The sequence below is a fragment of the Brucella cytisi genome (assembly GCF_038433355.1).
Taxonomy (GTDB): domain Bacteria; phylum Pseudomonadota; class Alphaproteobacteria; order Rhizobiales; family Rhizobiaceae; genus Brucella; species Brucella cytisi.
This window is the reverse complement of sequence record NZ_JBCAUP010000002.1, coordinates 171175-286517: the sequence shown is the minus strand read 5'-3', so window position 1 is coordinate 286517 and position 115343 is coordinate 171175. Positions and strand designations below refer to the sequence as shown.

The window sequence follows — 115343 nt, the reverse complement described above, 5'->3', positions numbered from 1 at the left end:
GATCGATCTCGATCGGTTCAAGGCGGTTAACGACACCTACGGCCACCTGATGGGCGACGCGCTTCTGATCGAAGCTGCTCAACGTTTGCGTTCCGCCTTAAGGGAAACAGATATTCCGATGCGTGTGGGCGGTGACGAGTTTGCCGTCATTCTTCCTGATGAAGATTGCATGGAAATCATCGAGACTGTGGCAGGAAGGGTGGTTGAGGCTTTTCGTGAACCTTTCCTCATCCACGGCGTCAATCTGGATGTTTCGGCAAGCGTCGGCGCAGTTCTTGCACCACGCGACGGTACAACGCCCTCGGCACTGGCCCGCAATGCGGACATTGCGCTCTATGAGGCAAAGGGCAAAGGTCGCAACTGCTATAGTATCTTTAGTCAGAATTAAATAAAATATAATAAAAACAGTTTGATATGCATATTGCCGAGATTCTGCATTAACTAAATAGCAAAAGCCCGGACTGAGCAGTCCGGGCTTTTATATTCTTACATCCGCCTCTTAATCGAGTATGTAGCAGGCCTTGGCCTTACCGCGCGCTGGATCGCCGAAGGCGCGATTGTCACATTGGACGCCATTGCGGAAGGCGCCTTCCGTGAACCGGCCATTTGCGCCGTAGCGGACGCGCTTGCGACCGTAGAAATCGCAGAACCCGCCTTCCTTCGCACAACGGCTCCAGTCGCGATCGCGGTCATCATAGCGATCATAGCGATCATAGCGATCCGGGCGACCGGGGCGATCATGGCGGCCAGGCCTATCTTCCCAGCGATCCTGAACTACGAAGGAGCAGCTTTTCTTTTTGCCAGGCGCCGGGTCACCGAAGGCGCGGTTCGAACAGGTGACCTGTGGCCGATCAATGAAGCGCGACGTATTCTGTCCGCCGGTGCCATAGACCACTTCAGCCGGATAAGGCAGCTGGCAGACACCGTTTTCGCTCGCGCAGCGCTGCAATTTGGCTGCGGACGCCGGCGTTACAAGCGGGGAAAGGACGGCCACCAGGCCGCCAAGGCATAGTGAAGCAACAGTCGTCTTGAGTGCAGGTGTCATGATGAGTCCCTCTGATATCGATGAAATATGCTTTAGTTCCGATATCTTGAACAGTGGATGAATGCGCAGTTCACAAACAGCTGCAAGCTTGTAACGCCTGACAGGAATTTTGCGGGCGTCGAAGAACTGGAACGAATGTGGGATCGATAATCATTTCCTGCCCTGATTTGCTTGGGTCAAGAGTGAGGATCGGAAATGCACCATCTGCCTTCAGTTTCAAATCGATCATTATTGTTCTGGCGGCCATGATTGCCGCCGGATTTTATGTCGGCCACAAAACCAAAGAAGTGTGCCAGACCTCGGTTGTTCAACACAGCGCGCTTTCGGAAGCTGGAATATAGTCCGGCTTGCCACGTTGGGACCGGCTTCCTTTCCGGCAGGTTTCATGAAATGAGAGTGAAATACTCACGTTCACTCTTCGGAAGGTTGCCCACATGCACGGCGAATACAAAGTCCACGGCGGAAAACTTGTCGTTGTCGATCTGGATGTTCGTGACGGACGTCTCAGCGATGTGCAGGTGGCGGGCGACTTCTTCCTTGAACCGGACGAGGCTCTGGAGGACATCCGCAACTCTATTGAAGGTCTTTCAGCCGACTCCTCGTCGGAGCAGATTGCCGACGCGGTGAGGGCAGGCCTGCGGCCCGACGCCATGATGCTCGGCTTCAGCCCGGAAGCGGTCGCGATTGCCGTCCGGCGTGCCTTGGGTGTTGCACGCACGTGGCGGGATTTCGAATGGCAGATCGTTGAAATGCCAGCAGTTTCCCCTGCCATGCATCTCGCACTGGACGAGGTTTTGGCACGGGAAGTTGCCGCTGGACGTCGGGCACCGACATTGCGCTTCTGGGAATGGGAACGCCCTGCCATCATCATTGGCGCGTTTCAATCGCTGCGCAATGAAGTCGATATTGAAGCGACGCAGGAATTCGGTATTGAAACTGTCCGTCGCGTTACCGGTGGCGGTTCGATGTTCGTGGAACCCGGTACCACCATCACCTATTCACTTTATGCGCCTGGAGAACTCGTAGGGGATATGAGCTTCGCCGATTCCTACGCATTTCTGGATGACTGGGTGTTGAAAGCGCTCAACTCGCTCGGCATAGATGCTTTCTATAAGCCGCTGAACGATATTTCGAGTTCCAAGGGCAAGATCGGCGGCGCTGCGCAGAAGCGCTTCTCCAAGGGAACGGTTCTCCACCATGTCACCATGGCCTATGACATGGATGCGGAAAAAATGGTGAAGGTCTTGCGTATCGGGCGTGAGAAGCTGAGCGACAAGGGCACGGCCAGCGCAGTCAAGCGTGTCGACCCGGTTCGCAGCCAGACGGGACTACCGCGCGAAGAGGTCATCAAGCGCATGAAGGATATGTTCGTGTCTCTGAATGGAGGCGTGGGCGGCAAGATTACGCCGGAAGAATATGAAGCTGCGGAAAAGCTCGCGGTGGAGAAATTCTCGACCGAACAATGGTTACGTAATATTCCCTGAGCCTTCCGTCTGACACTTGGTCGCGAAGCGGGGTGACTTGCCCGTGCTGTCATGGCATAGGGAAGCCGCAACGCGACAACCGTACGTTCCCCCTCCACTCAACAAAGTCCTCCCGTTCCATGATCCGCATCGACAATATCAGCAAGTCCAACAGCCATCGCATTCTCTATATCGAGGCTTCCGCTGCTTTGAACCGTGGCGAAAAGATCGGCCTTGTCGGTCCCAACGGTGCGGGCAAGACAACCCTGTTTCGCATGATTACCGGCGATGAACTGCCAGACGAAGGGCAGGTCTCTGTCGAAAAAGGCGTGACGGTTGGTTATTTCGATCAGAATGTCGGCGAGATGGGCGGTCGTTCTGCCGTTGCGGAAGTGATGGAAGGTGCAGGGCCTGTCAGCGTGGTTGCAGCAGAACTGCGCGAGCTGGAAGCCGCGATGGTCGATCCGGATCGTATGGACGATATGGATGCGATCATCGAACGCTATGGTGAAGTGCAGGCGCGCTACGAGGAGCTGGATGGCTACGGTCTCGATGGCCGTGCGCGCGAAGTTCTGGCAGGTCTCAGCTTCACGCAGAAAATGATGGATGGCGACGTCGGTAATCTTTCTGGGGGGTGGAAGATGCGTGTTGCGCTGGCGCGTATTCTGCTGATGCGTCCGGATGTGATGCTGCTCGACGAACCGAGCAATCATCTCGATCTCGAAAGCCTCATCTGGCTGGAAGCATTCCTCAAGAACTACGACGGCGCGTTGCTGATGACTTCGCACGACCGCGAGTTCATGAACCGCATCGTGACCAAAATCATTGAAATCGACGGCGGCTCGCTCACAACCTATTCCGGCGACTATGCCTTTTACGAGGGCCAGCGGGCGCTGAATGAAAAGCAGCAGCAGGCTCAGTTCGAACGCCAACAGGCCATGCTTGCCAAGGAAATCAAATTTATCGAGCGCTTCAAGGCGCGCGCGTCCCATGCCTCGCAGGTCCAAAGCCGTGTGAAGAAGCTGGAGAAGATCGATCGGGTGGAGCCGCCACGCCGTCGCCAGACGGTCGCTTTCGACTTTGCCCCGGCACGACGTTCGGGTGAGGACGTCGTGAGCCTCAAGGGCGTTCACAAGACCTATGGAAGCCGCACGATCTATGACGGTTTTGACTTCATGGTTCGCCGCCGTGAACGCTGGTGCATCATGGGCATCAACGGTGCAGGAAAATCGACGCTGCTGAAACTGGTTGCAGGCGCTGCCGAACCGGACAAGGGCAATGTCAACGTCGGTGCCAGCGTTAAGCTCGGCTATTTCGCGCAGCATGCGATGGATGTGCTCGACGGTGATGCTACAATTTTGGAATGGCTGGAAGAGCGCTTTCCAAAAGCAGGGCAGGCCCCACTTCGGGCACTCGCTGGCTGCTTCGGATTTTCCGGCGACGATATCGAAAAGAAGTGCCGTGTGCTTTCGGGCGGTGAAAAGGCGCGTCTTGTCATGGCGGCCATGCTGTTCGATCCGCCAAATTTCCTGGTCCTGGACGAACCGACCAACCACCTTGATCTCGACACGAAGGAAATGCTCATCAAAGCGCTTGCCGCCTATGAAGGCACTATGCTGTTCGTATCGCACGACCGGCATTTCCTCGGCGCCTTGTCGAACCGGGTTCTGGAACTGACACCAGATGGCATTCATCAATATGGCGGCGGCTATACGGAATATGTGGAGCGGACGGGGCAGGAGGCTCCGGGGTTGCGTTCATAGGACGCTTCAATTGACTATTTTGGCGCGCATCCCGAAAATCGTTTCACACTTTTCAGGATGCGCTCTAACGACAAAATTTGCGTCGCTTAATCAAAATAAGCCATTGATGCACATGCGCGGTTCAGTTAGAAACGCGCTGTAAAGGCTTCGAGCCTTCCGGCAATGCACCCGTAGCTCAGCTGGATAGAGTGCTGCCCTCCGAAGGCAGAGGTCACAGGTTCGAATCCTGTCGGGTGCGCCATTTATTTCATGAGCTTGATGAACCGCCTTGTGCGTGCGATCAGGACAGAATCGAGAACTATTTCCTCAAGTAAAAAGCATTGTGCAAGCTCCACCGAACCATCTATTGATAGCGACGGGGGAGAAATTTTGACGAGTCGGCAATTTGCATTGCCAACTTGAAACTCCCCTTTGCAAAGGGCTGAACCAGAAGATCAATTCTGGAATGAGCCGAAATGAAATGGGAGGAATCTGAATGCGCGTTTTAAAGCGTATCGCTGTGGCAGCTTCGATTGTGGGGATCGCGGCAACGGCAGGTGGACTGGTAGTTGGCGCTGCAAGCGCCGAAGAACCCCTGAAACTTGTAATCGGAACGGAAGGTGCCTATCCGCCGTTCAATTTCACCAATCCAGATGGCTCGCTGTCGGGCTTCGATGTCGATATCGCAAGGGCGCTCTGCGAGGAAATGAAAGCCCAGTGCACATTTATCACGCAGGAGTGGGACGGCACTATTCCGGCACTTCAGGCAGGGAAGTTCGACGCTTATGTATCCTCCATGTCCATCACGGATGAACGTAAGAAACAGGTCGATTTCTCCAGTAAGTATTACAACACGCCTCCCGGCATCGCGGTGCCCAAGGATAGCGCCATCAAGGGTGTGACCAAGGAAGACCTTGCGGGCAAGACAATCGGCGTTCAGGTGTCAACGACGCACGCCAACTATGCCGAACACGCTTTCACCGATAGTACAATCAAGGCCTATCCAACCGCCGAAGAATACCGGCTGGACATGGCAAATGGCCGCCTTGATGCCGTCAATGACGACAGTGTAACGCTGAGCGAATGGCTGAAGACGCCGGATGGCGCCTGCTGTAAGATGGTCGGCACTTATCCGTCTGATGACAACATCCATGGTGTCGGTGTCGGCGTTGCCTTGAAGAAGGGCCGTCCTGAACTGGTCGAAAAGTTCAACAATGCCATCAAGGCGATCCGCGCAAACGGCAAGTACAAGGAAGTCAACGACAAGTACTTTGATTTCGACGCTTATGGCGCGGAAAACTGATCGCACAGAAATCGCGCAGAACCAAAAGGCCGTTAGCCGTCCTTCTAACAACAACGCCGCCCAATTCGGGCGGCGTTGTTGTTAGAAGGACGGCTCGCGCACGCGCAATAGCTAATCCATATAATTACGAGGCATTTGTTGGCGTTGAGAATTTCTCCGCCAACGAGGACCATGATTGATCTTCCAGCGCAAGGGAGGTCAAAGTGTATCAAATACTATGCCTGACAGTTTCAGGCTTCGTGCTTGTTGCAATTTATTCATTTTACGGCCGGGAAAAGCCCGGACTATCCTATTCCGCAGCCAAACGGCTGCATCTGCGATAAAAATTGCCAGCCAATCTCGGCTTGTCTGGATGTTTGCCAGCCTGTGAACTGAAGATTGCCGGAGCACTGAAATCAGGAGTCCAAATGCGATCTGAAAATCTTGTTATCCGCGCAGTGGAATCCACCGATGCAGAAGGCCTCACCCGGCTGCAAAACATGCCGGGATTTCGGTTTGGTACTTTACGCACCCCGTTCCAGCGCCTCGATACCGCAAAGAAATAGCTGGATTCACTCGGGCCGGAATCGACGGTGATTGTTGCGACGATCAATGAAGAGATCGTCGGAAACGCTGGCTTGCTGCGACATAGGGGGCGACGGAGCCACGCCGCGGACGTCATGATGGGAATAGATGACGGGCATGTCGGCAAGGGGATCGGCACGGCACTTATGACTGAGCTGATCGAGATCGCCGACAACTGGCTTGATTTGAAGCGGCTTGAATTGACAGTTTATGTCGATAATGCCGCTGCGATCCATCTCTATGAAAAGTTCGGTTTCGTCTCGGAGGGCATTCACGTGAAAGATGCTTTCCGAGACGGAGAGTTCGTCGATTCACTAGCAATGGCGCGACTCAATTTCTAGTTTACCCTTCGGAAACTATCGCACCGCCACGACGGCTGCCCAGTCCGTGGAACGTTTATCGTAAGCACCGCCAGCCCAGCATTCTATCGTGATATCAGACCAGTGGCCATTCTTGCCCCAGCATAGCCGAAGCTCTTCGGGTGATAGATAGTTGTAATAGCGGTCAAGTGCGTCGCGGCCTTTCTGTCGCCCCGGTCTTGAAGCTTGCCCAAACGATGCCGCCTTTCGCCAACGCAGCGTAAGTTTTCTCAATGATGGGGGCGAGCTCACCTCTGGGCACATGGGTCAGTGATGCGCAAGCATAAATACCGTCATATTCCTGGACCGCGGAAAGTTCGTCGAACATCATCGTTCTCACAGGCTGTCCCAGTCGCTTCGAAGCGATTGCGGCCAGTTCGGCGGAACCGTCTGTTGCATCGAGCTGAAATCCCGATTCCAGAACCGCGCGTGCATCAGTCCCCGAACCAGTTCCTAATTCGAGAATCGGTTGCATAGGCGACGGCATTTGAATTGTAGGATCCCAACGTATTGTCCTGCATATGCTCGAAAGCCCTCCGTACCGTGTTTTAACAGGTCCGGAAATTCCCGAACTCTGTGGATTCTTATATGGTGAAGCCGCATCGCATTGAAAGCCTTGGGAGCCTTATGAACCGGCATTCCCGGTTCTCGGTGATCCTCCGCTTGGGGCGTCAACAATGGCATGCAGAATAACGTTGCATTTTCGCCACAATGCGTTGCATAGATGCAACGCTATTGGATAACATGGTTAATATGAGCGCGGCGAATCTGACGACGGACATGAACAGCGAGAAGCAATCATCGCAAGGCGGCGAGGGGCGCAGGCTTCTGGCCCTTCCGGGCATTATCACCGTCGTTTCAGCGCTGATTACGGCGTCGATTTCCTTTGCTATTCTGATTGGCATTACCCCGATCACGCCCGACCGGACTGTCACGTTGGCATTGGTCATCATCAATGTCGCTTTGATTCTGTTCCTTATCCTGCTGATTTGCCGCGAAGTTTATCGCATCGTCATGGCTCGCCGGCTTGGAAAAGCCGCTTCGCGCCTGCATGTTCGCATCGTTGCGCTGTTTTCGCTGATCGCGGCGGTTCCTGCCATCGTAGTGGCCATCGTCGCGTCCGTGACGCTCAATCTGGGTCTTGATCGCTGGTTCGATACCAATACGCGCGATATTGTGAGTTCATCACAAAGCCTGACCACGGCCTATATCCGCGAAACTGCGCTCAACTTGCAAAGCACGTCCTACTCGATGCTGCAGGATCTCGATGCACAGCGCACCATCTACAGTCTTGATCGGGGCGGCTTCGTCCAGTTGATGACGCTGCAGACGCGTGGTCGCGGTCTGCTTGGCGCGTTTCTGGTGCGGGAAAATGGTGAAGTGGTCGTCAAGAGCGATACCGGTGTCGAAGAACGTCTGCCGCCCCCGACTGAAGATGCACTGAAGACTGCACCTGACGGCAAGCCGGTTATCATCCCTCCGGGAAACAGTAATTTCGTCGGTGCCATCATCAAGATGCGCGAGATACCAGACGTTTATCTCTATACCGTTCGCGCGGTGGATTCGCAGATTCTCGATGCCATGCGCCTGATGGAAGCCAACACCCAGCGCTATCAGGAAATGGACGCGAACCGCATTCCAACACAGATCGCGTTCGCACTGCTCTATTTCGGTCTGACGCTGATCGTTCTGCTTTCGGCGATCTGGACTGGTATTGCCGTCGCCGACCGATTGGTGCGTCCGATCCGGCTTTTGATCGGTGCGTCGGATGACGTGGCGGCCGGTAATCTCGATATTTCTGTTCCGGTGCGGGCTTCGGACGGTGACGTAGGCGCGTTGTCGGGCACTTTCAATAACATGGTTGCTGAACTTAAGAGCCAGCGTAACGAGCTGATCTCCGCCAAGGATCAGATCGACGAGCGCCGCCGCTTCTCCGAGGCTGTGCTTTCCGGTGTAACAGCCGGCGTCATCGGCATCGAAACGGATGGTTGTATCTCTATTCTGAACCGTTCCGCAGAGCATATGTTCGGTGTCATATCGGATGATGCCGTTGGCAAAAACCTTAGCAGCATAGCGCCAGAGATCGGGCAGGCTTTCGAGGTCGCCCGTTCAACGGGACGCGCCGTACACCGCGAGCAGGTCAGCATGACCCGCGGCGGCGTGGCGCGCACGTTCAACGTGCAGGTGACCGTCGAGGATACGGAATCCGAAGATCATTCCTATGTGGTGACTGTGGATGACATCACTGATCTGGTGCAGGCGCAACGTTCGTCGGCCTGGGCAGATGTCGCGCGGCGCATTGCGCATGAGATCAAGAATCCGCTCACGCCGATCCAGCTTTCCGCCGAACGCATTCGCCGCCGTTATGGCAAGGTGATTACCGAGGATCGCGAGGTTTTCGACCAATGCACGGATACGATCATTCGCCAGGTGGGCGACATCGGGCGCATGGTCGATGAATTCTCCGCCTTTGCCCGCATGCCGAAGCCTGAAATGCGGCTTATGGACATGCGCGAGACATTGCGCGAAGCCTCCTTCCTGATCGAAGTCAGCCGCAGCGATATTCGCTTCCAAAACGATTTCGGCCCAGAGAAACTGGTCGGTTCCTTCGACAGTCGCCTGCTCGGCCAGGCGTTCGGCAATGTTATCAAGAATGCCAGCGAAGCCATTGACGGACTTCCGAAGGAAGATCGCGCCAAGAAAGGCGAAGGCGGGCATATCATCATCCGTTCTTATCAGGCGGATGGGCAACTGGTTGTCGATGTTATCGACAATGGCAAAGGTCTGCCGGGCGACGACCGCCAGAAGCTGCTCGAACCCTATATGACGACGCGCGAGAAGGGCACCGGACTTGGTCTCGCGATTGTCCGTAAGATCGTCGAAGATCATGGCGGGCATCTGGAATTGCATGACGCGCCTTCGGATTTCCACGGAGGTCGAGGCGCGATGATACGCATGATCTTCCCGCAAGCGTCTGCCAGCGATGCTGGTGCGGAAGCGGGACTTGCCGGCGAAGCTGGCGCCAATGCGGAAAATGACCAAAAGAACATAGCTGGACAGGTGATTTGATATGGCTGCCGATATTCTTGTAGTTGATGACGAAGCGGATATCCGGGAACTTGTTGCAGGTATCCTGAGCGATGAAGGCCATGAAACCCGCACGGCTTTCGACGCGGACAGCGCGCTTGCGGCGATCAACGATCGCGTTCCCCGGTTGGTTTTTCTGGATATCTGGCTGCAGGGCAGTCGTCTGGACGGTCTGGCGCTGCTCGATGAAATCAAGAAGCAGCATCCCGAGCTGCCAGTGGTGATGATTTCCGGCCACGGCAATATCGAAACTGCTGTGTCGGCGATCCGGCGCGGCGCCTACGATTTCATCGAAAAGCCGTTTAAGGCTGATCGTCTGATCCTCGTTGCGGAACGGGCGCTTGAAACCTCGAAGCTAAAGCGCGAAGTCTCAAACTTGCGCAAACGTACCGGCGACCATCTGGAATTGATCGGCGCGTCGCTTGCGTTGAACCAGTTGCGCCAGACCATTGAGCGCGTGGCGCCGACCAACAGCCGCATCATGATTACTGGCCCGTCGGGTGCGGGCAAGGAACTTGCCGCGCGCGCCATCCATGCGCAGTCGAGCCGTGCCAGCGGGCCGTTCGTGACGGTGAATGCTGCGACCATCACGCCAGAGCGTATGGAGATCGAACTTTTCGGTACCGAGATGGATGGCGGCGAGCGTAAGGTGGGCGCTCTGGAAGAAGCCCATGGCGGTATACTTTATTTGGATGAAGTCGCGGATATGCCACGCGAGACGCAGAACAAAATTCTGCGTGTGCTTGTCGACCAGCAGTTCGAGCGCGTTGGCGGCACCAAGCGAGTCAAGGTGGATGTACGCATCATTTCCTCGACGGCACAGAACCTCGAAGGCATGATCGCGGAAGGCACATTCCGAGAAGACCTGTTTCACCGTCTGTCGGTTGTCCCTGTGCAGGTGCCGCCGCTTGCGGCCCGTCGCGAGGACATTCCGTCCCTGGTCGACTACTTCATGAAGCAGATTGCCGAACAGGCGGGTATCAAGCCGCGCAAGATCGGGCCGGATGCGATGGCGGTTCTGCAGGCGCATAGCTGGCCGGGCAATCTTCGCCAGCTTCGCAACAATGTCGAACGCCTGATGATTCTGGCGCGTGGCGACGATCCTGAAGCGCCAGTGACGGCCGATCTTTTGCCAGCCGAAATTGGCGACACCCTACCGCGTGCTCCGACAGAATCCGACCAGCACATCATGGCGCTTCCGCTACGCGAAGCGCGCGAGCGTTTCGAGAAGGAATATCTGATCGCCCAGATCAACCGATTCGGCGGCAATATTTCGCGCACGGCAGAGTTCGTTGGCATGGAGCGTTCCGCGCTGCATCGCAAACTGAAGTCTCTGGGCGTATAAGCATTTAGCGCAGTCCAGCTAAAGACGACACGCTGGAGCCGCTCTAAATATCTGTTTTGTTGCATTATCCTACGCAAAACCGCTTCGCACTTTTGCTGGAAATGCTCTAATTGTCTCGGACGGAGCAGTCATGCGGGTAATCGTTTGCGGAGCAGGGCAAGTCGGATACGGCATCGCCGAGCGGCTTGCCGCCGAAGAGAACGACGTCTCAGTTATCGACACATCCGCACGCCATGTCGAGATCGTGCGCGATACGCTCGATGTGCGGGGATTTGTCGGTCACGGGTCGCAACCCGATGTGCTTGCAGCTGCGGGCGCAGACGAAGCAGATATGATTATTGCCGTCACATTGTCCGACGAGGTCAATATGGTGGCCTGCCAGGTGGCGCACTCGGTCTTCAACGTGCCGACCAAAATTGCCCGCATCCGCGCTCAATCCTATCTGAAGGCCGAATATCAGGACCTGTTCCTGCGCGAAAACCTGCCAATTGACGTTATCATTTCGCCTGAGCTGGAAGTGGGCGAGGTGGTTCTGCGGCGCATCGCTTTGCAGGGCGCGACGGACGTATTGCGCTTCGCGGACGACAAGATCATCGGCCTTGCTATCGAATGTCTCGATGAATGTCCTGTCATCAATACCCCGCTGAAACAGCTGACGGACCTGTTTCCCGATCTTGCAGCGACTGTCGCCGGTGTGGTGCGCAACGATAGTCTGTTCATCCCGCGATCTTCCGACGAATTGAATGCCGGTGACCTCGCGTATGTCGTGACAACGCGCGAACAGGTCCGTCGCACATTGGGTCTGTTCGGGCACGAGAAACCGGAAGCCAGCCGCATCGTTATCGCGGGCGGCGGCAATATCGGGCTCTATGTGGCCAAGGCCATTGAGGATCGCAAGTGGAACACGCGCGTCAAGATGATCGAGAGCGAGCACGAGCGCGCGTTTGCGATTGCCGATCAGCTGAAGCGCACCATGGTCCTGCATGGCAGCGCGCTCGATCAGAACCTTCTGCAGGAAGCCGATATTCAGGATGCCGACCTGATGGTCGCGCTCACCAATCAGGATCAGGTCAATATCCTGTCAAGCATCATGGCCAAACGGCTGGGCTGCAAATCCAACATGGCCCTGCTCAACACGGTCGCCTATCAGGATTTTACCCACATGGTGGGGATCGACGCCTACATTAATCCGAAGGCGGTCACAATCTCAAAAATCCTGCAGCATGTGCGCCGGGGCCGAATTCGCGCGGTCTATAGTGTTTATCGCGACATGGCCGAACTGATCGAGGCCGAAGCGCTGGAAACGTCATCGCTCGTCGGTGCGCCGCTGCGCGACCTCGACCTACCGGAAGGCTTGCGAATCGGGGCGATCTATCGGGACGGGCAGGTGATCCGCCCCAATGGCGATGTAAGGATCAAGCCGAAGGACCGCGTCGTCATTTTTGCAACATCCGACGCCGTAAAGCATGTAGAGCAGATGTTCCGTGTTAGTCTCGAGTTCTTCTGATCACAGTTGTGTGTTAGCCCACGCCCAGATTACGGCTTGGAGCTGGTATGGATATCTGCACGTTCTGGTACGGCTCGCGTTTGCGTGAGGTCGATTGCATTTGCCTAGCATCGATGGTGATGACGGGTCAAAGTGTGAAGCTCTTTGCTTATGGCCCGATAGAGAATGTGCCACCGGGCGTTGAACTGCATGATGCCGGCAGCATTTTGCCGGAAACGGTATTCACCAGGCTTGACCCGGCCTATCCAAACTTCCGCTCCAAACGAACAATCGTTCAATTCAGCGATATTTTCCGTATCATGCTGATGAAATATCAGCAGGGTGTCTGGCTGGACACGGATGTCTATCTTCTCAAACAGTTTCATCCAGATCCGCGCAAACCGTATCTTGCCCGGGAGAATCGCTTTCGGGTTGGTGTGTCGGCGCTCTACCTTCCGCACGATCATCCGATTATTGGTGAATTCGAGGCTTACATAGCGGCGACCTATCCGCTACCGCGCTGGCTGGGCCTACGCCGAGGCAAATTGCGTCCGCTTTACTATCGCCTTATCGGCAAGGAAGTGACGCCTGCCTCGATTGGCATCACGGTCTTCGGCAATGACGGAATTTCTCGTTTGGCCCGCAAGTATGGGATTTTCAAGAACGCGGCCCCCCAGGAGAACTTCTATTACTGGGTCGGCAAGGACGCCACGCGCATCTATGATCCGGCCTATGGTCTCGAGCCGGTCAACCATCCGGACTTTATAGGCTTTCATATACATAAAAAGCACAAGGAGGTCGTTTCGCTCCAGCCAGGAACTTTTTACATGTGGGCGATGGATCGGGTGCAGTCACTGCTTGAATTGCAACAAAATGAAGAGCTTGTCGTGGCTGATTGAGATAGCGAAACCATCTGACCTGACGGAATTTGCCAGGCGACTAATGAAATTGACGGTTGCGCAAAGATTCCCATCCTGTTAACCGAAGCTAAATAGCGAAGCAGTTGTCTTTCCACAGCAATTGCAGTCGAGCCCCGGTTTTGCACGCTCCGGTGCTTGATTTATGTACATGCGCGTGTTCGTTTAACACATCGCGAGCTGGCTGCTGATCGATTAAAGGAATAAAAACAATGGCTGAACGATCGCAAAATCTACAAGACCTTTTTCTGAATTCTGTACGTAAGCAGAAAATTTCCCTGACGATTTTTCTTATCAATGGCGTGAAACTGACCGGCATTGTAACGTCGTTTGATAATTTCTGCGTGCTTCTGCGCCGTGACGGTCATTCGCAGCTTGTCTACAAGCATGCGATTTCGACGATCATGCCAAGCCAGCCTGTACAGATGTTCGAAGGCGAAGAAGCCTGACGCTTTCCGAATTCCACTGGGGCGCGATGGCTTAAGACGTTTCGCTCCAGTTTATTGTTTCTGCTGATGATAACCGGACACGCTCTGCCTGTCCGGTTATCTTGCTTAAACAATCCGGGGCGTCTTTCATTTGAAACAGCTTTAGCGGCGACTTATCTGCAATGCCAGATAGTGCATTAACCTGATCTTCATCAGTCCAAATGCATCCACGACAGTTTCCGCGTCCCGGAGTGAATATATTTGTCCAAATTCAAGGATAAAAAGCCGACATCTGCCGATGCTGACAAGGCTTTCGAGCTTTTAGAACCAGGGCCCACAAGGGCCGCGGTCGTCGTTCCCATCCTGCCGGAGCGGTTTAATACGGGCACGTCGGCGGAAGATGGGGCTGCCCCCGAATTTCAGCGCTCGAACGAGGCGCGCCTGGAGGAAGCCGTCGGGCTTGCCCGGGCAATCAATCTCGACATCGAACATGCTGAAATTGCGATTGTCTCCAATCCACGGCCTGCGACCTTGCTTGGCGCGGGAAAGGTGGAATCCATCGTCGAAACCGTCAAGGAAAAGGCCATCGGGCTGGTTATCGTCGATCATGCATTGACACCAGTACAGCAGCGCAATCTCGAAAAGGAATGGAACGTCAAGGTCATCGACCGCACGGGGCTCATTCTTGAAATTTTCGGTGAGCGCGCGCGCACCAAAGAAGGTGCCTTGCAGGTCGAACTGGCCCATCTGAATTATCAGAAGGGTCGTCTAGTCAGAAGCTGGACCCACCTTGAACGTCAGCGCGGTGGTGGCGGCTTCCTCGGTGGTCCGGGTGAAACCCAGATCGAAGCCGACCGCCGCTTGCTGCAGGACAAGATTCTGAAGATCAAGCGCGAGCTTGAAACGGTGGTGCGCACCCGCACACTGCATCGTCAGAAGCGGCGCAAGGTGCCGCATCCGATCGTGGCACTTGTCGGTTATACCAACGCCGGAAAATCTACGCTTTTCAACCGCATGACGGGCGCGGAAGTGTTGGCCGAAGACATGCTCTTCGCCACGCTTGATCCGACATTGCGGCGTATTCGCCTTCCGCATGGTGAAACGGTTATCTTGTCGGATACGGTCGGTTTCATCTCGAACCTGCCGCACCACCTCGTCGCTGCCTTCCGCGCCACCCTTGAAGAAGTGGTGGAGGCGGATCTGATCCTGCATGTCCGCGACATTTCCGATCCGGACAATGCCGCGCAGGCGGAAGACGTGGAAAGTATTCTTGCTGGCCTGGGCATCGAGCCGCAGGACCGCAAGCGCGTGGTCGAAATCTGGAACAAGATCGATAATCTCGACGAGAGCGGGCGCGAGGCAGCGCTGCGTCTGGCCGCAGCCGGTAGCGAGGAAGGGCGTCCGATCCCACTGTCAGCCATTACCGGTGAAGGTGTTGACAGGTTGCTTTCACTTATCGAAACCCGGATAGCGGGCTCGCTCGGCCCGGTCGATGTCGTGCTGTCACCATTCGAGCTTCATCTTCTCGACTGGATTTACCAGCACGGCAGCAGTGTCGAACGCGAGAATCTGGAAGATGGTTCCGTTCGCATCAAAGCGCGACTGACCGAAGTGGCCCGCAAAACGCTGGACGAGAAGCGCGGCATTCGCCCCGAAAAGCCGGAGTCGGATTGGGAGTGAGGCAGGTAGTGCTACGCCACTTGCGGAACAGGGGCGCAACGCCCTATGTATGGAACACTTACGATTCAGAACTATTCACTTCGCCATAAATATATCCAGAGGCCCATAATGAGAGATCCGATCGAAACCGTCATGAACCTCGTCCCGATGGTGGTTGAGCAGACCAACCGTGGCGAACGGGCCTATGATATTTTCTCGCGCCTTCTCAAGGAGCGCATCATCTTCGTGAACGGACCGGTTGAAGACGGAATGTCGATGCTGGTTTGCGCACAGCTTCTCTTTCTCGAGGCCGAAAACCCGAAGAAAGAGATCAACATGTACATCAATTCGCCCGGCGGTGTCGTAACCTCCGGCATGGCGATCTATGACACGATGCAATTCATCCGTCCGCCGGTTTCCACGCTTTGCATGGGCCAGGCTGCTTCGATGGGCTCGCTGCTCCTGACCGCCGGTGCGACCGGCCAGCGTTATGCTCTGCCGAATGCCCGTATCATGGTCCACCAGCCATCGGGCGGTTTCCAGGGACAGGCCTCGGACATCGAACGTCATGCGCAGGACATCATCAAGATGAAGCGCCGTCTGAACGAGATTTACGTCAAGCACACGGGCCGCGATTACGAGACAATCGAACGCACGCTCGACCGCGACCATTTCATGACCGCGCAGGAAGCGCTCGAATTCGGCCTTATCGACAAGGTGGTTGAATCGCGCGACGTGGGCGCGGACGAATCGAAGTAAGAGCCGGAATCTCCGGCTCGCACCTGTTTTTAGCGCTCTTTGCCACAAAAGGGGCCCAATTCTTGCAACTACGTGATGGTTAACGCGCCACGTTAAGCATCTGTTGGGGTTCGGGGCGCTAAACTTGGTCAGATTATGCCGAATCTTTGCCGGGAACTTATTTTTCATTTGTTCGACGGTGCAGCTTCTGCAAAAGTCGCCAAATGGCTCCTTCGGTCGGGGAGTCATACGGTGACAGGAATCCTGAGACTACAGGCCCTACATGACAGGCAGCGCGTATCTGCTGCCGTTGTGACCAGCGGGAGGCGCGTTTCTCCTCCAGCACTGGGTCCGAACCGGAAGAAACGATCGATATGAACGCCCAAGGTTCATTTCGGTCAATTGAAAGGAAACTGCGATGAGCAAAGTCAGCAACAGCGGCGGCGATTCCAAGAATACGCTTTATTGCTCGTTCTGCGGCAAAAGCCAGCATGAAGTGCGCAAGCTGATTGCAGGCCCGACCGTTTTCATCTGCGACGAGTGCGTCGAACTCTGCATGGACATCATCCGCGAGGAAAACAAATCCTCGATGGTGAAGTCGCGCGAGGGCGTGCCTACGCCGCAGGAAATCATGGCCGTCCTTGACGATTACGTCATCGGCCAGAAGGATGCCAAGCGCGTTCTGTCGGTTGCGGTACACAATCATTACAAGCGTCTCGCCCATCAGTCCAAGAGCAGCGATATCGAGCTTGCGAAGTCGAACATTCTTCTCGTCGGTCCGACGGGTTGCGGCAAGACCTATCTTGCCCAGACGCTCGCACGCATCATCGATGTGCCATTCACCATGGCCGATGCGACGACACTGACGGAAGCAGGTTATGTCGGTGAAGATGTCGAGAACATCATCCTGAAGCTGCTTCAGGCCGCCGATTACAATGTGGAACGTGCGCAGCGCGGCATCGTCTATATCGACGAAGTCGACAAGATCAGCCGCAAGTCGGATAACCCGTCCATCACGCGCGACGTGTCGGGCGAGGGCGTCCAGCAGGCGCTTCTGAAGATCATGGAAGGCACCGTCGCTTCCGTGCCACCGCAGGGTGGCCGCAAGCATCCGCAGCAGGAATTCCTGCAGGTGGACACGACGAACATCCTCTTCATCTGCGGCGGCGCTTTTGCTGGTCTCGACAAGATCATCTCCGCACGTGGCGAGAAGACGTCCATCGGCTTCGGCGCCACCGTTCGTTCGGTCGATGAGCGCCGTATCGGTGATGTCTTCAGGGAGCTGGAGCCGGAAGATCTTCTGAAGTTCGGCCTCATTCCGGAATTCGTCGGTCGTCTACCAGTGATCGCGACACTCGAAGACCTCGATGTCGATGCTCTGGTGCAGATCCTGACCGAGCCGAAGAATGCGCTCGTGAAGCAGTATCAGCGCCTGTTCGACATGGAAAGTGTCGAGCTGAGCTTCCACGACGACGCCCTGCGAGCGATTGCCAACAAGGCGGTCGAGCGCAAGACGGGTGCACGCGGTCTGCGTTCGATCATGGAAAAGATCCTGCTCGACACCATGTTCGAGCTTCCGACGCTGGAAGGCGTGCAGGAAGTGGTTATTTCCGGCGATGTGGTGGATGGCAGCGCCCGTCCGCTCTATATCTATGCCGAGCGCCAGGATGAAAAGGGTAATGTTTCTGCTTAAGCGGGGACACCTAATCCATAAAAAGGCCGCGCAAGCGGCCTTTTTCATGTGCAAACTTGCGCCGGGCTGATCCTGTCACTATTGCAGGCACAGCAATCGGGGTACAGCCTAAGCTAGATATTGTACTTAATGACGGTACAGCGCAGGATAGATGACGATTCTACGAAAGCCGTCCCGATCGAGGCTATTGAATTGCCGGGTTCGGCTCTCCAAGTATGGAACGAAGCACATTCGTGACCTGCCTCATGATGAAAGGGGGCGCGGACGTGGCAGTCAGGTTGAAAGACCTGAGAAAGGACTTGAGTTATGACGGGTACTGAACAGAAGACCCCATTGGGTGGCTCTGAAGCGGGCGGTTCGGACGGGCTCTATGCCGTTTTGCCGTTGCGTGACATCGTCGTTTTCCCGCATATGATCGTTCCGCTTTTTGTCGGCCGCGAAAAGTCCATTCGCGCGCTGGAGGAAGTGATGGGCGTGGACAAGCAGATTCTGCTTGCCACCCAGAAAAACGCTGCCGATGACGATCCGGCACCGGACGCGATTTATGAAATCGGCACGATTGCCAATGTATTGCAGCTCCTGAAGCTGCCGGACGGCACCGTCAAGGTGCTGGTCGAAGGCACGGCGCGCGCCAAGGTTTCCAAGTTTACCGACCGCGAAGATTATCACGAGGCCTATGCTGCGGCTTTGCCGGAGCCTGAAGAAGATGCCGTCGAGATCGAGGCGCTTGCCCGCTCGGTGGTTTCCGACTTCGAAAACTACGTCAAGCTGAACAAGAAGATTTCGCCGGAAGTGGTTGGCGCCGCCAGCCAGATCGACGACTATTCGAAGCTTGCCGACACGGTTGCCTCGCATCTCGCGATCAAGATTCCCGAGAAGCAGGAAATGCTGTCGATCCTCTCGGTGCGCGAGCGCCTTGAGAAGGCACTGTCCTTTATGGAAGCCGAAATTTCGGTTCTTCAGGTTGAGAAGCGTATCCGCAGCCGCGTCAAGCGCCAGATGGAGAAGACGCAGCGCGAATACTATCTCAACGAGCAGATGAAGGCGATCCAGAAGGAGCTTGGTGATGGCGAGGACGGTCGCGATGAAGCGGCTGAACTAGAAGAACGCATCAACAAGACTAAGCTTTCCAAGGAAGCCCGCGAAAAGGCCCAGGCTGAGCTGAAGAAGCTGCGCAGCATGAGCCCGATGTCTGCCGAAGCAACGGTCGTTCGCAACTATCTCGACTGGCTGCTGTCCATTCCGTGGGGCAAGAAGTCGAAGATCAAGCAGGACCTGAACTTTGCCGAAGGCGTACTTGGCGACGATCACTTTGGTCTTGAAAAGGTCAAGGAGCGCATTGTCGAGTATCTCGCGGTGCAGGCTCGCTCGACCAAGATCAAGGGCCCGATCCTCTGCCTCGTCGGACCTCCCGGCGTCGGCAAGACCTCGCTTGCCCGTTCGATTGCCAAAGCTACCGGCCGCGAATATGTCCGTATGTCGCTCGGCGGCGTCCGTGACGAGGCTGAGATCCGCGGTCACCGCCGCACCTATATCGGTTCGATGCCCGGCAAGGTCATCCAGTCGATGAAGAAGGCGAAGAAGTCCAACCCGCTCTTCCTGCTCGATGAAATCGACAAGATGGGTCAGGATTTCCGCGGCGATCCGTCATCGGCCATGCTCGAAGTGCTGGATCCGGAACAGAACTCGACCTTCATGGATCACTACCTTGAGGTGGAATATGATCTGTCGAACGTCATGTTCGTGACGACGGCCAATACGCTGAATATTCCCGGTCCATTGCTGGATCGTATGGAAGTCATCCGTATCGCCGGCTACACCGAGGATGAAAAGCTCGAGATCGCCAAGCGGCACCTGTTGCCGAAGGCAATCAAGGATCACGCCCTACAGCCGAAGGAGTTTTCGGTCACGGACGATGCGCTGCGCAATGTTATCCGCCTCTACACGCGGGAAGCAGGTGTGCGTAGCCTCGAACGCGAATTGATGACTCTGGCACGTAAGGCCGTGACCGAAATCCTGAAGTCGAAGAAGAAGTCGGTGAAAGTCACCGAAAAGAACCTCTCCGACTATCTGGGTGTCGAGCGGTTCCGCTTCGGTCAGATCGACGGCGAAGATCAGGTTGGCGTCGTGACAGGTCTTGCCTGGACGGAAGTTGGCGGTGAATTGCTGACCATCGAAGGTGTCATGATGCCCGGCAAGGGCCGCATGACCGTCACGGGTAACCTCCGCGACGTGATGAAGGAATCGATCTCCGCAGCGGCTTCCTATGTCCGCTCGCGTGCCATCGATTTCGGCATCGAACCTCCATTGTTCGACAAGCGCGACATCCACGTGCACGTGCCGGAGGGTGCTACGCCGAAGGACGGTCCGTCCGCCGGTATCGCCATGGTCACGGCGATCGTATCCGTGCTGACCGGCATTCCGGTTCGCAAGGACATCGCAATGACGGGCGAAGTTACCCTGCGCGGTCGTGTCCTGCCAATCGGCGGCCTGAAGGAAAAGCTCCTCGCAGCTCTGCGCGGCGGCATCAAGAAGGTTCTGATCCCGGAAGAAAACGCCAAGGATCTGGCGGATATTCCGGACAATGTGAAGAACAGTCTTGAGATCGTTCCGGTGTCCCGCGTGGGTGAAGTCCTCAAGCATGCTCTGGTTCGCGAACCTGAGCCGATTGAATGGACCGAGCCGGCAACCCCGGCGACCGTGCCTTCGGTCGAGGAAGAAGCAGGGGCCACGACCGCTCATTAAGGCATTTCCGGCAAACGTGCGAAGCGGTTTGCTTACAGGTAATGCACCGAAATGAGCGTCCAGCGGGCGATTCTGATTCAGTCAGATTGCCCCGCTGGAAGGCGTCTATCAGGACCAACAATTGAAATGCCGGGCAATTTGCCCGGCATTTCTGTGTTTAACCCCGGTTTTCCGGGGTTTTTTCACGTTGACAGGCTTGGTTTGTGAAACGATTTGAATAAACTCCGACCAATCCGGTCACGTTATCCGTTCCGGTAGATAAAGAAAGGAAATGCCAATGAACAAGAACGAATTGGTTGCCGCAGTTGCGGAAAAGGGCGGTTTGACGAAGGCTGATGCCGGTACTGCTGTTGACGCCGTACTCGCTGCTGTTACCGGCGCCCTGAAGGCTGGTGAAGAAGTCCGTCTGCCTGGCTTCGGCGTTTTCTCCGTTTCGCATCGCGCTGCCTCGACCGGCCGTAACCCATCGACCGGCAAGGAAGTTGCTATTCCGGCTCGCAACGTGCCGAAGTTCTCGGCTGGCAAGGGTCTGAAGGACGCCGTAAACGGCTAATCATGATCTTGAGAGTGAAAGCTCTTCGAACGGATCGTGACGTTAAATTTCCAGCCATCGTGGCATGATCGCGAATGACTGTCGAGAAGGCCCGGTTCAGCCGGGCTTTTTTCGTAAGTGTAGTAAGCGTGAATAAGTGCTTGCAACCGGATGTTGGCTTCTAAGAACCAAAAATATCCGTCAGGATTCTGGCCAGTGCGAGAACGGCTGCCAATGGTAGCAGCCAGTCGAAAAATATATCCGGGTTTTTCATGAGTGAAAGAGTGCTCGGCTGATGTTACGAGATTGCACCGCCAAATGACACCATTTGGCGGCTCAATGGACTAGCGGACAATCTTCAGCAGGGAAGTGCGCTTCCCGAAGATCATATCGGTGCACAATGTGCCTTTACGAGAAAGTCTGTAGGTACCAGCAGGCCGCGTATCGCAAATGGACTTCACAAAACGCAGTGCTGATACGCGATCTGTGAAAAGTCCCCCGACAAGTCCCAGCCGGTCATAGACGACCCAGCGCCGTGCGGCTTCCTTGTCGACGATGAAGCGCGGCAGTGGAACGGCGGCGTTTCTCTGGTTTTTTGTGGTCATAGCGAGTGCTCCATCCAGAGACGCAACCACTTTCACTGTGTAAGTTGCATGATGAGGAACGTCACCAGAACGCCGGCTCCAATCACTGTCATCAAGCGGAGCAGTATGCTGATGTCTTGGCGCAATTCTTCCTCGGTAATGGCTGAACTGATGTTCCGGGACCCTGCATGCTTACGCTTTGCTTTGCTCAGGTGTAAAAACAGGCCCAATTTTCCGTACATGATCGAAACCTCACTTCTGATGGTTGCACGAATGTTTCAATTGCTGGGGGGCTGGGCTGGGCTGGCGGTGTTTCAGCGCGCCGCCAGTGTGATGGAAAGTGTCGCTTGCTGATGCTGCGCTATGAGCGCCGAGGGTGATTCTTCCACATGGTCAATGGCAGCACAGGCCCGGCGAATGGCGCTGGCGGTTTCTTCGCTGACGCCAACCAACGGCAGCCGTACATCCGGTGACAGACCGCGCCGATGGTGCAAGGCGTACTTCACCGGAACGGGATTGGTATCTTGTTCCATGGCAGTCAGAAGAGGCTTCAATTTGAAGCCGAGCGTTCTGGCACCGCAGGCATCGGCTCGCTTACAGGCTTCGTAAAGTTTGACAGTGGTTGCTGGAAGCACATTCGAAATGACTGAAATCATTCCGTCTCCTCCCTCAAGATTGAAGGAAACCGCGGTCGCGTCATGTCCTGATAGTTGTATCAGCCGATCGCCCATACGACGAATGATGCGTTTGGGCCGGTCGAGTTCACCAGTCGCGTCCTTGATACCAATGACGGTCGGGATTTCACTCAGCCGTTCGATAGTTTCCAGAGAAAGATCGACGCCGGTTCGCTTCGGGACATTATAAAGGATGATTGGTATCTGAACATTGCGAGCCACGGCTTCGAAGTGGCGATACAAGCCTTCCTGAGACGGGCAGTTATAGTATGGCGTCACAATCAGGGCGGCGTCAGCACCGCAGGCAGCTGCAGCGCTCGTCAATGCAATTGTCGATAGAGTATCGTTGGTGCCTGTTCCTGCAACAACGGGTACACGTCCTGCAGAGACGTCAACACAGGTTTTGATGAGGCTGATCTTTTCCGCCGTATTGAGAGTTGGGGCCTCTCCGGTCGTGCCACAGGGAGAAAGAGCATGGATGCCTTCTCCAATCTGCCACTCCACCAACTCGGCGAAAGCCTTGTGCGCCACTTCTCCGTTTTCAAATGGGGTAACAAGAGCGGTTGTTACTCCGCGCAATCTGGTTCTGAGTTCGTCATAAGCCATTGTTCTGAATCTCCGTTACCCGAACCTTCGACCGCAAACGAACCTCGCATATGTCGCAGAAGCCATTCAGAACGCAGTCTTGCCGGGCGTGAACAAGCTATGAGTCCCGGCGTATAAATTCGAGATCGGGAACAGACCCGGAGTATTAGAAAGTCGTATATTGCCTCTGAGCATGATGTGACCGCGCTGGCCGTTATATAGCCACTAACGCTTTAATTCTCAGGTCCTTGCCCGCTCAGACAGAGGAGCATACGCAAAAAGCCGGGCACTGGGCCCGGCTTCCGATAACTCTCTTTGCCTGCCGCTTATTCAGCAGCCTCTGAACTGCGCTTGGGACGGCGTTCCAGCAGTTCCTTGAGGAAGTGGCCGGTGTAGGAGCGTTTTTCCTGCACGATGTCTTCCGGACGGCCCACGGCAACAATCTCGCCGCCGCCATCGCCACCTTCCGGTCCAAGGTCGATGACCCAGTCGGCAGTCTTGATGACTTCGAGATTATGCTCGATCACAACGACTGTGTTGCCCTGTTCCACCAGCTCGTGCAGCACTTCAAGCAGCTTCGCCACATCGTGGAAGTGCAGGCCGGTTGTTGGTTCGTCCAGAATATAGAGCGTGCGGCCCGTTGCGCGGCGTGACAGTTCCTTGGCAAGCTTCACGCGCTGTGCTTCCCCCCCCGAAAGCGTCGTCGCCTGCTGGCCGACCTTAATATAGCCGAGACCCACCTTGACGAGCGTTTCCATCTTGTCGCGAACGGCAGGCACGGCGGAGAAAAACTCCGCGCCTTCCTCGACTGTCATATCCAGCACATCGGCGATGGACTTGCCCTTGAACAGGACTTCCAGCGTTTCGCGGTTGTAGCGTTTGCCGTGACAGACATCACAAGTCACATAGACATCCGGCAGGAAGTGCATCTCGATCTTGATGACGCCATCGCCCTGACAGGCCTCGCAGCGTCCGCCCTTCACATTGAACGAGAAGCGGCCCGCCTGATAACCGCGCGCCTTGGCTTCCGGCAAACCCGCAAACCAGTCGCGGATCGGTGTGAAGGCGCCGGTATAGGTTGCCGGGTTGGAACGAGGCGTACGACCAATCGGCGACTGGTCGATATCGATCACCTTGTCGAGGAACTCCAGCCCCTCGATGCGGTCATGCTCCGCCGGATGTTCACGTGAACCCATGATGCGGCGCGAAGCGGCCTTGAACAGGGTTTCAATCAGAAAGGTGGACTTGCCGCCGCCTGAAACGCCGGTGACAGCGGTAAAGGTTCCTAGCGGAATATCCGCCGAGACATTTTTCAGATTGTTGCCCCGCGCGCCGACGACCTTGATGCGTTTGGACTTTGAAATCTTGCGACGTTCCGCCGGAACGGCAACTTCCATCGCGCCTGACAGATATTTGCCGGTCAGCGAGTTCGCATTGGACATCACGTCCTGCGGCGACCCTTGAGCGATGATCTTGCCGCCATGGACACCTGCCGCAGGGCCGATATCGACCACATAGTCGGCAGTCAGGATCGCATCTTCGTCATGCTCGACCACGATGACCGTGTTGCCGAGATCGCGCAGATGGCGCAGCGTGTCGAGGAGACGCGCATTATCACGCTGATGCAGGCCGATGGATGGTTCATCCAGCACGTAAAGCACGCCGGTCAGGCCGGAACCGATCTGCGAGGCAAGACGGATACGCTGGCTTTCACCGCCCGACAGCGTGCCGGAATTGCGCGCCAGCGTCAGATAGTCGAGGCCGACATCGTTGAGGAACTGCAGGCGCTCCCGGATTTCCTTGAGGATGCGGGCGGCAATCTCGCGCTGCTTGTCGTTAAAGCTGCTATCGATGTCGCGGAACCAGGCGTCGGCCTTGCGGATCGACATTTCCGTGATCTCGCCGACATGCTTCATGCCAACCTTGACCGCAAGCGCTTCCGGCTTCAGGCGGTAGCCGTTACAGGAAGGGCAGGGAGTCGAGGCCATGAAGCGCTCGATATCTTCGCGCGACCAGGCAGAGTCGGTTTCCTTCCAGCGGCGCTCCAGATTGGGGATCACGCCTTCAAAAGGCTTCGTCGTCTGGTAGGAACGCAGGCCGTCATCATACTGGAAGGTGATTTCCTTGCCCTTGGTGCCATAGAGAATGGCCTGCTGGGCTTCTTCCGAAAGATCAACCCAGCGCGCACCGATCTTGAAGCCATAGGCTTTGCCAAGCGCTTCCAGCGTCTGATTGTAATAGGGCGACGAAGACCGCGCCCATGGGGCAATCGCGCCGTCCTTCAATACTGCCGTTTCGTCGGGAACGATCAGGTTCGGATCAATGGCCTGCTGCGTGCCGAGACCATCACAGGTCGGGCAGGCGCCGAACGGGTTGTTGAACGAGAACAGGCGCGGTTCGATTTCTGGAATGGTGAAACCGGAAACCGGGCAGGCAAACTTTTCCGAAAACAGAATGCGCTCATGCGTTTCGTTGGCCGACTTGTTGGCACCACCACCTTCAGCCGTTTCTTCAGGCGGCAGCGGCTTATCAGCAAACTCGGCGACGGCCAGACCTTCGGCAAGCTTGAGGCAGGTTTCAAGACTGTCGGCGAGGCGGGTCGACAGGTCAGGCCGCACCACGACACGGTCGACTACGACATCGATGTCGTGCTTGTACTTCTTGTCCAGCGCCGGAACATCGGCGATTTCATAGAAGGTACCGTCCACCTTGACGCGCTGAAAGCCCTTCTTCTGAAGCTCTGCCAGCTCCTTCTTGTACTCGCCCTTGCGGCCACGAACGATGGGCGCGAGGATATAAAGGCGCGTGCCTTCTTCCAGCGCCATGACCCGATCAACCATCTGGCTGACGGTCTGGCTCTCGATGGGAAGGCCGGTTGCAGGCGAATAGGGCACGCCCACGCGCGCAAAGAGCAGGCGCATGTAATCGTAGATTTCGGTGACGGTGCCGACCGTCGAACGCGGATTGCGGCTCGTCGTCTTCTGCTCGATGGAAATGGCAGGAGAGAGGCCGTCGATCTGGTCGACATCCGGCTTCTGCATCATTTCGAGGAACTGGCGCGCATAGGCCGAAAGACTTTCGACATAACGGCGCTGGCCTTCCGCATAGATCGTATCAAAGGCAAGCGAGGATTTGCCCGAGCCGGAAAGCCCTGTCATCACGATCAGCTTGTCGCGAGGCAGATCGAGATCGACATTTTTCAGATTGTGTTCGCGCGCGCCACGTATGGAAATGAATTTCTGATCGCTCATTCCGCGTCCTGCCTGCTCATGATGCCATGGATAACGGGCGCCGAATGGTAAAACACGTCGCGCCGGTGTCTAATATGGGGTGAAACCCTCCAATAAGAAGGGGGCTCCGGTCATTCATCGGTGCACTCTTATCATTAGAACAAATATCGAACAACCAGCCTTCTGATAGGCGATACGAAATGTGAACGCAAGAGCGTTGACTGTCACTCCTGACAGGAGCAGACTACCCTTACTCGCTGATAGCGGAGAGGTGCCGCGGTGGGATGACACGGCATCGGCAAGAGGTCCGCAGGAGGCGGGGAGACCCAGTAGGGAGGTAAAGGAGCATGAGTCCACCTGACTACAGTGCCTAGCTTTCACAGAGATGAAAGCACAATCCGTTTCGGTTGCGGCAGCATCTTTTCGCAAGGAATGATGCCTCGTTGATCGAAAGTGTGATTGCCGACAATTTGAATTTGCGCGGAATGCAAATGGCCGTGCGCCTTTGTGATCCGAAAAGACCTGCCGACGAATTAATGTCGACACATGAGCATTGCTCAAACCCCAAGCCCTGCGCGCCAAAGATACAGTGAGCGGCAGGGCTTTTCCTTGGAAGCTGATCCCGTTTGCCAAGCGCAGGCAGCTATTGCTTTATGACGGTAGTCGGCAAGGCTGTTTTGAAATTAAGGCAGATGCAGTTTCAGCCTCTGAAATGAGGAAAACTGCACTATCAGCGCGGTAAACGGTGCAAAAACCCACTGAAATTTATGGCGAACACAAGGCTTTTTAATGTTGGAAGGTTGCATTTTGAACAAAACAAGAACATAAACTCTGTGGACATTGAAGAATTCACCGGCCCGGATTGAGCACGCTTTGAGCCAGTCCTGTAAGGTGAACATATGAGTTTGTGGTGATGGCGCATTGTTGCGCCTGATCTTTCATTTGAAAAGTGCCTCTTGTCCGCGCGAAGCAGTGCGGAAAGAGTGTGCATGCAAGACCCGGAGTAATTTTCGATGGCTGGTAGCGTCAATAAAGTCATTCTGGTCGGCAATCTTGGTGCCGATCCGGAAATTCGTCGTCTGAATTCCGGCGACGTGGTTGCCAATCTGCGCATTGCAACGTCGGAAAGCTGGCGCGATCGCCAGAGCGGCGAACGCAAAGACCGCACCGAATGGCACAGCGTTGTCATCTTCAATGAGAACCTCGCCAAGGTTGCGGAACAGTATCTGAAGAAGGGCGCCAAGGTTTACATCGAAGGCGCGCTCCAGACCCGCAAGTGGCAGGATCAGAACGGCAATGACCGTTATTCGACGGAAGTCGTGCTGCAGAAGTTCCGTGGTGAACTGCAGATGCTCGATAGCCGTGGTGAAGGCGGCGGTGAAGGCCGTTCGTTCGGCGGCGGTGGCGGCAACCGCAACCAGATGTCTGACTATTCTGGTGGCGGCGGTGATTTCGGCTCGTCCGGCCCATCCAATCAGGGTGGCAGCAGCGGTGGCTTCTCGCGCGATCTGGACGACGAAATTCCATTCTGAGAACGGATATAATCCAGTTTATAAGTTAAATTTGATAAGGCGCTGTTTTACAGCGCCTTTTTATTGGATCATACTTCCGATTCTCTAGGAAAATGATGTCTGATCGCGAGCTCGTCAGCGTGATTTGCCCTCAAATTTAACCTGCTCACCGTCTTCTTTGGTGAATGATGCGACCGGATTTTCCAGAAGCGGCAGAACCAGCTCAGAGGGACGGCAAAGGCTGGTGCCGCGCGGCGTTTCGACGATGGGCCGGTTGATCAGAATTGGATGGGCCATCATGAAGTCGATCAGCTCGTCGTCAGTCCATTTCGGATCGGACAGCCCGAGTTCAGCATAGGGCGTGCCTTTTTCGCGCAGCAGTTCGCGTGGTGTCATGTTCATTGCCGCCAGCAGACCGACCAGACGTTCCCGCGTGGGTGGATTCTGCACATATTCGATAATGACGGGCTCTTCGCCACTCGCACGGATCATTGCCAGCGTGTTGCGCGAGGTGCCGCATTTTGGATTATGAAGAATGGTCACGGCCATCGGAGGTTTCCTGTCTGATTTGGAGGCGCTCAACGGCACCGCGTTCATAACAGCTTCGAGAGCAGTTCAGCGCTAGCATGCTTCAGTTCATGTCATTCATCTGCGGGTCACCGGGATACGTGTCGATAGAAAACTCCATATTATCCGCTGAAAACCGTGTCAGCGAATACTGGATCGGCACTCCATCGGTATTCACATTGATCGCCTTGGCCGTCAGTACAATGGCGCCGGGCGAAAGCTTCAAATGTTTCAGATCATCCGAATCCGCATGGCGGGCGGATATGATTGTCGATTTACGGAAGTAATCGGCAATACCTGCTTTTCGGAAAGCCTCGGTGATGGAACCGCTTTCCGCATAATCCTCGGCAATTTCGGGAAATTGTTCGGCACTGATCCAGAGCGTTGCGCGCGACACGGGGCGTCCGTCAGCGCTGTGCAAGGTTTCGAGCCGCAGGACAGGTGAACCAGGCTCTATCTCTAGCGCCTCGGCTATATCCGGAGAGGCAGGCGCTGTGCCGGAAGCGAGCAGCGCGCCCTTCATGTCGCGCACCTGCGAAGCGAGCGATTGCGAAATGCGGGTGCGACGTCCGATCTGGTAGGTGAGGCGCTTTGCATTGGCAACGAAGGTGCCGCGCCCTTGCTCGGCACGCAGCACGCCTTCCTGCGTCAGCGCGGCAATGGCGCTGCGCACCGTATGGCGATTGACTCCAAACCTGTCGGCAAGTTCCATCTCGGCGGGCATACGCGCACCGGACTGAAGCCTGCCAGCCCTGATCTCACCGCGTATCTCGTCGGCAATCTGCCTCCAGATCGCCACGCCGCTGTTTCTCTCAATTCGTCTGGTCTTTGTCATCAACTGTCATCGTCCTGTCATTGGCAGGGTGTAATCATTCTGGTATTGTATAGTTGTCTATATAACTAGACAATTTGAGAGATCAAGTCAACGGGAGTGCATCCCGAAAAACATGAAACGGTTTTCGGACAAGATGCGCCTCAAAACAAACTCCAGAGCGACGATCTGATGCAATCAGGTCAAAGCGCGCTCTGGAACTAACAGGGCAGGGAAGCTCATGTACGGTACGGAGCAAAGTGCGAAGGGAGGCGGAGCCGGTTCCGCCACTGAAAGCGGAACGGTGCCGGATGCAGTGCCAGATTCAGTTCAAGCCGCACGACAGGCAAGCATGGCAGTTCTTGCACGTGCAAGCGGCGAAGAGCTGCAAGCTTTCTGGCAGGCATGGTCCAACAAGCCGGAATTTGAAGTTCTGCGCGGACCGGAAACCGGTCTCGTAATGCTGCGTGGCCGCATTGGCGGCGGCGGCGCACCCTTCAATGTCGGCGAGGCAACGGTGACGCGCGCTACGGTGCGGCTCTCCGACGGTTCGGTCGGCCACTCTTATGCGCTCGGTCGCGATCAGGAAAAGGCGCGGCTTGCCGCTGTCTTTGATGCATTGTGGCTCGATGAAGGCCATCGCGATGCCGTGGAGGCACAAGTGCTGAATGTCTTGCGCAAGCGGCTGGACGATGCCGACGTCAAGCTGCGCGGCGAAGCCGCCGCTACCAAGGTCGATTTCTTCACAATGGTCCGGGGAGACAATTGATGCTTCCTTTTTCTCTCGAAAACAGCACTTCCTCCGCGTTTGAGGGTGGCTTTGCCGATCCGGTGACGAATGCGCAGTCGGCTTTTCATGCCGTCATGCACGCCATGGCTAATCCCGGTCGCATCTATCCTCTGGCTCGCGCAGCCACCCCACCGCAGCCGCTGACGCCTGAACTGGGCGTGATTGCAGCAACCCTGCTCGATCACGATGCGACTGTCTGGTGCGATGCAGCGATAGCAGTTGATGAAAGCGCAACCGCCTGGCTCACTTTCCACACGGGCGCGCCGCGTGTCGAAAGTGCGGATGCCGCACAATTCGCTCTGGCCAGCAATGTTTCGCTGCTGCCGTCTCTGGCAGGGTTTTCGCAGGGTGATGCCGAATTTCCCGACCGTTCGACAACCGTCGTTCTCGCTGTTGCGTCGCTGACAAGCGGACAGGACTTTGAGCTGAAAGGCCCCGGTATCGATGGCGAACGTGCACTTCAGGTTGAAGGCCTGCCGCAGGATTTCATCCAGCAATGGCGTGAGAACGGCGCACAATACCCGCTCGGCATTGATCTTGTTCTGGTCAGCGACGGCGCTGTTGCAGCGCTTCCCCGCACAACTCGCGTTTCCGCTCTGGAGGGCTGAAAATGTATGTTGCCGTAAAGGGTGGCGAAACGGCCATCCATAATGCACACCGTCTTCTCGATGATCGTCGTCGCGGCGATCGTTCGGTTCCGGCTCTGCGTCTCGACCAGATTGCCGAACAGCTGGCGCTGGCGGTTGATCGCGTCATGGCCGAAGGTTCGCTCTATGATCGCGAACTGGCGGCACTTGCTGTTCGTCAGTCGCGCGGCGATCTGATCGAGGCAATCTTTCTGGTGCGCGCCTACCGCACAACCTTGCCGCGTTTTGGCTATTCGCGGCCGATGGAAACCGCTGAAATGCTGATCGAACGCCGCATTTCTGCGACCTACAAGGATCTGCCGGGCGGTCAGTTGCTCGGACCGACCTTTGATTACACGCATCGTCTGCTCGACCCAGATCTGGCCGGTGATGTTGCCGTTCCGGAACCCGAAATGCGGGAAGCCGTGAAGGAAGAGACGCCGCGTGTAACCGATATTCTTGGTGCGGTTGGCATGATTGAGGATGATGGTTCCCTGCCGGAAGGTCACGAACCGGGCGACCTGACCCGCGAACCTTGGACATTCCCGATGGAGCGCGATCTGCGCCTTCAGGCATTGGCACGCGGTGATGAAGGTTTCCTGCTGGCACTCGGCTATTCCACCCAGCGCGGCTATGGCAATAACCATCCTTTCGTCGGCGAAATCCGCATTGGCGAAGTGGATGTCGAGTTCGATGTGCCCGAACTTGGTTTTGCCGTCTCGCTCGGTCGCGTGCAGCTGACCGAATGCCAGATGGTCAATCAGTTCAAGGGATCGGCCAAGCAGCCGCCGCAATTCACGCGCGGTTACGGTCTGGTGTTCGGCCAGAGCGAACGCAAGGCCATGTCCATGTCGCTCTGCGACCGTGCACTGCGCGTGCGGGAATTCGATGCGGATGTGACGGCACCTGCCGAGGACGAGGAATTCGTCATCTCGCATTCCGACAATGTGCAGGCGACGGGTTTCGTCGAGCATCTGAAACTGCCGCACTACGTGGATTTCCAGGCAGAACTCGATCTCATCCGCCGCATGCGTGCGGAATATGACCAAGCGCACAATGAGACTGAAGGCGTAACGAAGGAGGCCGCAGAATGAGCGATCTGGCCAATTATAACTTCGCCTATCTGGACGAACAGACCAAGCGGATGATCCGCCGCGCCATCCTGAAGGCCATCGCAATACCGGGCTATCAGGTGCCTTTTGCCAGCCGTGAAATGCCGATGCCTTATGGATGGGGCACCGGCGGCGTGCAGGTGACGGCTGCCATTCTGGGGCCGGATGATGTGCTGAAGGTCATCGATCAGGGTGCCGACGACACGACCAATGCCGTTTCTATCCGCGCCTTCTTCCAGAAGACTGCCGATGTCGCCGTCACCACCCATACGGGCGAGGCGACCATCATCCAGACCCGCCACCGTATCCCGGAATATCCGCTGACCGAGGGGCAGGTGATTGTCTATCAGGTGCCGATCCCCGAGCCACTACGTTTTTTGGAGCCACGCGAAACCGAAACCCGCAAGATGCACGCGCTCGCCGAATATGGCCTCATGCATGTGAAGCTTTACGAGGACATTGCGCGTCACGGTCATATCGCCAAGACCTACGATTATCCGGTGATGATCGAAGGGCGCTATGTGATGGCGCCTTCGCCGACGCCGAAATTCGACAATCCGAAAATGCATATGTCTCCGGCATTGCAGCTGTTCGGTGCCGGTCGCGAAAAGCGCATCTATGCCGTCCCACCTTATACGCAGGTGGTCAGCCTCGATTTCGAGGATCATCCGTTCGAAGTGCAGAAGTTCAAGGAACCCTGTGCGCTATGCGGCGCGAAGGGCGTCTATCTGGATGAAGTCGTGCTCGATGATCGCGGCGGCTCGATGTTCGTCTGCTCCGACACTGATTTTTGCGAAGACCGTCAGGCCAACGGCCATTTCGGTCATCTGGCTGCAAACAAGGAGGCTGCGGAATGAACAGCAAACCCCTGCTGAGAGTAAACAGCCTGTCGAAGTTTTACGGCAATCGCCGTGGCTGTGCAGACATTTCTTTCAATCTGTGGCCAGGCGAAGTGCTGGCCATTGTGGGTGAATCCGGCTCCGGCAAAACGACGCTCCTGAACAGTCTGGCAACCCGTCTGGAGCCGACTTCGGGTACCGTCGAATACCGGATGCGTGACGGTGAATTCCGCGATCTATACAAGATTGGCGAAGCGGAACGCCGTTTCCTGATGCGGACCGACTGGGGTTTTGTGCACCAGAACCCTGCAGACGGATTACGCATGACGGTTTCGGCTGGTGCCAACGTGGGCGAACGCCTGATGGCAGTCGGAGAACGCCATTACGGTAATATCCGCTCGACGGCCACCGAATGGCTGGGACGTGTCGAAATCGCTTCCGACCGTATCGACGATCAGCCGCGTGCCTTCTCTGGCGGCATGCGCCAGCGCTTGCAGATTGCCCGCAATCTGGTGACCGCTCCGCGCCTTGTTTTCATGGATGAACCGACCGGCGGTCTCGACGTGTCCGTGCAGGCACGTCTTCTCGATCTTTTGCGCGGCCTCGTCAGCGATCTTGGTCTGTCGGTGATTATCGTTACTCACGATCTTGCCGTAGCCCGGCTTCTGTCCCATCGCATCATGGTCATGAAAGACGGCCATATTGTCGAACAGGGCCTGACCGACCGCGTCCTGGATGACCCGCAGGCGCCATATACGCAACTGCTCGTATCGTCTATTCTGCAGGTTTAGTAAATTAAAACAGATGTTTGCAGCGTGTTGTTCGTAAATTGGCGAAACTTCATGCGTGAGGTGAGAAATGACACAAGTTAGAACATCCTCTCCGCTGGCGGTGTCGGGTCTGGCGAAGACGTTCACGATGCACTTGCAGGGTGGCATTCAGTTGCCAGTCGTAAGTAACGTGGACTTCAATCTGGAAGCAGGCGAATGCGCAGTGCTTGGCGGACCTTCCGGTGCCGGTAAAAGCTCCATTCTCAAGATGGTCTATGGCAATTACGCTGTGAATGCAGGCTCGATCCTCATTCGTCACGAAGACCGTATGGTGGATCTGGCAACAGCCGATCCGCGCGAAGTGCTGGCCGTTCGGCGCGATACGATTGGCTATGTCAGCCAGTTTCTGCGCACATTGCCGCGCGTCGCGGCAATCGATGTGGTTGCCGAGCCTCTAGTTGGGCGTGGCGTCGATCGCGAACTGGCGCTGACCCGCGCTCGCGAGCTTCTGTCACAGCTCAATCTGCCAGAAAGGCTTTGGGCCTTGCCGCCTGCGACTTTCTCGGGTGGCGAACAGCAGCGCGTGAACATCGCGCGCGGTTTCATCACGGATCATCCGATACTGCTGCTCGATGAGCCGACCGCCTCGCTTGATGCGAAGAACCGTGCGGTCGTGGTTGATCTCATCAAGACCAAGAAGGAGGAGGGCGTCGCCATGCTAGGTATCTTCCACGATGAAGATGTGCGTACGGAGGTTGCGGACCGGATTATCGACGTGACAGCTTTCTCTCCGAGGGCCGCCGCATGACCAAGCTATCGGTAGAACCGCTGGTGCATGAAACCGCCATCGTCAGCGGTTGCACACTCGGTCGCTACACAGAGATAGGCGAGCGCAGCCGCGTTTCGGAAACTGTGCTCGATGATTATTCCTATCTCGGCATCGATTGCGAAATCTGGTGTGCGGAGATTGGCAAGTTTTCCAATATCGCCAGCCATGTGCGCATCAACGCCACCAATCATCCGACATGGCGTCCGACGCTGCATCATTTCACCTACCGCGCCGGTGATTACTGGCCGGAGGAAAAGGATGAGACGGAGTTTTTCGAGTGGCGTCGTGGCAATGCGGTGAAGATCGGTCATGACACTTGGCTCGGCCATGGCTCCACCATTTTGCCGGGTGTGACGGTTGGCAATGGTGCCGTTGTCGGTGCCGGGGCGGTGGTGAGCAAGGACGTTGCGCCCTATACGATTGTTGGTGGTGTTCCGGCGCGTCTCATTCGCGAACGTTTCGATGCCGCAACGGGCAATCGTCTGGATCGACTGGCCTGGTGGAACTGGAGCCATGAGCGTCTGCGCGAAGCGCTCGATGATTTCCGCGCGCTCGATATCGAAGCTTTCCTATCGAAATATGAAACTACCGCTAACACGAATGCGGTGATGAAAGAGCTATCCCATGGCTAATGAAATCGTTCTGAAAAATGCGCAGATTGTGCTCGCTGACGAGATTGTTTCCGGTTCTATCCTGATCCGTGACGGCAAAATTGCAGCCATCGATCAGGGCTATGCCAATGGCGGCGAAGACATGGATGGCGATTATGTCATTCCGGGCCTCATCGAGTTGCACACCGACCAGTTGGAAAGCCATTACGCGCCGCGTCCGAAAGTGCGCTGGAATGTCGACGCTGCGGTTCAGGCCCATGATGCGCAGGTTGCAGCATCGGGCATCACGACGGTTTTCGATGCGATGCGTGTCGGCTCCGATTATGACCGCGACTTCGTTGGTAAGGATATGCGGATGCTTGCGGATGCCATTGAAAGCGGTGTTCGCGAAAATCGCCTGCGTGCAGACCACTTTTTGCATCTGCGCTGCGAAGTATCTTCGGCAGATTGTCTCGAAACGTTCGAGCTTTTTGCGGGCGATGACCGCGTAAAACTCGCTTCGCTGATGGATCATGCGCCGGGACAGCGTCAATTCGTTGATCTTGAGACCTATCGCACTTATTACATGCGCAAGATGAAGCTCACGGATGAGGAGTTCCGGGTGCATTGTGAGAAGCGCATGGCGGATTCGGACGCCTATTCGGCCAATCATCGCCGCGCCATTGCCGAAATGGCTGCGACACGTGGCATCGTTCTGGCTAGCCATGACGATGCGACCAGTGCGCATGTCGATGAATCGCTCGACCATGGCGTGCGGATTGCCGAGTTTCCAACCACGATGGAAGCGGCCAATGCTTCGAAAGGCGCAGGCCTCTCGATCCTGATGGGCGCGCCGAACATCGTTCGCGGTGGCTCGCATTCCGGCAATATTGCCGCACGCGATCTCGTCGATAATGGCAGCCTCGATATCCTGTCTTCGGACTATATTCCGTTCAGCCTCATTCAGTCGGCTTTCGGTCTTGCTTCGGGCGAACGTCCGATTGCGCTGCCACAGGCTGTCCGCCTCGTGACCAAGAATCCTGCGGACGCCATGGCTATGGATGATCGCGGCGAAATCGCCATCGGCAAGCGCGCCGATCTCGTTCGCGTGCGCCCGAAAGGTGCAATCCCGGTTGTCCGCACGGTCTGGCGCGAAGGTGATCGGGTGCTTTGATGCAGATGCAATCCGATATGCCGAAAGGCTGTTTCGTCGCCGTCGTCGGCCCCAGCGGGGCCGGCAAGGATACGATCATGGATGCAGCGCGTGTGGCTCTTGCGGGCGACACGCGTTTTCATTTTGTGCGCCGCATCATCACCCGCCCGCAAATGCCAGGCACGGAAGATCATGACAGTCTGGATGAAGCATCTTTTGCAACAGCTGCAGGCGAGGGAGCCTTCGCTCTGCACTGGCAGGCGCATGGCCTGAGCTATGGATTGCCAAAATCACTGGAGGATGAAATCGCCGACGGTACGGTGGTGATCGCCAACGTTTCACGGCGAGTGCTTGGCGATATTCGCAGGCTCTACAAATCACGTTCTGTGGTCGTGATAACAGCCCGACCGGACGTTCTGGCAGAACGGCTTGCGTCGCGTGGTCGTGAAAGCCGGGAAGAAATCACCGCGCGGCTTGCGCGTGAAGTGAGCTTCGATGACGATGCCCGAGATGTTGTCACAATAGACAATTCAGGTGATGTCAATGCATCCACAGAGACCTTCCTTCATCATTTGAAGGAAATAACTGTTAAAACAATTGCTTAGGTGAAATCTCTATAGCGGCGTGTAAATTTACACAAACGTCATTATGCTTTCATTGCAGTGTCATGGAAGCAATTCAAAGTGAGCATGAATGGAGACGAATTCATGCTTCAACTGAACAACATAACGCGCCGCTATAATGACAAGGTGGCGGTTTCGGGCGTGGACCTCGAAATCGAGCCGGGCACGTTTGTGGGAATTATCGGGCGCTCAGGCGCAGGCAAGTCGACGCTTCTGCGTATGATCAATCGCCTTGTCGAGCCGTCCGAGGGAACAATTCACTGGGATGGTCGTGATGTTACGGGCCTTAAAGGCTCGGGATTGCGTGACTGGCGCGCGCAATGTGCGATGATTTTCCAGCATTTCAATCTGGTTGATCGTCTGGATGTTCTGACCAATGTTCTGATGGGGCGTCTCAACTATGTTTCGACGCCCAAGTCGCTCCTGCGTATCTGGAGCGACGAAGAACGCCTGATCGCGCTTTCCGCTCTGCAGCAGTTCGATATTGCGCATCTTGCGGCGCACCGCGCCGATGAACTTTCGGGTGGCCAGCAACAGCGCGTGGCGATTGCCCGCGCGCTCGTGCAGCAGCCACGCATTATTCTTGCCGACGAGCCTATTGCATCGCTCGATCCGCGCAACACCCGCAGCGTCATGGACGCCCTGCGCCGCATCAATCGCGAATATGGCATCACGGTCCTCTGCAATCTGCACTCGCTCGATATTGCGCGCAGCTATTGCGACCGCCTCGTCGGCATGTCTGCCGGCAAGATCGTATTCCGTGGCACACCGTCGATGCTGACAGATATGGCATCACGCGACCTTTACGGCATGGAAGCCGCTGACGTCATCGACGCCGACGAACAGCAGGGCGAACCAATGCCAATGCCAGTTCCGCAGTCGGCTGAAGCCGTTCTGCGCCAGCTTTCCGCCTGAGCGCATAAAGCTCCGGAAAAAAACACGCTCCAAACTCAGGATTAACAGGAGATACCTATGCTTAACCGTAGAAACTTTCTGGCGGCGGCTGTGCTTACCGCAACGCTGACCATGCCAATGATGGCCTCCACCGCTCAAGCTGCTGACTGGAGCAAGGATTATCCGGAAATCGTTCTGGGCGTTATCCCGGCTGAAAACGCCTCGACCACTTCCGACCGTTATGCGCCTCTGGCTGCATATCTCGGCAAGGAACTTGGCACCAAGGTCACGCTGCGCGTCGCCAACGACTACGCCGCCGTCATCGAAGGCCAGCGCGCCGGCAACATCCAGATCGCATTCTATGGCCCGGCTTCCTATGCGCGCGCTGTCATGACCGGCGTTGAAACCACACCACTTGTCAACCAGCGCCATGACACCGGTGTCAACGGCTACTACTCTGTCGTTTATGTTCGCGCCGACAGCCCGTACCAGAAAATGGATGACCTGAAGGGCAAGACCATTGCTCTCGTTGATCCGAACTCCACGTCGGGCAACAATGCTCCGCGCTTCTTCCTCAACCGCGAAGGCTATAGCGTCGATACGTTCTTCGGTAAGAACTTCTTTGCTGGCAGCCATGAAAATGCAGTTCTTGCTCTTGCGCAGGGCACCGCTGATGCCGCTGCCAACTCCTGGAACTCGGAAAACGATTCCAACCTGACCCGCATGGTCAGCCGCGGCGTGCTGAAGGATGCTGACGGCAAGGCAATGACGAAGGACGATTTCCGCGTCATCTTCAAGTCGGACTTCCTTCCAGAAGGTCCGTTCGCTGTTCTCAACACTCTTCCAGACCAGCTGAAGGCCGACATCAAGCAGGCTTTCCTCGACATGCCGAAGAAGGACAAGGCAGGTTTTGATGCCCTTTCCGACGGCAAGGATCAGGAATTCGTAGCGACCGAAGCTAAGGATTTCGAACCAATCATCGAGATGCTCAAGTTCAACGACAAGGCTCGCAAGTCCTAATCCGTAGAACAATTGAAGTGCCCGAAGCCGCAAAAGCTTCGGGCATTTTTTTAGAGCATGATCCCGAAAAGTGGGAACCGGTTTTCGGACAAGATCATGCTTGATTAAAGGAATCTCGCATGACGGTATCCTCACTCGACGGCAACGGTGCAAAAACTCTTCTTGCCGATTATCGAAGAGAAGTCGGCAAACGGCGTCTCTACGGTATCGCGCTGCTCCTCGCGCTTGTCGTTGTCGCCATTGCTGCCTCCGTCGTTGCCGATGTTCGGCCGGGCACACTGGTCGAAAATCTCTTTCGCTTTACAAGCTACCTCGGTCGCATTCTGCCGGATCTGACCATCGCCAATTTCTGGGGCGACCTCGCTGCCTGGTACTGGAACCTCGGCGGCTGGCTCAAGATGCTGTTTGAGACGCTGTTGATCGCCTATCTGGCGACGTTGATCGGTGCTGTGGTCGCTTTTGCGGCTTCCTTCGCAGCATCATCCAACATGGCTCCGAATTCGACGGTTCGCTTCATCGTTCGTCGCGGGCTGGAGCTGTTGCGTACGGTTCCTGAAATCGTCTTCGCGCTGCTGTTCGTTATCGCCTTCGGTCTTGGGCCGATGGCCGGTGTGCTGGCACTGATGCTTCATACAACAGGGGCACTGGGCAAGCTGTTCTCCGAAGTCGTCGAGAATATCGATATGCGCCCGGTCGAAGGTATTCGCGCATCGGGCGGCTCCGGCCTGCAGGTCATCCGCTTTGCCGTGCTGCCACAAGTGGCCGCAAATTTTGCTTCCTATGGCCTGCTGCGTTTTGAAGTCAACGTGCGCGGTGCTTCCGTCATGGGTTTTGTGGGGGCAGGCGGTATCGGGCAGGAACTGCTCACCTCGATTCGCCAGTTCTATTACAGCGATGTCAGCGCCATTCTGCTGCTGATCATCGTGACGATCGTCGTGATCGATCTTGTCACCCAGCGCGTGCGTCACGCACTGCTTGGCCGTATTGGTTGAGGAGAGAATTATGACCGACATTGCACAAAGTCTCTCCCGCGAAGCACATGCGCACGAAAAGGAATTGAGGACCGAATATGCCGATCTGTTCGGCAATGGGCGCACATGGCGTAATCTGGCGATTTTAACCGTAGCGCTTATCGCTTCAGTCTGGTTCGCTTTCTATTGGCTCGATTTTTCACTGCTGCGCATTCTAAACGGCCTCGGTCGCCTCGGTGATTTCGCCTTGATGATGATGCCGCCATCGTCCGGCGGTCGTTTCAGTCTTTATCTGTGGTCTATGATGGAAACGCTGGCGATTGCCTATCTCGGCACATTGTTGGCAGCGATCCTCGCTTTTCCATTCGGTTTTCTGGCGGCGAAGAACATCATTCCGAATGTCTTCCTGCATTTTGGCATTCGCCGCTTCCTCGATACCATTCGCGGCGTCGATACGCTGATATGGGCACTGATCTGGGTGTCGGTTGTGGGGCTTGGACCTTTCGCCGGTATTCTCGCCATCGCCTGCTCGGATTTCGGCGCATTCGGCAAGCTGTTCTCGGAAGCCATTGAAGGTGCTGACAAGAAGCCGGTCGAAGGCGTGGTCTCGTCGGGCGGCGGCAAGCTGCACGGCTATCGCTTCGGCGTGCTGCCACAGGTTCTGCCTCTGATCGGCAGTCAGGTGCTTTATTTCTTCGAGTCAAACACCCGTTCGGCGACGATCATTGGTATTGTCGGGGCAGGCGGTATCGGCGCGCATCTGGCGGAACAGATCAAGGTTCTGAACCTTCAGGACGTTTCCTTCCTGATCATCATGATCCTGATCGCTGTTGCCGTGATCGACTGGTTCTCGTCCAAGCTTCGTCACGCCATGATTGGCAAGAAGGCACAGAAATCGGCTTAACCACTGATGAGTGTCTTGATGCCATCGGCAACGAACTGAACCGCAAGTGCGGCTAGAATGACGCCGAGAAGGCGTGTCAGGATGGAACGGCCGGTTTCGCCGAGAAACCGGTCGACCCGCTCTGCCAGCAACAGCACGAGATAGGTAATCAGCAGGCAGACGAAAATTACGCCAAGAAGGGCCAAACGCGGCCCGACGCCATGGAATGAGTCCGAGGTCAGAACGATAGCCGAAATTGCGCCCGGACCGGCAATCAGTGGAATGGCAAGTGGGAAGGCGGCAATATTGCGGATATGGTCCTTGGTGATGGCCACCTCGGCGCTCTTTTCCTTGCGCTCTGTCCGCTTCTCGAAAATCATCTCAAATGCGATCCAGAACAGTAACAGGCCACCGGCAACGCGGAACGCACCGATGGTAATGCCGAACATGCCGAGTATCTGCGCGCCCGCAATGGCAAAGAGCGCCATCACGATAAAACCGATGATGGAGGCGCGAAGCGCCACCTGTCCGCGGTGGTGCCGCTCCATGCCCGGCGTGAGCGCCAGAAACAATGGCGCCAGTCCGGGCGGATCGATTGTAACAAGCAGGGTGACGAACGCGCTGAAAACCGTATCGTAGAACCCCATACTGCACGCGCCCTTCTTGTTGGCATGTTATGCTCAATCGGATACATGAATTGTAGACGATCAGTGGCACATGGTCGACGCAAAGCGCCAGTACGGGCAACATCGTTGCTCAATCTTTATGTGAATATCTTTTAAGTCATTGAATTGACAGACGGAAATAGCCCGCCGAAACGGTCGTGAAATTGGCGTTTTTTGCTGGTTTCCGTTATAAAGTGACTTTATCGATTCTGTTGAGAAAGAAATCTGAATAGTGTCAGATCAAACGCCTCCACCCGGTTCCGACGATATGAATGGTGGCCCAAACGGCGGCCCTAGCGGTATCGAACCGATTTCCATTATCGAGGAGATGCAGCGCTCCTATCTCGATTACGCGATGAGCGTTATCGTGAGCCGTGCGCTGCCCGATGTGCGCGACGGCCTGAAGCCCGTACATCGCCGCATTCTCCACGCCATGAACGAGATGAACCTCGCCTATAACCGCCCGTACCGTAAGTCGGCGGGTGTGGTCGGTGAGGTCATGGGTAAGTATCACCCGCATGGCGACGCTTCTATTTATGACGCTCTCGTGCGTATGGCGCAGGATTTCTCCATGCGCGATCCGCTTGTCGACGGGCAGGGCAATTTCGGCTCCATCGACGGCGATCCGCCGGCAGCGATGCGTTACACCGAATGCCGTCTGGAAAAGCTTACCGAATCCATCCTGTCGGACATCGACAAGGACACGGTCGACTTCCAGGACAATTATGACGGCCGCGAGCAGGAACCTGTGGTTATGCCTGCACGCTTCCCGAACCTGCTCGTCAACGGTTCGGGCGGTATCGCTGTCGGCATGGCGACCAACATTCCGCCACACAATCTCGGTGAAGTCATTGACGGCTGCGTAGCGCTCATCGAGAATCCGGCCATTCAGCTGGAAGAAATGATTGAGATCATCCCTGGTCCGGATTTCCCGACCGGTGGCATCATCCTCGGACGCGCAGGCATCAATTCCGCCTACACGACCGGGCGCGGTTCTGTGATCATGCGCGGACGGGCCACCATTGAGCCGATGCGCGGTGACCGCGAAGCCATTATCATCACCGAGATCCCGTATCAGGTGAACAAGGCTTCGATGATCGAGAAAATGGCCGAACTGGTGCGCGACAAGCGCATCGAAGGCATTTCCGATCTGCGTGACGAATCCGACCGCGAAGGCTATCGCGTCGTGGTCGAACTCAAGCGCGATGCCGTTGCCGATGTCGTTCTGAACCAGCTCTATCGTTACACGCCGCTGCAGACCTCGTTCGGTTGCAACATGGTGGCGCTGAACGGCGGCAAGCCGGAACAGCTCAATCTGCTCGACATGCTGCGCGCTTTTGTTGCCTTCCGCGAGGAAGTCGTGACGCGCCGCACAAAGTTCTTGCTCAACAAGGCGCGCGACCGCGCGCATGTGTTGGTCGGCCTTGCAATTGCGGTCGCCAATATCGATGAGGTGATTGCACTCATCCGTCGTGCGCCCGATCCAACGACGGCCCGCGAGCAGTTGATGGAACGTCGTTGGCCTGCAGCCGATGTGGCTCCGCTGATCCGTCTCATCGACGATCCGCGCCATCGTATCAATGAAGACGACACCTATAACCTCTCCGAAGAACAGGCTCGTGCCATTCTCGATCTGCGTCTGCAGCGCCTGACCGCGCTCGGTCGCGACGAAGTGGCGGACGAACTGAACAAGATCGGTGAGGAAATCCGTGATTATCTCGACATTCTCTCGTCGCGCCTACGCGTGATGACGATCGTCAAGGATGAGATGATTGCGGTTCGTGACGAGTTCGCCACGCCACGCCGCACCGAAATCGGTTTCGGTGGCGCCGAAATGGATGACGAAGACCTGATCGCCCGTGAGGATATGGTCGTCACCGTCAGCCATGCAGGCTATATCAAGCGCGTTCCGCTGACGACCTATCGTGCGCAGCGCCGTGGCGGCAAGGGCCGGTCCGGCATGGCCACGAAGGACGAGGATTTCGTCACCCGCCTGTTCGTCGCCAATACGCATACGCCGGTTCTGTTCTTCTCCTCGCGTGGCATTGTCTACAAGGAGAAGGTCTGGCGTCTGCCCGTCGGCACGCCGCAGTCGCGTGGCAAGGCGCTCATCAACATGCTGCCGTTGCAGCAGGGCGAGCGCATCACCACAATCATGCCGTTGCCGGAGGATGAAGAATCCTGGGCAAATCTCGACGTCATGTTCTCGACCACGCGCGGTACGGTTCGCCGTAACAAGCTGTCGGACTTCGTTCAGGTCAACCGCAATGGCAAGATCGCGATGAAGTTGGAAGACGAGGGCGATGAAATCCTCTCGGTCGATACCTGTACGGAATTCGACGACGTGCTTCTGACCTGCGCCGGTGGCCAGTGCATTCGATTCCCGGTTACCGATGTGCGCGTCTTTGCAGGCCGTAATTCTATCGGCGTGCGCGGCATCAACCTGGCCGATGGCGACAAGGTCATCTCCATGGCGATCCTGCATCACGTCGATGCCGATGCATCAACCCGTTCTGCCTATCTCAAGCGTTCGATTGCCGAGCGCAGGGCGCAGGGTGCGGACGACGCAGACGACATCGTGGTCGTCGGCGAGGAAGTCGGAACCGATGCGGAACTGACCGAGGAGCTCTATCAGGAGCTGAAGGCCCGCGAAGAAACCGTGCTCACTGTCAGCGAATACGGTTACGGCAAACGTTCCTCGTCCTACGAGTTCCGCGTTTCAGGCCGTGGCGGCAAGGGCATCCGCGCTACCGACACGTCGAAGACCGACGAAATCGGCAAGCTCGTTGCCCTGTTCCCGGTCGAGGCGAGCGACCAGATTCTACTTGTTTCCGATGGCGGACAGCTCATTCGCGTACCGGTCGACGGTATCCGTATTGCCGGACGTTCCACCAAGGGCGTCACGATCTTCAACACGGCGGATGGCGAAAAGGTTGTCTCGGTCGAACGCATATCCGAAGCGGATAGCGACGAAGAAAACGGCAGTGAGGGCGAGGCAGCTTCTGAAGGCGAAGCACCAAGCACAGGTACCGAAGAATAATAGAGAAGCCCGGGTTAGAGCATTTTCGAGCCAAAAGTGGGAAACGGTTTTGCGTCGGATAATGCGACAAACCAACGGACCCGGGCTTTTTATATAGATCAATGAAAAAGGCCGATGGCGGGAACCATCGGCCTTTTTCAGATGCCAAGACTGGAGGAATTGGCGATCACAGAAACTCTTTCACAGCAAGCTCCAACGCTATTGCGTGAACTCGGCTGCTAATACTTAGCGCGAACGCATGTTGCGCAAGCTATTGATGTCAAATGTCACCTGACGCACGCGCTGACGCTTGGACTCGTTCTCTTCGAGAAGCAGTATGATTGCCGATGCAGCCATCGCGACCATCATGGATAATGCCAGAAGAAAGATCATCATCGTGTTATCCTTTCGACATACATACGCTTCAGAAGCGAAAAGGTTGCACCAAACTTGCACCTATCTTGGTAAATCGGTTGTGAACTTGTCGTGAAATCGCTGTTCATATCGCGTTCATCTGGTTTCTTGGTTTCTGTTTTCTTATCGCAGTGGTTCTTGTTGAAAATCCCGTCAGAAAAGGCTAGCTGGAAGAAATGACGATCGCGATTTATGCGGGCTCCTTCGACCCGGTGACAAACGGCCATATGGATGTCCTTAAAGGTGCCCTACGCCTTGCCGACGAGGTTATTGTCGCGATCGGCGTTCATCCCGGCAAAAAACCTCTCTTCACCTTCGAGGAACGCGTGGCGCTCATCGGTGAAAGCTCCAAGGCCATATTGGGCAAGGATGCAGGCCGGGTTTCGGTCATTTCCTTCGACGGACTGGTCATCGATGCAGCACGCAAACATGCCGCACAATTGATGGTGCGTGGTTTGCGCGATGGCACCGATCTCGACTATGAAATGCAGATGGCGGGCATGAACGGCACTATGGCGCCCGAATTGCAGACCGTGTTCCTGCCAGCAGACCCGGCAGTACGCACAATTACCGCCACATTGGTCCGCCAGATTGCCTCCATGGGCGGCGATATAAAGCCCTTCGTTCCTGCGGCTGTTGCTGCCGCCTTGAACACCAAATTCAAATCCTGACTGCAGGGAGTTTTTCGATCATGTCTTTCATCCGTTCGGCGCTTGCCGCTGTTGCCTTTATCGCGCTGTCGCAAGGAGCGGTCCAGACGGCTTCCGCCGCCAATGCCGAAAACACCGTCGTTCTCAAGCTGAAGGACGGCGACGTTGCCATCCAGCTTCGTCCCGACCTCGCGCCGAAGCATGTCGCCCAGATTGAAAAGCTGGTTGGGGAAGGCGCCTACAACGGCGTTGCATTTCACCGCGTCATTCCAGGCTTCATGGCACAGACCGGCGATGTAAAGTTCGGTAACGTGGACAAGGGTTTCGATGCTTCGCGCGTCGGCACCGGCGGTTCCGACTATCCCGATATTCCGGCAGAGTTCTCGAAAGAACCCTTCGTGCGCGGCACGGTCGGCATGGCCCGCAGCCAGAACCCGAACTCAGCCAATTCGCAATTCTTCATCATGTTTGCGGACGGCGCATTCCTCAACGGCCAGTACACCGTGGTCGGCAAGGTTGTCAGCGGCATGGATATCGTCGACAAGATAAAGAAGGGTAGCGAAGCCGATAATGGCGCCGTGGAAAACCCCGACAAGATCATCAAGGCCACGCTTCAGGCCGATAAAAAGTAAAATACGATAAGAAGTAAATACAAGGAGAGGCCCAATGGCTTACAAAGACCCTGAAAACACGCTCGTTCTGGAAACCACCAAGGGCAACGTCGTTCTTGAACTCTATCCAGACCTCGCGCCGGATCATGTTGCGCGCGTCAAGGAACTGGCTCGCGAAGGCGCTTATGACGGCGTTGTGTTCCACCGCGTAATCGACGGCTTCATGGCCCAGACTGGCGACGTAAAGTTCGGCAAGACCGGCGGCGCGCATTTCAATGGCTCGCGTGCGGGCATGGGCGGTTCGGACAAGCCAGATCTGAAGGCTGAATTCTCCAACACGCCGCACAAGCGTGGCACTGCTTCGATGGCCCGTTCGGCCAACCCGAATTCGGCCAATTCGCAGTTCTTCATCTGCTTTGCCGACGCTCCGTGGCTCGACCGCCAGTACAGCGTCTGGGGCCAGGTCATTGAAGGCATGGACAATGTCGACAAGATCAAGCGCGGTGAGCCTGTTGCCGATCCGGACACGATCGTGACGGCCCGCATCGCTGCCGACATCTGATCCTACCGATTTCATTGAGAAATTACGGCTCCGGTTCATACCGGGGCCGTAGTCATGAGGTTCATAATGCGTGTTGATCTTTTCGATTTCGATTTGCCGGAAGAGAGCATTGCTCTGCGTCCAGCGGAGCCGCGTGACCACGCCAGATTGTTGCGTGTCCGTCCCGGCCAGCCATTCGAAGATCGACAGGTATTCGAATTGCCCGATCTGTTGCAACCCGGCGATGCGCTTGTTTTCAATGATACCAAGGTGATACCCGCGCAGCTTGAAGGCATGCGCGAGCGCGATGGCAATATTTCGCAGGTCAGCGCCACGTTGCATATGCGCACCGGTCCGGGTCGCTGGAAAGCGTTTCTGCGTCCGGGCAAGCGCGTAAAGGAGGGCGACCGCATCCGTTTCGGCCATTCCGGTTCAAGCTGCTTCCTTGGTACACTTGATGCCACCGTGGCGGAAAAGGGCGATGCGGGCGAAGCGCTTCTCGTGTTCGACCTTTCCGGCGCCATGCTGGATGAGGCCATCGCATCGGTCGGGCACATTCCACTGCCACCCTATATCGCGTCGAAGCGCGCCGAAGACGAGCGCGACCGCAAGGACTATCAGACGGTCTATGCCCGCGAGGAGGGCGCTGTTGCCGCTCCCACTGCCGGATTGCATTTCACGCCCGATCTTCTGGAAAAGATCAAGGCCAAAGGCGTTGAAGAACATTTCGTAACGCTGCATGTGGGAGCGGGAACGTTCTTGCCGGTCAAGGCCGACGATACGACCGACCACAAGATGCATTCTGAAATCGGTTATGTGTCGCAGCGGACCGCCGATGCGCTCAATGCTGTGCACGAGCGGGGCGGCAAGATCATCTGCGTCGGTACGACGTCGCTGCGCCTGATCGAAAGTGCTGCGGGCGAAGATGGCATCATCCGTCCGTGGGCCGGTGCGACCGATATCTTCATCACGCCGGGCTACAAGTTCCGTGCAGTCGATCTGCTGATGACCAACTTCCATCTGCCGCGCTCGACGCTGTTCATGCTGGTATCGGCCTTCAGCGGCTTTGAGACGATGCACGCAGCCTATGAGCACGCCATCAGCAATGGCTATCGCTTTTATTCCTATGGTGACGGCAGCTTGCTTGAGCGAGCCGACAAAGCTAAAGACACCGCATGACTCTGGAAAATCTAAAGACAAGCGAAAACTTCGAATTCAAAGTGCTGGCAACCGACGGCGCTGCTCGTCAGGGCGAGATTTCCATGCCGCGCGGCGTGGTGCGCACACCTGCCTTCATGCCGGTCGGTACGGCTGGCACGGTCAAGGCCATGTATATGGACCAAGTGAAAGAACTTGGCGCCGATATCATCCTTGGCAATACCTATCACCTGATGCTGCGGCCGGGTGCCGAGCGCGTGGCGCGGCTGGGTGGCCTGCATGAGTTCGGCGGCTGGAAAGGCCCGATCCTGACCGATTCCGGCGGTTTTCAAGTCATGTCGCTCGCGCAATTGCGCAAGCTCGACGAGAAAGGCGTGACATTCCGCTCGCATATCGACGGCAAGCCTTATGAAATGACGCCGGAGCGATCCATCGAGATTCAGGGGCTGCTGGATAGCGATATCCAGATGCAGCTTGATGAATGCGTGGCGCTGCCTTCACCGGAAAAGAACACCGAGCGCGCAATGGAATTGTCGCTGCGCTGGGCCGAGCGCTGCAAGGTCGCTTTCGGCAATCAGCCGGGAAAGGCGATGTTCGGCATCGTGCAGGGCGGCGACGTTGCACACCTGCGCGAGAAATCGGCGGAAGCGCTGAGGGCCATGGATCTCAAGGGCTATTCGGTCGGTGGACTTGCGGTCGGCGAGCCGCAGCAGGTCATGCTCGACATGCTGGAAGTGGTCTGCCCGATCCTGCCATCGGAAAAGCCGCGCTACCTGATGGGTGTCGGCACGCCGGACGATATTCTGAAGTCGGTGGCGCGCGGGATCGACATGTTCGATTGCGTGATGCCGACGCGCGCAGGCCGCCACGGCCTTGCTTTCACGCGCTTTGGCAAGGTGAACTTGCGCAATGCGCGCCATGCAGACGATCATCGCCCGCTCGATCCGGAATCGGATTGTCCGGCATCGCGCGACTATAGCCGCGCCTATCTGCACCATCTGGTAAAATCCGGTGAAGCGCTCGGCGCAATGCTCCTGACCTGGAATAACCTGGCCTATTATCAGTATCTGATGAAGGGCATCCGCATATCGATTGCCGACGGGCGCTTCGGCGATTTTTCCGCCGAAACCTGGGAAGGATGGGCGAGGGGTGATATTCCCGCGCTCTGATTCGAACCTTGCTAAAATTAAGGGCGCCCGCCGCCCTTTTTCTTTATAGCTGTCAGTTTTCTGTCAGCATGTTTTCCAAACGGACGAGAACGGCGCGCTGTTCCTCATCGTTCAGAATTTCACATTCCATCAGTTTGGAGCATTCGAGACCCGCGACGGCCAGGTAAACAATCAGCGCGGTATCGGAATCGGTCGTGTCCATGATCATGCGGTCGAGAAATGCCCTGTGATATTGGCGAACCGGCACCATGAAACCCGGATCTTCAGCAAGCGCGGCAAGGACACCACAAGCTGGCGGCTCATCATCGGCCTGAACCCGGTAAACATCGAGAAAAGCCCGAGCCACGCGGTTTTTGTCGCCTTTCTGGAGTGTTTCCTGAACCTCCATGGCGTGTTCGTGCTCTTTCATATACTCTTCGACCACCGCTTCCAGCAGTTTGGCCTTTGTCGGAAAAGAATACAGTAATCCGCCTTTTGAAAGGCCCGCACGGGCTGCTACAGCATCGAGAGACAGGTGAGCAGGTCCGATCTCACGGGCAAGCTCAGTAGCAGCGCGCAAAATACGCTCGCGCGACGAGACCTTCTTTTTTGTTAGCAATTTACTGGTGTCTCCTGACAGTTCGTATGTTGACAATACCGTCCAGACGGTACAGTTATTCGCCACTTTCATTCAAGTAAAATACGCGCGACCTTTGCGTGACTGCGAAAGAAGGCGCCGCGGCCAATCCCCCAACCCTGATCGATCAGGGAGCCATCTGGAGTGCATCCGCAATGATCAAGCGCCTTATTCTGGCAATAATATTCCTCGTGATCGTCGTTGGAGGCCTCGTTGGCTTTAACCTGTTCCGATCACAGGCCATCAAAGACTTTTTCGCCAACATGCAGCAGCCCGCCCAGACGGTTTCGACCGTGGCAGTGGAGCCGGGCGTATGGAAACCGGGTGTCGAAGCCATCGGCACGGCCAATGCGCTCAATGGCGTCGATCTGACCGTACAGCTTGACGGCCTCGTGCAGAAGATCAACTTCAAGGCCAATCAGGAAGTCAAGGAAGGCGACCTGCTGCTTCAGCTGGAAGACAGCATTCAGAAGGCGGACCTCGCAGCCGCCGAAGCTGAAGCCGTTCTTGCCCAGCAGAACCTGAAACGAGCCGATACGCTGCGCACGCGCGGTGTCGGTGCTGTATCGAATGTCGATACGACCGCATCGGTCGCCAATGCCGCCGGTGCGGTGGTGGAAAAGATGCGTGCAACGCTGGCGCAGAAGTCGGTCAAGGCCCCGTTCTCAGGCGTTATCGGCATTTCCAAGGTCGATCTCGGCCAGTATCTGACGCCCGGCACGGTCATTGCCACGCTGCAAAACACCGACGTGATGCGCATCGACTTCACTGTCCCGGAACAGTCGCTTGCCTCCATCAAGCTTGGACAAACCGTCAAGGTCGGTTCGACTGCAGAAGCACTCAACTTCACCGGCACGATTATCGGTATCGATCCGAAGATCGACCCGACGACCCGTCTCGTTTCGGTGCGCGCGGAAGTACAGAATCCGGATCATGAACTGACACCGGGTCAGTTTGTGCAGGTTCGTGTCGAGTTGCCGGAAGAAGACAATGTCATTGCTCTGCCGCAGACCACGATCATCTCCAGCCTGTATGGCGACTATGTCTATGCGGTTCGTCCGGAACAGAAGCAGGAAGGCGCGAAGGCTGCCGAAGGCGACAACACCGCCAAGGCTCCTGCTGCCGATGCCAAGCCGGAAGATGGCGAGAAGCAGGTCGCACAGCAGGTCTTCATCAAGCTTGGACGCCGCTATTCCGGCATTGTCGAAGTGACGAGCGGCCTCAAGGCTGGAGACATCATCATCACGGCAGGTCAGAACCGGCTCTCGCCCGGCGTACCGGTGAACATCGACAACACCGTCAATCCGATTCCGGCCGGCCAACCGGCTGACAAGCAATAGGCGATCCCGATGAGCTTTTCCGATATTTTCATCCGGCGACCCGTGCTTGCCACGGTAGTTGCCCTCATGATCATTCTGTTGGGCCTTCAGGGTATCGCGCAGCTGACGGTGCGCGAATATCCGAAGGTCGATGAAACCGTTATCACGGTCACAACAAACTATGCCGGCGCGAGTGCCGATCTCATTCAGGGTTTCATCACCGCGCCGATCGCCGAAGCGGTCGCAACCACTGAAAACATCGACTATGTGACGTCTTCGAGCCGTCCGTCGTCGAGCACGGTGACCGTGCAGATGAAGCTCGGTGCAAACCCGGATGCGGCGTTGACGGAAGTCATCGCCAAGGTCAATCAGGTTCGCGGCGACCTGCCGGACGAATCCGACGATCCCGTCATCGTCAAGGGAACGGGTCAGAACTTCGCTACCATGTATCTGGCAGCGCAGAACCCTAATATGACGAGCGAACAGATCACGGAATATCTGGAACGCGTTATCCAGCCGCGCATGTCCACCATTCAGGGTGTTGCAAAGGCTGAAATTCTGGGCGGTCAGGTCTATTCGATGCGTGTCTGGCTCGACCCGATCCAGCTTGCGGCACGTCAGATCACGGCACCGGAAGTTCTGGCGGCAATCAACGCTTCCAACTTCCTGTCGGCGCCCGGCACGACCAAGAACGAATATGTGTCGTCATCGATCACATTGAAGTCGACCTTGCAGACACCGGAAGCCTTTGGCGCCATGCCGATCAAGGCTTCGGGTGACGACGTGGTTCGTCTGCGTGATGTTGCGCGGGTCGAACTGGCTGCGAAAAGCACGGACACCATCGTTTCGTTCAACGGCTCGGCTGGTACCTTCCTCGGCGTCTTCCCGACACCAGCTGCAAACCCCATCGACATGGCCGCTGCCGTCCGCAAGGAACTGCCATCTATCCAGGCGTCGCTGCCGGAAGGCATGTCGCTTGTTCTCGTCTATGACGCGACCGAGCAGATCAGCTCTTCGATCAAGGAAGTCTTCACGACCATCGGCGAAGCTGTGGCTATCGTCATTCTGGTCATCATCGTCTTCCTCGGGTCGTTCCGCTCGGTGCTGATTCCGATTGTCACGATCCCAATCTCGTTGATCGGCGTGTGCTTCTTCCTTTATGCGCTCGGCTTCTCGATCAACCTGTTGTCACTGCTCGCGATGGTTCTCGCCATCGGCCTTGTGGTCGACGATGCCATCGTGGTTCTGGAGAACATACACCGGCATATCGAAGAGGGCCTCCGGCCCATGGACGCTGCCTTCAAGGGCATGAAGGAAATCACCGGCTCGATCATCGCCATGACGATCACGCTGGCGGCGGTGTTCGCACCACTCGGCTTCACGGGCGGCCTGACGGGTGCCCTGTTCCGCGAATTCGCCTTCACGCTGGCTGGCGCCGTTATCATTTCGGGCGTTGCCGCCTTGACGGTTTCGCCAATGATGTGTGCGCGCATGCTCAAGCATGGCGACCAGACCCGGTTCCAGAAGTTCATCGACCGGACCTTCTCGCGTTTCGAAAAGTGGTATCACCGTCGTGTCTCCAACTCGCTCAACTATCGCGGCATTACGCTCGCAATTGTGGTAGCGCTGATGGGATTGACGGGCTTTCTTTTCATGAACACGTCGAGCGAATTGGCACCGGAAGAAGATTCCGGCGCGCTGTTCTCGATGTTCCAGGCTCCGCAATATGCAACCTCGGCCTATACCAATCTCTATGCCGAACAGATCGACGAACTGACCAAGGATCTTCCGGAACTGAAGACCCGTTTCCAGATCGTCGGCATGGATGGTGGCACGACATCCGGTATCGCGCTGTGGGTTTTGAAGGACTGGAACGAGCGTACCCGTTCGCAGAAGCAGATTCAGGAAGATCTGACCGCACGTATTTCCAAGGTTGCAGGTGTTGAAGCATTCATCTTCGCGCCTCCGTCCTTGCCGGGAACGGGTGGCGGCCTGCCGATCTCGATTGCGATACAATCGACTGGCCCAGCCGATCAGGTTTTCGCACTGGCTGAGGAAATCAAGAATGAAGCACAGGCTTCCGGCCAGTATATCATTGTGCAGAACTCGCTCTCCTTCAACGCACCCCAGGTCACGATCACCATCGATCGCGACCGCGCAGCAACGCTGGGTGTGCAGATCAGCGATATCGGTTCGACACTGGGTCTCCTGACCGGTGGCGCATCGGTGGCGAAGTTCGACCGCGATTCGAACAGCTATGACATCATCACGCAGGTGCCCGATGCATACCGTTCGAACCCGGAAAAGCTTGGCGACTTCTATGTGCGCAGTGTTTCCGGCTCGATGATCCCGCTGTCGTCGGTCATCACGATCAGCCAGAATGCATCGCCTGCAGCAATCGAGCAGTTCAACCAGCTGAATTCGGCCACGATTTCAGCTCTGCCGCTACCTGGCGTCACAACCGGGCAGGGCCTGCAAACTCTGGTCGATCTGGCCAAATCCAAGATGCCGGAAGGCTTCTTCCTGGATTATTCCGGTCAGTCGCGTCTGGAAGTGGAGCAGGGCAACACGATCCTGATCGCCTTCGGCCTCGCCGTCATCGTGATCTATCTCGTGCTGGCGGCACAGTTCGAAAGCTTCCGCGATCCGTTCATCATCATGATGTCGGTTCCGCTGTCGATCTTCGGTGCCATCGTGCCGCTGAACATCGGTCTCGGCACTCTCAACATCTACACGCAGGTCGGTCTCATCACCCTTGTCGGGCTGATTACCAAGCACGGTATTCTGATGGTGGAATTCGCCAACCAGCAACGCCGTCTGCATGGTCTTTCACGCCGGGATGCGATCATCGTCGCAGCTGAAACTCGCCTGCGTCCAATCCTGATGACCACTGCCGCCATGGCGCTTGGCGTTGTACCGCTCATCATCGCGACCGGTGCCGGTGCAGCCGCACGTTACTCGATGGGTCTGGTGATCTTCACTGGTATCGTGATCGGCACGATCTTCACGCTGTTCGTGGTGCCGATGTTCTACACCTTCATCGCCAAGAAGGATGTTGAAGGCGAATATGTTGCGTCATCGGATGAAGGCGGCGAACCGGCTCCAGCGCAACATCACTGAAACTTGCGTTGAACCAATGACAAAGGGCGGCCTAGAAATAGGTCGCCCTTTTGATTTTTGCTAACGTTGCAAACGCTGCGTTCCAACCCATATGAGCCAGTATGATACCATTATCCGTTCTCGATCTTTCGCCCGTTCCCGAAGGTAGCGATGCAGCACAATCGCTGCATAATACGCTGGAGCTTGCGCAACATGCCGAACGGCTCGGCTTTCACCGTTACTGGCTTGCCGAACACCACAATATGCCGGGTATCGCCAGTGCCGCCACATCTGTGGTCATCGGTTACGTCGCCAACGGCACCTCAACCATTCGCGTCGGTGCAGGCGGCGTCATGCTACCCAACCACGCACCTCTGGTGATTGCAGAACAGTTCGGCACGCTGGCTTCCCTGTTTCCGGGGCGTATCGATCTCGGTCTTGGGCGCGCTCCGGGCACTGACCAGATCACCGCTCATGCGCTTCGTCGTAATCTCGACAGTGACGCCAATGCGTTTCCGCAGGATGTGGTCGAGTTGCTCAACTATTTCAAACCTACCGAACCGGGTCAGCGCGTGCGCGCAGTGCCGGGCGAGGGGTTGAATGTGCCTGTCTGGATTCTCGGTTCCAGCCTGTTCGGCGCGCAGCTTGCCGCGATGCTGGGGCTGCCTTACGCATTTGCCTCGCACTTCGCGCCTGGCGAAATGGAGCGCGCCATCGCTCTATATCGCGAGCGGTTCGAGCCATCGGAATATATGCAGAAGCCTTATGTGATGCTGGGCCTAAACGTGATTGCAGCCGACACGGACGAAGAGGCGAACCATCTTTTCACGTCGCAACTGCAGGCTTTCGTCAACCTGCGCAGCGGTCGCCCGGGCAAGCTTCCTGCACCGGTCGAAGGCTATGCGGAGCGGCTTGATCCGGCAGCGCAGGCGCTTGTTCGCCAGATGCTGTCATGCCGTGTGGTCGGTGGACCGGACACGGTAGCGAAAGGCATCAAGGCCTTTGCAGAAAGCACCGGCGCCGATGAACTGATGTTGACCGGCATGATACATGATCACAAGAAGCGTCTGCATTCATACGAGATCGCCAGCCGTTCAATCGGCCAATCAATCGCCTGAGCGGCTGTTTTCGCTTTTGACTTCCGCCAACAACCAATCCCGGAAAGCCGACACCGCCGGAGTGCTCGAACGAGCCTTCGGCGTCACAAAATAATAGCTGCTCGGGCTTTTGACCGTATGCGGACAGGCAACCACAAGCTGGCCACTATCGATTTCGGCGCGAATGAGGAACAGCGGCATCAGCGCAACGCCAAGGCCTGCAATGCAAGCCTGCGAGACGTTCGAAAACTGTTCAAAGCGCATTCCCGGTGAAACCGGAGCCGCGATATCGAGGCTCTTGAACCAGTGGTCCCATGCACCGGGGCGTGAAGCCATATTGAACAGGGGAAGCGGCAACAGATCGGCAGGCGCATGAACCGGATTCTGCTGTAGAAATGCAGGGCTGCACACAGGCGCAACCGTTTCATCCATCAGGAAGACACTATCGGCGTTGGGCCAGTCCGGCTGGCCAATATGGATCGCTGCATCCAATCCTTCGCGATCAAAATCGAACTGCCCGATACGCGTCGCAAAATTGAGGATGATATCGGGATACTTTGCCACGAAACGCGGTATGCGCGGGATCAGCCAGCGTGTGCCGAATGTCGGCAGAAAAGCGAGATTGAGCGTGGTGCCACGCATATGCGACATGACTTGCAGCGAAGCGGCACGGATGGATGCCAGCGCTGGCCCCACCGCCTTCAGATAGACGCGCCCGGCATCGGATAGAACCACATTGCGGCTGGTGCGGTCGAAAAGCGCTGTTCCAAGCTGCTCTTCAAGCGTTGCAATCTGCCGGCTCACCGCGCCTTGCGTCAACGACAGTTCCTCGGCCGCAGCCGAAAAGCTTTCATGCCGCGCAACCGCATCGAAGGCGGCAAGCGCACTGGTGGAGGGGAGCAAGCGGCGTGATATCGAAGTCATGATCCATTACTAAATGGAATAGATCGATGAGTAAACGTCGATTGCACCAGACCTCGGCACAGTTCATATTTCCTGCGAATTTTCATTGAGGAGAATACACTGATGTCACGTGCGGCTTTTAGCTGGGAAGACCCGTTTCTACTGGATGACCAGTTGACCGAAGACGAGCGCATGATCCGCGACTCGGCCAAGGCTTTTGCGACGGACGTTCTGCTGCCCCGCGTTGAAAAGGCCTATCTAGATGAGACGACCGATCCGGAACTGTTCCGTCTGATGGGGCAGGCTGGTCTTCTGGGCGTGACGCTTCCTGAAGAATATGGCGCAGCCAATGCCGGCTATGTTGCCTACGGCCTGGTGGCGCGCGAAGTCGAGCGTGTCGATTCCGGTTATCGTTCGATGATGAGCGTGCAGTCGTCGCTCGTGATGTATCCGATCTATGCCTATGGCTCGGACGAGCAGCGCAAGAAATATCTTCCGGGCCTCGTCTCCGGCGAGCTGATCGGCTGCTTCGGCCTGACCGAGCCCGATGCAGGCTCCGATCCGGCAGGCATGAAGACCCGCGCCGAAAAGATCGACGGTGGCTATCGTCTCAGTGGCTCCAAGATGTGGATTTCGAACTCACCGATCGCCGATGTGTTCGTCGTCTGGGCAAAGTCCGTTGCGCATGACAACGCCATTCGTGGCTTCATCCTCGAAAAGGGCATGAAGGGGCTTTCCGCACCGAAGATCGGCGGCAAGCTCTCGCTGCGCGCATCGATCACCGGCGAAATCGTCATGGATGGTGTCGAGGTTTCGGAAGACGCACTTCTGCCGAATGTCTCCGGTCTCAAGGGTCCGTTCGGCTGCCTCAATCGCGCCCGCTACGGCATTTCCTGGGGCGTCCTCGGCGCTGCAGAAGATTGCTGGTTCCGTGCCCGTCAGTATGGTCTTGATCGCAAGCAATTCGACAAGCCGCTGGCCGGTACGCAGCTTTACCAGAAGAAGCTGGCTGACATGCAGACCGAAATTGCTCTTGGCCTTCAGGCAAGCTTGCGCGTCGGCCGTCTGTTCGACGACGGCAGGATGGCTCCGGAAATGATCTCCATCGTGAAGCGCAACAATTGCGGCAAGGCGCTCGATATTGCCCGTCAGGCCCGCGATATGCACGGCGGTAATGGTATCCAGATCGAATATCACGTCATGCGCCATGCGCAGAATCTGGAAACAGTGAACACCTATGAAGGCACGCATGACGTTCATGCGCTGATCCTGGGCCGCGCCCAGACCGGCATTCAGGCTTTCTTCTGATCGCTGTATCGCCAAGCCTTCCATTCGGGCCCGTTCGCAGTTCGCGGGCGGGCCTCTTTATTTTTGTACGGGATTGCTGAAAATGCAGAACACGCCGCTTGACAGTCTCAAGGTGGTAGAACTGGCGCGCATTCTTGCCGGACCATGGGTAGGGCAGACGCTCTCCGATCTTGGCGCCGACGTCATCAAGGTGGAAAGCCCTGAAGGTGACGATACGCGCAAATGGGGCCCGCCATTCATCGATGTGGAAGGCGAAAGGTCCGCCGCCTATTTCCATGCTTGCAATCGCGGCAAGCGTTCGATCACTGCAGATTTCCGCACTGATGAGGGCAGGGAAGTGGTGCGCCAGCTCGTGGCTGACGCCGATGTTGTCATCGAGAACTTCAAATTGGGTGGGTTGGATAAGTACGGCCTCGACTATGAGAGCCTGAAGGCCATCAATCCACGCCTGATCTATTGCTCGATCACCGGTTTCGGCCATACCGGCCCATACGCCGAGCGTGCAGGCTATGATTTCATGATCCAGGGCATGGGCGGCATAATGGATCTGACTGGCGAACCTGACGGTGAGCCGCAGAAAATTGGCGTGGCTTTCGCCGACATTTTCACCGGGCTTTACAGCGTGATTGCGATCCAGTCCGCACTCATTATGCGCGAGCGCACCGGCATCGGCCAGCATATCGATATGGCGCTATTCGACTGTATGTCGGCGGTTTTGGCCAATCAGGCGATGAATTTTCTGGCGTCCGGCGTTTCACCAAAGCGCATGGGCAATGCCCATCCCAATATTGCGCCCTATCAGACGCTGCCTGTTTCCGACGGCTATTTCATCATCGCCTGCGGCAATGACGGACAGTTCGGAAAACTGACCTCATTGCTTGGCATTGGTGACATCGCAGTCGACGAGCGTTTCGTCAGCAATTCGGCGCGTGTGGCCAACCGGGCGGCTCTCACGGCACTTCTGGAAGACAAGACTCGGGCATGGAAGCGCGACGATCTTCTGGCCGAGCTTGCCAGAATTGGCGTGCCTGCCGGTCCGATCAACACGGTGGCCGATGTATTCGCAGACCCGCAATTCGAGGCGAGGGCGATGAAGATCGACCCGCAAGGCGTTCCCGGTCTGCGGACGCCTATTCGCTTCTCCGATGCCGAATTAAAGCTCGACAAGCGTTCGCCGAAGCTGGGAGAACACAGCAACATCATTCTTTCGGAAATCGGCAAAAGCTGAACGAGAATAGTGTCATCAACCAGACGCGCTCTTCATCGAAGGGCGCGTTTTTGTTTGTAATGCATCGATGAAAAGTGAAAGTCTCTAATCAAGAAACAACTTTAACCCCTTGCGGGGAAAGCATTTTAAATTGTTCTTGAGAGAAGATGGTGCGGTCGAGAAGACTCGAACTTCCACGGGTTGCCCCACAGCGACCTCAACGCTGCGCGTCTACCAATTCCGCCACGACCGCCCGTGGTAGGAGCCGAACTCCGTCGGCGAGTGGGCATTTAGCAAATCACTTTGGGGTGCACAAGCCCCATCTGCATCTTCCGGCAATCTTTTTGAAAAAGAATGTGAAAAAGCCGGCACGCAATCATCGAAGACATCGTTGAACCCCCGAATTTCCGGGATTTTTCAAAGGCTTCCGTAAATCAAAAAAAATTCCGAAAAACGTCACCGAACGAGAGTGTAGCGGTAGAACAAAGGGCTGCTAGGGGCAACAAGAGCGAATCCGACGAATCCGATTCATTCGGATTCGTCTCAATCGCCAAAAAATTACCCGGCGATGCCCTGCAAGCGCTTGATATCCTCAAGACGCTTCAGCGTTTCCGTATATCCGGCGTCGATTGCCTCGGATGCGCGATGGAAATCGGCAAGCCCGATCTGTCCCACAATCGGCATAAGCGTGACATCCGGTGGATCGCCCGCCATGCGGGCTCGCGAGATGCGGTCCTGAATGATGTTGAAAGCTTCCATCATCACGCCTGTAATGCCAAGGCGCGCTTCCTTCTCACCATGAATTGCCTCGGCCAGACCTTCCTGGCGCGATTGCGCATGTTTGATGACTGCAGCGCGACCATACTGGTCGTAATGCAGGTTCACCGCAAGGACGAGGCGCTGCTCGTAAGCGCGGCACACAGATACGGGGACAGGGTTGACCAATGCGCCATCGACCAGAACACGCTCCTGCCAGCGTACGGGCTCGAAAACCCCGGGCAGGGCATAGGAAGCACGCATGGCATCAATAAGCGGGCCAGATGACAGCCAGATTTCGTGACCGGTGCGTAATTCGGTGCAGATCGCGACAAAGGGACGGTCCAGTTCCTCGATGCGCAGCCCGTCCAGATGCTCGCGCAGGCGACCATCGAGTTTCATTCCGCCGAACAGCCCGCTACCGCGAAAGGTGATATCGAGAAGATTGAACATGCGCCGCCGTGTGAGGCTACGGGCGAAATCTTCCAGTTCATCGAGCTTTCCGGCCAGATAACAGCCACCGACAAGCGCGCCGATGGAAGTTCCGGCAATCATCTCGATATCGATATTGGCTTCGTCCAGCGCGCGCAGAACGCCGATATGCGCCCAGCCACGCGCAGCTCCGCCGCCCAGCGCCAAGGCTATCCGGCGCGGCTCACGCTTGATTTCAGGTTTTTCAACGATTTCTTCTGTCGGCGGTGCAAGGTCGTTATTCGCAGCCTTCCGCCTCTGCCCCCATGCAAGCATCACGATGGATACCTCTTCGTCTCGATTTGGAGCATTTCCGACAAAAGACTCAAGCGGTTTGCGTCAGGAAATGCACAGACAAATGGCTAAAACGATTCCGACAACTCCGTTTGAATGGAACCGCTTCAGATTAGCGAAACATAGTATCCAAAGAATAAATGCTGCGAATTGATGGCGCGACTCATATTCGCGCCATCACATCCTTTTGACCAAGATTAATGCTCGTGATCGCAAGCGCCTTCAATAGCCAGCGATATATCGCCGTTCTCGGCAACAACCTGCCGATAGAAGCAGGAGCGGCGGCCTGTATGGCAGGTCGGCCCGTCACCGGCGACGCGCACTTTCAGCCAAAGCGCATCCTGGTCACAATCCGTTCGCAACTCGACAACGCTTTGCAGATTGCCTGACGTCTCGCCCTTCTTCCAGAGCTTGCCGCGCGAACGAGACCAGTAATGCGCAATTCCCGTTTCGAGGGTGAGACGCAGCGCTTCCTCATTCATATGGGCGACCATCAGTAACTCGCCGTCACGCGCATCGGTTACAACGGCTGTGATGAGACCTGATGCATCGAAGCGCGGCATGAATGCCGCACCTTCTTCGATGGCCTTCTTGTCAGAAGGCTGGACAGGAAAGAAGCTCATAGTCTGCCGCTTATCTGCGGGTCAGGGTCATGAAGCGAACCTGTTCCTCCGCATTCACCTGCATTTCGCCGGTAAAAGTGGTGGTGATGGTCGTCGAACCCTGCTTGCGGATGCCGCGCATGGCCATGCACATGTGCTCGGCCTCGATCATGACGGCGACGCCACGCGGCTTCAAAATGCGCTGGATGCTATCGGCGATTTGTGCGGTGATGCTTTCCTGTGTCTGCAGGCGGCGTGCGAAAATATCCACGACGCGGGCAATCTTGGAAAGGCCAACCACCTTGTGATCAGGCAGATAGGCGACGTGCGCCTTGCCAATGATCGGCACCATATGGTGCTCGCAATGCGAATGGAACGAAATGTCCTTCACGAGGACAAGATCGTTATAGCCACCGACTTCCTCGAACACTGTGCCGAGAACTTCTTCCGGGCTTTCCGTATAACCTGCGAACAGTTCCTTATAGGCCTTGGCAACACGCTTCGGCGTTTCCAGAAGACCTTCACGCTCCGGGTCGTCTCCGGCCCAAAGCAAAAGCGTGCGTACGGCTGCTTCTGCATCGGCCTGCGTCGGCTTGCTATGCAAAAGAGTTATATCTGCCTGCTTGTTCGGCAGGCCGGATTCGTCATCTTCTTTGAGGATGCGAGCGTCCATCAGTATTCTCCAGTAGTCTCCTTCAAGGAGGAGACGAGTTAAACGGACAATACAACGATGCGCTTTGCGAGCGGGCGATGTATTGATCCGGCGCTTGAGGCCACCGGACAGGTTTTCGTGCGACTGCCCCCGGGTCTGTGCTAATGTTACCCATAGCGCAGACGCTACCTGCCTATTATATAGACATTAAATTGCAACTTCAAACCGCAGTCGGACGACAAAATTATGTTTTTCTCCGGCACTGCGGAAGGTTCGCCTCCATGATCGATGATATTTATAACAAACGTATTCTGGAATTCGCTGGAAACATGGAGCGTCTGGGACGCCTTCCTGAGCCCGATGCCGTTGCCAAAGTGCATTCCAAACTGTGCGGATCGACCGTTACCGTCTACCTGAAAATGGCTGACGGCATTGTGACGGATTTCGCGCATGAGGTGAAAGCCTGCGCACTTGGGCAGGCTTCTTCGTCCGTGATGGCGCGCAATATCATCGGCGCTTCCGCAGAGGAACTGAAAGCCGTCCGCGATGAAATGTACAAGATGCTGAAGGAAGAAGGTCCGGCGCCGGAAGGGCGTTTTGCCGACCTGAAATATTTCGAACCTGTCCGCGAATACAGGGCTCGCCACGCCTCCACGCTGCTTACATTCGATGCGGTTGTCGATTGCATCCGGCAAATCGAGGAAAAGGCCAAAGCTGCCTGATGTGCTCTTGCGGCAAGAATCACGCAGGCGAGGGCGCACCAAAGCGCTATAGCCGGAATTTTACAGATGCGTGGCGCAAGACACCCGGAAGAGTGATCGGCACTTCGTTCGTGCGCTTCTATCAGGTGACATTGTCGTCTCTCATCGGCAATTCCTGCCGCCATCTGCCGACCTGTTCCGAATATGCCTATGAAGCCATTGCTCGCCACGGCCTGTGGAGCGGCGGATGGGTGGGGCTTTTTCGCGTCATGCGTTGCGGGCCGTTCGGAACCCACGGTTTCGATCCGGTGCCGCGTACACTCTCCAGCGATCTCAAATGGTATCTGCCCTGGCGGTATTGGCGCTGCTCGGCATCTTAGGGCGCGATGCGCTTTATCAGAGCCTTCTCCCGGTTCCCCGAATTACTCCCAGCTGTGAATTCTGACATTTTTTTGTTAGCTGATTATAATTCATTAAGGATATCAACGTTTCATTGAGAATTGGAATTTAAGGCAGTGCTGTGGTCTTTTTCGGGCCGCAATTTGCCTGCATGTCCCCCCGGCGTCCCTATTCCTGTGAGCTGTTATGCTGAAATCATCGTCCCGTCTTTCACGTCTCATTGCATCCTTAGCGCTCGGTGCGAGTGTGCTTTGTACGTCTGCGGCGATGGCGAATACGTCCTGGGTTGTTTTCGACGCCGATAGCGGGCGAATCCTTGGGCAGGACGATGCGAATGTGCAGCGTGCACCAGCTTCACTGGCCAAGATGATGACGCTCTATCTCGCCTTTGAAGGTCTCAAGACCGGCACGCTACATTGGGACGATGCAATGCCTGTGTCGAAAAATGCGGCTGCAAAGGTCCGCATGAAGCTCTGGCTGAAGCCGGGTGAGACGATCACGGTGCGCGACGCTATCAACGGCATGATTATTGTCTCGGCCAATGATGCGGCGACGGTCATGGGCGAATATATCGCCGGATCGGAAGCGGCTTTTGGCCGGTTGATGACGCAGCGTGCGCGCCAGATCGGCATGAAGAGCACTTTCTTCGTCAATCCGTCGGGACTGACGGCAAAGTCAACCCAGCTTACCACAGCGCGTGATATGGCCGTGCTTGGCATGTCGCTCCGCCGTGACTTTCCGGAACAATATGAGCTGTTCTCGCAGCGCTCCTTCACTTTCCGCGACCGTGTTCGTAATGGCCACAACAATCTGATGTATCGCTATCAGGGTGTGGACGGCATCAAGACCGGCTATACGGATGTATCCGGCTACAACCTCGTTTCGTCTGCCGTCATCAACGACAGACACCTTGTCGGTGTCGTACTGGGGGCTGGATCAGCGCGGCAGCGCGACGACCAGATGGCGAAACTGCTCACCCAGTTCGGCACGGAAGGCACTGAAGCCACGGGGCAGCTCGTTGCAATGGCAAAGCCGCAGCCTGTCGCCAAACAGGCAGCTCCGGCTCAGCCGAAAGCAGACGCAGTAGCAGACCTGATCGACGATTCCCGTATCGAGCAGGGCGACGGTGGCTTCCTGATCGCCTCAGCCGCTGGAGCATCGGCCTGGACGATTCAGCTCGGCGCTCCACCGACACTTTCCGGTGCCAAGGAGCTGCTGGCCAAATATCGTCCGGCGGTCGACAAAGTCGCACCGGGCCTGAAAGCTGAAATTTCGCCTGCCGAAAAGCGCCGCAAGGTCTATCGCGCGCGTTTTTCCGGTTTCAGGGACTCTGCATCCGCCGAAAAGGCGTGCTCGCAGTTGAAGCAGCAGAAGATCGACTGCCTCCCGATTCGGAACTGATTTCATTTCAATTGCACAGATGAGCGCGACCTGACGCCGTCAGTCTGTCGCGCTTTACTGGCTGGGCAAAAAAGACTAGAACCCAACCTTCATTTTCATACGCATGAACCCACCCGCAATCGTTGGCGGGACTGGATAAGGATGATCAGAATGTCGAATACCGTTTCCATGCAATTTCCCGATGGCTCTGTGCGTGAATACGATGCGTCGATGACCGGCGCGGGCCTCGCGGAATCGATTTCCAAATCTCTCGCCAAAAAAGCTGTTGCCTATGCCGTCGATGGCACCGTGCGCGATCTTTCCGATCCTCTCGGCGCTTCCGGCAAGATTGAGATTCTGACCCGCGAAGACCCGCGCGCGCTCGAACTCATTCGTCACGATACGGCGCACGTACTGGCAGAAGCCGTGCAGGAGCTTTTTCCGGGCACGCAGGTTACCATTGGCCCCGTTATCGAGAACGGCTTCTACTACGACTTTGCGCGTAATGAACCGTTCACGCCCGACGATCTTCCGGTGATCGAAAAGAAGATGCGCGAGATCATTCAGCGCAACAAGCCTTTCACCAAGGAAGTCTGGTCGCGTGAAAAAGCCAAGCAGGTTTTTGCCGACAAGGGCGAGAACTACAAGGTCGAGCTGGTGGAAGCCATTCCTGCCGGACAGGACCTCAAGATTTATTATCAGGGCGACTGGTTCGACCTCTGCCGTGGCCCACACATGGCTTCAACCGGCCAGATCGGCAATTCCTTCAAGCTCATGAAGGTCGCCGGGGCTTACTGGCGCGGTGATTCCAACAATCCGATGCTGACCCGCATCTACGGCACTGCTTTCGCCAACGACAACGATCTTCAGGCCTATCTCCATATGCTTGAGGAAGCCGAAAAGCGCGATCATCGCCGCCTTGGCCGTGAAATGGACCTGTTCCATTTCCAGGAAGAGGGACCGGGCGTTGTGTTCTGGCACGCCAAGGGCTGGAAGATGTTCCAGAATCTGGTGAGTTATATGCGTCGCCGCCTCGACAGCCATGGCTATCAGGAAGTGAACGCGCCGCAGGTGCTCGACAAGTCCCTTTGGGAAACCTCGGGCCACTGGGGCTGGTATCGCGACAACATGTTCAAGGTAACCGTTGCCGGTGACGAAACCGATGATGATCGTGTCTTTGCGCTGAAGCCGATGAACTGTCCCGGCCATGTCATGATCTTCAAGCATGGCCTCAAGTCCTATCGCGACCTGCCGATCAAGCTTGCGGAATTCGGTAATGTGCACCGTTACGAGCCGTCAGGCGCGTTGCATGGCCTGATGCGCGTGCGCGGCTTTACGCAGGACGATGCGCACATCTTTTGCACCGAAGAGCAGATGGCTGCGGAATGCCTGCGCATCAATGACCTGATCCTGTCAGTCTACAAGGACTTCGGTTTCGAAGAGATCACCATCAAGCTGTCGACCCGTCCTGAAAAGCGCGTCGGCTCGGATGAGCTCTGGGATCGTGCCGAAAGCGTGATGATGTCGGTGCTGGAAAAGATCCAGCAGCAGTCCAACAACATCAAGACCGGCATTCTGCCGGGCGAGGGCGCGTTCTACGGTCCTAAGTTCGAATATACGCTGAAGGATGCTATCGGCCGTGAATGGCAGTGCGGCACCACGCAGGTGGACTTCAACCTGCCGGAACGCTTTGGCGCATTCTATATCGATAAGGATTCTGAAAAGCGCCAACCGGTCATGATCCACCGCGCGATCTGCGGCTCGATGGAGCGCTTCCTAGGCATTCTGATCGAGAACTTCGCCGGTCACATGCCGCTGTGGTTTGCGCCGGTGCAGGTTGTCGTTGCCACGATCACCTCGGATGCCGACGAATATGCGTCGCAGGCTGCGGCTAAGCTGAAAGCCGCCGGACTGCAGGTCTCGACCGATCTGCGCAACGAGAAGATCAACTACAAAGTTCGTGAGCATTCCTTGCAGAAGGTTCCGGTGATCCTCGTCTGCGGCAAGCGCGAAGCCGAAGAAAACACGGTCAATATGCGCCGTCTCGGTTCGCGCGATCAGGAATCCATGACGCTCGATGAAGCCATTGCACGGCTGGTGGAAGAGGCGACCCCGCCCGATCTGCTCCGCCTCAAGAATGGTGGCTAACAATTAAAAGGCCGCGCATTGCGCGGCCTTTTGCTTTTGCAGAGAGCTTAGACCTAATCCATGCTGTCTTGAACGGATTCGGATTCGCCATTGGCGACGACTTCGACTTCCTCGTTCTTGCCAGAAGAAACCTTGAAGTCTCGCTGGTAGATGCGGTCCTTGTTCTTGGCGACGGCAACATAATCCCCTTCGATTAGAACCATCGACGAATAAGCGCCAGCGCTTTCGCGTACCACATCGCCGGAAGCGTTCAGGATCGACCATGACGTATCGGCAAGCGCTTCGCCGCCGCGCTCGCGCACAAGCTTCAACGTCACTTCCGCGGCCCGATGCTGAACGGTCGCTTCCGTCAGTTTTCCGGCTTCCACGCGAATATCGGCCCGAATGGTGGCATTGGCCGTGCCATAGTTGGAAACAACATGATAAGTGCCGCTGTTGAGGCGAATGATCGCGTTCGGCTTGACGTCGGGCACAATCAGCGAACGATCATTATTGTCTTCGTCCGCATAGATCGAGAAACGCAGGAGATCGTCATTAATCTTGCCGCCATCCGGCAGAATCGCACTGAGCTTCATCCCGCCCGCATCGAGCATCATCACTTCATGACGGGTCGCGTTGCCGACCGTGATCCGCTTGGTAGCACCGGCGCGCCCATAGGCGACATGCACCAGATAGCTACCCTCGGGCAGATTGAAAACAGCACTGCCGCCCTTTGCACTTGCTATCAACGGCAGTTGACCATCCGCTCCGACATCCGGCGAGAACACGCGCCATACAAGCCCCGCCGGAATGTCACCGCCACCTTCACTCAACCGCGCCTTGAGATCGAGTTCACGCGTCTGGACGAGCGGATTGTTCTCCGGGCTGGATGGGGCGGCATAAGTGTTCAGTGTCGGAAGATCGAGCGCTGGCTGCGGCAAGTCTGGCAGGCCAGTCGTGGTGGTCTGCAACTGTGGAATATTTGTCCGCGGATCTAGGCTCTGAGCCAACGATGGCATTGCACTGACGGCAAACGCGAACGCCGTAAAAAACGATCCTCCGCGCAGGGCAATTTTTCTCTTTGGGTAAAACAGGTTCAAGCGATCCGACATGTTGTATTTTTGAGCCCATGCGGGTGGCGAATTCAAGGCCAAATCGCTTCCGGCACCCGCATTTTTCCAACTTCTGTTGATTAATCGTTTCTGGAATTTTGACTTTACAGTGCGGATGCAAAGGGCGAGAAGAAGCAGCCCCGAATAAGTGGAGCAATATAAGCAGCATTTTAGTGACGAGGTTATCCGTGGCCCATCCGATCTTCGATTTTCTGGCACAGCGCAGTTCCACCCCGATTTCGGCAATTTCCGGACCAGCACCCGAGGGCGAGGAACTGGCAGCATTGCTGAAAGTTGCCGCACGCGTGCCTGACCACGGACGCCTGACACCCTGGCGTTTCATCCTTTATCGCGGGGATGCGCGTCTCAAAGTCGGCGAGTATCTGGCCCAACGTGCCGAAGAAATTGAAGGTCCGATGCCGGAAGGACGCAAGGAAAAAGAGCTTACGCGTTTCTCGCGTGCGCCGCTCGTCGTCGGTGTCGTGTCGTCGCCTGTCGCGCATGAGCGCATTCCGGAATGGGAGCAGTTCCTTTCGGCTGGCGCTGTCGCAATGAATCTTTGCACGGCTGCGAACGCGCTTGGTTATGCCAGCAACTGGATTACAAACTGGTATTCGGACGACGCTTCCGCCCGCGCATTTCTGGGACTGGCGCCCAATGAACGCGTTGCCGGGTTTGTTCATATCGGAACGGCGGCAAACAAGATGCCGGAACGCCCGAGAGCCGACATGGACAAGATCGTTATCGAATATTCCGGCCCATGGACGCAAACTTAGAACTGACTTCAACAAGACTTTCTAATCAGCGGATAAACATATGTTTTATGAACCGAGGGAAGGGCACCCGCTGCCCCATAATCCGTTCAAGGCAATCGTTGCACCACGCCCCATAGGCTGGATCGGGACGAAATCGAAGGAGGGCGCCGTCAACCTCGCGCCCTACTCCTTCTTCAACGCGATCTGTGACACGCCGCCTATGGTCATGTTCTCATCGAGTGGTGTGAAGGACAGCGTTTCATTCATCGAAGAAACCGGCGAGTTCACCGCAAATCTGGTGAGCGATCATTTGAGAACCCAGATGAATGCATCATCTGTCGACGCGCCTCGCGGTATCAGCGAGTTCGAATATGCCGAACTAACCCAGACGTCGAGCAGGCTTATCGCAGCCCCACGCGTCAAGGAGGCCTATGCAGCGCTTGAATGTGTCGCGGTGGAAATCAAACGATTGCAGGACAAAGAGGGCAGGCCGACCGGCAATTACATGGTGATCGGCGAGGTTGTCGGCGTGCATATCGATGAACAGGTCCTGACCAACGGTCTCATCGATATCGCGAAAGCCAGACCTGTCAGCAGGCTTGGCTATATGGAATTTGCCACGACGGAAAGCGTCTATCAGATGTTCCGTCCAAAATGGGAAGATGAGAAATAGACCGATTGAGCATTCCAGCAAAAGTGTGAAACGATTTTGCGCCCGGAAATGCTTAAAAACAAATAGTTAGAGGCCTTTTCTCTTGGCTTCGCCCCAGATTGCTTCCATTTCATCGAGAGTAGCGGCATCAAGGTCGCTTCCGGTATCACCGAGCGTTTTTTCGATGAAATGGAACCGCCGCTTGAACTTCTCATTGGCTGCAACGAGCGCGGTTTCCGCATCGATCTCAAGATGGCGGCCCAAATTGACCATGGCAAACAGCAGGTCACCATATTCCTCTTCGATATCCACGCGCTCCTTCGCTGCCATAGCTTCCTTCAGTTCTGCGGTTTCCTCGGCGATCTTGTCGAGGATCGGTGCTGCCTCAGACCAGTCGAAGCCGACTTTCGCGGCTTTCTGCTGGAGTTTCAAAGCACGAAGCAGGGCAGGGAAGGCGTGTGGAATATCGTCCAGAAAACCGTTCTTCTCGGTCATTTCAAGCCCGAGTTTCGCACGCCGTTCGGCCCGCTCGGCTTTTTCCTCAGCCTTGATGCGATTCCATGAGCCCTTGGCCATGCCTGCATTTCTGGCTTCAGCGTCACCGAAAACATGCGGATGTCGCCTGATCATCTTGTGCGTGATAGCTTCGACAACATCGCCAAATGCAAAGCTGCCCTGTTCTTCGGCCATGCGCGAATGGAACACCACTTGCAACAACAGATCGCCAAGTTCTTCGCGCAGATCGTCCATATCATTGCGCTCTATGGCATCAAGGACTTCATAAGTTTCCTCAAGCGTATAGGGCATGATGGATTCGAAACTCTGCTCCACATCCCATGGACAGCCGGTTTCGGGGTCACGGAGCGCTGCCATGATTTCCAGAAGGCGATCGATATTGCGGGATGGTTTCATCATCGCTCCGTCAAACTTGGCTGATCTATTGCAACCATTCAAGAGAATCGCACCGGATGGCTTGAAGTCTGTTACTGATTTTGCATAGTCAGCCGGGGATCGCACATCGGGGCGGCATGTTCAACAAGCGGATACATAAACGATGACAATTCTTGTGACTGGCGGCGCTGGTTATATCGGCTCGCACACCTGTGTTCAGCTCATCGAGGCAGGCCACGACGTCGTTGTGGTCGACAATTTTGACAACAGCCACCCAGAAGCCCTGCATCGCATCGAAAAGATTACCGGACGCACGCCGCGCCGGGAAGCAGGTGATATTCGAGATCGCGCCTTTCTGGAACAGGTGATCCGGCATCACAAATGCACTGCCGTCATTCACTTTGCCGGTCTGAAGGCCGTCGGTGAATCGAGCGAAAAGCCGATGCTCTATTATGATTGCAATGTGGTGGGCACGCTCCGCCTGTTACAGGCCATGGAAGCAACCGGCGTCAAGACACTGGTTTTCAGCTCATCAGCCACGGTCTATGGCGATCCGCAGAAATTGCCGATCACTGAAGACCAGCCGCTATCGGCAACGAATCCCTATGGTCGGACCAAGCTCGTCATCGAAGACATGCTTCGCGATATTTATAACGGCGACAACAGCTGGAAGATCGCCATCCTGCGTTATTTCAACCCGGTTGGCGCACATGAGAGCGGCCTGATCGGCGAAGATCCAAAGGGCATTCCGAATAATCTAATGCCGATCATCGCGCAGGTCGCGACCGGTCGTCGCGAAAAACTGAATGTCTGGGGCAATGATTATTCAACGCCCGATGGCACCGGCGTTCGCGACTACATTCACGTAGTGGATCTGGCTGCCGGCCACTTGAAGGCACTCAAGAAGCTGGATGAGCCGCAGTGTTTCGAGGTGAATCTCGGCACGGGGCAGGGCTATAGCGTTCTGGACGTCGTGAAGGCCTTCGAACACGTCTCGAATCGCGAAATCAAGTATGAGATTGCGCCGCGCCGTCCAGGCGACGTTGCTGAATGTTACGCTGATCCAACCTTTGCCCGCGATTTCCTCGGCTGGTCCGCAGAGAAGAACCTCCGCGAAATGTGCCAGGATATGTGGCACTGGCAGTCGAAGAACCCCAACGGTTACGAATGAACCAGCTTGGATTGTAAATTGGAAGCCACATCTCAAAAGTGTGAGCTATCGCGCCATATCGGGAGGATTGAAACTCCTCCCGAGAGGTTTATGAACGAATGTGAATTTTGAATGAAGCGGGCGTCGCGCTCCGCAATGCCTGCAAGATTGGACGATATGATGCGCTTCCTGCCTGACAAATTCACCAGCATGCTGATCGTGACCATTCTGCTTGCGTCCGTGCTCCCCGTGCACGGTGATTTTGCAGACTGGTTTGCACTGGCAACGAAATTTGCTGTCGGGCTTCTGTTCTTTCTGCATGGTGCAAGACTCTCGCGTGAGGCCGTCGTTGCAGGCATAACGCACTGGAGGCTGCATCTGGCAGTCCTGTCATCGACGTTCATCCTGTTTCCGATCCTCGGTCTGGCGGCAGGCTGGACCATTCCCGGCTTGTCGCAATCAGCCTTCTACACAGGTATCCTCTTTCTCTGCGTTCTGCCTTCGACGGTCCAGTCGTCCATAGCCTTCACCTCAATTGCGGGCGGCAATGTTTCAGCGGCAATCGTATCAGCATCTGCGTCGAACATTTTCGGCATGTTTCTCACGCCCTTGCTGGTCGGCTTGTTGTTCGCAGTCAAAGGCGGTGGTGGAATATCTGTCGATGCGCTCGAATCCATTCTGTTGCAGCTGCTCGCACCCTTCGTGCTCGGACAAATTCTGCAGCCATGGATCGGCAGTTTCATGCGGCGGCACAGCAAAGCACTCGGCTTTGTTGACCGAGGCTCGATCCTGATGGTCGTTTATCTGGCTTTCAGCGAGGCTGTGGTTGAAGGTCTTTGGCGTACCGTTTCGTGGCACGATCTCGGCATGATGGTGGGAGTCAACATCGTTCTGCTGGTCGTTGTGCTGCTGGCCACCTGGTACGGCAGCAAGTTGCTCGGTTTCAATCGTCCCGACCGCATCACGATCATGTTCTGCGGATCAAAGAAGAGCCTCGCCAGCGGAGCTCCAATGGCAAGCGCGATTTTCGCCGGTGCGAATGTCGGCAGCATTGTTCTGCCTTTGATGCTCTTTCACCAGATCCAGCTTATGGCCTGTGCTGTGATTGCACGAAAGCTGGCGGATCATAAAGGTCATGACGAGCGCATCACAGCTGCTGCCGAGTAGGGTACACATCCGATCAACGCGGACCCGCTTGCGAGATTTTCCAGATAAGCGTAGGAAGCGGGGAGGGATACTCTTGCCCTACGCGCTCGAATGTCGGAAAAAGTAAGAAATTAAAGATTTTACAACCACTTACACACCGCATCTAACAGATGCCAAGAACAGAAGAAGGGCCGATCTTTATGGCCGAGAATGACAAACCAGCTTTTGATCAGGAAGCGCTTGCAGAAGCCTATGAGCGGGCGCTTGCACTGGAAAAAGCTGGCGATTTCGATGCGGCTGCCAAGGCCTATGAAGATGTGCTGCGGATCGATCCTGATGACCATGGCGGCGCAGCCGTGCGGCTTGCGAGCATGGGACGCGGCGCGGTACCTCTAAAGGCTCCGGATGCCTATGTATCGACACTCTTCGATCAACATGCCGAAATGTTCGACACGATCCTTGTTGACCAGCTCGGTTATGACGTTCCACTCCAGCTGCGTGAAATACTTCTCGACATGAACGACGAGTTTTTCGCTGAACGCATGCTCGATCTGGGCTGCGGCACCGGCTTGTCAGCTGATGCGCTCGATGACATGGCCGGACATAAGACCGGCGTCGATATCTCGGAGAACATGATCGAAGTCGCTTACGAGAAAGGCGACTATCAGGCGTTGTTCGTCGGCGAAGCCGTTCGTTTTCTCGAAACCACGAGCGAACAGGATTGGGATCTGATCGTCGCTACTGATGTTCTGCCTTACATGGGCGAACTCGACAAATTCTTCACGGGTGTTGCCGCGCATCTGCTGCCGGGCGGACATTTCGGCTTCTCCAGCGAGACGCTGGACGATACAAGGCTTGCCGGGCGCGCATTCATGGTTGGAGACTATCAGCGCTTTGCACACGCACAAACCTATGTGCGTGCGATGCTCGACAACCACGGAATGGACTGTGTGCGTTGCGAAGACATCGTCGTGCGCAGCGAACAAGGAGCGCCAGTTCCAGGCCATCTTTATATCGCTCGGCGTCGCTAGTACTCTGGGCTGATATATTCAGGGTTCACATCTAAGTCTCGAGGAGCTCAGATGTCGACAGCGCCGCAAGCGGTTGTCGCCATGTTTCAAGACAGATGGATATGGGTTAGTTCCATAATCTATCTTATGTGATCGATGTATATAGCAGGGTGGGTTCTAGCTTGAAGTGCGACTTGCAAATGAATTCATGAGGTTAGCCATGGAGGAAATTGGATGTCGAATTGCTATTCACAGATCACTTTGCGTGAACGTAGCCGTCTTTTCGAGCTTAAACAGCTCAAAGTCCCTCTCGGCGATATAGCGCGGCTGATGGGTCGTCATCGCTCGACGATCTATCGCGAGATCAAGCGCAACAGCTTTCGGGACACGGAGATACGCCGTTGATTTCAATCATTTCGAAGAATCGCTTGGCATGGGAAACACGACCAGTATCACAGCAATCTGTCTTGGCATCTAAGACCAAAGCATGCGTGTACTGTCGGTCCATATAGGCTATTACCCGGGCGGCGTCGTATTTCGCAGATGGTCGGTAGTGATATCTTGCTTTCGAGACGGTGAGCGCCATTTCCGGCTCAAGTCCGGATGGGAAGGAAGGTAGATTTAAAGATGTTGGAAGCACGTATTCGAAACACTTCGCTTCGAGACAAGATCATTACCGCTGAACAGGCCGCGAGCCTTATCCAGGACGGTATGGTCGTCGGCATGAGTGGATTTACCCGCGCTGGCGACGCCAAGGCTGTACCCGTTGCCATGGCTGGCCGTGCTGCGACAGATCCCTTCAAGATCACGCTGATTACTGGCGCTTCCCTCGGCCACGACGTCGACAAGATTCTTACAGAAGCACACGTGCTCTCGCGGCGCATGCCGTTTCAGGTCGACAGAACCCTGCGTGCCGCGATCAATCGCGGCGAAGTGATGTTCATCGACCAGCATCTTTCCGAAACTGTAGAGCAATTGCGCTCAAACCAGATCGGTCCTATCGACTACGCCGTGGTCGAGGCTCTTGCCATCACCGAGAGCGGCGGAATCATTCCCACGACATCGATCGGCAATTCGGCAAGTTTTGCCATTCTGGCCGATAAGGTCATCGTTGAAGTGAACCTTAATCAGCCTATGGCGCTCGAAGGTCTGCACGACATCTATATTCCAACGAAGCGCCCTTCCCGCGACCCTATACCGGTCACGGCGTGCGACAGCCGCGTCGGCCTGCCCTATATCCCGATCCCACCGGAAAAGATCGCAGGCATCGTCATCACGCAGGAAAATGACAGCGCCTCGACCGTGGAACCGGCCGACGGTGAAACAATAGCCATTGCGGGCCATCTGATTGAATTTCTGATGCAGGAAGTCGCTGCCGGACGTCTTGATCTGACGCTCAATCCGCTTCAGGCTGGCATCGGCACCATTGCAAATGCCGTATTGAACGGTTTTGCCGATAGCCCGTTCCACAATCTGCGCATGTATAGCGAAGTGCTGCAGGACAGCACCTTCGACCTGTTCGATGCCGAAAAGCTCGACTTTGCATCAGGATCATCGATCACGCTCAGCCCCGCCTGCGGAGAGCGTGTCTTCAACAATATCGACCGTTACCGCGACAAGCTTATTCTGCGCCCGCAGGAAATCAGCAACCACCCGGAAGTCATCCGTCGTCTCGGCATTATCGGTATCAATACCGCGCTCGAATTCGACATTTATGGCAATGTGAATTCCACGCATGTCGACGGCACACATATGATGAACGGGATTGGCGGTTCAGGCGACTTTGCCCGTAACGCCTTCATCTCGATCTTCGTGACCAAATCCGAAGCCAAGAACGGCGCGATATCGTCCGTCGTTCCGATGGTCACGCATGTCGACCATACGGAGCATGACGTGGACATTCTGGTAACGGAACAGGGCCTTGCCGATCTGCGCGGCCTCGCCCCTCGTGAACGGGCCCGTGTCATCATCGACAACTGTGCGCACCCGGATTATCGCCCACAACTCAACGATTATTTCGACCGCGCTTGCGCACGTGGCGGGCATACACCTCATCTAATTGAAGAGGCTTTCAGCTGGCATCAGCGCCGCCGCGAGACGGGCAGCATGCGTAGCTGAATATCTGAAAAATCTTGCACTGTTCGGTGCCAGCTTGATTTAAGTTATTGCTTACAAAGCGGAACCTTCTTTTCCTTGGAACGTTAACCGGCACATCGTTTTTGGATTGGAGACGATGTGCCGCTAGCAAGAGCCCTGCTCTTTCTTTCGGTTTGAACGGGCTCAATCGGCGGCGTCGAGGAACGGTCGTCGGTTAGGCAACGCAACCCCAAGTTCCGGGAAGGATCAGACCGCCTATGTCCATCCTCATCAGCCTTCTGATAACAATTCTTGTTATCTTCCTCGTACTTTATCTTATCAACATGCTGCCTCTGGATGCCAAGGTCAAACAGATCGCTCAAGTTATCGTGATCATTATTGGCATCATTTCGCTTCTGAAATATTTGGCGGTCTTCTGATTCAAGCCATCAGCAGTCATAATGCCGGCGAAATCCCGGCCAAAATCCCGGAGTGTCAGGCCGCTCCGGGATTCGTTACAATGCCTTACTCAGGGTATTTCCTGAGTTATATTAGCCACTTACGATTTATGTCTCGTTGAGACAGTTCTTTTAAACATAGTTGTGCTTAATTACATTTCCTCGTAACATATATTCGCTATGCTACCTGTGATTGTGTCAACAATGGCACTCATAGACAAAAAATTGCAAGAAGCGCATGGTGGTATCTTTCCCCTCTCCGGCGTTCCTTTTATAAGGCCCACAAAATAAATGCCCGTTCTTAATAGGGATCAGGCGCGGGTCGTAGATCATCCTCACTCAGGGTTGGGAGCGCGAGGAAATGAAGAAGACTGCTCTACTAAAAGCAGCCTTAATAACGTTGTCTGTCGTGTTGTTCTCTCTCGGGGCAACCTCGATAGTGGCGTTTACTTCTGGCGTCACGCCTGGCATCGTCGCGCTCGGCCTCAGCGCGGGCATTCCCGCAGCCACGGCCTTCCCTTCTCTTGCCTATATTTTTCATCAACATAGCAAGTTGCAAGACGCATATCTCCAGCTTGAAAAAGCGCATGTCGAACTGCAGGCACGGTCACGGATCGACCACATGACTGGTCTTCTCAACCGTGAAGCGTTGTTCGAAGCCATGAAGATCAGCCGCTCCCGTATCGAAACCGGCACCTTGCTCGTTATCGATGCCGACCATTTCAAGGCGATCAACGATACATTTGGCCACGGCGTCGGCGACCGTGCCTTGAAGCTGATCGCATTCGCGCTTCAGAATGTGACGCGAAAAGGCGATCTCGTCGGCCGTATCGGTGGGGAAGAATTCTGCGTTTTTCTGCCGGGTGCCAGTGGAGAGACCGGTATGCGGGTTGCACAGCGTATACGCGCAGAAGTAGAAAATACGCCGTTTCACACAACGGAGTATCAGGTCTATCCGTTGACGATCAGTATCGGTGTTGCCTCAGCGCCGAAAAATGAGACGAACTCACAGGTGCTCAGCCGCGCTGATCGCTGCCTCTATATTGCGAAGCAGCGCGGACGCAATTGCGTGGTCTTCGATGAAGAAAGCGGGCGCCTTGCCAGCGCATCTGTCGTTTCTATCGTAAGTGCTCGGGAAGTGGCGCGCGGATAACGCCGCGCTTCATTCCCAGGGTTCAATTACCTCTTCAGACCAACCGACCGGCACGAATCCCATTTTCTGATAGAGTTGCAGAGCTCGTGGGCTGTCGAGCGTATTGGTATGGATCATCACCTTTTCCGGTGCATGCGCCCAGGCTGCGGAAATGGCCTCACTCAGGAAAAACTTTCCGAGACCCCGCCCCTGAAAATCATCGATGAGACCGAAATAGACAATCTCGGCAGCCTCCGGCAAAGCGGTCAAGTCGAGTTCGACAAATCCAGCGGGACAGCCTTCTGCATAAAGAACGTGGATTTCAGTCGTATCTGCATGAATTACGGCTGCAACTTCCGCGTCCGTCTGAACACGGCGCATCATCCAGTGATGCTTACGCCCGATCTGTTCATAGAGATAGCGGTAGTAATGGACCGGCATGGCACCCGCGCGCATCATAGCGAGGCGGATACCAGACGGCACCGGCACCTGAACTGCCTGACGGGCAGACATTTCCAGGTGGGTGATGCGGGCGGTCAGTTTTCCGGTCATGCTTATTCAGCTTCACCGGTGACAACTGGTGTATCCTGCCTGCTTCCCCATTCACTCCAGGAACCGTCGTATAGACGATTATCCTTGTGGCCGACCGACGCCAGTGCAAGCATGATGACCGCTGCGGTCACGCCAGAGCCACAGCTCGTAACGACCGGTTGTGAGAGATCAACACCGGCCTCGTCGAAAATCTTGCGCAGGCTTGCAAGGTCCTTTAGCTCACCGTTTTCAGACAAAGTGCCAACGGGAACGTTGCGTGCACCGGGCATATGGCCGGAGCGCATGCCTGCCCGTGGCTCGGCATCGCGTCCGGTGAAGCGTCCGGCTGCGCGTGCATCGGCGATCTGCGAGCGTCGCTCGTCCACGATTTCGCGCATCTGCACGAAATCGACCACTGCGGCCTCGTCGAATGATGGCGTGAACAGCGTTGGCGCAATCTTTGTAGCTTCTTCGGTCACCGGATAACCAGCCTTTTTCCAGCCGTCGAAACCGCCATCAATTACATAGACATTCTTCACACCCATCACGCGGAACATCCACCAGACGCGCGGTGCGGAAAACATGCCGACTCCGTCATAGACAACAACTGTCTCATCAGCCGTAATTCCCATGGCACCGACATGCTGCGCAAAAAGCTCTGGCGACGGCAGGGTGTGCGGCAGACCGGATTCCTTGTCGGCGATCTTGTCCTGATCGAAAAACACAGCGCCCGGAATATGTGCAGCGTTGTATTCTTCCTGCCCATTGCGTCCAGCAGCCGGGAGATACCAGGAGGCATCGACAATCGCGATGCCCGGCTTGCCGAGCCGTTCTTTCAACCAGTCCCGTGAAACGACAAAGGCGCTTTTCTCTACCATGGGTAAACACTCCTCAAGCATGTTTCGTAAAACCGGGAAACATGCAGAAAACAATGGGTTCAGGCTTCTGGCAGGGGGCCAAAGCGAATGCGGAACCGGCGGTTTTCCTTGCCCTTTTTCTCGATCTTGCCGATGTGGATTTCACCCACTTCCTGCGTTTCGGAAACGTGCGTGCCACCGCAAGGTTGCGAATCCACCACGCCGTTTTCACCGATAAGAACAAGGCGTATGCGACCGAGCCCCACTGGAGGACGCACATTCTTCGACTTTACGATATCCGGATTTGCAAGGAATTCTTCATCGCTGATCCAGCGAATGACAACCGCGTCATTGGCATTCACCCGCTCCATGAGCCTTTCGGTCACGAATTCCTTGGTGTAGCTCGGATCGGGAAGATCGAAATCAACACGACTTTCATCCTCGCCCACCGCAGCGCCGGTAATCGGAAACGGGCAGACAACGGAAAGCAGGTGGCAGGCCGTATGCATCCGCATCAGCTTGTAGCGACGCGGCCAGTCAAGATGCAGGATCAGCTTTTCACCGACAGTGGGCGAAGCCTGTCCTTCTGCCGGAACATGAATGATTTCGTTCTTGTTTTCGCCCGTAACGGTAGCTGAAATCTCGATACGAGAACCATCCGCGCGCTCGAGAAAGCCGATATCCCCCGGTTGGCCGCCGGAGGTCGCATAGAAGTTTGTCTGGTCGAGAATAATCCCGCCCGTCTCGGTAATGGCGAGTACCGTGCCCTCCGCCGTTGAAAGATAGGAATCTTCGCGGAAAAGCGCTTCGGTCTCGTATGCCATGATTATCCCTCGAACGGTATGTCTATCTCGGTCTTCCTCTCCAGCCATCCCGGCACTGGCAGGTTCTTGCCACGCAGGAAAGCAGGATTGAACAGCTTGGACTGGTAACGATTACCATAGTCGCAAAGCACCGTCACAATTGTGTGGCCCGGCCCGAGATCTTTTGCAAGCCGGATTGCGCCAGCAATATTGATACCTGAAGAACCACCGAGGCAAAGTCCCTCATTTTCCACGAGATCGAAAACGATATCGAGCGCCTCCGCGTCGGAGAGGCGATAAGAGAAATCGGGGTTGAACCCTTCAAGATTGGCGGTGACACGCCCCTGCCCGATGCCTTCGGTGATCGAGTCGCCTTCGGCTTTCATCTCGCCTGTCGTATAGAAGGAATGGAGTGCGGCTCCATATGGATCGGCAAGTGCGATCTTGATATCGGCGTTGTGGTCTTTCAGACCGAATGCAGTGCCGACAAGCGTTCCGCCCGATCCAACAGCGGCGACAAACCCGTCCACCTTGCCGTCGGTATCCCGCCAGATTTCCTGCGCCGTGGTTTCGATATGGGCCTGCCGGTTGATCGGATTATCGAATTGATTGGCCCATACCGCGCCGTTCGGCTCGCTTCTGGCAAGTTGTTTGGCCAGTCGTCCCGACAGACGCACATAATTGTTCGGATTGCGATAGGGTGCGGCTGGAACTTCAATCAGTTCGGCGCCAAGCAGGCGCAGCGCGTCCTTCTTTTCCTGGCTTTGCGTTTCGGGAATAACGATAACTGTCCGATAGCCAAGCGCTTTCGCGACCATCGTGAGGCCGATGCCGGTATTGCCGGCCGTACCTTCAACGATGACACCACCGGGTTTCAGAAGCCCACGCTTTTCGGCATCGCGAATAATATAGAGCGCTGCGCGGTCCTTCACCGACTGTCCGGGATTGAGAAACTCGGCCTTGCCATAAATTGCGCAGCCGGTCAGTTCGGAAGCCTTTTTCAAATGGATCAATGGCGTATTGCCGATTGCGTCGAGCACCGATTGGAACATGGCTTCCGTCCTTCCTGTTTTGAAGAGGAAATTATGAGGAACGGCCCTGCCCTTCAAGCAAGCATGGAATATTTTTTCAAGCCATTACGCAAATTGAAACCCATCCTGCGGTCATAAATAGAAAAGCCGCCCGAAATGGGCGGCTTCTTGAAAAAATATTCAAGGCAAGCTTACGCTGCGCGCTGTCCACCATTGCCGTTGGCATTGCGGCGCTTGCGGCGGAACGGACGCTTTGCTTTCGGAGCGGCTTCACCTGCTGCGTGACCGCCTGTACGATGGTCGCCTGACTTCGGGGCTGCACGACGTGGCTTCTGCGCCGTTCCGCCCTTGCGATGCAGGGTCTTCTGTGGGCGTTCGCCCGGAGCCGCTGCGCGCGGTGCCGGAGCAGGAGCAAGCTCCACAGGTGCATCCTTGATCGGAAGCTTGTTACGCGTCACACGCTCAACGGCTCTCAGCTTGGATTCTTCCGCTGCCGGATCATAGAGCGTGATCGATGCGCCGCTGGCGCCATTACGGCCGGTACGGCCAATACGATGCACATAGGTTTCCGGCTCGTCAGGCAGATCGTAGTTCACGACGTGGCTGATACCCGGCACGTCGATGCCGCGTGCAGCAATATCGGTTGCTATCAAAATCCGCAGCGATCCATCACGGAATCCGTTCAGCGCGCGCTGACGTGCATTCTGCGACTTGTTGCCGTGGATGGCAGCGACTTCATAGCCATCGCGTTCCAGATGACGGACGACTGCATCGGCACCATGCTTCGTACGGGTGAAGACGATGACCGAACGCATAGCCTTGTCACCCAGCAGCGCGGAAAGAAGACGGCGCTTCTCCTTGGTGTGCACAGGATGCACAACCTGCGTGATTTCAGCAGCCGTCGTTCCCTGCGGAGCGACTTCCACACGAACCGGGTCACGCAGCAAGCTTCCTGCCAGCGACGCGATTTCCTTCGGCATGGTGGCCGAAAACAGCGCGGTCTGACGATCGAAATGCGTCGCTTTTGCAATGCGCTTCACATCGTTGATGAAGCCCATGTCCAGCATACGGTCCGCTTCGTCGAGGACGAGCCAACGCGTCTGCGAGAGGTCAACCAGACCGTCACGCATCAGATCGGTCAAACGACCAGGCGTGGCGATCAGAACGTCAATGCCCGGTGCGATGCGCTTGATCTGGGACAGCTTGGAAACGCCGCCCAAGACAAGCGCTGTCGAGATATGCGCGTGTTTGGAAACATTGCGGATCGTCTGTTCAATTTGCACGGCGAGTTCACGCGTTGGCGCCAGGATCAGTGCGCGCGCGGTCTTCGGACGGCGCTTGTCGCCGAGGCCGATGATCTTCTGCAGGATCGGCAGGCTGAAAGCTGCGGTCTTGCCGGAGCCCGTCTGCGCGATACCAAGAATATCGCGGCCTTCAAGCTGGTGTGGAATCGCCTGCAACTGGATCGGCTTCGGCTCGGTCATGCCAGCGGCTTCGACGCCCTTGAGCAAAATGCCGGTAACGCCGAGAGCGGCAAAGCCGCCCGTAATTTCTTTTGTCAATTCAATCTCTTTCGGCGGCACCATGATGTCATGGTCCGCATACAAATGCCGGTCAAGCGCAACTTGCCGAACTCTATCTGTTCAATGATAACGACGGGACGCCGAAGCTTGTAAACTCCAGGCGACTTGCGCTGCCGTGCCCGAACATTTTCTCGGGTCTCCCCGCTTCCGGACCATTCCGGAAGACAGAGGCGAGACGCAACAAGTCCAATGCCGGGAAAGCCGACGAACACGTCGGCCCATGCGCCTGACGCGGCATATGGGGTGTTTTCGTCGAAAAAGCAACTGATTTCGCTTAAGGCACCGAAATCAGATGATGAAATCAGCGAGCACCTGATTGTCCGTTATGTCCTGATAAGCCCAACCGGCTTCTGCGAATTTCTTTTCCAGAAGCTTGAAGTTTGATGCGTTCTTCGTTTCGATGCCGATCAGCACAGAGCCGAAATTACGCGCCGATTTCTTCAGATATTCGAAACGCGCAATATCATCTTCAGGACCCAGAAGATCAAGGAACGACCGAAGCGCGCCCGGCCTTTGCGGGAAGCGGAAGATGAAATATTTCTTCAAGCCTTCGAAGCGCAGTGCACGCTCACGGACATCCGGCAGGCGTTCGAAATCGAAATTGCCGCCCGAAACAACAATGACGATACGCTTGCCTTTGAGGTCGCTCTTCTTGAAATCCTTCAGCGCATCAATGCCGAGCGCACCCGCTGGTTCAAGCACGACGCCCTCAATATTGAGCATTTCGATGATTGTTGCGCAAAGCCGGTTTTCCGGAACCATTATGACAGTTTCCGGATCGAACCCTTTAAGAAGTTTGAAATTTTCTTTTCCTATCTCGGCAACAGCTGCACCATCGACGAAATTGTCGACATGCGTAAGTTTGATACGCTTGCCTGCTTCAAGGCTTCCTTTCAGGCTCGCTGCGCCCTGTGGCTCGATAAAGCGGAAACTCGTCTTCCAGCCCAGATCAGAAACATATTGCGTGACGCCGCCGGACAATCCGCCGCCACCGACAGGCAGCAGGATGAAGTCGGGCTTCTTTCCCTCCGGCAATTGCCGTTCGATCTCAAGCGCCACTGTTGCCTGCCCCTCAACGATACCGGGATGATCGAAAGGCGGCACCATCACGCCTTTCTGGCTTGCGGCAAACTCCTGCGACGCGGCATAGCAAACGTCGAAAATATCGCCCACCAGCTTGATTTCGATGAATTCGCCGCCAAAAGCCCGGGTCTTGTCGATTTTCTGCTGTGGCGTTGTAACCGGCATGAAAACGACACCCTTGCGGCCAAAATGGCGGCAGACGAATGCAAAACCCTGTGCATGGTTGCCTGCGGAAGCGCAAACGAACACCGCATTCTTGTCGGTCGTTTCGACCGCCTTGGAGATGAAGTTGAAAGCGCCACGAATCTTGTAGGACCGGACCGGCGCGAGATCTTCGCGCTTGAGCCAAATTTCCGCACCGTACTTCCGTGAAAGGTAATCGTTGAGCTGCAGCGGCGTTTCAGGAAACAGCGCGCGCATTGCCTTTTCGGCCTCGGATACGGATTTGACGAAGGCGGTCATTATTCGACTTTCTGCATTTCCTGCTGGATTTCCGCCCATCGCTACATGGGTTTGACAATGCAGACAAGGTTGAAGCTCGTCAGGTCGCCAAATCAACGATTTAGAGTAAGCATATATTCGGCAATACTAACTGTTGATGTTAACAGGCTTTGTGGCTTGAATTCGTGACACAAATCATGACATAGACGAGGGTAATTGCTGCGGTCGTGGCGAAATTGGTATACGCAACGGACTTAAAATCCGTCGTCTTTTAGACTTGCGGGTTCAAGTCCCGCCGACCGCACCACATCCTCCTATTGCGCTCAGTTTCCCATATCCGCTCCAGGCAACCTCGCCTTGACAGTTTGCTGCCCTATCCTCCAGTTTTCCCCTACTCGAAACTGATGCAGACGGAACAATGGAAGAGCAAACCACACAGTTGATCGCAAATACAAACGCATTCGTTCTCCAGATGTACGACCTTCTCATACGATATTCAGTCTCCACACTCGGTGCGCTGATTATCCTTTGTGTCGGCTGGATACTGGCCGGAATCCTTCAAAAATGGACCATACAGTCGCTGTCGAAAATTCGTGGTTTCGACCAGACACTGGTCGGGTTCTTCGGCGCTGTCGTCCGCTACAGCATACTCATCATCATTCTGGTCATGGTTCTCGGGCAATTTGGCGTCCAGACCGCGTCCATTCTCGCAGCGCTAGGCGCCATTGGCCTTGCTATCGGCCTCGCCCTTCAAGGCACGTTACAGAACATCGCAGCAGGCATCATGATTCTGGTCCTCAGACCATTTCGCGTTGGTGAATATATCAGCGCAGGCACCGTCGTCGGCACCGTGCAAGACGTCGGCTTGTTTGCGACAGAGCTCAAAACCATTGATGGCCTTTACGTGCTGGCACCCAATTCCTCTCTTTGGAATACACCCGTCACCAATTACAGTCGCATGAAAACCCGCATGCACGAGTTCAAGGTGGGGATTGGCTACGAAGACAATATCGATCAGGCCTTCGCGATCATAAAGAAGGTTGTCGAAGATCAGAAAGGTGTTCTCTCAACGCCCGCACCGGCCTATTTCGTATCGCAACTGGGCGACAGTGCCGTTGTTCTCAGCGCCAACTACTGGATAAACAGCGCCGATTATGCGCAGGTGTCGCGCCACACCATCAAAACGGTGAAGATCGAATTTGACAAAGCCGGGATCAACATCCCTTATCCGCAAATGACTTATCATGTCATTGAAAAAGATAATAAAACAGAAACAGTTAACTGATCTTTCTAAACTCTTATTTCAGAAAAGCCGCAGATTGAATCTGCGGCTTTTCAATAGCTGCTACTCCGCTCAGCTGTTCAGCTTGGCAGTGATTTCCGCAACACGCTTGCCCTGAAACCGCGCCCCGTCCAGTTCCTGTTCCGAAGGCTGGCGTGAACCGTCGCCATCTGCAGTTGTCGTCATCCCGTAGGGAGCACCGCCGCGCACCACATCATTTCCCATCTGCCCCTGATAGGCATAGGAAAGCGGGACGATAATCATGCCCTGATGCTGCATCTGCCACTGTGTGGAAATCAACGCCAGTTCCGCGCCACCATGTTGTGTGGCTGTGGAAACCATCACCGACCCGACCTTGTTGATGAGGGCACCCTTTGCCCAGAGACCGCCGGTCTGGTCGAGGAAATTCTTCATTTGAGCTGCCATCATGCCATAGCGGGTAGCGGTGCCGATGATGATGGCATCGTAATCCGCAAGTTCAGCTGGCGTGGCAATCGGCGCATCCTGATCGATCTTGTAGTGCGAGGCTTTCGCGACATCCGGCGGAACCAGTTCCGGCACCCGTTTGATCGTGACCTCCGCGCCGCCTTCGCGCGCACCTTCAGCCGCCGCCTTGGCCATTTTCTCCATGTGACCATAGGCCGAATAATACAGCACCAGCACTTTAACCATGTGACGTCTCCATATCCCGATTTGTGAGGCCCCAACCTCGACAGGTTCAATTAGGGGAGCCGCCTTCTTTGGGAAGGCACAACTTCTCGCGCCCAAATAAAATGCTGCAATAAAGCAGTTGCAGCCTTGTCCTGCTGGCGCTTAACTGATGCCAGAAAATGGAGTCTGGATATGACGAACAATCCGCAGCAAGCCGTCAAGGCAGCCATGCTGGCAATTGGCGACGAGCTTCTCTCAGGCCGCACCAAGGACAAGAATATTGGACATCTCGCCGATGTCCTGACAGCGGTGGGCATTGATCTCAAGGAAGTACGGATTGTTCCGGACGAAGAAATCGCCATCGTCGCCGCTCTGAATGCACTGCGACCGCATTATGACTATGTTTTCACGTCCGGTGGAATTGGCCCTACCCATGACGACATCACCGCCGATGCGGTTTCTGCGGCCTTTGGCGTGCTTTGTATCTATGACGAAAAAGCCATGAAACTGCTTGGCGACAATTATGCAAAGCGCGGGCTGGAATTCACCGACTCGCGCAAGCGCATGGCGCGCATGCCGCAAGGTTCTGAACATATAGCGAACCCGATCTCCGCCGCACCCGGCTTTCATATAGGCAATGTCTATGTGATGGCAGGCGTGCCTTCCGTGTTTCAGGCAATGCTCGACAATGTACTGCCGACACTGAAGACCGGCCGCAAGCTTCTGTCCAGATCGGTGCTTTGTCCTTTTGGCGAAGGCGTGATTGGCGCACCCCTGACGGAAATCCAGAAAGAAAACCCCGACACAATCATCGGTTCCTATCCGAAATTCGAGAATGGGCGCTTCAGCACGGAACTTGTCGTCCGCGGGAGCGATCCTCAAAAAATCGATACGGCAATTGATGCAATCGAAAAAATGATCTCGTCGCTCGAAACAAAAGGTGCCGCTTAATCCTTTGCAACCTTTTGCCCGCGCAACTCGTTGCACTATATGCTAAAATAGAAACACAGCCGGAAGGAGTTCGGTCATGTCCTACAAGACGGTGGTTGCCTATTCTCGCAGTGAATCCGAGTTGAAGCGGGTTGTGTCCGCCGTTGGACTTCTAAAGCAGAAGGTGCCCGATATTCACGTCATCGGGCTTTATTCAATCCCTTCGCCCATCGTCTATGCCGACCCGAACGGCTTCATCGATCCGGGAATGTTCGAATTGCATGACAAGCAGCACAAGGAGCTTTCCGAAAGACTGAAACATCTCTTCGAAGAAGATATGCGCCGTCAGGGCACCAACTATGAATATCGCATCACGCGATCCGAAACGGGCACCGCTGCTGATGGCGTGCTGACTGCTTGTCTTGGAGCCGAATTGCTGGTCGCCGGGCAACCCGACCCCGACGATCCGGCCACCAACGACGAAACCGCCGATACGATTGTTTTCAATTCCAGCTGCCCTGTTCTGCTGGTTCCCTATGCACCGGTGCTGCAGATGGTTTCGCTCGACCGGATCGTCGTCGCCTTTAACGGCAAGCGGGAAGCGGCCCGGGCCGCTTTCGACGCCCTGCCCTTGATGAAACATGCCGACAGAACGGAAATCGTTTGGGTCGATCCACCGGAAATTGAAGGCGAGGATCAGGCTTTGGCGAGCCACGATATTGCGGAATCACTGTCCCGGCACGGGATTGATGTGACGACCACAGCACTGGCATCCAACGGACGTTATGCGCAGGATGCGTTGAGGGAACATATCATCGCTGAACGCGCTGATCTTTTCGTGATGGGCGCTTACAGTCATTCCCGGTTGCGTGAACTGGTCTTTGGCGGGGTGACGCGCTCCATGCTGAACGAGCTGCCCATTCTTACGCTTTTCTCGCGCTAGAAGACACAATTGAAGCCAGTTTGATCCGGCAATTGGCCAACAACTGGCCTGTCATGACACGACACGCTTGCAAGAACACCATTTTTGCGGTTATCAGCATCACCCGGCGCTGACTGTGCCGGGTGGAGAGCCTTTTCCTCTCTTGCCGCCCGCCTGAAAGGGCGCAGACGAAGAAAAGCCGCAGATCCTGACAGTTACAGCGCTTGGCAATCCGTCATAGCGCATTTTTGGTTTTTAAAGGTCCGGAGAACAAGCTCCGGATCGTTCCACGGAGCGTTTCGATGTCCTTGCCAGATAAAGCCTTCCCAGTTTCATGGGATCAGTTCCACCGTGATGCCCGCGCCCTCGCCTGGCGGATTGCCGGTATGAATCGCGATTGGCACGCAATTGTTGCCATCACGCGTGGCGGTCTGGTCCCTGCAGCCATCGTCTGCCGCGAACTCGGCATTCGTCTCATCGAAACCGTCTGTATTGCCTCCTATCACGACTACACGTCGCAAGGCGACATGCAGATCCTCAAGAGTGTGAGCGAAACACTTCTGGAAAATGGCGGCGAAGGCGTCATCGTCGTAGACGACCTGACCGACACCGGCAAAACCGCAGCCATCGTGCGGGAAATGATGCCGAAGGCCCATTTTGCGACTGTTTACGCCAAACCGAAAGGCCGTCCGCTGATCGATACCTTCGTAACGGAAGTGTCTCAGGACACCTGGATCTACTTCCCTTGGGATATGGGCTTCACCTATCAGGAACCGATCGCAGGCGACAAGCGCGGCTGAAGCCGACAGACTTGAAGCCATAAGTCCATCGAATGCACTTCCGATAAAACTGGCGGAATCACATCCGCCAGATCAAAACGCTGCGAAACGAAAACAAACGAACGCGATTGTGGTGATATTTCTGCCGCAATCGCACCTTATGGAAAGCGCATCGAAATAACGCCGATTAGAGGCAGATAGCGTTTTCAAAGCCGCCATATCCTGCCGAAATTTTAGTAATACCTTTAAAATAAAAGCTTTTTTGAATATTTTCAAAGGTCAGCTGCCTAACTAATCAGTTGTTATTTTGGCGAATCGGATCATGCTATAGATAAAAAGGGGATTTTCGCGGTGAAGTCGCAGGCCAAACAACTGATTGCAACCGAAAAGCGCATTTTGACGCCTTCCGGTCGTTTGCAACAGGTTGCGGCGCTTGTCTATCGTCGCGACATGGGCACCCTCAAGGTTCTTGTCATCACAAGCCGCGGTACAGGCCGCTGGATCATTCCCAAAGGCTGGCCGCAAGTTGGTCGCACTCTGGCGGACACTGCTCTTCGTGAAGCATATGAAGAAGCCGGCATTCGTGGTGAGGTCTCTCCTGTACCAATCGGCAGTTTCTGCTACTGCAAGACCGATCTGCCACCTGAACGCATAAACCAGTTCACGGCGGCGGTATTCGCGGTGCAGTTCACCGGGCAGGAGAAAGACTGGCCTGAGCGGGATCAGCGCATCTGCGAATGGGTGTCGCCGCAGGAAGCGGCCAATCGCGTTGAAGAGACCGAACTGAAGCAGATACTGAATCATTTTGGTGATTCGGGGATTGCCGTTGCTGCAGAGTAGGCAGCCCGCAAGCCGTCCTCAATGCAACATTCCCCCGGATTATGATCCTTTTGCAGGGATTCTCTCTTTCGACAGTCGACGCTGCCGTGCTTGTTTCTCTAACTGCTAATAATAGCGGCTATCCAGGCTCCCCAAATCACATAGCCGGCTTGGTTCGCAAAAGTGTCGCTTCTCCCCGTTATCCACATTTGCCCCAAGCTGTTACGCACAATATCTAGATGCTGGAGCGTTACAACAAACCATTGCTTGACGCTCGAAGCCGAGTCGTTTTTTATGATACTATCGTTGCGTAAGTAGCGTGATCGGGCGTTGTAATCTGCCGGTCCTTTTTTCGGTCAAGTTGAGTATCGAACGGGCGTTGCGCTTTGAAAGTGCGGTTTTCGCTCGGTGCTTTCTTGCGCCCAAATTCTGGGTGCGCCCTTCTCTGGAGAAGCAGATGCAACATCGATCAGAAACTGCGTTAACACTAGATTTAGTATTTGCGCTCATGCTTCTTACAAGATAAGGTATTTTTCGTTCCGCCGATTTTTGATCGCGATCGCGCTAGCAAGGTTGCAATTAAGCTCCCCTGAGGCGTTTTTTCGTGGGCTTTGATGAGGTGGAAGCGGATTTCCGGGAGTTTTCTCCCCAACAAGACGCTCCTCCCCGCAGAAGAGCTGTTTTGACAGAGACGCGATACAGACAGGCCGTGGCTGAAAACCGTCACTAGAGCTACTATATATAGAACGTTTGGATGGGACAGATGAAGATCGAACGCCGTTTCACGAAAGAGAATCAGTCGGCCTATGCGGACATCGCGTTCCGGACTGCGACCAGCGAGATCAAGAATCCCGATGGATCCATCGTATTCCGTCTTGAGAACATCAATGTGCCCGCGCAGTTCAGCCAAGTCGCCGCGGACATTCTTGCACAGAAGTACTTCCGCAAGGCTGGCGTTCCCGCACAGCTGAAGAAGATCGAGGAGAACGACGTTCCCTCATGGCTGTGGCGCTCGGTCGCTGACGAGGACGCGCTTGCCAAGCTGCCTGAAAATGAGCGCTACGGCTCCGAAATGGACGCCTGCCAGGTTTTCGACCGTCTCGCCGGCACCTGGACCTATTGGGGCTGGAAGGGTGGCTATTTCGCCTCTGAGGAAGATGCCCTCGCCTTCCGCGACGAGCTTGCCTATATGCTCGCGACCCAACGTGTGGCTCCAAACAGCCCGCAATGGTTCAACACCGGCCTGCATTGGGCCTATGGCATCGACGGTCCCGGCCAGGGCCATTTCTATGTCGACTGGCAGACCGGCAAACTGACCAAGTCCAAGTCGGCCTACGAACATCCGCAGCCGCATGCCTGCTTCATTCAGTCCGTTGGCGACGACCTCGTCAATGAAGGCGGCATCATGGATCTGTGGGTCCGTGAAGCGCGCCTGTTCAAGTATGGCTCCGGCACGGGCTCTAACTTCAGCTATCTGCGCGGCGAAGGTGAAAAACTTTCCGGTGGTGGCAAATCCTCCGGTCTGATGAGCTTCCTGAAGATCGGCGACCGCGCCGCAGGTGCGATCAAGTCGGGCGGCACGACCCGCCGCGCCGCCAAGATGGTCGTCGTCGACATCGATCATCCGGATATCGAGGAATATATCGACTGGAAGGTCAAGGAAGAGCAGAAGGTTGCTTCGCTCGTCACCGGTTCCAAGATCGTCAAGCAGCATCTGACCGCCATCATGAAGGCTTGCGTCAACTGCGAAGCGGACAATGATGATTGTTTCGATCCGGCGAAGAACCCTGCCCTGAAGCGCGAAATCAAGGCCGCAAAGAAGAATCAGGTTCCGGAAAACTACGTCAAGCGTGTGATCCAGTTCGCGCGTCAGGGCTACACCGACATTCAGTTCAAGACCTACGATACAGACTGGGATTCGGAAGCCTATCTCACTGTTTCGGGCCAGAATTCCAACAATTCCGTTTCGCTGAAGGACGAATTCCTGCGCGCTGTCGAAAACGACGGCGACTGGAACCTGACAGCTCGTCGCGACGGTCGCGTTATGAAGACGCTGAAGGCGCGCGATTTGTGGGAAAAGATCGGTTACGCCGCCTGGGCGTCCGCTGATCCGGGCCTGCACTACAACACGACCATGAACGACTGGCACACCTGCCCGACCGCCGGTCCGATCCGCGCTTCCAATCCGTGCTCGGAATACATGTTCCTTGACGACACGGCTTGCAATCTGGCGTCGATCAACCTGCTCACCTATCGCAACAAGGATGGTTCATTCGATATTGCAGCTTACGAGCACACGGCACGCCTGTGGACCATCGTTCTCGAAATTTCGGTGATGATGGCGCAGTTCCCGTCGAAGGAAATCGCCCGTCTTTCTTATGAATACCGCACGCTCGGCCTCGGCTACGCCAATATTGGCGGCCTGTTGATGACTTCCGGTATTCCTTATGACTCCGACGAAGGCCGTGCAATTTGTGGCGCGCTGACGGCGATCATGACCGGTGTGGCCTATGCCACCTCCGCTGAAATGGCAAAGGAACTCGGAACCTTCCCGAGCTATGAGCCAAACGCCGAGCATATGTTGCGCGTCATTCGCAACCATCGCCTCGCAGCCCATGGCCAGACGGAAGGTTATGAAGGACTTGCTGTCAATCCGGTTGCACTGATTGCCGAGGATTGCCCGGATCAGGATATGATTACCCATGCACGTGCTGCCTGGGACAAGGCGCTGGAACTTGGCGAAAAGCATGGCTACCGCAATGCACAGTCCACCGTCATCGCGCCTACCGGCACGATCGGCCTCGTCATGGACTGCGACACGACCGGCATCGAGCCTGATTTTGCGCTGGTGAAGTTCAAGAAGCTCGCTGGCGGTGGTTACTTCAAGATCATCAACCGCGCCGTACCGGAAGCACTCCGCACGCTCGGTTATTCGGAAAGCCAGATCGCTGAAATCGAAGCCTATGCTGTCGGTCACGGCAACATCAATCAGGCTCCGGGCATCAACCCGTCTTCTCTGAAGTCCAAGGGCTTCACCGACGAGAAGATCGAAGCCCTGAATGCTGCTCTCAAAAGCGCATTCGACATCAAGTTTGCTTTCAACAAGTGGACGCTGGGCGAAGACTTCTGCAAGGACGTGCTGAAGCTCACCGATGAACAGCTCAACGATTTCTCGTTCGAGATGCTCCCGGCGCTGGGTTTCGCCAAGAAGGACATCGAAGCTGCCAACATCCATGTTTGCGGCGCAATGACCCTCGAAGGGGCGCCGTTCCTCAAGGAAGAGCACTACGCCGTGTTCGATTGCGCCAATCCTTGTGGCAAGATCGGCAAGCGTTATCTCTCGGTGGATAGCCACATTCGCATGATGGCAGCCGCACAGCCGTTCATTTCGGGTGCGATCTCCAAGACGATCAACATGCCGAATGACGCAACCGTCGAGGACTGCAAGAACGCCTATATGCTGTCCTGGAAGCTGGCGCTCAAGGCCAATGCGCTTTATCGCGACGGCTCCAAGCTTTCGCAGCCGCTCAACGCCGCCCTCATCTCGGATGATGAGGACGAAGACGATGCAGTCGAGGCACTGATCGAAGCCCCTGCTGCAGCCCGCGCCGTTCAGGTAACCGAGCGTATCGTCGAAAAGGTTGTCGAAAAGATCGTGCATGAGCGCGAAAAGCTGCCGAACCGTCGTCAGGGTTATACGCAGAAGGCAGTCGTTGGCGGTCACAAGGTCTATCTGCGCACCGGCGAGTTCGGTAATGGACGTCTCGGTGAAATCTTCATTGATATGCATAAGGAAGGCGCTGCTTTCCGTGCAATGATGAACAACTTCGCCATCGCCGTATCGCTCGGCTTGCAGTATGGCGTACCGCTCGAGGAGTATGTGGAAGCCTTCACTTTCACGAAATTCGAACCGGCAGGCATGGTCATCGGCAACGATGCCATCAAGACCGCAACGTCGATCATCGACTATGTCTTCCGTGAGCTGGCAGTGTCCTATCTCGGACGCAATGACCTCGCCCATGTCGACACAAGCGATTTCGGTAATACGGCGCTAGGCAAGGGTATCAAGGAAGGTAAGACCAATCTGGTCTCGACCGGTTGGACGCGTGGTTACAAGCCCACTCTGGTGACCAACTCGACTAACGAAGCCAAGGGATCGACAAATTCTGCGCCGCAGGCTTCCAACGTCACAACCTTGAAGTCAACCACGCCGACGGGCAATCGCCCTGCAACAATCGGTCTGGTGACGGATGGTGCGACCGCCTTCAAGCGGGAGTTGGAAGAGCAACCTGTTCCGGCACAGCAGCAGGAAAGCACATCAGCAACGGCAACCGAACTTTTCTCGGATAAGGCTGCAGCAGACGCTGCTTCCGCCCGCGCGGAAAGTGCGAATGCCGCCAAGAAGCTGGAAGCTGACCGCCGCATCAAGTCGATGATGCAGGGCTATACCGGCGACAGCTGCACCGAATGCCAGAACTTTACCATGGTTCGCAACGGAACGTGTCTCAAGTGTGACACTTGCGGTGCAACGAGTGGCTGCAGCTAAGTCTAGTTCGTTGAATACGAAAATAAAAAAGCCCGCTTTATGCGGGCTTTTCTTTTCCATAAGTATTTTCAAAGAAAAATTATATAGAATTATATTTCTATGATGAAATATTGAGATTCGACAAATTTCGGAACGAACCGACTATTTCCACGTTCAACCTAAGCAACCGAACGTATAAAGGAGATAGTTATGTTCAGGACTACACTTCTGACGACGACGTGTGCATTGCTGATAGGTGGCGCTGCTTATGCTCAGACAACTGCACCAACGCCAGCACCTGCCGAGCCACCGGCTGCGGCAGAGGAAATGCCGGTTTCGTCCAAGGACATGTTTGGCAATCCCACATCGGGTGAGACCGACAAGGTCGGCTTTCTGGAACCGAAAGAGGGCCAGCTTCTCGTCACCTCTTTCATCGGACAGAACGTCTATGAAAGTGATACTGCTGACGCCCAGACTGTCGGCAAGCTGAATGATCTTATCGCCAGCCCCGAAGGTGACATTGAAGCTGCGGTGATCGGCGTGGGTGGTTTTCTTGGAATCGGCGAGAAGGACGTCGCTGTAAGCCCGGATCAACTGCAGCTTGCAACCCGCAGTGACGGCAAAAAATGGCTGGTCATAAAGGCGACCAAACAGCAGTTGACCGATGCGCCGGCATTCGATCGCTCGAAGCTTTTTGTGGACGGTGTAGCCGACCCATCAGCAGCAAACGAGACCAATGCCCCGACGATTGATGCCCCGGCAAGCGATACAGCTCCGGCATCACCACCTCCAGCCCAATGATACGGTCTCGATGAGCAATACGACAAGTCTACCCCCCCCGGCCTTATGGCCGGGGTTTTGATGCAAATAACCATTACTCGCGGTTGAAATATTCATATGGCCGCCTTAATTCCTGGTAGAACATGATACAAGCATCGCAACACGGCCCCCAATTTTCACCAGGTTAATCTCAGGAAAGTCTATTGTCCGAATTTTTTATTGCTCATCCCTGGGCGGAAACCCTTGTGGCGCTTGGAGGATTATTTCTTTCAGCTTTCATTGCAAACTTTCTAATCAAGGCGATTTTGCTCAAACTACTCGAACGTCTTGTCCAGAAAACCTCTTTCGGACAAGACGAAGAGCTTAAAAGACACAGTGTCATCAGCCGTCTTGCCAATATCGTTCCGGCGTTGATTATTTCATCCGGGATCATGGCGGTGCAGGGCCTGCCCGAAGGCGTGATCACCGTTATTCGGAATGTAGCGATAGCTTTCATCATTCTGACGCTGGCTTTGGCGGTCAATTCAGTCTTTGGGCTGATCGATACGCTCTATCATCGCCGTCCCGAAGCCAGATACCGCCCCATAAAGGGCTACATTCAGGTGGCCAAACTTGCTGTCTACATCGTGGCGGCAGTCCTTGTCATTGCGACACTGCTGGACAAGTCGCCGGTTATCCTTCTTTCCGGTGTCGGTGCTATGGCCGCGGTGCTAATCCTTGTCTTTCAGGACACATTGCTTTCTTTGGTCGCCAGTATGCAGATCGCCTCGTCCAACATGGTTCGTGTCGGCGACTGGATTGAAATGAAGAATCTCGACGCCAATGGCGATGTCACGGAAATCGCGCTCTATACCGTCAAGGTCCAGAATTTCGACAAGACGATCACCACCATTCCGATCCGCAAGCTCATCACCGAGCCGATGAAGAACTATCGCGGCATGCAGGAATCCGGCGGGCGCCGCATCAAGCGCGCGCTTTATATCGATCAAAACACCATTCGTTTTCTGTCGGATGACGAGCGAGCCAGACTTGGCACAGTTGATTGGCTGGCGGATTATCTGCCCAAGAAGGCCAAGGAAATCGCCGAATGGAACCAGAAGCTTGGCGACCGCGCCAACAATCCGGTCAACAGGCGTCAGTTCACCAATGTCGGTACGTTTCGGGCCTATGTAGACAATTATCTGCGCAATCACCCCGGCATACACAAAGGCATGACATTGCTGGTGCGCCAGATGGACCCTACTCCCGAAGGACTGCCGCTGGAAATCTACTGCTTTACGAACACGACCGTCTGGGCGTCATTCGAACAGATTCAATCAGATATTTTCGATCACCTTTACGCGGTGTTGCCGGAATTCGGCCTCAGCACCTTCCAGAATCCGAGCGGTAACGATTTTCGCAAACTGACAATCAATGCGCCTGTCGAGCAGCCTCAATCACCTTGGCGTTCAAACGTTGAACATTATAGCGTGCCCGGGACGGTGTCAGGCCAAGACGGACGACAGCAAGATGCATTGAAGGAACGATCATGACGCTTTGCCCGTCATGGCCCGACATCCAGAATGCGTCTTCCGGAATGCCATCCTCACCTGCCTTCACACCGCTAATCTGCAGCCAGACTTGAGCGGAACCATAGCGCCCTTCGGATTCGGGCCTGGGTTTGCGCATAAATGAAATATAGTCCGCAGGCAGGATCGGCTTTCCGTACAGGTTTCCACCGTCCGCGAGAAACGCGCCCAACCGAGCCCAATCACGGGCGGTAGCGTACATATAGGAAGAACCGGCAAAGACGCCTGACGCATCCGTCTCCAAAATGACGCTGTTCATGCCAAGCGGACCGAATAGGGCAAGCCGCGGATAAGCCAGCGCCTCCTCGCGGCTGTTAAAACTATCCATGAAAAGCTCTGACAGAATATTCGCCGTTCCACTGGAATAATTGAATTTCGTCCCTGACGCCGCCTCCAGCGGCAAAGACGCAGCAAACCCGGCCATATCCGGCTCCAGATAAAGCATGCGCGTGACATCCGTTACTGTGCCGTAGTCCTCATCGAAGCGCAGACCGCTATTCATCGCCATCAGATTTGCGAGAGAAATCTTTGCCCGCTCATCGTTCTTCCATTCCGGTAAAAGGGCTGTGCTTTCCAAACTCATGCGCCCTTCAGCAATGCGCATGCCGATCAGTGTCGCGATGACGGATTTGGTCATGGACCAGCCCAGCAAAGGCGTATCCGCATTAAAGCCCGGACCATACGTCTCCGCGATCAGCTTGCCATCGCGAATAACTGCGATTGCACGCATTCCCGGCCCGGCCAGAGCCTGATCCTCAATCACAGCCTGCACCGCTGGATCGGTCTCAATCCGGATCGGTTCTGCGGGCACCTGCGGGCCGGTCGGAATTTCAACGCGCAAATCATCTTTCTGGATATTCGCGCATCCCAGCGCTGGGCGATAGATTGCGGTACTTTGTGCAAAGAAGCCGAAAATCCGCACCATCACACTGCTATTATTCTTGTCGAGGGAGGCATTCAGAAACCGCAGCAGCGGGTTTCCAGGTGCCTGAACATCGTCTGCAAGGACGGCATCAGCATCCCGACCGGCAATGAAAACATTTGAACAGACAATCTTGGCAGCATAGCCGGTGCCGACACGCAACAGCTCAGGCGGCCGAACCGCCAGCCAGAGAATTGCTCCCAGTACGATGACGAGCAGAAGACCACCGACAAACTTCAGAATACGCTTCATGCTGCCCCTCGCAAATAGTCGTTACGTCAATCATACCAAGCCGAGATAACTTGCCAACTCCCGCGCGGCGGCACCACCTGCCCTGTTTGCACCGATGGTCGAGGCAGATGGGCCATAACCAACAAGATGAATACGGGGATCGGCGGCCACCTGTGTTGCCAGGCGTCCAGTCATGAGAATACCGGCTTCCGCATTGCGCAATTGCAGCGGGGCAAGATGGTCGAGCGAACTGCGAAATCCTGTGCACCACAAAATAACATCAAAGGATTGTTCACTTCCATCGTCCCACCGAACACCTGTTTCCGTGATTTCGCTGAACATGGACAAACGGTTGAGCACACCGCGAGCGCGTGCCGCTTCAATGGCCGGCGTCAACGGCAGCCCCGTTACTGAAACGACCGATCCAGGTGGCAAGCCCCGGCGTACCCTTTCCTCAACCAAAGCCACGGCAGCACGGCCCAACTCCGGTGTAAACGGACCTTTCCGGAAAGCAGGTTCTTTGCGCGTGACCCATACGGTTTCCGTCACACGCGATATCTCGCCCAGAAGCTGCACAGCCGAGATACCCGCGCCTACGACAAGAACACGTTTGCCCTTGAAGGCGTCAGCTGTCTGATAATCCCGCGTGTGAAGTTGCTGGCCTTTGAAAAGCTCCGCACCCGGATAGGGTGGGATATAAGGAGACTCCCATGTGCCGGTCGCGTTGATGATCCCGCGTGCCGAATAGTTGCCCCGATCTGTCTCCACACGAAGCCGTTCGCCACGATCGCAAACGACTTTCACGGCCACAGGACGGTGCACCGGAAGATCGAAGGCTTCCTCATAGGCGCGGTAATATTGTGGGACGGCAACCGATGCACGCACCTCGCCATTGGTCGTTTCGATAATATCCTCGAACTTCATGCCAGGGAGATCGTGAATGGCGTTGGCAGTCTGGAGAGTTAGCGAAGGCCAGCGGAATTGCCAGGCTCCGCCCGGCCCTGTGGCCTTGTCCAGAACCACGAATTGCCGTTCGCCTGCGAGACCAAGCTTATTCAGATGATAGGCCGACGAGAGTCCCGCCTGCCCGGCTCCAATAACCACAATGTCGACCTTGCGGGCGACTTTCACATGGCCATTATCGGCTGGCTGCTGATCGACGGACTGTATATCTGACATGATGCGCTATAGGCTTCCGAAATATGATTTGTGTCCGTAGATAGGGATCGGACGGCGGCGTCGAAAGCCCACCTATCCTACCATCGCAGCCAAACGTAGTCTTTTATTGCGCCCCTCCCAAACACTCACGACCAACATGATAACCGTCGTCAGTATGCCCATTTCCAATAGATCGGCCATATAGCCGACCGGGATCGCTGCCAGTAGAGCCAAAACACCAAAGACGTGTGACGTGGGAATAACGCCATAGACAACCTTCTTGTAGATGGCGCTGCCAATCAGATAGATCGCCGGTCCTACGACAAGAACAAGAACGTAAGCAGTCTTCAACGGATCATGCGGATGGGCCATGACAAGATCGTTTCCAACTGCCGTTGCGATAATCCCGGCCACCAGAATGGCGTGAACATAGTGGAAATATGCGCCAATCCGTCCAGGATCAGTGGAGTGGGTGATCGTATCTGTCGCATCCTTGCTGGAGGTGCCAAAGTAGAGCCACCACATGGCAAGCGTCCCGAGAAAAGTGGCCAGCAGCGCCGACATGAGGGCCAAATTCCAGACTTCAGCATTTGCAAGGGTTGCCCCGGTAGCCAAAACCGTTTCGCCAAGTGCCACGATTACGAACAACTGGCAACGCTCCGCCAGATGTCCGCCTTCAATGGTCCAATCACTGGTGTGAGAGCGTCCGAGACCCGGTAGCGCAAAGCCGAACATCGGCGATAAATACTCGCAAAGCACGGCAATAAGCCACAGCGCCATACGAGCTTCATGTTCGACAAAACAACCGGCTATCCAGAAGACAGCGGAAATAGTGAGCCAACCGAGCATACGCCTGTAATTGGCGGCAAGTGGATGGTCCTGCCCCAGAACAAACACGATATAGGCTGTTTTGCCGACCTGAATCGCCACATAGGCCAGAGCAAATATCCAGCCTTTGTCAGCAAAAGCACCGGGGATGGACGATGCCATCACCAAACCGAGCAGCATGACGCAGAACAAGAGGCTGCGTATCTGCGGCGTTTCCGGGTTGAACCAGTTTGTCACCCAGCAGGTATATTGCCAGCCGAGCCATACCGCGAACCAGAGGATCAGCGTTTCGACAACACCGGTGAGCGTCAGATTGTGCAGAAGTTCATGACTGAGCTGCGTAACCGCGAAAACATAGACCAAATCGAAGAACAATTCCTCGAATGTCACCCGGGCATGGTGCCCGTCTCTTTGTCTCAAAAGCGGATGTGAAGCGACGGCAGAAGCTGAATTCATGCGAATGTACCTTCCCCTCAGACGGCAAACATTCAATGCCACTGTCCGGCAGCTTAGCCCGCAGTCGATCAGCCGTATATCCGAATGTGCTGATTTCCACTTAAAGAAGTCAGTGTCGTCTTATTTCCCGCCGAACGTGTTACCTGCTTCGAGCCATGCATCGATACCGTCCGCCGCCGCGCGGCCCATCGCGAAACAGGCAGTCAGGAGATAGCCGCCAGTTGGAGCCTCCCAGTCGATCATTTCTCCGACAACGAAAATGCCGGGTAGCTTCGCCAGCATGTAGTTCTTGTCGATTTCGTGCCAACGAATACCGCCTGCCGACGAAATCGCTTCATCCAGCGGGCGCGGACGGAGCAGTGGAATGGAAATAGCTTTGATCGCAGTGGCCAGCACTTTCGGGCTTCTGTCGCGGGTAAATTCCGTCACAAGAGCTGCCTTCACGCCCGTCAGACCTGCAGCCTTGCGCAACAGATTGCCGAAGCTCAGCTTTGTATCCTGCCGAGCAATATCGCTTTCCAGTCGCTCGATAGTTCGTCCAGGAACAAGATCGAGCGTCAGAAATGCCTTTCCATGTTTCTGCAAGCTGTCGCGCAGAGCTGCGGAATGCGCATAGATGAGACTACCCTCAACCCCACCGCGTGTAATGACAAACTCGCCCTGTGTCGCGCCTGCATGGGAAGTTGCGATAACAGACTTCACCGGTTCACCGGCGAAGCGTTCAGCAAAGAAGTCGCTCCAGGCAACGTCAAAACCGCAATTTGCGGATTGAAACGGCGCTATATCGATTGACCTTCGCTGAAACTCATTGATCCAGAGGCCGTTGGAACCAAGCTTCGGCCAGCTTCCGCCACCAAAAGCAAAGAGCGTAGCATCACATGTAATCGTCTGAACACCGTCAGGGTTCTCGATCTTGAGACTATTGCCCTCGAAGCCAATCCAGCGATGTCGGGTGAGAATGCGAACACCCTGATCTTCCAGACGTTTTCCCCAAGCCCGCAAAAGCGGAGACGCTTTCATCGCTTTGGGAAAGACACGACCGGATGAGCCGACAAATGTCTCGGCACCCAATTCATCCGCCCAGGCACGTAATTCGGTCGGGCCGAAAGTCGTCAAGGCTGGCAATATACGGTCAATGCTTGAACCGAAACGTTTCGCGAAAGTTACATAATCTTCCGAATGCGTAATGTTCAGCCCTGACTTTCCGGCAAGCAGGAACTTGCGGCCAACTGTCGGCATCTGCTCGTAGACCGTCACGCGATAGCCTCGCGCTGACAGTCTTTCGGCGGCCATCAGACCAGATGGCCCGCCTCCGAGAATGGCAATATTGCCTTCAGGCATCACGGTATCAGCCTCGCCGAAGTATTAATCCTGCTTCTCCAGCATTTCCTTAACTGTGGTCGCCAACTGCTTGAGTGAGAACGGCTTTGGCAGGAACCCGAACTTGGCATCAGCTGGAAGATTGCGCGCAAAGGCATCCTCCGCGTAACCCGACACGAAGATGAATTTGATATCAGGATACGTCTTGCGAAGCTCACGCAGCAGTGTCGGGCCATCCATTTCCGGCATGACGACATCCGATACGACGATATCCACCTCACCGCCAAGTTCTGCCATGACTTCAAGCGCTTCGACACCGGAAGCCGCTTCGTGGACTGTATAACCGCGTGACTGGAGTGCGCGCACGCCGCCCATACGGACCGCGTCTTCGTCTTCCACCAGGAGAACGGTCGCGGAACCGGAAAGATCGGTTGCTTTCTCGACCTTCTTTTCCTTCACGACAACCGGCGCATCGTCGGCGCGTTTTTCCTCGATGAGGCGCGGCAGGAAGATCTTGAATGTCGTGCCTTTTCCAACCTCAGAATCACAATAGATGAAGCCACCGGTCTGTTTGATGATCCCGTAGACCATCGACAGCCCAAGGCCCGTACCCTTGCCCACTTCCTTCGTCGTGAAGAACGGCTCGAAAATCTTTTCGAGCACATCCGCAGGAATACCCGTCCCGGTGTCTTCCACTTCGAAGACCACATAGTCCGCTTCCGGAAGATCGCGATAATGCAGCTTTGCGACTTCCTGCGTCGACATGTTACGGGTACGCAACGTGATTTCGCCGCCGTCCGGCATGGCATCACGTGCATTGACCGCGAGATTGACAGCAACCTGTTCGAACTGTCCGAGATCGGCCTTGGCCGGCCAGAGATCACGTCCATGATCGATCTTCAGCTCTATATCCTTGCCGACAAGGCGAGCCAGAAGCATACGCAGATCTGCAAGAACGTCGGTCAGGTCGAGTACTTCCGGACGAAGCGTCTGACGGCGCGAGAATGCCAGCAGCTGGCGCACAAGCGAGGCCGCACGATTGGCGTTCTGCTTGATGTTCATAATGTCCGGGAACGACGGATCGGATGCGCGATGGTTGGTCAGCAGCAGGTCCGACGACATGATGATCGCCGTCAGAACGTTGTTGAAGTCGTGCGCAATACCACCTGCAAGCTGGCCGACAGCCTGCATCTTCTGGCTCTGCGCCATCTGGTTTTCAAGGGCTTTCTGCTCGGTTGTTTCGACAGCCGAGATAATCGCCGCTTCTTCGGCGCGCTCGCCGCCCAGATCAGTTACAGGGCTCATATAAAAGCGGATGTGCCGCTCTTCGTTGCCCGGCAACACCGTATCAACAGGCGAAATGCTTGCCTGTCCTGCAAAGGCTGCGGCAAGCGCTCTGTTGAAGGTCTCGCGGTCGCGTTCATGCACGACAATTTCAAGCTTCGCATTGCAGTCAATCGCATCGCGATCGACAACAGGAGCGAAAATATCGAGGAAGCGCGCATTGGTGCGCAGTATATGTCCGGCAGAATCAACCGCAGCGATGGCCATCGGAGCCGAGTTGAAGAAACGCGTGAAGCGCACTTCTGCGGAACGCAGCGCCATTGATGAATCTTCGCCCTCCGCACGATCCAGAACGATGGTACGGCTCGTACCGCGCGTTCCATCACGCGCAGCCTGGACACGGTGATAGAAGCGAACGGCGAGGCTCTGTCCGTTCCGCTTGATCAGATCAAGATCGATGACAGTGTTGCGGCTTGTGCCCGGCTCGGCTTTCACCGCCTTGATGAGCGCCATTCCACTGCCTGCCACTATATCGTTGAGTGTCAACGATCCCGGTGTGAACTGGGTCAGATCGACACCGAGCCACTCTGCAAGCGTCGCATTGAGGTAGATGATCCGGCCGGAAGGGTCGGCAGAAAAGAACCCGGCTGGCGCGTGATCGAGGTGATTGATCGCTTCCTGCAGCTCCTGAAAGAAGCGCTCCTGCTCCGCACGCTCGTCGGAAATATCGGCAATCTGCCACGCGACGAGCGGGCTTTTGAATTCGTGTCCGGCTTCAACGGGACGCGCCTTGATGCGATACCAGACAGGCGCCAGCGAGCCATGCCCCTCACGAGAAAGGCCGCCGGAAAGACGCACTTCCTCCTGTGCCGACAAACCATCGCGAACGGCATTCGTCAGACGGTATATGGCATCGGATGCCGCGGGTTCTGCCGTCAGCACATTATCGAGCGAACGGACTCCTTCGGCATTCGCAACACCAGTCATGACGGCATAAGCCTGATTGGCGTAAACGATCTGGCCGCGTGCGTCGGAAATGACAGTCCCTTCCGGCTGCGAATCCATGAAGGAATGAGCGAGGTCCTGTTCACCGTTCTTCTGGCTGAATTGAATGAGACCCGTTGCTGCGCCGAAAAGGTAGAATACGCCGACCATCGACAGAACGCCCATAAGAACGAGGGCGAATCCATCTCCAAGCTGGTCGCGGAACACAAAATAGGCGATTGCGGCGACCGTAAGCAAAATACCGACGATCAGCAGGCGAAGAGCTCCGCTGCGATTGCGCTTGGGCATTACGAGCGGTTTCGGGTAAGCGTTGTCCGTCTGTCGCGACATCAAGCCTGCTGCCCTTTCATGTTGCGTGGCCGAGCACAAACAGGCATCCGGGTGCCCCGGGTGCCAGGCATTTTTTCGATCAGCCAAGACGTCATTTCAATCATCCGCATATCCGATTTTCTCGAATGCACTTTTCCGCACAGTTCAGCTCCCACGTGGGAACACGCAGCCAATATGTCAGGGTATATCCGATTCGCAGAATGCTTTAATCGGCGAGCAGTACAAGCATTGCCGTACTGAAACGGTGCAAATTGGACTTTTTTGCACCGTTTTGCCTGGGGATCATATATTTCTCGCATTTCCAAGAAACATTCCCAAGGCTTAGAAATTCAACTACTGTACCAATCATGTGATGATGCGGAGTGCCGGGGGAAGCGCAGTCTCCATTCGTCGCAGGTTTTCGTTTATTGTATAAGAGGGTATCCGCATGAAGGAATGGCTCAGCGGCATCGTTGGAGAGAGTGCGGCTAATATTGTTGGCTTCATCCTAATATTTGCGATCATTCTTGGCGGAATTTTCGTTGTTCTCAGTATCATTCGCCGTTTCAGCGGTGGTACTTTCGTTTCCAACGGGCGTACGCGACAACCGCGCCTTTCGGTAATGGACGCAGCAGCAGTCGACAGCCGACGCAAGCTCGTGCTTATTCGCCGCGACGACGTGGAACATCTCCTGCTCATCGGCGGACCAACCGATGTTGTGGTGGAACAGAATATTGTCATGGAATCGCGGGTTCATGCGCGTGTGCAAGCTTCACGCATCGAGCCTGAACATATCGAACGCTTCAAGCAGCACGAAGCAACCCTGACCAATGACAAGACGGAGCGCCCTGCTCTCTCACTGCAATCACCGCAGGCCGAAGAGAAGGACGAAGCGATCCAGATCACCTCCGCAATCGAAGCACCGGTCTACCGCAAGCCTGAGCCAGCACGAGAAGAGCCGGTCCAGCAGGCTGCTGCACCTGTTCGTGTGCCGCCGCAGGCGCCGACGGCACCAATCCCGCCGCGACCACCTGTCGAGCAGAAATCCGCTCAGCCACCCCAACCACGGCCTCAACCGCGCCCGGCGCCGAACTATCCGCCGCAGCCACGCACCGTATTGCCGCCCCGCCCCGCGCAAGCACAGCCGCAGTCAACACGTGCACATCCGGCCTATCCATTGAGCCAGGTTTCGCGCGGCGTTCTGAGTTCAACCTCGTCCGGTGCGACCGCCACTGCAGCCGGTGTTGCCGCCGCCGCATCGGTTGCTTCAGCAAATCTTGGCAGCATCGTTCCCGAGCGTGAAACAACGGTTGCGGATAAATCTCCTTCGGTCGATGTAACCAGACCTACAGTCTCTGCGACTGCAGCTCCGGCATTCAGCGCCCCTTCGGAACCGGAGCGCGTCGAGCCGGAAATCGTGGTTGCCAAGTCAAAGCCTGTAGAAACAGAGGCCGTAGCAGTAGAAACGCCGAGCGATAATCTGGCCGATCTCGGCGGTGCGTTGCACGAAGCAATCGCTGCAGACGTCAATTCGGAGAGTGCCGCCAGCGATGACGCCAAAGACGCGATCTCATTCGATACTGAATTCTTCGAGAATGAGCTTCTAAGCTCACTTGATATTTCCGCAATGGACGACGTTGTCGAAGACAAGGCGAAGGATGATATCGAAGATGAAATGGAAAAGCTTCTCGGTGAATTGACCAAGGATGAAATTCGCAGAAGCTGAACTTCCGGCCAAAATTTGTCTCGATACAAAGAAAATAGGCTGCGGAAACCGCAGCCTATAAATTTTTCAAACCGTCTCGAAGCTTAGTCGTCGCGATAGACTTTCTCACGACGCTCATGGCGCTCCTGCGCTTCGATAGATAGCGTAGCGATTGGACGCGCATCAAGCCGCTTCAAGCTGATAGGTTCTCCCGTTTCCTCGCAGAAGCCGTATGTTCCTTCATCAATGCGGCTCAATGCTGCGTCGATTTTGGAGATCAATTTGCGCTGTCTGTCGCGAGCACGTAGCTCAATTGCCCGATCCGTTTCGGAGGATGCCCTGTCCGCCAGGTCCGGGTGGTTTGCATTTTCCTGCTGTAGCGCCTCAAGCGTTTCACGCGCTTCTCGCAGAATATCATTCTTCCACGCGACCAGTTTCGCGCGGAAGTAAGACTTCTGCCGCTCATTCATGAACGGCTCGTCTTCAGTGGGCCTATAGTCAAGGTCAATCAATTCACTCATTCTGAATTACCCCACATCTAGGAGACGCGAGCGGTTATATAGTTCCATAGCAACAAGGACACAACATCAAACAACCGTATCCCACTACTTTTTAGTGCATCAATTTTGTATGATTTTGCATCAAAATTATGCAATTCAAAACTGCACGCAAAAAATTGCTCTTTGGACTTTCAGAATAACTTCAATCAATTGCCAATAAAGTGGGTATATTTTCCAGTCACTGTCATCATCAACCTATGGAAGCATAATCAGCCCAATAATTAGGCATGTGGCACCTATAAATAATGCTGACAGACATCAAGAAATCGGGAGAATGGACCACCGGAGCGCTCAATTGCGCTCGAAATATGGTCGAAAATGCTCACAAAACACAGCTTGGAACGTTACAGATGAGTCGTTTGCTTCTTCTTAGACATGCTAAAGCCGTGTGGGCGAAACCTGGAATGAAGGATTTCGACCGTCCTCTTGATCAGGAAGGCAAAGCTTCGCTCGACCGGCTTGCAAGGACGATGAAGTCGATCGATCTTTATCCTGATCGGGTGGTTCTTTCCGGTTCATGTAGAACGCGAGAAACCGCGTTAGGCATTATTGAACGTCTGGGTATCGAGGTCGAAACCATCGTCGACGATACGCTCTATAGCGGCGGCGCGGCTGACTACATGCAAGCCATACGTGAACATGGCGATGTGCCGACGCTGTTGCTCGTGGGACACAATCCCAGCATAGAGGATCTGGCGCTGGCCTTATGTGGCGATGGCAATAAGGATGGCCTCTTGAAGCTCCGTGCAGGTTTTCCCACTGCCGCACTGGCAAATATTACATTTCCTGCCTCACTGGGCGAACTCGAACGTGGAGCAGGCTATCTCGAAATCTTCATACTACCCCAGTAGATTTTCCGTAAGTGCACCAACATTCCTTGCCAAGACCGCTGACGCAACCCTATCTATACCTCTGACAGATCATTGAATTCGGCGAGGATTAATTGGCTAAGCTGACAAGTATTGGCGACGAAGCGAAGATCGCACTGGATACGCTGGCAGATCGTGCGACCGGGCTTTTGTCTCCATCATTGCGGCTCGGTGTGACTGGTTTGTCGCGTGCCGGAAAGACGGTCTTCATCACGGCTCTCGTTCACAACATGCTGCATGGCGGCAGGCTTCCAATGTTCGAGGCCTATAAATCTGGCCGCATTTCACGCGCGCTGCTCGAACCGCAGCCCGATGATGCAGTCCCCCGCTTTCAATATGAAGAGCATCTGTCGGCTTTGATCGATGAGCGTATCTGGCCGGACTCCACGCGCGCCATCTCGCAATTGCGCCTGACAATCGAGTATGAATCCGCTTCTGCCTGGGGGCGCTTGTTGTCACCGGGCAAGCTTTCGGTCGATATTGTGGATTACCCCGGAGAATGGCTGCTGGATCTGCCTTTGCTGGGCAAATCCTATGCTGAGTTCAGCGCGGATTCTTTTGCTCTGGCCCATGAACCGACGCACAAGGATCTGGCTCAGGATTGGATCACCGAAGCTTCCCTCGTCAGCCCTTCCGAAAAGGCAGACGAACTGACCGCACAGCGTCTGGCCAAGAGTTTTACGGCTTATTTGCGTGCAGGCAAAGCCGATGAGCGTGCATTATCGACCTTGCCGCCGGGGCGTTTCCTGATGCCGGGCGATCTCGAGGGTTCACCGGCACTGACATTTGCCCCGCTTCCCGACCTGAAACCGGACGATCTGAAGGCCGGTTCTCTGGGCGCAATGATGGAGCGGCGCTACGAAGCCTATAAAACCTATGTCATCAAGCCCTTCTTTCGCGAACATATTGCGCGGCTCGACCGGCAAATTGTGCTTATCGACGCCATGCAGGCAATGAATGCTGGTGGCGCGGTCGTTGCCGACCTCGAACGTGCACTCACCGATATCCTGTCCTGCTTCCGACCGGGACGCTCTAACCTGCTAACCGGGCTGATCCAGCGACGGATCGGCCGGATTCTCGTGGCTGCAACGAAGGCCGACCATCTGCATCATGAAAGCCATGACCGTCTGCAAGCCATCGTGCGCCGTCTCGTGGAACGGGCTATAGAGCGCGCCGATTTTTCCGGCGCGGATATTGATGTCCTCGCAATGGCTGCCGTGCGCGCCACTCGCGAGGCAGTCGTTACACAAGGTAAGGAAACTCTGCCCGTCATCGTCGGCACACCGCTGAAAGGCGAAAAGATCGACGGTGAAGTATTCGATGGCGAAACCGAAACAGCGATATTTCCCGGCGACTTACCGAAGAATCCCAATGCGATTTTTGAAAAATCCTTTGCGCAGGATGATCCAGCCATTCGTTTCGTCCGTTTCCGGCCACCCCGGCTTGAACGTACCGCCGAAGGCATCACGTTGTCCCTGCCCCACATAAGGCTGGATCGTGCCTTGCAGTTTCTGATTGGGGATCGTCTCGCATGACAGAGAAGACACCACGCAAACCAGCTTCCTTTACGGCAAGCCAGTCCTCTAACCGCCCCGAAGCAGCGGATGAAGCGCCACGTCGCCCTCGTGCAGTGCGAGATCTTGATGTTGTTGTCGCCCAACCGGATGTTTTCGCATTGAGCGAAGAAGAGGCGGCAGAGCTGGAAATCCTCGATCCGTCGTTTGAAGCGCCTGAACGCAAGGGCTGGTCGCTTAGCAGAATACTTTTCGGTGCGCTCGGTATCCTTGTTTCATTCGCCATCGGCATCTGGACCGAAGACCTTATCCGAGCGCTATTTTCCCGCGCGGATTGGCTGGGCTGGACTGCTCTAGGTGTCGCGATAATTGCGCTTGCCGCCTTTATCGCCATCGTCGTTCGCGAACTGGTCGCATTACGCCGCCTCGCTTCGGTGCAGCACCTTCGCAAGGACGCGGCAGATGCCGCGGAGCGGGACGATATGGCCGCGGCCAGAAAGGCCGTGGACGCCTTGCGCTCAATTGCGGCGAGCTTGCCAGAGACGGCACGAGGACGACAGCTTCTGGACGGTCTGACAGACGATATCATTGACGGCCGAAACCTGATCCGGCTTGCCGAAACAGAAATCCTTCGCCCTCTCGACCGCGAAGCGCGCACACTTATTCTGAATGCTTCAAAGCGGGTTTCGATTGTCACGGCAATCAGCCCGCGTGCGCTGGTCGATATCGGTTACGTCATTTTTGAATCAGCTCGGCTGATCCGCCGACTGTCACAACTTTACGGTGGTCGTCCTGGCACGCTGGGCTTTCTGAAACTTGCCCGCCGGGTCATTGCCCATCTGGCCGTGACAGGAACGCTGGCCATGGGGGACAGCGTGATCCAGCAGCTCGTCGGCCATGGTCTTGCGTCCCGGTTATCGGCCAAGCTCGGTGAAGGCGTCGTCAACGGACTCATGACGGCGCGCATCGGGATTGCCGCCATGGATGTGGTGCGTCCGTTTCCATTCAATGCGGAAAAACGCCCCGGCATCGGCGACTTTATCGGCGATCTCGTGAAGATCAACGGCGAACGACCGGATAAAAAGCATCCCGGAAAATAGCGGTTTATTTCCGAAGCATTAACCATTCGCGACGATTATGGATAGATAGAAATCTGCGCCAGAATCGAGCGACCAGGTGTATCGGCACACTCCCCTGAACCGTGCCCTTCTCTGTCAATCGGCTTATGGCAACGTCGGCAAATCCGACGGTTTGCGAGGCGCGACCAGCTTTTGGTCGTGACATGCTGGAAAACAACGATTAGGAATGACGTCCGATTAAGGTCGTGAATCCGGGACAGAGCTGAATATGAAGAATTGCATCGCTGCCTGCCTGACGCTGCTGCCCGTGTCATTTTCCGCTGCGCCGGTTCTGGCAGCTGACAAGGACAAACAGTTCTTTCAAACGATCGAAGGCCAATGGTCAGGCCCGGGTGAAATCGTCGCCGGGAAATACAAAGGCACGAAGTTCGTCTGCAATCTCGCCGGGTCGACCCCGGATGAAGATATTGGCATGACACTCGACGGCACCTGCCGCGTCGGTGTCTTTTCGCAGCCGATGAAGGCCACCGTCACGCGTGTCGGGTCCGCTTATTCCGGCAAATTCAATGATGGTGCAGCGGGCAAGGGCCTTGATGTCACGTCGGGTTCCGTCAGTGGAAACAAGGTTGTTTTCGGCCTGAACCGCAAGCAGCTCAATGGTGCGATGCTGGCACGTGTCTCCGATCCGAATACGATGAACGTGACGGTTTCAGTGCGGGTCGACAAGGAACTGGTTCCGGTCATCGGCATGAGCCTGAAGCGCGTCGATAATATCGCTGTCGGCAGTATCGCCAAGAACTGACCGGAACGCTATTCACGCCACCAGCCCGCATCCGTGCGGGCTTTTTCTATTCCGGATTGCTCTATCCCGGCATTCCAGTCCGCAACGGCCTTGCCTGCAATTTCGAGAGACGGTGCAATATCGCTCAGGGGCACGAGGACGAAAGCCCGCTCGTGCATACGCGGATGCGGAAGCTCGAGAGCAGAATCCGTCATGACGACAGTCTCTCCCGCATCATCCTGCATTGCCAGTATGTCGATATCGATGATGCGCGGACCCCATCTTTCAAGCCTGACACGCTTCAAAGAACGCTCCACATCAAGGCAGGTCGCAATCAACTCCAATGGCTGCAACGACGTTTCTATCTCTGCACAGGCATTGTGAAACCACGCCTGATCCGTCTTCCCCCATGGCGGCGTGCGATAGACTGCCGAAACCGCAACGACATCCGTGTCGGCTCGTTCGTCCAATATACGCAACGCCTTGCCCATCGAAGCGACAGGATCATCGATGTTTCCGCCAAGCCCCAGCCAGGCACGATAATGTCTGCCTGTAGTCACTGCGGATAAACCACCGTCACTTCAACATGGTCCAATACGCCCGGAACAGGTGCATTCGGCTTGCGGACGGTAATTTCTGCGCGCTTTACCTGCGGAAACCGGGCGGTCATTGCCTTGGCCACGTCGAGAGCCAGCGTCTCGATCAGATAGCGCTGACGACCAGTGATAATGTCTTCAATGACAGCAAAGGCGATACCGTAATGCACAGTACCGTCGATATCGTCATTCTCCAGCGCATTGCCCGGATCGACATCAAGGATAGCATCGACGTAAAAACGCTGACCGAGCTTGTGCTCTTCATCGAAAACGCCGTGATGCGCGAAAAACGCGCAGTTCATCATTCGGATCGTGTACACGGCTTCACTTTCTATTTTCACTGCGTTTGGATTGCAGGATATCATCTGCAACGGCAAGTGCATCTCTATTAAAAGCGACATTGTGAACACGGAAGATGTCGGCACCTGCCAAACGTAGTGCGACAGACGTTGCCGCAGTTCCTATGTCGCGGTCGAGCGGATTGTCCCTGCCCGTCATGCCGCCGATAAAGCGTTTGCGCGACGTACCGACGAGCAACGGAAATCCGAATTTCTGCAATTCGCCTGCTCTCGCCAGCAGCGCAATATCCTCATCCTTGTTCTTGCCGAAACCAAAACCGGGATCGAGTACGATGCGGATTTCTTCAACGCCTGCCTTTTTCGCTATATCCAGTGAAGCATCCAGGAACGAGAACTGGTCCTCGATGACATCAGCAAGAACGGGCCGATCCCTGCTGGTATGCATGATGACCAGCCCTGCGCCGCTCCTTTTGGCGACATGAGCGATTTCTGGTTCTCGTTGTAGTCCCCAGACATCATTGACGATATGTGCCCCGGCACTAACTGCCGCCTGCGCTGTTGCTGCGCGGTAAGTGTCGATGGAGATGATGCAATCGTATTTTTTCACCAATGCTTCGATGACCGGGACAACGCGCGCGATTTCCGTTTCGGAATCGATCGCAGCAGCTCCGGGCCGGGTCGATTCTCCGCCAACATCAATGATCGTCGCTCCATCGGCAAGCATCTGACCGGCCACTTCGACGGCCCTTTCCAGCTCATTGTGGTGGCCGCCATCGGAAAATGAGTCTGGCGTGACATTCAATATGCCCATGATCACGGACTTTTCCCCCAGACGAAGGCTTCTTCCATGAGCAACGTGCCATTCTTTCGTCATAGCGAAATGTTCCTGTGTCATTTCCTTGGGCTGTTTACCTGGGGCATTTCAGTGCGGCGAGGTTGCAACCAACCTCGCCTGAAGTCATTTTGTGAAGGGCGTTATAGTTCTCTTGACGATTGCATGCCATGCTCGCGGCAATAAAAAGCGAATTTCTTACTGGTTTTAGAAAGAGGTGCCAGGACATGAATTTGAGGAAGAAGGTTCTGGCTCTCAGTGCAGTTCTTGCCATCGTAGCTCCCCAGGCGGAAGCCGCCGCGATCTTTCGCGAATTCAGCTACTATACCGTGAGCGGCAAAACGGCAGCGGACCTCGACAAGGCTCTTTCCCGCAATGGACCCTTCCTCAAGAAGACTGGTCAGCATCATCCCGGTGCCGCTGAAATCCGTTTCGATGCGAAGGTACGTTATGGTCGCGCGCCCGGGAAAGCCTGCAAGGTGCAGGACGTTTATGTAAACGTTCACGCAAAGGTCTCCCTGCCCCGCTGGAAACAGCGCCGCAAGGCCACGCCGGAACTGGCGCTGATCTGGGATACCCTGTTGCAGGATATTCGCCGCCACGAAGAGAGCCACATCGTCATTGCCCGCAGCTTTGCAAGCCAGATGGAACGGGAAATACGCGGACTGCGCACCCGCACGGATTGCTCTGTGCTTCGCGCTGACATCGACAAAGTGACTGCACGCCTTATGGAAGCGCATGATAAGGAGCAACAACGGTTTGACCGGGTTGAGACGATCAATTTCGAAAACCGCTTTGCACGCTTGCTGACTTATCGCATGGAGCGCGCCCAGCAGGCTTCCAAATAACAGTAGTGCCGAACTATCTCAATTCGCGGCGTATAGCCTGCGTCATCAATGCTGCTTCATGGAACCCTGACAGGATAAGTTTCAGCTTGCCCGGATAGTGGCAAGCATCGCCGATAGCGTAGACCTTCGGACTTGAAGTTCTGAAGGTCTCGGGACTAACAGCCAGCATGTTGCCCGTCTTGATTAAGGAAACTTCGGCCAGAGGGTCGGGACGGATAACCTGTCCATCGAGACCGAAAGCACCAAGACCGGATGCAATCACCGCTGTCCGTGCTTCAAGCTTGTCGCCATTGCTAGTGTCAACAGCCACGCCGTCATCATCGACCGCGATGCTGACCGCGATCTTGTTGAAATGAAAAACAGGATTATATGGCGCGATCTGCTTGAGAAGCCTTTCGACCAGCTCCTCACCCATGATTTCAGGAAACCCGGGCACGTCGTAAATCGGCTTGTCGGCATAGAGTGCCGCACATTGACCACCGGGCCGATCACTGGCATCGATGAGATGGCACCTGAAACCGAACAGCCCAAGCTGAAAAACGGAAAAGAGTGCAACAGGCCCGCAGCCGATAATGACAATATAATTCTGCGGTTCGGCGCCCATCACATCACCATCTCTTTCAAAACTTAATTCTGGCGTTCGGGCACCTGCACGACAAGGCCGTCAATATCGTCAGAAACCCGGATCTGACACGAGAGGCGTGAAGTAGGACGAACTTCATAAGCGAAGTCCAGCATGTCCTCTTCCATCGCGTCAGGCCCGCCGACAGTGTCGGTCCAGTCTTCATCAACATAGACATGGCAGGTTGCACAGGCGCAAGCACCGCCACATTCCGCATCAATGCCCAGAATGCCATTGCGAATGGCAGCTTCCATCACGCTTGACCCGTTGTCGGCTTCGACTTCGGTCCGTGTCGCGCCATCAGCTGATACGAATACGATCTTCGTCATTTTTATTCCTTGAAACACGCAAGTTTCGCGCGATCTTCATCCTGAGCGCCCGTCACTGCCTTGGCAGGGAAACGCAAATAAACTCGGAATGGCAGATACGGCGTTCTGCAATTAGTTTCAACCTTGACCGCGCCCGCGCCCACAACTGCGCCAATATGCCGTGCATCGACGACGAGTTTCCCTGCCTGATAAACCCGACAGTTGCGCCCAAAACCCGAAAACTCTTCCTTGCCGTCTGCGGAAACTGCATCATATGATGTGAATTGAGGGACGGTTAGGAATGACGGACAGAATCCAGCGCTACAGTGGATGCAATCATGAAATGAAATTCAGTCATCCAGACACTCTGTACGGGTATTTATGTTAATAAACTCGTAGAGCTTTCCTGGATGAAGGAAACGGTCCGGATCGATTTCCACAACTTGCTGGTAAATGCGGGAAGCCCGGAAATGTCGAATTTTCATGAATTGAGCCGGTTTCCGTTAACCTTGTATTTAAAGTTTTAGGTATCGGCAGAAGAGGCCTATTTCCTTAACAAGCCCGAGCCGATACGATGCAAAATGGCGGAGAAAGTTTTGTAACGGTCTTTTTATGGTCCGACCGTCGCAGTAATGAGTACGAGGTAGGCAAACAATGGCTTCCAAATCCAAGGCACAGAAGCTCGACCTTGAGGTTGAAAAGGCGCTGGAACAGGCACTTGATATCGATTTCGGAGACGATCTTGATATCGACATGGACTTGAGTGCGTTCGATGAAGGCTTCTCCGTCGATGATCTGGAAGAACAGATTTCGCGCGCGGCTGAAGAACTTGTTGCTGAGCAGAAGACCAAGACGGTAGAGCCCGTTGCCGTTTCCCCTGTGGAAACTGCTGCAAAAGTGGCCACCATCACCACTGCCTCGGTGATTGCAACGCCTGCAGCGCCGCCGGTCCCGCCGGTTGTGAAAGCTGCCGGACCAGTTTCACAAGCCACGGCCAACGTTCAGCACAAGCCTGCCAACACTTCGAAGGTCGCAACGCCTGCGCCCGAACCTGTTATCAGCAAGCCTGTTTCCGCTGCACCTGTTGCAACCGCCGCCACCGTTGCATCCCCTACCTTCACGCCGGCCAATGACGATTCCCGCAGTGAAAAAGCGATTATCGCCGCTCCACGTCGTGCGACGGAAAACTCCTCTAAGCTTTTCTGGACGACAACTGCAATCAGCGTGCTCTGGGCCGCTGGCGGCGTCGCCCTGAGCAAAGCCATCAATCCTGATGTCTTTTCGACCCTGCAAGCCACCAAGGACTTTTTCACCTCGCCCGCCGGCCTCGGCGTCGTTGCGGGTGTAGCATTGCCGGTCGCCATGTTCTGGGGCTTCGCGCAACTCGTAAAACGCGCGCAGGAAATGCATACGGCAGCACGCAGCATGTCGGAAGCTGCGATGCGCCTGCTCCAGCCGGAAGCCGTATCCGGTGATCGCGTTTCTACCCTCGGACAGGCAGTGCGCCGCGAAGTCGCCGCCATGAACGAAGGCATCGAACGCACCTTGGCTCGTGCCGTCGAGCTGGAAACGCTCGTTCAGTCCGAAGTCAATCAGCTTGAGCGTGCTTATAGCGACAATGAAGTTCGCATTCGTTCGCTCGTCAGCGATCTGGGCAATGAGCGTGAAGCTGTTGTCAGCCATGCCGAACGGGTACGTTCATCGATCTCCGGCGCGCATGAGCAGCTTAAGGAAGAACTTTCCAGCGCGTCCAACATCATTCGCGACAATGTTCTGTCTGCCTCGCAGCAGCTGAGCACCCTGCTCGGCGAATCCGGTGAACGCCTGATCGGCAGCATCAACGAAAGCGGCGGCGCTATTGCCGAGGCCATTGAAACCCGCACCGGTGACATCGGCTCCCGCATCACGACTTCGGGCGAAGCTTTTGCAAACCTGCTCGATACGCGCATTGCAACGCTTGATGAACAGTCGCGCACTGTATCGGACCGCCTGACGGAAGCTCTGGACGAACGCACGACCGGTATTGCCAATCTGCTCGGCGGTGCAACGCAATCCATGGTCAGCGAATTCGACACCCGTCTTGCCAACCTCGAAAGCACCCTTTCCGAGCGTGGCCGGTCGCTTCTGTCCGAATTCGAAGCCCGTGCGCATGCTCTCGACAGCAGCACTGAGAAGCTCAATGCAGCTCTCGAAACCCGTTCGCGCCAGATCAACGAAAACCTCATCGCTCGTACTCGTGAAATCGCAGAGACCTTCTCCAGCGGTCGCACGTCTCTGAGCACGATGATCGACGAAACCAAGACAAAGATCGGCGAAGATCTGACATCTATCGGTGAAAGCGTCGGCAATATTCTTGGCGAAAAGGCCGATGCCTTTGCAGGCAAGCTTGCCGAAAGCCGTGATGTTCTGGCTGCTTCGCTGGAAGGCGAAACGGAACGCGTTTCCTCCGTCATCCGCGGTCATGCCGATACGCTTGCTGCACGCACGAGCGATATCGAGAATGCCGTTAACGTCAGCGCATCTGCCCTCAACACCGTTGCCGATAGTCATGCGGCAATTCTGGAAGAGCGGACCAACGCATTGCGCGAGACAATGGCAAGCCATTCCGCACTGCTTGATGCAAGCTTTGCAGACCACGCTCGTTCGCTGGAAGAGCGCGCCACCACGCTTCATGGTGTCATCGCGGGCAATCAAGCCATGCTTGCTCAACTGATGGATGAGCGTGCCGCCGCAATGCGCGATAACTTCAACGAAAACCGTGAGGTTCTCGCTCGCACTTTTGATGAGCGCGTAAATTCGCTACAGGCGCTCATCACTGATAATCAGAACACACTCGCACGCATTCTCGATGAACGTGCAAGCAGCATGAGTGATTCCATTGGTGCCGGTCGCGATGCATTTGTTGCCGCCTTGGGCGAACATGTTCGTCAGGTCGAAGAGCACACGAGCGGCCTTCATAACGTCCTGAGCGATCACAACAATGCCCTCTCCGGCATTCTGGACGGTCACGAGCGCACAATTGAAACGCGTGCTGCCGAAATCCGCTCGACCCTGAGTGAGAGCACGACATCCCTGAGCCAGACGCTGCAGGATCACAGCGATATCCTGGAACAGCGCACGACCAACCTTCACAACGCAATTTCCGACAGCAGTTCGACCATCAGCCGCGCATTCGAAGGCCAGACCGGCATTATCGAAGAACGCACACAGACGATGGAAAAGGCACTCACCATCGGCGTCGACAATGTCCGCCGAGCACTCGAACAGAGCGCTGGCATCGTTGCTGGCACGCTGCGCGAGAAGATCGGCGAAGCCGCGAGCACGCTTTCGGCTGAAGCAGCCAAGGCTGGTGAAGCTCTGGACGGTTTCGGCGAAGCATTCAGCGCTCGCCTGATCGATAATCTGTCTGGCACGGAAGCACGTCTCGGCGACCGCGCCGACGCGATTGCCGGTCGTCTTGGTGAGATCGAAAGCCGCCTCACCGGCGAGCTTGGCTCAATCGAAGCCCGCATCGCCAACACGGC

Annotated in this window: 99 protein-coding genes, 3 tRNA genes and 4 pseudogenes (2 of these 106 only partly in view); 71 read left to right on the top strand and 35 right to left on the bottom strand. The window is 55.6% G+C overall.

Annotation, left to right across the window (positions count from 1 at the left end; genetic code table 11):
* On the top strand, positions 1-388 hold the final stretch of the coding sequence (locus AAE521_RS03570; protein ID WP_342060477.1) for a sensor domain-containing diguanylate cyclase. The gene continues 689 nt to the left of window position 1, outside the view; only the last 388 of its 1077 coding nucleotides appear in the window; the start codon falls outside the window, past its left edge; its stop codon occupies positions 386-388.
* A 111-nt stretch (positions 389-499) separates the two neighbouring features.
* On the opposite strand, the gene AAE521_RS03565 is transcribed toward AAE521_RS03570, so the two are convergent.
* On the bottom strand, positions 500-1045 hold the full coding sequence (locus tag AAE521_RS03565) for a hypothetical protein (RefSeq protein WP_342060476.1): 546 nt from the start codon (positions 1043-1045) through the stop codon (positions 500-502).
* Between the two features lie 434 nt (positions 1046-1479).
* Between AAE521_RS03565 and lplAB the strand changes: the two genes are divergently transcribed.
* The 5 genes and pseudogenes from lplAB to AAE521_RS03540 all read left to right on the top strand — a co-directional run bounded on the left by lplAB (position 1480) and on the right by AAE521_RS03540 (position 6458).
* Entirely contained in the window at positions 1480-2529 is a 1050-nt protein-coding gene (lplAB, locus tag AAE521_RS03560) for a lipoate-protein ligase LplAB (RefSeq protein WP_071632809.1), read from the top strand.
* Between the two features lie 119 nt (positions 2530-2648).
* Entirely contained in the window at positions 2649-4271 is a 1623-nt protein-coding gene (locus tag AAE521_RS03555) for an ABC-F family ATP-binding cassette domain-containing protein (protein ID WP_342060475.1), read from the top strand.
* 164 nt (positions 4272-4435) lie between these two features.
* Positions 4436-4512: transfer RNA gene (locus AAE521_RS03550), tRNA-Arg, on the top strand.
* 234 nt (positions 4513-4746) lie between these two features.
* The gene (locus AAE521_RS03545) at positions 4747-5553 is read left to right on the top strand and encodes an ABC transporter substrate-binding protein (RefSeq protein ID WP_071632811.1); all 807 of its coding nucleotides are present in this window, start codon (positions 4747-4749) and stop codon (positions 5551-5553) included.
* 407 nt (positions 5554-5960) lie between these two features.
* Positions 5961-6458 (top strand): annotated as a pseudogene (locus AAE521_RS03540) (GNAT family N-acetyltransferase).
* 163 nt (positions 6459-6621) lie between these two features.
* Here AAE521_RS03540 and AAE521_RS03535 read toward each other — a convergent pair.
* On the bottom strand, positions 6622-6951 hold the full coding sequence (locus AAE521_RS03535) for a methyltransferase (protein ID WP_342060474.1): 330 nt from the start codon (positions 6949-6951) through the stop codon (positions 6622-6624).
* Between the two features lie 236 nt (positions 6952-7187).
* Here AAE521_RS03535 and AAE521_RS03530 point away from each other — a divergent pair, with 236 nt between their 5' ends.
* The 11 genes and pseudogenes from AAE521_RS03530 to AAE521_RS03480 all read left to right on the top strand — a co-directional run bounded on the left by AAE521_RS03530 (position 7188) and on the right by AAE521_RS03480 (position 21127).
* On the top strand, positions 7188-9545 hold the full coding sequence (locus tag AAE521_RS03530) for a sensor histidine kinase NtrY-like (RefSeq protein WP_071632812.1): 2358 nt from the start codon (positions 7188-7190) through the stop codon (positions 9543-9545).
* Position 9546: 1 nt separating this feature from the next.
* Positions 9547-10908: a nitrogen assimilation response regulator NtrX gene (ntrX, locus tag AAE521_RS03525; protein ID WP_071632813.1), complete on the top strand. Its 1362-nt coding sequence runs from the start codon at positions 9547-9549 to the stop codon at positions 10906-10908.
* Between the two features lie 130 nt (positions 10909-11038).
* A complete protein-coding gene (gene trkA, locus AAE521_RS03520; protein ID WP_071632814.1) occupies positions 11039-12415 on the top strand; it encodes a Trk system potassium transporter TrkA in 1377 nt (458 codons plus the stop codon).
* Between the two features lie 47 nt (positions 12416-12462).
* Entirely contained in the window at positions 12463-13293 is an 831-nt protein-coding gene (locus AAE521_RS03515; protein ID WP_342060473.1) for a glycosyltransferase family 32 protein, read from the top strand.
* 27 nt (positions 13294-13320) lie between these two features.
* A pseudogene (locus AAE521_RS03510) lies at positions 13321-13518 on the top strand (hypothetical protein).
* A gap of 5 nt (positions 13519-13523) precedes the next feature.
* The gene (gene hfq / locus AAE521_RS03505; RefSeq protein ID WP_002964239.1) at positions 13524-13760 is read left to right on the top strand and encodes an RNA chaperone Hfq; all 237 of its coding nucleotides are present in this window, start codon (positions 13524-13526) and stop codon (positions 13758-13760) included.
* 240 nt (positions 13761-14000) lie between these two features.
* Positions 14001-15419, top strand: coding sequence for a GTPase HflX (hflX, locus tag AAE521_RS03500; protein ID WP_071632816.1), 1419 nt, complete (start codon positions 14001-14003; stop codon positions 15417-15419).
* Positions 15420-15527: 108 nt separating this feature from the next.
* A complete protein-coding gene (gene clpP, locus AAE521_RS03495) occupies positions 15528-16157 on the top strand; it encodes an ATP-dependent Clp endopeptidase proteolytic subunit ClpP (RefSeq protein ID WP_010660144.1) in 630 nt (209 codons plus the stop codon).
* A gap of 397 nt (positions 16158-16554) precedes the next feature.
* A complete protein-coding gene (gene clpX, locus AAE521_RS03490; protein ID WP_010660143.1) occupies positions 16555-17829 on the top strand; it encodes an ATP-dependent Clp protease ATP-binding subunit ClpX in 1275 nt (424 codons plus the stop codon).
* Between the two features lie 306 nt (positions 17830-18135).
* Positions 18136-20574: an endopeptidase La gene (lon, locus tag AAE521_RS03485; RefSeq protein ID WP_029924884.1), complete on the top strand. Its 2439-nt coding sequence runs from the start codon at positions 18136-18138 to the stop codon at positions 20572-20574.
* Positions 20575-20851: 277 nt separating this feature from the next.
* The gene (locus tag AAE521_RS03480) at positions 20852-21127 is read left to right on the top strand and encodes an HU family DNA-binding protein (protein ID WP_006470422.1); all 276 of its coding nucleotides are present in this window, start codon (positions 20852-20854) and stop codon (positions 21125-21127) included.
* 323 nt (positions 21128-21450) lie between these two features.
* Here AAE521_RS03480 and AAE521_RS03475 read toward each other — a convergent pair whose 3' ends face one another.
* The 3 genes from AAE521_RS03475 to uvrA form a co-directional block, all read right to left on the bottom strand.
* Positions 21451-21711, bottom strand: coding sequence for a hypothetical protein (locus AAE521_RS03475; protein WP_071632817.1), 261 nt, complete (start codon positions 21709-21711; stop codon positions 21451-21453).
* A 293-nt stretch (positions 21712-22004) separates the two neighbouring features.
* Entirely contained in the window at positions 22005-22970 is a 966-nt protein-coding gene (dapA, locus tag AAE521_RS03470; protein ID WP_342060472.1) for a 4-hydroxy-tetrahydrodipicolinate synthase, read from the bottom strand.
* Positions 22971-23275: 305 nt separating this feature from the next.
* Entirely contained in the window at positions 23276-26200 is a 2925-nt protein-coding gene (gene uvrA, locus AAE521_RS03465) for an excinuclease ABC subunit UvrA (RefSeq protein ID WP_342060471.1), read from the bottom strand.
* A gap of 992 nt (positions 26201-27192) precedes the next feature.
* Between uvrA and ssb the strand changes: the two genes are divergently transcribed.
* Positions 27193-27711 (top strand): single-stranded DNA-binding protein, encoded by a 519-nt coding sequence (ssb, locus tag AAE521_RS03460; RefSeq protein ID WP_029924876.1) that lies wholly within the window; start codon positions 27193-27195, stop codon positions 27709-27711.
* Positions 27712-27825: 114 nt separating this feature from the next.
* Here ssb and arsC read toward each other — a convergent pair whose 3' ends face one another.
* Positions 27826-28239 carry an arsenate reductase (glutaredoxin) gene (gene arsC, locus AAE521_RS03455; protein ID WP_342060470.1) on the bottom strand — a complete coding sequence of 138 codons (414 nt, stop codon included), beginning with the start codon at positions 28237-28239 and terminating at the stop codon, positions 27826-27828.
* 82 nt (positions 28240-28321) lie between these two features.
* Positions 28322-29095: a phosphonate metabolism transcriptional regulator PhnF gene (gene phnF, locus AAE521_RS03450; RefSeq protein WP_342060469.1), complete on the bottom strand. Its 774-nt coding sequence runs from the start codon at positions 29093-29095 to the stop codon at positions 28322-28324.
* A gap of 214 nt (positions 29096-29309) precedes the next feature.
* On the opposite strand from phnF, the gene phnG reads away from it, so the two are divergent.
* The 13 genes from phnG (at position 29310) to phnE (AAE521_RS03385) (ending at position 40189) form a co-directional block, all read left to right on the top strand.
* Positions 29310-29837 carry a phosphonate C-P lyase system protein PhnG gene (phnG, locus tag AAE521_RS03445; RefSeq protein WP_080641751.1) on the top strand — a complete coding sequence of 176 codons (528 nt, stop codon included), beginning with the start codon at positions 29310-29312 and terminating at the stop codon, positions 29835-29837.
* Positions 29837-30466: a phosphonate C-P lyase system protein PhnH gene (phnH, locus tag AAE521_RS03440; protein ID WP_342060468.1), complete on the top strand. Its 630-nt coding sequence runs from the start codon at positions 29837-29839 to the stop codon at positions 30464-30466. The genes phnG and phnH overlap by 1 nt, the downstream gene beginning before the upstream one ends.
* A 2-nt stretch (positions 30467-30468) precedes the next feature.
* Positions 30469-31578 (top strand): carbon-phosphorus lyase complex subunit, encoded by a 1110-nt coding sequence (locus AAE521_RS03435; RefSeq protein WP_010660131.1) that lies wholly within the window; start codon positions 30469-30471, stop codon positions 31576-31578.
* Positions 31575-32453: an alpha-D-ribose 1-methylphosphonate 5-phosphate C-P-lyase PhnJ gene (locus AAE521_RS03430; RefSeq protein WP_342060467.1), complete on the top strand. Its 879-nt coding sequence runs from the start codon at positions 31575-31577 to the stop codon at positions 32451-32453. Before AAE521_RS03435 ends, AAE521_RS03430 begins: the two co-directional genes overlap by 4 nt.
* Positions 32450-33226 (top strand): phosphonate C-P lyase system protein PhnK, encoded by a 777-nt coding sequence (gene phnK, locus AAE521_RS03425; RefSeq protein WP_071632826.1) that lies wholly within the window; start codon positions 32450-32452, stop codon positions 33224-33226. The genes AAE521_RS03430 and phnK overlap by 4 nt, the downstream gene beginning before the upstream one ends.
* Before the next feature lie 67 nt (positions 33227-33293).
* Positions 33294-34013 (top strand): phosphonate C-P lyase system protein PhnL, encoded by a 720-nt coding sequence (phnL, locus tag AAE521_RS03420; protein WP_342060466.1) that lies wholly within the window; start codon positions 33294-33296, stop codon positions 34011-34013.
* Positions 34010-34666: a DapH/DapD/GlmU-related protein gene (locus AAE521_RS03415; protein ID WP_342060465.1), complete on the top strand. Its 657-nt coding sequence runs from the start codon at positions 34010-34012 to the stop codon at positions 34664-34666. The genes phnL and AAE521_RS03415 overlap by 4 nt, the downstream gene beginning before the upstream one ends.
* Positions 34659-35798, top strand: coding sequence for an alpha-D-ribose 1-methylphosphonate 5-triphosphate diphosphatase (locus AAE521_RS03410; protein ID WP_043061723.1), 1140 nt, complete (start codon positions 34659-34661; stop codon positions 35796-35798). The genes AAE521_RS03415 and AAE521_RS03410 overlap by 8 nt, the downstream gene beginning before the upstream one ends.
* 5 nt (positions 35799-35803) lie before the next feature.
* Positions 35804-36382, top strand: coding sequence for a phosphonate metabolism protein/1,5-bisphosphokinase (PRPP-forming) PhnN (gene phnN, locus AAE521_RS03405; protein WP_342060590.1), 579 nt, complete (start codon positions 35804-35806; stop codon positions 36380-36382).
* Positions 36383-36484: 102 nt separating this feature from the next.
* Positions 36485-37315 carry a phosphonate ABC transporter ATP-binding protein gene (gene phnC / locus AAE521_RS03400; RefSeq protein WP_071632852.1) on the top strand — a complete coding sequence of 277 codons (831 nt, stop codon included), beginning with the start codon at positions 36485-36487 and terminating at the stop codon, positions 37313-37315.
* 57 nt (positions 37316-37372) lie between these two features.
* A complete protein-coding gene (gene phnD / locus AAE521_RS03395) occupies positions 37373-38314 on the top strand; it encodes a phosphonate ABC transporter substrate-binding protein (protein ID WP_342060464.1) in 942 nt (313 codons plus the stop codon).
* A 119-nt stretch (positions 38315-38433) separates the two neighbouring features.
* Positions 38434-39306 carry a phosphonate ABC transporter, permease protein PhnE gene (phnE, locus tag AAE521_RS03390; RefSeq protein WP_010660122.1) on the top strand — a complete coding sequence of 291 codons (873 nt, stop codon included), beginning with the start codon at positions 38434-38436 and terminating at the stop codon, positions 39304-39306.
* 10 nt (positions 39307-39316) lie between these two features.
* The gene (gene phnE / locus AAE521_RS03385) at positions 39317-40189 is read left to right on the top strand and encodes a phosphonate ABC transporter, permease protein PhnE (RefSeq protein WP_010660121.1); all 873 of its coding nucleotides are present in this window, start codon (positions 39317-39319) and stop codon (positions 40187-40189) included.
* On the opposite strand, the gene AAE521_RS03380 is transcribed toward phnE (AAE521_RS03385), so the two are convergent.
* Positions 40186-40815 carry a MarC family protein gene (locus tag AAE521_RS03380; protein WP_071632830.1) on the bottom strand — a complete coding sequence of 210 codons (630 nt, stop codon included), beginning with the start codon at positions 40813-40815 and terminating at the stop codon, positions 40186-40188. The two genes, phnE (AAE521_RS03385) and AAE521_RS03380, sit on opposite strands and share 4 nt — an antisense overlap.
* A 286-nt stretch (positions 40816-41101) precedes the next feature.
* Between AAE521_RS03380 and gyrA the strand changes: the two genes are divergently transcribed.
* Positions 41102-43873 (top strand): DNA gyrase subunit A, encoded by a 2772-nt coding sequence (gyrA, locus tag AAE521_RS03375; protein WP_071632853.1) that lies wholly within the window; start codon positions 41102-41104, stop codon positions 43871-43873.
* A gap of 225 nt (positions 43874-44098) precedes the next feature.
* Here gyrA and AAE521_RS03370 read toward each other — a convergent pair whose 3' ends face one another.
* A complete protein-coding gene (locus AAE521_RS03370; RefSeq protein WP_010660118.1) occupies positions 44099-44248 on the bottom strand; it encodes a hypothetical protein in 150 nt (49 codons plus the stop codon).
* Positions 44249-44442: 194 nt separating this feature from the next.
* On the opposite strand from AAE521_RS03370, the gene coaD reads away from it, so the two are divergent.
* The 5 genes from coaD to tgt all read left to right on the top strand — a co-directional run bounded on the left by coaD (position 44443) and on the right by tgt (position 48395).
* Positions 44443-44937 carry a pantetheine-phosphate adenylyltransferase gene (coaD, locus tag AAE521_RS03365; protein ID WP_012092071.1) on the top strand — a complete coding sequence of 165 codons (495 nt, stop codon included), beginning with the start codon at positions 44443-44445 and terminating at the stop codon, positions 44935-44937.
* A gap of 20 nt (positions 44938-44957) precedes the next feature.
* Positions 44958-45548, top strand: coding sequence for a peptidylprolyl isomerase (locus AAE521_RS03360; RefSeq protein ID WP_012092070.1), 591 nt, complete (start codon positions 44958-44960; stop codon positions 45546-45548).
* Positions 45549-45582: 34 nt separating this feature from the next.
* A complete protein-coding gene (locus AAE521_RS03355; RefSeq protein WP_012092069.1) occupies positions 45583-46089 on the top strand; it encodes a peptidylprolyl isomerase in 507 nt (168 codons plus the stop codon).
* A 66-nt stretch (positions 46090-46155) separates the two neighbouring features.
* Positions 46156-47247 carry a tRNA preQ1(34) S-adenosylmethionine ribosyltransferase-isomerase QueA gene (queA, locus tag AAE521_RS03350; RefSeq protein ID WP_071632831.1) on the top strand — a complete coding sequence of 364 codons (1092 nt, stop codon included), beginning with the start codon at positions 46156-46158 and terminating at the stop codon, positions 47245-47247.
* Positions 47244-48395, top strand: coding sequence for a tRNA guanosine(34) transglycosylase Tgt (gene tgt / locus AAE521_RS03345; RefSeq protein WP_342060463.1), 1152 nt, complete (start codon positions 47244-47246; stop codon positions 48393-48395). The genes queA and tgt overlap by 4 nt, the downstream gene beginning before the upstream one ends.
* A 52-nt stretch (positions 48396-48447) precedes the next feature.
* Here tgt and AAE521_RS03340 read toward each other — a convergent pair whose 3' ends face one another.
* Entirely contained in the window at positions 48448-49065 is a 618-nt protein-coding gene (locus tag AAE521_RS03340) for a TetR/AcrR family transcriptional regulator (protein ID WP_371264646.1), read from the bottom strand.
* A gap of 101 nt (positions 49066-49166) precedes the next feature.
* Here AAE521_RS03340 and AAE521_RS03335 point away from each other — a divergent pair, with 101 nt between their 5' ends.
* From AAE521_RS03335 to AAE521_RS03325, 3 genes are all read left to right on the top strand, one after another.
* Positions 49167-50351 (top strand): efflux RND transporter periplasmic adaptor subunit, encoded by a 1185-nt coding sequence (locus tag AAE521_RS03335; protein ID WP_342060589.1) that lies wholly within the window; start codon positions 49167-49169, stop codon positions 50349-50351.
* Between the two features lie 9 nt (positions 50352-50360).
* On the top strand, positions 50361-53450 hold the full coding sequence (locus tag AAE521_RS03330) for an efflux RND transporter permease subunit (RefSeq protein WP_010660110.1): 3090 nt from the start codon (positions 50361-50363) through the stop codon (positions 53448-53450).
* A gap of 101 nt (positions 53451-53551) precedes the next feature.
* Positions 53552-54547 (top strand): LLM class flavin-dependent oxidoreductase, encoded by a 996-nt coding sequence (locus AAE521_RS03325; protein ID WP_342060462.1) that lies wholly within the window; start codon positions 53552-53554, stop codon positions 54545-54547.
* Here AAE521_RS03325 and AAE521_RS03320 read toward each other — a convergent pair.
* Positions 54536-55450, bottom strand: coding sequence for a LysR family transcriptional regulator (locus tag AAE521_RS03320; protein ID WP_010660108.1), 915 nt, complete (start codon positions 55448-55450; stop codon positions 54536-54538). The genes AAE521_RS03325 and AAE521_RS03320 overlap by 12 nt on opposite strands.
* A 102-nt stretch (positions 55451-55552) precedes the next feature.
* Between AAE521_RS03320 and AAE521_RS03315 the strand changes: the two genes are divergently transcribed.
* Entirely contained in the window at positions 55553-56737 is a 1185-nt protein-coding gene (locus tag AAE521_RS03315) for an acyl-CoA dehydrogenase (RefSeq protein WP_342060461.1), read from the top strand.
* Positions 56738-56819: 82 nt separating this feature from the next.
* The gene (locus AAE521_RS03310) at positions 56820-57965 is read left to right on the top strand and encodes a CaiB/BaiF CoA transferase family protein (protein ID WP_342060460.1); all 1146 of its coding nucleotides are present in this window, start codon (positions 56820-56822) and stop codon (positions 57963-57965) included.
* A 147-nt stretch (positions 57966-58112) separates the two neighbouring features.
* On the opposite strand, the gene AAE521_RS03305 is transcribed toward AAE521_RS03310, so the two are convergent.
* The 4 genes from AAE521_RS03305 to folE form a co-directional block, all read right to left on the bottom strand.
* A tRNA-Leu gene (locus tag AAE521_RS03305) sits at positions 58113-58197 on the bottom strand.
* Between the two features lie 305 nt (positions 58198-58502).
* Entirely contained in the window at positions 58503-59450 is a 948-nt protein-coding gene (locus tag AAE521_RS03300) for a patatin family protein (RefSeq protein WP_010660105.1), read from the bottom strand.
* 212 nt (positions 59451-59662) lie between these two features.
* The gene (gene hisI, locus AAE521_RS03295) at positions 59663-60088 is read right to left on the bottom strand and encodes a phosphoribosyl-AMP cyclohydrolase (RefSeq protein WP_010660104.1); all 426 of its coding nucleotides are present in this window, start codon (positions 60086-60088) and stop codon (positions 59663-59665) included.
* Positions 60089-60098: 10 nt separating this feature from the next.
* Positions 60099-60740 (bottom strand): GTP cyclohydrolase I FolE, encoded by a 642-nt coding sequence (folE, locus tag AAE521_RS03290; RefSeq protein WP_342060459.1) that lies wholly within the window; start codon positions 60738-60740, stop codon positions 60099-60101.
* A 260-nt stretch (positions 60741-61000) separates the two neighbouring features.
* On the opposite strand from folE, the gene AAE521_RS03285 reads away from it, so the two are divergent.
* The 4 genes from AAE521_RS03285 (at position 61001) to thrS (ending at position 65347) form a co-directional block, all read left to right on the top strand.
* Positions 61001-61441, top strand: a complete 441-nt coding sequence (locus tag AAE521_RS03285; RefSeq protein WP_010660103.1) for an iron-sulfur cluster assembly scaffold protein — start codon at positions 61001-61003, stop codon at positions 61439-61441.
* On the top strand, positions 61441-61800 hold the full coding sequence (gene yidD / locus AAE521_RS03280) for a membrane protein insertion efficiency factor YidD (protein WP_342060458.1): 360 nt from the start codon (positions 61441-61443) through the stop codon (positions 61798-61800). Before AAE521_RS03285 ends, yidD begins: the two co-directional genes overlap by 1 nt.
* A 205-nt stretch (positions 61801-62005) precedes the next feature.
* Positions 62006-63220 carry a serine hydrolase gene (locus AAE521_RS03275; protein WP_342060457.1) on the top strand — a complete coding sequence of 405 codons (1215 nt, stop codon included), beginning with the start codon at positions 62006-62008 and terminating at the stop codon, positions 63218-63220.
* Positions 63221-63370: 150 nt separating this feature from the next.
* Positions 63371-65347 (top strand): threonine--tRNA ligase, encoded by a 1977-nt coding sequence (gene thrS / locus AAE521_RS03270; protein WP_342060456.1) that lies wholly within the window; start codon positions 63371-63373, stop codon positions 65345-65347.
* A gap of 53 nt (positions 65348-65400) precedes the next feature.
* Here the strand turns inward: thrS and AAE521_RS03265 are convergent, their stop codons facing one another.
* Positions 65401-66345: a hypothetical protein gene (locus AAE521_RS03265; RefSeq protein ID WP_374864432.1), complete on the bottom strand. Its 945-nt coding sequence runs from the start codon at positions 66343-66345 to the stop codon at positions 65401-65403.
* 281 nt (positions 66346-66626) lie between these two features.
* On the opposite strand from AAE521_RS03265, the gene AAE521_RS03260 reads away from it, so the two are divergent.
* Both AAE521_RS03260 and AAE521_RS03255 read left to right on the top strand, forming a co-directional pair.
* Complete coding sequence (locus tag AAE521_RS03260; protein WP_342060455.1) at positions 66627-67214, top strand: nitroreductase family protein; 588 nt, start codon at positions 66627-66629, stop codon at positions 67212-67214.
* A 40-nt stretch (positions 67215-67254) separates the two neighbouring features.
* Entirely contained in the window at positions 67255-67866 is a 612-nt protein-coding gene (locus AAE521_RS03255; protein ID WP_342060454.1) for a flavin reductase family protein, read from the top strand.
* Positions 67867-67932: 66 nt separating this feature from the next.
* Here AAE521_RS03255 and mazG read toward each other — a convergent pair whose 3' ends face one another.
* The gene (mazG, locus tag AAE521_RS03250) at positions 67933-68757 is read right to left on the bottom strand and encodes a nucleoside triphosphate pyrophosphohydrolase (RefSeq protein ID WP_342060587.1); all 825 of its coding nucleotides are present in this window, start codon (positions 68755-68757) and stop codon (positions 67933-67935) included.
* A 142-nt stretch (positions 68758-68899) separates the two neighbouring features.
* Between mazG and galE the strand changes: the two genes are divergently transcribed.
* From galE to AAE521_RS03215, 7 genes and pseudogenes are all read left to right on the top strand, one after another.
* On the top strand, positions 68900-69907 hold the full coding sequence (galE, locus tag AAE521_RS03245) for a UDP-glucose 4-epimerase GalE (protein ID WP_010660095.1): 1008 nt from the start codon (positions 68900-68902) through the stop codon (positions 69905-69907).
* A gap of 159 nt (positions 69908-70066) precedes the next feature.
* Positions 70067-71053, top strand: coding sequence for a bile acid:sodium symporter (locus AAE521_RS03240; protein ID WP_029924822.1), 987 nt, complete (start codon positions 70067-70069; stop codon positions 71051-71053).
* Positions 71054-71232: 179 nt separating this feature from the next.
* A complete protein-coding gene (locus AAE521_RS03235; RefSeq protein ID WP_342060453.1) occupies positions 71233-72063 on the top strand; it encodes a class I SAM-dependent methyltransferase in 831 nt (276 codons plus the stop codon).
* A gap of 213 nt (positions 72064-72276) precedes the next feature.
* Positions 72277-72438 (top strand): annotated as a pseudogene (locus AAE521_RS03230) (helix-turn-helix domain-containing protein); the annotation flags it as partial.
* A gap of 231 nt (positions 72439-72669) precedes the next feature.
* The gene (locus AAE521_RS03225; protein WP_342060451.1) at positions 72670-74160 is read left to right on the top strand and encodes a succinyl-CoA:acetate CoA-transferase ScpC; all 1491 of its coding nucleotides are present in this window, start codon (positions 72670-72672) and stop codon (positions 74158-74160) included.
* Between the two features lie 236 nt (positions 74161-74396).
* Positions 74397-74558 (top strand): Thivi_2564 family membrane protein, encoded by a 162-nt coding sequence (locus AAE521_RS03220; RefSeq protein WP_010660091.1) that lies wholly within the window; start codon positions 74397-74399, stop codon positions 74556-74558.
* Positions 74559-74937: 379 nt separating this feature from the next.
* Entirely contained in the window at positions 74938-75729 is a 792-nt protein-coding gene (locus AAE521_RS03215) for a GGDEF domain-containing protein (RefSeq protein WP_012092042.1), read from the top strand.
* A gap of 9 nt (positions 75730-75738) precedes the next feature.
* On the opposite strand, the gene AAE521_RS03210 is transcribed toward AAE521_RS03215, so the two are convergent.
* The 6 genes from AAE521_RS03210 to ilvA form a co-directional block, all read right to left on the bottom strand.
* Complete coding sequence (locus AAE521_RS03210; protein ID WP_342060450.1) at positions 75739-76260, bottom strand: GNAT family N-acetyltransferase; 522 nt, start codon at positions 76258-76260, stop codon at positions 75739-75741.
* A 2-nt stretch (positions 76261-76262) separates the two neighbouring features.
* A complete protein-coding gene (gene sseA / locus AAE521_RS03205; RefSeq protein ID WP_342060449.1) occupies positions 76263-77117 on the bottom strand; it encodes a 3-mercaptopyruvate sulfurtransferase in 855 nt (284 codons plus the stop codon).
* Positions 77118-77176: 59 nt separating this feature from the next.
* Positions 77177-77920: an alanyl-tRNA editing protein gene (locus AAE521_RS03200; RefSeq protein WP_342060448.1), complete on the bottom strand. Its 744-nt coding sequence runs from the start codon at positions 77918-77920 to the stop codon at positions 77177-77179.
* Positions 77921-77922: 2 nt separating this feature from the next.
* Positions 77923-78951, bottom strand: coding sequence for a cysteine synthase A (locus AAE521_RS03195; RefSeq protein WP_342060447.1), 1029 nt, complete (start codon positions 78949-78951; stop codon positions 77923-77925).
* Positions 78952-79121: 170 nt separating this feature from the next.
* Positions 79122-80516 (bottom strand): DEAD/DEAH box helicase, encoded by a 1395-nt coding sequence (locus AAE521_RS03190; RefSeq protein WP_342060446.1) that lies wholly within the window; start codon positions 80514-80516, stop codon positions 79122-79124.
* Between the two features lie 285 nt (positions 80517-80801).
* Positions 80802-82061, bottom strand: coding sequence for a threonine ammonia-lyase IlvA (ilvA, locus tag AAE521_RS03185; protein WP_342060586.1), 1260 nt, complete (start codon positions 82059-82061; stop codon positions 80802-80804).
* A 197-nt stretch (positions 82062-82258) separates the two neighbouring features.
* Here ilvA and AAE521_RS03180 point away from each other — a divergent pair.
* Positions 82259-82344: transfer RNA gene (locus tag AAE521_RS03180), tRNA-Leu, on the top strand.
* 111 nt (positions 82345-82455) lie between these two features.
* Positions 82456-83322: a mechanosensitive ion channel family protein gene (locus tag AAE521_RS03175; RefSeq protein WP_342060445.1), complete on the top strand. Its 867-nt coding sequence runs from the start codon at positions 82456-82458 to the stop codon at positions 83320-83322.
* Positions 83323-83391: 69 nt separating this feature from the next.
* Here AAE521_RS03175 and wrbA read toward each other — a convergent pair whose 3' ends face one another.
* A complete protein-coding gene (wrbA, locus tag AAE521_RS03170; RefSeq protein ID WP_010660082.1) occupies positions 83392-83991 on the bottom strand; it encodes an NAD(P)H:quinone oxidoreductase type IV in 600 nt (199 codons plus the stop codon).
* A gap of 171 nt (positions 83992-84162) precedes the next feature.
* Between wrbA and AAE521_RS03165 the strand changes: the two genes are divergently transcribed.
* The 7 genes from AAE521_RS03165 (at position 84163) to AAE521_RS03135 (ending at position 94257) form a co-directional block, all read left to right on the top strand.
* Positions 84163-84921, top strand: a complete 759-nt coding sequence (locus AAE521_RS03165; RefSeq protein WP_342060444.1) for a competence/damage-inducible protein A — start codon at positions 84163-84165, stop codon at positions 84919-84921.
* Positions 84922-84997: 76 nt separating this feature from the next.
* A complete protein-coding gene (locus AAE521_RS03160; RefSeq protein WP_342060443.1) occupies positions 84998-85843 on the top strand; it encodes a universal stress protein in 846 nt (281 codons plus the stop codon).
* Between the two features lie 281 nt (positions 85844-86124).
* The gene (gene gpt / locus AAE521_RS03155) at positions 86125-86622 is read left to right on the top strand and encodes a xanthine phosphoribosyltransferase (RefSeq protein ID WP_342060442.1); all 498 of its coding nucleotides are present in this window, start codon (positions 86125-86127) and stop codon (positions 86620-86622) included.
* A 330-nt stretch (positions 86623-86952) separates the two neighbouring features.
* Entirely contained in the window at positions 86953-87441 is a 489-nt protein-coding gene (locus AAE521_RS03150; RefSeq protein ID WP_342060441.1) for an NUDIX hydrolase, read from the top strand.
* Between the two features lie 742 nt (positions 87442-88183).
* Positions 88184-91966, top strand: coding sequence for a vitamin B12-dependent ribonucleotide reductase (locus AAE521_RS03145; protein ID WP_071630239.1), 3783 nt, complete (start codon positions 88184-88186; stop codon positions 91964-91966).
* A 189-nt stretch (positions 91967-92155) separates the two neighbouring features.
* A complete protein-coding gene (locus tag AAE521_RS03140) occupies positions 92156-92746 on the top strand; it encodes a PRC-barrel domain-containing protein (RefSeq protein ID WP_342060440.1) in 591 nt (196 codons plus the stop codon).
* 182 nt (positions 92747-92928) lie between these two features.
* Positions 92929-94257 (top strand): mechanosensitive ion channel family protein, encoded by a 1329-nt coding sequence (locus AAE521_RS03135; protein ID WP_342060439.1) that lies wholly within the window; start codon positions 92929-92931, stop codon positions 94255-94257.
* Here the strand turns inward: AAE521_RS03135 and AAE521_RS03130 are convergent.
* The 5 genes and pseudogenes from AAE521_RS03130 to cckA all read right to left on the bottom strand — a co-directional run.
* Positions 94154-95467: pseudogene (locus AAE521_RS03130) on the bottom strand (serine hydrolase domain-containing protein); the annotation flags it as partial. The gene AAE521_RS03135 and the pseudogene AAE521_RS03130 sit on opposite strands and share 104 nt — an antisense overlap.
* Before the next feature lie 30 nt (positions 95468-95497).
* Positions 95498-96625: an NAD(P)-binding domain-containing protein gene (locus AAE521_RS03125; protein ID WP_206044264.1), complete on the bottom strand. Its 1128-nt coding sequence runs from the start codon at positions 96623-96625 to the stop codon at positions 95498-95500.
* A 72-nt stretch (positions 96626-96697) separates the two neighbouring features.
* Entirely contained in the window at positions 96698-97888 is a 1191-nt protein-coding gene (locus AAE521_RS03120) for a low temperature requirement protein A (protein ID WP_071630193.1), read from the bottom strand.
* A gap of 120 nt (positions 97889-98008) precedes the next feature.
* Positions 98009-99229, bottom strand: a complete 1221-nt coding sequence (locus AAE521_RS03115; RefSeq protein ID WP_342060438.1) for a TIGR03862 family flavoprotein — start codon at positions 99227-99229, stop codon at positions 98009-98011.
* A 24-nt stretch (positions 99230-99253) separates the two neighbouring features.
* A complete protein-coding gene (gene cckA, locus AAE521_RS03110) occupies positions 99254-101827 on the bottom strand; it encodes a cell cycle histidine kinase CckA (protein ID WP_342060437.1) in 2574 nt (857 codons plus the stop codon).
* A 427-nt stretch (positions 101828-102254) separates the two neighbouring features.
* Between cckA and AAE521_RS03105 the strand changes: the two genes are divergently transcribed.
* Entirely contained in the window at positions 102255-103532 is a 1278-nt protein-coding gene (locus AAE521_RS03105; protein ID WP_342060436.1) for a hypothetical protein, read from the top strand.
* A gap of 83 nt (positions 103533-103615) precedes the next feature.
* Here AAE521_RS03105 and dksA read toward each other — a convergent pair whose 3' ends face one another.
* Positions 103616-104032, bottom strand: coding sequence for an RNA polymerase-binding protein DksA (gene dksA / locus AAE521_RS03100; RefSeq protein WP_010660068.1), 417 nt, complete (start codon positions 104030-104032; stop codon positions 103616-103618).
* 389 nt (positions 104033-104421) lie between these two features.
* Between dksA and AAE521_RS03095 the strand changes: the two genes are divergently transcribed.
* The 4 genes from AAE521_RS03095 (at position 104422) to AAE521_RS03080 (ending at position 108335) form a co-directional block, all read left to right on the top strand.
* The gene (locus tag AAE521_RS03095) at positions 104422-104922 is read left to right on the top strand and encodes a SixA phosphatase family protein (RefSeq protein ID WP_342060435.1); all 501 of its coding nucleotides are present in this window, start codon (positions 104422-104424) and stop codon (positions 104920-104922) included.
* A gap of 92 nt (positions 104923-105014) precedes the next feature.
* Positions 105015-106475, top strand: coding sequence for a YcjX family GTP-binding protein (locus tag AAE521_RS03090; protein ID WP_342060434.1), 1461 nt, complete (start codon positions 105015-105017; stop codon positions 106473-106475).
* Positions 106472-107554 (top strand): YcjF family protein, encoded by a 1083-nt coding sequence (locus tag AAE521_RS03085; RefSeq protein WP_342060433.1) that lies wholly within the window; start codon positions 106472-106474, stop codon positions 107552-107554. The genes AAE521_RS03090 and AAE521_RS03085 overlap by 4 nt, the downstream gene beginning before the upstream one ends.
* Before the next feature lie 247 nt (positions 107555-107801).
* Positions 107802-108335 (top strand): hypothetical protein, encoded by a 534-nt coding sequence (locus tag AAE521_RS03080; RefSeq protein WP_012092019.1) that lies wholly within the window; start codon positions 107802-107804, stop codon positions 108333-108335.
* 8 nt (positions 108336-108343) lie between these two features.
* On the opposite strand, the gene folK is transcribed toward AAE521_RS03080, so the two are convergent.
* From folK to folP, 3 genes are read right to left on the bottom strand one after another with little or no spacing between them, the layout of a single operon-like run.
* Positions 108344-108874, bottom strand: a complete 531-nt coding sequence (folK, locus tag AAE521_RS03075) for a 2-amino-4-hydroxy-6-hydroxymethyldihydropteridine diphosphokinase (protein WP_029924773.1) — start codon at positions 108872-108874, stop codon at positions 108344-108346.
* Positions 108871-109230 (bottom strand): dihydroneopterin aldolase, encoded by a 360-nt coding sequence (gene folB, locus AAE521_RS03070; RefSeq protein WP_010660062.1) that lies wholly within the window; start codon positions 109228-109230, stop codon positions 108871-108873. Before folB ends, folK begins: the two co-directional genes overlap by 4 nt.
* Before the next feature lie 4 nt (positions 109231-109234).
* The gene (gene folP, locus AAE521_RS03065) at positions 109235-110083 is read right to left on the bottom strand and encodes a dihydropteroate synthase (RefSeq protein ID WP_342060432.1); all 849 of its coding nucleotides are present in this window, start codon (positions 110081-110083) and stop codon (positions 109235-109237) included.
* Between the two features lie 185 nt (positions 110084-110268).
* Between folP and AAE521_RS03060 the strand changes: the two genes are divergently transcribed.
* On the top strand, positions 110269-110889 hold the full coding sequence (locus AAE521_RS03060; protein WP_012092016.1) for a DUF922 domain-containing Zn-dependent protease: 621 nt from the start codon (positions 110269-110271) through the stop codon (positions 110887-110889).
* A gap of 13 nt (positions 110890-110902) precedes the next feature.
* Here AAE521_RS03060 and AAE521_RS03055 read toward each other — a convergent pair whose 3' ends face one another.
* A complete protein-coding gene (locus AAE521_RS03055) occupies positions 110903-111493 on the bottom strand; it encodes an NAD(P)/FAD-dependent oxidoreductase (RefSeq protein WP_342060431.1) in 591 nt (196 codons plus the stop codon).
* Between the two features lie 23 nt (positions 111494-111516).
* Positions 111517-111840: a 2Fe-2S iron-sulfur cluster-binding protein gene (locus tag AAE521_RS03050; protein WP_071630186.1), complete on the bottom strand. Its 324-nt coding sequence runs from the start codon at positions 111838-111840 to the stop codon at positions 111517-111519.
* A gap of 633 nt (positions 111841-112473) precedes the next feature.
* On the opposite strand from AAE521_RS03050, the gene AAE521_RS03045 reads away from it, so the two are divergent.
* A protein-coding gene (locus AAE521_RS03045; RefSeq protein WP_342060430.1) for an apolipoprotein A-IV repeat region-like domain-containing protein crosses the window boundary here: on the top strand, positions 112474-115343 show its 5' portion. Its footprint extends 1993 nt past the window's final position; the window shows 2870 of its 4863 coding nt (coding positions 1-2870); it begins with the start codon at positions 112474-112476; the stop codon falls past the right edge of the window.

What these genes read in the sequence shown, in the direction of transcription:
- AAE521_RS03195 (WP_342060447.1), bottom strand. Translation starts at nt 78,951, where the DNA reads ATGTTCCAATCGGTGCTCGACGCAATCGGCAATACGCCATTGATCCAT.
- hisI (WP_010660104.1), bottom strand. Translation starts at nt 60,088, where the DNA reads ATGAGCTTCTTTCCTGTCCAGCCTTCTGACAAGAAGGCCATCGAAGAA.
- gpt (WP_342060442.1), top strand. Translation starts at nt 86,125, where the DNA reads ATGTCCTTGCCAGATAAAGCCTTCCCAGTTTCATGGGATCAGTTCCAC.
- AAE521_RS03115 (WP_342060438.1), bottom strand. Translation starts at nt 99,229, where the DNA reads ATGCCTGAAGGCAATATTGCCATTCTCGGAGGCGGGCCATCTGGTCTG.
- AAE521_RS03355 (WP_012092069.1), top strand. Translation starts at nt 45,583, where the DNA reads ATGGCTTACAAAGACCCTGAAAACACGCTCGTTCTGGAAACCACCAAG.
- AAE521_RS03175 (WP_342060445.1), top strand. Translation starts at nt 82,456, where the DNA reads ATGGAAGAGCAAACCACACAGTTGATCGCAAATACAAACGCATTCGTT.
- AAE521_RS03190 (WP_342060446.1), bottom strand. Translation starts at nt 80,516, where the DNA reads ATGGTGCCGCCGAAAGAGATTGAATTGACAAAAGAAATTACGGGCGGC.
- clpP (WP_010660144.1), top strand. Translation starts at nt 15,528, where the DNA reads ATGAGAGATCCGATCGAAACCGTCATGAACCTCGTCCCGATGGTGGTT.
- AAE521_RS03215 (WP_012092042.1), top strand. Translation starts at nt 74,938, where the DNA reads ATGAAGAAGACTGCTCTACTAAAAGCAGCCTTAATAACGTTGTCTGTC.
- AAE521_RS03370 (WP_010660118.1), bottom strand. Translation starts at nt 44,248, where the DNA reads ATGATGATCTTTCTTCTGGCATTATCCATGATGGTCGCGATGGCTGCA.
- AAE521_RS03060 (WP_012092016.1), top strand. Translation starts at nt 110,269, where the DNA reads ATGAATTTGAGGAAGAAGGTTCTGGCTCTCAGTGCAGTTCTTGCCATC.
- AAE521_RS03565 (WP_342060476.1), bottom strand. Translation starts at nt 1,045, where the DNA reads ATGACACCTGCACTCAAGACGACTGTTGCTTCACTATGCCTTGGCGGC.
- AAE521_RS03545 (WP_071632811.1), top strand. Translation starts at nt 4,747, where the DNA reads ATGCGCGTTTTAAAGCGTATCGCTGTGGCAGCTTCGATTGTGGGGATC.
- AAE521_RS03530 (WP_071632812.1), top strand. Translation starts at nt 7,188, where the DNA reads ATGCGTTGCATAGATGCAACGCTATTGGATAACATGGTTAATATGAGC.
- lon (WP_029924884.1), top strand. Translation starts at nt 18,136, where the DNA reads ATGACGGGTACTGAACAGAAGACCCCATTGGGTGGCTCTGAAGCGGGC.
- arsC (WP_342060470.1), bottom strand. Translation starts at nt 28,239, where the DNA reads ATGGCCGTGACCATTCTTCATAATCCAAAATGCGGCACCTCGCGCAAC.
- phnL (WP_342060466.1), top strand. Translation starts at nt 33,294, where the DNA reads ATGACACAAGTTAGAACATCCTCTCCGCTGGCGGTGTCGGGTCTGGCG.
- queA (WP_071632831.1), top strand. Translation starts at nt 46,156, where the DNA reads ATGCGTGTTGATCTTTTCGATTTCGATTTGCCGGAAGAGAGCATTGCT.
- wrbA (WP_010660082.1), bottom strand. Translation starts at nt 83,991, where the DNA reads ATGGTTAAAGTGCTGGTGCTGTATTATTCGGCCTATGGTCACATGGAG.
- AAE521_RS03285 (WP_010660103.1), top strand. Translation starts at nt 61,001, where the DNA reads ATGATCGATGATATTTATAACAAACGTATTCTGGAATTCGCTGGAAAC.
- AAE521_RS03555 (WP_342060475.1), top strand. Translation starts at nt 2,649, where the DNA reads ATGATCCGCATCGACAATATCAGCAAGTCCAACAGCCATCGCATTCTC.
- phnK (WP_071632826.1), top strand. Translation starts at nt 32,450, where the DNA reads ATGAACAGCAAACCCCTGCTGAGAGTAAACAGCCTGTCGAAGTTTTAC.
- clpX (WP_010660143.1), top strand. Translation starts at nt 16,555, where the DNA reads ATGAGCAAAGTCAGCAACAGCGGCGGCGATTCCAAGAATACGCTTTAT.
- phnE (WP_010660121.1), top strand. Translation starts at nt 39,317, where the DNA reads ATGACCGACATTGCACAAAGTCTCTCCCGCGAAGCACATGCGCACGAA.
- AAE521_RS03210 (WP_342060450.1), bottom strand. Translation starts at nt 76,260, where the DNA reads ATGACCGGAAAACTGACCGCCCGCATCACCCACCTGGAAATGTCTGCC.
- AAE521_RS03140 (WP_342060440.1), top strand. Translation starts at nt 92,156, where the DNA reads ATGTTCAGGACTACACTTCTGACGACGACGTGTGCATTGCTGATAGGT.
- AAE521_RS03335 (WP_342060589.1), top strand. Translation starts at nt 49,167, where the DNA reads ATGATCAAGCGCCTTATTCTGGCAATAATATTCCTCGTGATCGTCGTT.
- AAE521_RS03325 (WP_342060462.1), top strand. Translation starts at nt 53,552, where the DNA reads ATGATACCATTATCCGTTCTCGATCTTTCGCCCGTTCCCGAAGGTAGC.
- dapA (WP_342060472.1), bottom strand. Translation starts at nt 22,970, where the DNA reads ATGGCTTATGACGAACTCAGAACCAGATTGCGCGGAGTAACAACCGCT.
- AAE521_RS03240 (WP_029924822.1), top strand. Translation starts at nt 70,067, where the DNA reads ATGCGCTTCCTGCCTGACAAATTCACCAGCATGCTGATCGTGACCATT.
- AAE521_RS03415 (WP_342060465.1), top strand. Translation starts at nt 34,010, where the DNA reads ATGACCAAGCTATCGGTAGAACCGCTGGTGCATGAAACCGCCATCGTC.
- AAE521_RS03085 (WP_342060433.1), top strand. Translation starts at nt 106,472, where the DNA reads ATGACAGAGAAGACACCACGCAAACCAGCTTCCTTTACGGCAAGCCAG.
- hfq (WP_002964239.1), top strand. Translation starts at nt 13,524, where the DNA reads ATGGCTGAACGATCGCAAAATCTACAAGACCTTTTTCTGAATTCTGTA.
- AAE521_RS03535 (WP_342060474.1), bottom strand. Translation starts at nt 6,951, where the DNA reads ATGCAACCGATTCTCGAATTAGGAACTGGTTCGGGGACTGATGCACGC.
- AAE521_RS03080 (WP_012092019.1), top strand. Translation starts at nt 107,802, where the DNA reads ATGAAGAATTGCATCGCTGCCTGCCTGACGCTGCTGCCCGTGTCATTT.
- uvrA (WP_342060471.1), bottom strand. Translation starts at nt 26,200, where the DNA reads ATGAGCGATCAGAAATTCATTTCCATACGTGGCGCGCGCGAACACAAT.
- phnD (WP_342060464.1), top strand. Translation starts at nt 37,373, where the DNA reads ATGCTTAACCGTAGAAACTTTCTGGCGGCGGCTGTGCTTACCGCAACG.
- AAE521_RS03200 (WP_342060448.1), bottom strand. Translation starts at nt 77,920, where the DNA reads ATGGCATACGAGACCGAAGCGCTTTTCCGCGAAGATTCCTATCTTTCA.
- AAE521_RS03220 (WP_010660091.1), top strand. Translation starts at nt 74,397, where the DNA reads ATGTCCATCCTCATCAGCCTTCTGATAACAATTCTTGTTATCTTCCTC.
- folE (WP_342060459.1), bottom strand. Translation starts at nt 60,740, where the DNA reads ATGGACGCTCGCATCCTCAAAGAAGATGACGAATCCGGCCTGCCGAAC.
- AAE521_RS03160 (WP_342060443.1), top strand. Translation starts at nt 84,998, where the DNA reads ATGTCCTACAAGACGGTGGTTGCCTATTCTCGCAGTGAATCCGAGTTG.
- sseA (WP_342060449.1), bottom strand. Translation starts at nt 77,117, where the DNA reads ATGGTAGAGAAAAGCGCCTTTGTCGTTTCACGGGACTGGTTGAAAGAA.
- AAE521_RS03255 (WP_342060454.1), top strand. Translation starts at nt 67,255, where the DNA reads ATGTTTTATGAACCGAGGGAAGGGCACCCGCTGCCCCATAATCCGTTC.
- AAE521_RS03310 (WP_342060460.1), top strand. Translation starts at nt 56,820, where the DNA reads ATGCAGAACACGCCGCTTGACAGTCTCAAGGTGGTAGAACTGGCGCGC.
- lplAB (WP_071632809.1), top strand. Translation starts at nt 1,480, where the DNA reads ATGCACGGCGAATACAAAGTCCACGGCGGAAAACTTGTCGTTGTCGAT.
- AAE521_RS03380 (WP_071632830.1), bottom strand. Translation starts at nt 40,815, where the DNA reads ATGGGGTTCTACGATACGGTTTTCAGCGCGTTCGTCACCCTGCTTGTT.
- AAE521_RS03225 (WP_342060451.1), top strand. Translation starts at nt 72,670, where the DNA reads ATGTTGGAAGCACGTATTCGAAACACTTCGCTTCGAGACAAGATCATT.
- gyrA (WP_071632853.1), top strand. Translation starts at nt 41,102, where the DNA reads ATGAATGGTGGCCCAAACGGCGGCCCTAGCGGTATCGAACCGATTTCC.
- AAE521_RS03095 (WP_342060435.1), top strand. Translation starts at nt 104,422, where the DNA reads ATGAGTCGTTTGCTTCTTCTTAGACATGCTAAAGCCGTGTGGGCGAAA.
- trkA (WP_071632814.1), top strand. Translation starts at nt 11,039, where the DNA reads ATGCGGGTAATCGTTTGCGGAGCAGGGCAAGTCGGATACGGCATCGCC.
- AAE521_RS03165 (WP_342060444.1), top strand. Translation starts at nt 84,163, where the DNA reads ATGACGAACAATCCGCAGCAAGCCGTCAAGGCAGCCATGCTGGCAATT.
- AAE521_RS03105 (WP_342060436.1), top strand. Translation starts at nt 102,255, where the DNA reads ATGAAGGAATGGCTCAGCGGCATCGTTGGAGAGAGTGCGGCTAATATT.
- coaD (WP_012092071.1), top strand. Translation starts at nt 44,443, where the DNA reads ATGACGATCGCGATTTATGCGGGCTCCTTCGACCCGGTGACAAACGGC.
- AAE521_RS03320 (WP_010660108.1), bottom strand. Translation starts at nt 55,450, where the DNA reads ATGACTTCGATATCACGCCGCTTGCTCCCCTCCACCAGTGCGCTTGCC.
- galE (WP_010660095.1), top strand. Translation starts at nt 68,900, where the DNA reads ATGACAATTCTTGTGACTGGCGGCGCTGGTTATATCGGCTCGCACACC.
- AAE521_RS03235 (WP_342060453.1), top strand. Translation starts at nt 71,233, where the DNA reads ATGGCCGAGAATGACAAACCAGCTTTTGATCAGGAAGCGCTTGCAGAA.
- AAE521_RS03265 (WP_374864432.1), bottom strand. Translation starts at nt 66,345, where the DNA reads ATGCCATCGTTGGCTCAGAGCCTAGATCCGCGGACAAATATTCCACAG.
- phnG (WP_080641751.1), top strand. Translation starts at nt 29,310, where the DNA reads ATGTACGGTACGGAGCAAAGTGCGAAGGGAGGCGGAGCCGGTTCCGCC.
- AAE521_RS03430 (WP_342060467.1), top strand. Translation starts at nt 31,575, where the DNA reads ATGAGCGATCTGGCCAATTATAACTTCGCCTATCTGGACGAACAGACC.
- mazG (WP_342060587.1), bottom strand. Translation starts at nt 68,757, where the DNA reads ATGAAACCATCCCGCAATATCGATCGCCTTCTGGAAATCATGGCAGCG.
- AAE521_RS03055 (WP_342060431.1), bottom strand. Translation starts at nt 111,493, where the DNA reads ATGGGCGCCGAACCGCAGAATTATATTGTCATTATCGGCTGCGGGCCT.
- folP (WP_342060432.1), bottom strand. Translation starts at nt 110,083, where the DNA reads ATGACGAAAGAATGGCACGTTGCTCATGGAAGAAGCCTTCGTCTGGGG.
- AAE521_RS03360 (WP_012092070.1), top strand. Translation starts at nt 44,958, where the DNA reads ATGTCTTTCATCCGTTCGGCGCTTGCCGCTGTTGCCTTTATCGCGCTG.
- phnC (WP_071632852.1), top strand. Translation starts at nt 36,485, where the DNA reads ATGCTTCAACTGAACAACATAACGCGCCGCTATAATGACAAGGTGGCG.
- ntrX (WP_071632813.1), top strand. Translation starts at nt 9,547, where the DNA reads ATGGCTGCCGATATTCTTGTAGTTGATGACGAAGCGGATATCCGGGAA.
- thrS (WP_342060456.1), top strand. Translation starts at nt 63,371, where the DNA reads ATGTCGAATACCGTTTCCATGCAATTTCCCGATGGCTCTGTGCGTGAA.
- AAE521_RS03340 (WP_371264646.1), bottom strand. Translation starts at nt 49,065, where the DNA reads ATGAAAGTGGCGAATAACTGTACCGTCTGGACGGTATTGTCAACATAC.
- AAE521_RS03410 (WP_043061723.1), top strand. Translation starts at nt 34,659, where the DNA reads ATGGCTAATGAAATCGTTCTGAAAAATGCGCAGATTGTGCTCGCTGAC.
- ssb (WP_029924876.1), top strand. Translation starts at nt 27,193, where the DNA reads ATGGCTGGTAGCGTCAATAAAGTCATTCTGGTCGGCAATCTTGGTGCC.
- phnE (WP_010660122.1), top strand. Translation starts at nt 38,434, where the DNA reads ATGACGGTATCCTCACTCGACGGCAACGGTGCAAAAACTCTTCTTGCC.
- AAE521_RS03475 (WP_071632817.1), bottom strand. Translation starts at nt 21,711, where the DNA reads ATGACCACAAAAAACCAGAGAAACGCCGCCGTTCCACTGCCGCGCTTC.
- yidD (WP_342060458.1), top strand. Translation starts at nt 61,441, where the DNA reads ATGTGCTCTTGCGGCAAGAATCACGCAGGCGAGGGCGCACCAAAGCGC.
- AAE521_RS03145 (WP_071630239.1), top strand. Translation starts at nt 88,184, where the DNA reads ATGAAGATCGAACGCCGTTTCACGAAAGAGAATCAGTCGGCCTATGCG.
- AAE521_RS03315 (WP_342060461.1), top strand. Translation starts at nt 55,553, where the DNA reads ATGTCACGTGCGGCTTTTAGCTGGGAAGACCCGTTTCTACTGGATGAC.
- AAE521_RS03515 (WP_342060473.1), top strand. Translation starts at nt 12,463, where the DNA reads ATGGATATCTGCACGTTCTGGTACGGCTCGCGTTTGCGTGAGGTCGAT.
- tgt (WP_342060463.1), top strand. Translation starts at nt 47,244, where the DNA reads ATGACTCTGGAAAATCTAAAGACAAGCGAAAACTTCGAATTCAAAGTG.
- AAE521_RS03275 (WP_342060457.1), top strand. Translation starts at nt 62,006, where the DNA reads ATGCTGAAATCATCGTCCCGTCTTTCACGTCTCATTGCATCCTTAGCG.
- cckA (WP_342060437.1), bottom strand. Translation starts at nt 101,827, where the DNA reads ATGTCGCGACAGACGGACAACGCTTACCCGAAACCGCTCGTAATGCCC.
- AAE521_RS03120 (WP_071630193.1), bottom strand. Translation starts at nt 97,888, where the DNA reads ATGAATTCAGCTTCTGCCGTCGCTTCACATCCGCTTTTGAGACAAAGA.
- phnN (WP_342060590.1), top strand. Translation starts at nt 35,804, where the DNA reads ATGCAATCCGATATGCCGAAAGGCTGTTTCGTCGCCGTCGTCGGCCCC.
- AAE521_RS03435 (WP_010660131.1), top strand. Translation starts at nt 30,469, where the DNA reads ATGTATGTTGCCGTAAAGGGTGGCGAAACGGCCATCCATAATGCACAC.
- AAE521_RS03330 (WP_010660110.1), top strand. Translation starts at nt 50,361, where the DNA reads ATGAGCTTTTCCGATATTTTCATCCGGCGACCCGTGCTTGCCACGGTA.
- AAE521_RS03050 (WP_071630186.1), bottom strand. Translation starts at nt 111,840, where the DNA reads ATGACGAAGATCGTATTCGTATCAGCTGATGGCGCGACACGGACCGAA.
- AAE521_RS03480 (WP_006470422.1), top strand. Translation starts at nt 20,852, where the DNA reads ATGAACAAGAACGAATTGGTTGCCGCAGTTGCGGAAAAGGGCGGTTTG.
- dksA (WP_010660068.1), bottom strand. Translation starts at nt 104,032, where the DNA reads ATGAGTGAATTGATTGACCTTGACTATAGGCCCACTGAAGACGAGCCG.
- phnH (WP_342060468.1), top strand. Translation starts at nt 29,837, where the DNA reads ATGCTTCCTTTTTCTCTCGAAAACAGCACTTCCTCCGCGTTTGAGGGT.
- AAE521_RS03125 (WP_206044264.1), bottom strand. Translation starts at nt 96,625, where the DNA reads ATGTCAGATATACAGTCCGTCGATCAGCAGCCAGCCGATAATGGCCAT.